We start from the raw sequence: 115,343 nt of genomic DNA on the forward strand, positions 1-115,343 counted from the left end.
TGGTGACAATAGCGTTTTGGACCCACCTGATCCCATGCCGAACTCAGTAGTGAAACGAAACAGCGCCGATGATAGTGTAGCATTTGCTATGTGAAAGTAGGACATTACCAGGCTTCAAATTCAGTCGAAGGACTTTAATCTTAATAATTAAAAACAAGAAAATTGAAAAGAATTTTCTTGGTGACAATAGCGTTTTGGACCCACCTGATTCCATGCCGAACTCAGTAGTGAAACGAAACAGCGCCGATGATAGTGTAGCATTTGCTATGTGAAAGTAGGACATTACCAGGATTTAATTAAGAGAGACCCGTTACAGTAATGTAACGGGTTTTTTGCTTTTTGAAATTAGTAAAACTCTGCATACTAAGAGACGATACGATTAATAATAGTGTAGTATTTGCTATGTGACTCTCTACCGCTGTGGGCACTACGACATCCTACTGCGTAGCGCACCGACTTCACATTGTAGAGCGCTCGAATTTAAGATTCGGGCTTTTTATGTCTGCAGAAAAGTGAAAAACACGCAATTAACACACACTCACATCAACACCTATCACGTAGGTCGGGCGAGCGTAGCGACTCCCGACGCTAAAATCATAAAAATCTCCGCTCGACAATGTGTTCGCAGCATTTGCACTGTGACTCTCCACCGCAGTGGGCATCATGACATTACCAGGATTTAATTAAGAGAAACCAGATACAGTAATGTGACGTTTTTTTCTATTTAAATTTAGTAAAATCTCACCGTTAAATTCGACAACAAAACTAGGTGCACTTAATCGCGCGTGTTAAAATCCAATTTTTATGAATGACGATATAGAGGTCTAGATTGCCTACAGCTGATTACCAAAAGGTGCTTGATGAAATAGCACATGAAGTACGTCCTTTATTATCACAAGGGAAAGTAGCTGATTATATACCGGCGCTTGCCGAGGTTGATCCGGAACAATTTTCTATCGCTATTTATACAACTGATGGTGAAACTGTATGTGCGGGGGATTGTTCTCAACGCTTCACTATTCAATCAGTTTCTAAAGTTATGACACTTACTATGGCACTACAGCGTTATGGTGATGAACTTTGGCATAGAGTCGGAAAGGAACCCTCAGGTACAGCCTTTAACTCGCTTACACAGCTTGAGTTTGAAAAGGGGATTCCTCGTAACCCATTCATCAATGCAGGCGCAATTGTAACGTGTGATGCATTATACAGCCGCTTATCTGCGCCAATGCATTCTATGCTCGAAACCTTCAGGTTATTAGCTGGTAATAGAGGCATAGTAATTGATAAAAAAGTCGCTAATTCAGAGTATGAGTTCAGGCACCGAAATGCTGCTATGGCACATTTAATGAAGTCGTTTGGTAATTTTGAAAACGAAGTAGATGATGTTTTGTGGGCTTACTTTAACTTTTGTTCTATTGAGCTCAACTGTATTGAATTAGCAAAAGCTTATAATTTTTTAGCTAATAAAGGTGTTGATAATCGTTCGGGCAATCGTGTTTTAAGTAGTCGTCAGAATAAACAGCTTAATTCGCTTTTATTCACGAGTGGTTTATATGATGCTGCGGGTGATTTTGGTTACAGAGTGGGCATGCCAGGTAAGTCGGGAGTGTCAGGAACTATTTTAGCTGTACTACCAAATAAGTTTACAGTGGCTGTTTATTCACCGGGGCTTAATTCGTTTGGTAATTCGGTTGCAGGAATTGCAGCGCTCGAGCTGTTATCTAAAAAACTCGATATTTCTATTTTTTAGGTAAACAAAAGGGAGCAATAATTGCTCCCTTTGTAATTTATTGTTCCCAGTAAACCTGCTCTAAACAATCTTCACGTTCAGGTAAGCCACGAGATAAACGCGGAGAGTGTTGAACTAACACTTCATAACTCGCTCGGTTAGCATATTTACTAATTTGCGATAGTGACGAGTAAGTAATAGCTTGTTGCTGATGCTTAGCTGAGTTTGCCACATTAAGTTTATGGTAAACATTCGCTGATAAATCATGTAGTACAGCCGCAAGTGCACAATCGCCTGCACCATTGGTGTTTTTGATTGAATCAGGCCCGCCCATAAATGGGGCAGTATGACTGTATGCCCTGATAGGCTCATCACACTCATCTTTACGCATAGCGCGTGAGAATTCGTAACGGTTAAAATCAGGTATGGCGCCTGGTAGTAACGGGTATTCGGTTTCACGCTTTAAGCTTTCGTCTACGTAGCCGGCCATAAATAAGCCTTTTTCGCCAGCGGTACAAATAACTAAGTCTACCCAATCAAGTGCTTTATCAGCAGCTAAAAGGGGATCTTCAAAACCTGTAATAGCTAAACCTTCTTCTTCGTTCATAGCAAGAATATCAACATGCTTTTCAACAAAGTTTGCCCACCAAGTAGGGTCTTGTTCAATTAAGAACTTAGTACCGAGTGTAAGCACAACTGGCACACCTGCGTCATTAGCGTATTTTACCGCTTGCATAGTGGCTTCAGTCATTGTTTCGCTACCTTGAGTACGCATAAGATAGGCACTAATCACTAACGCTGATGAATTCTCAATAAGGTCTTTATCGATAGATTCAGGACGTAAGTGATTCATTAGGCCTGCACTTATTGCAAAAGTACGCTCACCGGTCTCATCAATTAATGTAAAACAACGCCCTACAGGCCCATCAACTGGTTGAAGGTAGTTTAAGTCTACACGGCTTGAGGTATTACATAAAAAACGGTAAGCGTAGCTACCTATTTTTATATTTTCGCTCATTACGCCTAATAAAACTGAGCGATCATCTGCAAGTACAGAGTAGTTGTGCATAGTGTTACCAATGGTTCCACCGGCAAACTCAAAATCAACCATATTGTTTAATTTTAAACGATCGTATAAGGCGTTTGTTGTATCGCTATCAATAACTTGCGACATCCCTCTACGTAGTTGAAATTCGTCAAGGAAAGCTTGATCAACTTTTGCCTCTATATCAACAACGATCTGATCGATACCCGTAATATAACTACGTTGTAATCGCTCTGTTGCGTTAAGTTGATTGGTAAGTGGATCTTTGGCTTCCACTGGAAAATAATGTTTATGCCTGCGGCGTCCAGGAAATTTCATTTGCTACCCGTGTTGTGAGCTAAATAAAAAAAGCGTGAGATTATAGCGTAAATCAGCACGAGTGAGCCATTACAAACGGGTAAATATTGTTTTATTTTTGGAATAAAGTAATGAATGGCGCACTTTTGAGTGCTAACTAGGTATAATTACAGCATAAAAGGTTATTTAAGTAGAAATAATGAACGAACCATTTGATGATTCCTACTGGATGGAACAAGCGCTTTTGTATGCAAAGCAAGCAGAGCTGCTTGATGAAATTCCGGTTGGAGCAATTGTAGTCAAAGATAACCAGCTAGTTTCAGTCGGGTATAACCGCTCAATAACGGATAATGACCCATCTGCCCATGCCGAAATGATTGCAGTGCGAGAAGCTGGAAAAGTCCTTAACAATTACCGCTTAATTGATTGCACCTTATACGTAACGTTAGAGCCATGTTCTATGTGTGCGGGATTGTTAGTGCATAGTAGAATAAAGCGTTTAGTATTTGGAGCAGTCGATGCTAAAACAGGGTCTGCGGGTTCAATTATGAATTTATTACAAGAGCCTAAGTTAAATCATCAAGTTGAGGTGTGCGGTGGTGTTTTGGCACAGCAGTGCGGGGATACTATTTCGAATTTTTTTAAACGTAGAAGAGCGCAAATTAAAGCAGCTAAGAAAGCTGCTCGTGATGATCAAATAAATAAGCCTAACTAAAGTTAACTAGCGATTGGCTCTATTTCTGATTCAGCCATTTGCTGCATAGCAAACATTCGGCGACGCCAGATGATTTTTTTGTGTAGTTTTCGCAACATAACACGACGACGTGTGGCCGTTGAATAAATGACATTGCGTTTTAATCTTTGTGTGCGTCTACGTTTTAGCATGTTTTCTCCTAATGCAAGAGTGAGAAAGGCACGGGTATATCTTATAAAATAATGATATACAATTAACACACATTAGTGATCATTTGGTGACAAGTAAACAGATATTTAATTTACTTAAATTTTGCTTACTGACATACTCAATAAACGGGTACTTATATTAATCTTAGCCATTGTTTTCACTCGACTGTTCGGGTTCGATTATAGGTTGTTGTTTTTCTGTTTGAGCTTCATCTGCCTTACTTTTTACTTCACTTTTTTCGTTTAGTTTTAGCTCAGTATCAGTGCTCAACTCTGTAATTGGTTCTGGCTCAGGCTCTGCAGCAATAGCATCATTTTCATCTAGCCAAACAAGTGCATCGTAATAGCGACGAATATTATCGACATATTTAACAGCTACATCGCCTCGGGCATAACCGTAGCGAGTTTTACGGTAATAGCGCTTTTTAATTAATAGCGGTAGGCGTTTTTTTACATCAGCCCATTTGTCAGGACTTGCGCCTTGCTGTTCGGTAATTATACGTGCGTCGTTAACGTGCCCCCAACCTACATTGTATCCGGCCAAAGCAAGCCATGTGCGGTCGGGTTGCGGGATACGGTCAGGAATACGTTTAATAAGCTTGCTTAAGTATTTAGCGCCACCACGAATGTTTTGCTCTGGTTCTAACCGGTTAGTAACACCTACTTGTTTGGCTGTACTGCGAGTTAGCATCATGATGCCGCGCACACCTGTTGGTGATTTAGCGCGAGGATTCCACATAGATTCTTGATAGCTTAGTGCCGCTAATAACCGCCAGTCAAGGCTACCTGCATATTGTTCAAACCATGGCTGGTATGTTGGTAAGGTTTCTTTAATTGCTTCGATATAAGCAAGGGTATTTACATAGTTAAATTGGCGTACGTGACCAAAGTATTTTTCTTCAAGTACATAGAGCTGGTTACTTTGCTTAACGTCACCAAAAAATGGCACCAACAACGCATATAAAGAGTCGTCTTTAGATTTATTAAGTATCCATGCAATCGGGTCGTTATGGCTAACTGAAAAACCAATGCTTAAATTTGGGTGATAACGGCGAAACAGCGATAGCGTATGCGTATCAGCGAGTGTGTAATCTATCTCGCCATCAATAACTGCTTGAAGTAGTTCTTCTTCATCAAACTCTTCGCTTTCTATCCAAGTGAGATCTGGATTGTTCTTCTTCATTTTTTGTAGAGTAAGCGAGTGGCTACTTTTAGCTATAACCGTAAAGTTGCCATCTAAATCGTCAAACTCTCGAGGACGAACGCGCCCTTGTTTATAAACTAACTTTTGGCTGATTGTTCTGTAAGTTGGTCCGTAACGGTATTGCTCTGCACGGGTTTTATTATAGGTAAGTCCTGACGCTATTAAGTCTAAATCACCGCTTTCAAGGCGTTCAAACATGTCAGATAAGTTAAAGAAAGGGACTATTTCAAGCTCTACACCTAAATATTCAGCGAAGGCTTGAGATAACTCATATTCAAAGCCTTGCTCACCTTGAACGGCTTGATAATAATTACTAGCACTGGCAAGGGTACCCACACGTATTTTATTGTGTTCTTTTATTTGGGCGAGTTGAGTTGGCTGCTCTTGCATATCGCATGAACATAACAGCATAACTAAAGTAATGATTATTATTAGTTTTTCTTTCAACATTGAGTGCCCCTTAAGCTCGCCAGCCACTGTTATAGCAAAACTAAGCTATCGCGTCACTTTACGTTTTATTTTATTAACCAAAAGAGGCTATAAATAAAGCTAAAAAGTTAATTTTATGAAAAGCGTAATTTTGAGTTAAATCTGAATGCTAATTGGACTATAATGCGTGCCTAAAATATCGTTCAATCCCTAACCCCGGATGAAATTACCTATGTTGATCCTTCGTGGTGCACCAGCACTGTCAGAGTTCAGAGTTAATAAAATTTTAGCGCGTTGCCAACAATCGCAACTTCCAGTCACTAACGTATACGCCGAGTATGCTCACTTTGCCGATTTAACATCGCCGTTGAGTAGCTCCGAGCAAACCAAGCTTGAAAAACTATTAACTTACGGTCCAACTATTGCTGAGCATACCCCAGCTGGCAAACTTGTACTTGTTACACCTCGCCCAGGTACCATTTCACCTTGGGCATCTAAAGCAACCGATATTGCCCATAACTGTGGTTTAAAACAGGTTCACCGTGTTGAACGCGGTATTGCTTATTATGTTGAAGGTGACTTAAACGCAGAACAACTTGCACAAGTAATTGCGTTATTGCACGACCGTATGACCGAAGCCACGCATAGTGAGCTTGAAGATGCTGCACAACTGTTTCGCAGTGATGCACCGCGCCAAATGTCGTCTGTTGATATTTTAGGCGGCGGACGCGAAGCATTAGCAATAGCTAATGTTGAGCAAGGTTTTGCCCTTGCTGATGACGAAATAGATTACTTGGTAGAAAACTTTATAAAGTTAGGACGTAACCCTAACGACATCGAATTGTTTATGTTTGCACAAGCAAACTCAGAGCATTGTCGCCATAAAATATTTAATGCTGACTGGACAATTGATGGAAAAGAGCAGCCAAAATCGCTGTTTAAAATGATTAAAAATACGTTTGAGTTAAATCCTGAAAATGTATTGTCGGCGTATAAAGATAACGCGGCAGTAATGAAAGGCTCAAAAGCGGGTCGCTTCTTCCCAAATGCGCAAGGTGAATATGCGTATCATCAAGAAGACATTGAAATACTAATGAAAGTTGAAACTCATAACCACCCAACAGCTATTGCGCCATTCTCTGGTGCGGCTACAGGTTCTGGTGGTGAGATTCGCGATGAAGGCGCAACTGGTCGTGGCTCTAAGCCAAAAGCAGGTTTAGTTGGCTTTACTGTATCAAACTTACGTATTCCAGGTTACGAGCAACCATGGGAAAGCGATTTTGGTAAGCCGAGTCGTATTGTTAACGCGCTTGATATAATGACAGAGGGTCCACTAGGTGGCGCTGCATTTAATAATGAGTTTGGTCGTCCTAACTTATTAGGCTACTTCCGTACTTACGAAGAAAAAGTAACAAGCCATAATGGCGAAGAAGTACGTGGTTACCATAAACCAATTATGCTTGCCGGTGGTTTAGGTAATATTCGCTCTGATCATGTTCAAAAGGGCGATATTCCTGTTGGCGCTAAATTAATTGCGTTAGGTGGACCTGCAATGAACATTGGTTTAGGCGGTGGTGCTGCATCAAGCATGGCTTCAGGTCAATCAAACGAAGATTTAGATTTTGCTTCAGTACAACGCGAAAACCCAGAAATGGAACGTCGTTGCCAAGAAGTTATCGATAAATGTTGGCAGCTAGGTGATGAAAACCCAATTGCATTCATCCACGATGTAGGTGCTGGCGGTTTATCAAATGCGTTTCCTGAGCTTGTTAATGATGGCGGACGTGGTGGTAAGTTCCAATTACGTAGCATTCCTAACGATGAGCCAGGCATGGCACCACACGAAATTTGGTGTAATGAATCACAAGAACGTTATGTACTCGCTGTTGGCGTAGAGGACTTTGATCGCTTTGAAGCAATTTGTAAGCGTGAACGTGCCCAGTACGCTGTTATTGGTGAAGCAACCGCTGAACCTCACTTAACAGTGTCAGACAGCCATTTTGAAAATAACCCTGTTGATTTACCGCTGGACGTATTATTAGGTAAAGCACCTAAAATGCACCGCGATGTAACGTCAAAGCAAGTTGTTGGTAAAGCGCTTGATACTACATTAATAAATGCAGCAGATGCAGCGCAGCGCTTAATGCGTTTACCAGCCATTGCAGAAAAAACATTCCTAATAACAATCGGCGATCGCTCAGTTACGGGTTTAGTAGCGCGCGATCAAATGGTCGGTCCTTGGCAAGTACCTGTTGCTAACTGTGCAGTAACTGCGGCAACGTATGATACTTACCACGGTGAAGCTATGTCACTTGGTGAGCGTACTCCTGCAGCATTACTTAATTACGGTGCATCTGCTCGTTTAGCGGTAGCTGAGTCGTTAACTAATATTGCCTGTGCAAACATCGGTAGCCTTGAAAACATTAAGTTATCGGCAAACTGGATGGCAGCAGCGGGTCACCCAGGTGAAGATGCTGGTTTATATGAAGCTGTTAAAGCTGTAGGGGAAGAGCTTTGTCCTGCGCTTGGTTTAACGATTCCAGTGGGGAAAGATTCTATGTCAATGAAAACGACATGGAAAGATGAAGGTGACTCACAAGAGAAGTCAGTAACATCGCCGCTTTCACTGGTTATAACTGCGTTTGGTCGTGTTGACGACGTACGTAAAACAGTAACGCCACAACTGCGCACAGATAAAGGCGACACATCGCTTATATTAGTTGATTTAGGTGCGGGTAAAAACCGCATGGGCGCATCAAGCCTTGCGCAAGTTTATAAGCAATTGGGTGATGTAACACCTGATGTTGATAGCCCAGAGTTATTAAAAGGCTTTTATAACGCAATGCAAGCGCTTGTGGCTGATAGTAAGTTACTTGCTTATCATGACCGCTCAGACGGTGGTTTATTTACCACAGTAGCTGAAATGGCGTTTACGGGTCATACCGGTGTAACGATTGATTTAGCTGGTTTAACAGGTTCAGATATTGAAGCACTTTATAACGAAGAGCTAGGTGCCGTAATCCAAGTAGCAAATGCTGATTTAGATGCAGTAAATGCGGTGTTTGAACAACATGGTATAGCAGCAATTAGCCACAACATTGGCACGCTTAACAGTGATGATACGATTATATTTAACCGTGGCGAAAATACGGTACTTAATCATACGCGTACTGATCTTCGTACTATTTGGGCTGAAACAACGTATCAAATGCAAGCACGCCGTGATAACCCTGAATGTGCTAAGCAAGAGTTTGATGCAAAATTTGATGCAAAAGATCCAGGCTTAAACGTAAAACTTAACTTTGATTTAAACGAAGATATAGCTGCACCATACATTGCAACCGGTGCTAAACCGCAAATGGCTATTTTACGTGAGCAGGGTGTTAACTCTCATTTAGAAATGGCGGCAGCGTTTAATCGCGCAGGTTTTGCAGCCGTTGATGTACACATGAGCGACATTTTAGAAGGACGTTTAACACTAGAGCAATTCAAAGGTTTAGTGGCATGTGGTGGTTTCTCATACGGTGACGTACTTGGTGCGGGTGAAGGTTGGGCTAAGTCTATTTTGTTTAACGACATGGCACGCGATCAGTTCCAAAACTTCTTCCACCGTGAAGATACCTTTAGCTTAGGTGTATGTAACGGTTGCCAAATGTTATCAACGTTAAAAGAGTTGATCCCTGGCACTGAACATTGGCCGCGCTTTGTAACAAATAAATCAGAGCGTTTTGAAGCACGCTTTAGTTTAGTAGAAATACAAGAGAATCCGTCTGTGTTCTTTAACGGAATGGCTGGCTCGCGTATGCCTATAGCAGTTTCTCATGGTGAAGGTCATGCTGAATTTGCAAATGATGCAGCCACTAAAGTGGCGCTTAATAGCGGCACTGTAGCGGTTAAGTTTGTAGATAACTACGGTAACCCTACAACGCAGTACCCAGCTAACCCTAATGGTTCTCCAGAAGGTATTACAGGTATTACGTCAACTGATGGTCGCGCCACTGTAATGATGCCGCATCCAGAACGTGTATTCAGAAGCGTTGCCAACTCTTGGCATCCTGATGAGTGGGTCGAGGATAGTCCGTGGATGCGTATGTTCCGTAACGCACGTAAAAATGTAGGTTAATTACATTTGCGTTTATACAAGTTAGATTCATAATCTTACTGTAAAATAAAAAAGGCTGCATTGTGCAGCCTTTTTTGATTAGTATAGTTTTAGCTAAAAGCACAAAGCATTTAAGGATAGTATGTTTAAGCGAGTTGGTTTAATTGTTGGAGCTGTATTGCTAAGTACCTTGCTGCTTGGTTATGTATTTCGTTTACCTTTATTACAGTGGGTTATAGCGCCTGAGCTTAAAAAAGCAGGCATTACGTTAAGTTGCCTTGATTTTTCAATCACGTCTAGCTTAAATATTCATGCTGACAGAGTATGTGTAAATTATCAAAATCAACAATTACAACTTACTGGTATTACTGCAAATACAAAGCGTGTAGATATTAAAAATGCAGTGCTAGCAGTTAATTCACTCCCTAAAAGTGATAATGCTAATCAACTTACTAAAAATCTCGATTTAGCGCTTCCCTTAAATCGCCCATTAATCAGCATTAAACAGCTTATAGTAAAAAGTGATGAGCTCAATAAGCCACTAAAAATAAGTATATTAGAACCCACACTAAATAAATTTAATGTCACGGGTGATATAAACGCGAGTGCAAATTTGGCTGTTAATAAAGTAAGTGGTCAGTTTGAAATTAATGACACTTTTTTAAAGCACGTTATAAACACTAAAAATACATTAATTGCAGATGCTAACTTTAATACTCAGCAAGCATTTAGCTTTGATGGTATAGAACTTGAATTAAATGGCGATATTAGCTCCCAGTTTGCTCACACGTATGAGTTTTCTCATACAAATCAGCAGTGCCAAGTTAACGTATTAACCACTGGTAAATTGGCGACGCGTTTTAATTTAAATAGCCAAGCGTTAATGTTTAATACCGATTTGCTTAATAACAAAATTAATCTAACACCAAGCTGTATTGAGTTAACTCCACCGAGTGAATACGCAGGCTTTGTTAGCAAACAAGTTCCTTTAAATTGGCAACTTAAACTCCCTCAATCAATTCGCTTAGAGGCTAGTGAGTTGAGGGTACCTGCAATTAATTTGATGAGTGAAGGCGATAAGCAATTTGATATTTTAATAACAGATACAATACTAAATATTACATCTCCATTTGAGTACTTACAGACAACTTTATCAGCTCAAATAAATACACCCGATATAAATAATATTAACGTTAATGCTCAGTTATCTGGCGCTGTAATTAAAGGCGATTACGCCGTTATGCTTGAAAGCTTGCCTGAGTTTGTTCCTGCAACAGCGAATGGGCTTAGCCTTAGTGGTCACTTTAATATAAGTGAGTTTATAGACTCAAAACCAATTGGGCTTATAAATGCTAAATTAACGCTTAATAGTGTAGATGCGTTTGATATAAGTGCAGTGCAATACCAAGGTGATTTAACAGCAAAAATGGATAAACAGTTAAACGCAGAGGTAGCGTTAACTCAGCGATTAAAAAGCGCAGAATATAAAGAATTTAAAGTCACAGATATAAGTAACACATTAACAGCAAATACTAATTTAGGCGTAGGTGAGTTATTTGCTAATCTAACAGCAAAAACAAATATAAAGACTGTTAATAGCCCTGACATAAAACTTAATAATATAAAAGTAGAGTCTACAGGCTTGCAAAGTCGTGCACTAAAAGCCACGCATCACGCATTTATAAACGATGTTGAGTTAGTTGTAAATCATCATATGTCGTCGCAAGCTCATCCGTTTGAAGTCATTATTCCTGAACAAAGTACGCTGCTGTTAAATGCGCTTATTAGGCAATTTGAGCCACTTGCACAACTAACAGAGGGCGAATTTAATGGCTATATTAGTGGCGATATAAACTTACAAAATGCACTGTTCAATATGGGGATTAGTCATACAAGTGCACTGTATAACGATTACCTTGCGAGTGATTTAAACAGTGTATTTAGCGGGGAATATAATTCAGGTAAGCTTAATGTAAAACCAACTACCTTTAATTTAAATGAGTTTAGAGCGGGTGCCGTAGTTAAAGCGATTAAAGGGCAATGGCAAGTGAGTAGTAATACCGCGCTTATAAATGATGTAAAAGGAAGTGTGTTTGGCGGCGAGTTTTCGTTAGATACCTACACAATAGGGAAGCCAAACCAAGTTGCCAATGTTAAGTTTGAAAATATTGATGCAAGTAAACTCGTTACACTCGACGATAAGTCGGGCATTGTATTAACGGGACGCTTGGCGGGGTCTTTACCTGTCCATTTTGATAGTGGAAAAATTGAAATAATTGACGGTAGTTTATTTAGCCAAGGAACAGGTAATTTAAAAATCACCAATAATGCCGCGTTTGATTCAGTAATGCAGCAACAGCAAGAGTTGCAACCTGTATTAGGGCTATTAACTAATTTAGATATTCAAAAACTTAATAGCAGTGTGGCATTAAAAAACGATGGCTGGTTAAAGCTTGGGGTTAATTTACAAGGCTATAATAAAGCAGAGCAGCAGCAAGTTAACTTTAATTATAACCACGAAGAAAACGTATTTACACTTTTACGCGCACTGCGTTTAAGTGACGAAATTACACAAAAAGTTGAGCAACAATACTCACAAAAAGGAAACTAATAATGAGACAGTCGTTATTGATAAAAGTACTGCTCGCGCTAGGTGCTATTAGTGCACTAAGTGCCTGCACGCACCGAGTTGAGGTGTCTGCTAAAGAGCCCATTACTATTAATTTAAATGTGAAGGTCGATCACGAAATTCGCGTAAAAGTAGATAAAGAACTCGACAGTTTGTTTAGTGACGACAGTGAGTTATTTTAAGGAGCTAAAACATGAATACGAAGAAAAAATTAAATATTATTACGTTAGTTAGTGCAGTATGTATGTCGTTCTCTGCGTGGGCTATTAGCCTTGATGACGCTAAAAACCAAGGTTTTGTAGGTGAAGATAGCTCTGGTTATTTAGGGCTCGTTGTACAAAACGCAGAAGCAAAAGCAGTTGTTGATGACATAAATGCAAAGCGTAAAGCGCAGTACTTAAAGCTGGCTAAAAAGAATAACTTGTCACTTTCACAAGTAGAAGCACTTGCTGCCGCTAAAACAATTGAAAAAACCCAAAGTGGTCATTACGTTGAAGTAAATGGTAACTGGGTTAAAAAATAAGCGTTAGTTATTGCCTTGTTTTGTAAAAAGTTTTGCACGAACCAAAATAAAACCGAGCGTTTAAGCGCTCGGTTTTTTACAGCCTTCGAGTAACTGCTGCCAAAAATCAATACCCTTACGCCTTGCTAGGTTTATATTATGCTCTGGAATAGATTCAGGCTCGTTATAACTATCAAGTGCTTCGCTCATACTTGCTTCGCGAATTAAATGCAAAGTAGGAAAGGGCGCTCTATTTGTGTAATTTGCGGCATCAGTTTCATCGCTGTCGGCAAATACGTAATCAGGATGAAAGTTAGCAATTTGATACTTCCCTTCAAACCCCTGCGCGACTAAAAGTGCATTAGCTAAATCGACCAAGTCTAAAAAGTCTTCAAAATCACTAAAGCCGTTGTCAAACATGATAAGGGTTGTTTCGCGCTCTGGTTCGCGGTCAAGCTCAACACATTGCTCAAGCATATCCATTACGGCATCATCCATAGTTGCTGCAGGGCTTACTATGTAATGAATACAGTTGTTTTCTACTTCTTTTCGAGCAAATGGGCAAAAGTTATATTTAACAATAACAGATGACACCCATTCACGGGTTTGGCTTATAGCTATGTTGGTCACGGTTTTGGCTCTAAATATTGATTAATAATGGTAAGTGTTTTTTGTATAGCACCTTGGTTTTTAGTTACGCATTGCGCAGCTTTAATACCTAAGGTTTGGCACGCTTTTGTGTTTTGGCTAAACGTTATGAGCTGCTTTGCTAGTTCGTCATTGCTATCAACCACTACAGTGGCTTTAAGTTTTATTAGCTCGGGATAAACATGATCAAAATTGTATGTGTGTGGACCTGTTATTAAACCTACCGAAAACGCGGCTGATTCCAGTGGGTTATGCCCACCTCTGCGTATTAAGCTGCCACCAATAAAGCTCACATTTGCAGCGCCATATAAACACTGTAATTCACCAAGCGTATCAGCAAGGAGTACTTGTTCATTGTTGTAGTTATTTTGGCTACGACGGCTAAAACTAAGTGGGCTTTGTGTTAAAAGCTCAGCTACTTTATCAAATTGCTCTGGATGGCGCGGGGCAATTATAAGTAATGCATTAGGTTGCTTTTTTAGTAACTGTTGGTGAGCTGCCAATACTAATTCATGTTCTACAGGATGTGTTGAGCCTGCTACCCATACGAAGCGCTCGTCATTGATGTGTTCAGTACTGCTATTTTCATTACTACTATTTTTATTAATACTGTAAAGCTGTTTAAGGTTGAGTACTTTGGCTAATTGCTCGTCACTTGGTGTTATATCAAATTTTATAGAGCCTGTTACATGGCTTTTTGAAGTTTCGAGACCAAGCTCTATAAAACGCTCTGCATCTGCCTTGTTATGACTCGCAAGTACTGTAATTGAGCGCATAATAATATGCGTTAATTTAGCGACCTTTTGATAGCCTTGCTGTGACTTTTCAGAGAGTCTTGCATTGATAACAAGTACCGGTATATTTTTTTTGTGACTTATCGCCATTAAATTTGGCCATAGCTCTGTTTCTAAAATACATAATGCTTGTGGCTTTATACGCTTTAAAAATCGGGCTGTCGCAAACGGAAAATCGATTGGTAAGTAGCTACACGCCACAGAATTTTTAAACTGGTTAAGTATTTGCTCTCTGCCTGTTGGAGTATTACAGGTTATAAGTATATTTAAATTTGGATGCGCTTTTTGAAGAGCTTTAATAAGCGGCGTTGCGGCGAGTACCTCACCAACAGAAGCACAATGAAAAACTAAAGGTTTGGTTTTAGTCGTAAATAAAGACTTACTGACAAACCCAAAGCGCTCTTTAAAGTGTGCACGATAGCCTTGGTTTTTTTTACCTCGTAAAATATAGAGATAAAATACAATCAGTGGGCTAATAAAAATTAATGCTAGAGAGTAAAAAATGCGTGCCATACTGATCTTTCTTAAAGGGAGGTGGCGTTAGTTTACCGTGAAATAGCCGTTTTCTAAACATACTCACAATAAAATATGGTCTGGGTTCAGTTATAACCCGATAAAATGCACACAATTAAATAAAATTATGGAATAATGGATTTAATTTTTCCCTGCTATTTCAGTTCCTAGAGGAATTTTTCATGTCAATTATCGATTCAGTGGCAACTAGCTACGTTGAAACATTAAACCGTCATCAAGCATTATTTGAAACGATGGAAGCTTATCATCAAGAATCTATGCAACTGTTAGAAGCATGCCACAGTGCATTACAAGCTGGTGGCAAGATTGTTTGGTTTGGTAACGGCGGTAGTGCAGCCGATGCGCAGCATTTAGCAGCAGAATTTGTAGTGCGTTACAAATTAGAACGTGGTCCGCTTGCCTCAATGGCATTGACTACAGATACATCAATTTTAACAGCACACAGCAACGATTATCACTTTGATACGGTGTTTGAACGCCAAGTTCAAGCGCTATGTAAGCCAGAAGATTTAGTGATAGGTTTAACCACATCAGGTACTAGTAATAATATTAACTTAGCATTAGAAGCTGCAAATAAACTAGGCGCTTTTACAGTGGCATTAACAGGGCGTGATGGCGGTAAAGTAAAAGATATTGCTAAGTTACCTATCATTATAAAAAACGACGAAACAGCACGTATCCAAGAAGCTCACATGTTTATAGGTCACTGGTTATGTGAAGCCATGGATATGGTTGTTGCGGAGCAGCAGTAATGGATTTATCGTTATTAAAAAACTTATCGGCAGCACGTATATTAGTTGTTGGCGACGTAATGCTAGACCGTTATTGGTATGGTGATACAGGTCGAATTTCGCCTGAAGCGCCAGTACCTGTTGTTAAAGTAAGTAAATTTGAAGACAAAGCGGGCGGTGCAGCTAACGTTGCAAAAAATATAGCGCGATTAGATGCAAAAGTCGGCTTACTGGGCTTAATTGGTGAAGATGAAAGCGGGCAGATTTTAGAGACTATTCTAAAAGGTGAAAAAATAAGCTCACAATTAGTCAGTGTATGTGATTTACCGACTATTTCTAAAATGCGCGTTATTAGTCGCCATCAACAACTCGTTCGTCTTGATTTAGAAGAAACGTTTACTGAGCAACATAGTCAATTACTATTAAACCGCTTAGAGCTTGTGCTAGATGAATACGACTTTATTGTATTCTCTGATTACAGCAAGGGATCTTTAAGCTTAATTAAAGAAATGGTAAGCCTAGCTAAGAGCGCCGGAAAAACGGTTTTAATCGACCCTAAATCGCCAGATTTACATTTATATGAAGGTGCTGATTACATTACGCCTAATTTACATGAGTTTAAGTTAGCGGGTGGTCAAACCGATTCAGAAGAAGCTTTAGCAGCAAGTGCGCGTGATTTAATTAGCAAAAATGGCATTAAAGCCATGTTGCTTACGCGTTCTGAGCAAGGTATGTCGTTAATTAATGCAGATGAAAAGTTTGATTTTGCAGCACAAGAGCTTGAAGTAAGCGATGTGACTGGGGCCGGTGATACGGTTATAGCTACATTAGCCGTTATGCTTGGTGCGGGCATGGAACCTAAAGATGCAGTCGAAATTGCTAATTTAGCGGCAGGTATAGCGGTTAGTAAATTTGGTGCAGCTACAGTTTCGCCAGAAGAGTTAAGTCGTAAGCTTGGTCAGTATTTACATACTACTGGTGAGCATTACCAAACACCATTTGATGATGTCCTTCAACATATTGAGTTTGCAAAACAAAATGGCGAAACCATTGTATTTACTAATGGCTGCTTTGATATTTTACATGCTGGGCATGTGCGTTATTTAGCACAAGCTAAAGCCCGAGGCGATAGACTCGTTGTTGGATTAAATAATGATGAATCTATTACGCGCTTAAAGGGGGCAGATCGTCCTATTAACCCGCTAGATGAGCGTGCAATGGTACTTAGCGCACTTTCATCAGTTGATTGGGTTATTCCGTTTGGTAGTCTAGATGAAAACGATACTCCCGCTAAATTAATTGAGCAAATAAGCCCTGATATTTTAGTTAAGGGTGGCGACTACACCGTAGAGCAAATAGCGGGTGCTGAGCATGTACTTCGCCATGGCGGAAAAGTTGAAGTGCTTGAATTTTTAGATGGGTGCTCAACATCAAAAGTAATAAGTAAAATTAAACAGTAATTACTGATTTAGTTTGCTAAAAAATAAAAAAAAGGGATGAAAACACTGTTTTCATCCCTTTCTTACTTTTAATACGTTACTTTATTAAAAGTTATATTCGTACTTAGCAAATGCAGAAGTATCGTTTTCAGCGCCGTCGTTGTTAGACGCAAAAGCACCTAAAGTGACGCGTCCTCCCATAGAAAGCATTCTGTAACGAAGTTCTAATTGCTTAGAGTTAAACCCTGTTTTAGTAATAGAATTACCTAAATCTGGGTTATTTGGATAACGATCACTTTTATCGCTATTGTAATCAACGTTATGTAATTTTACCTGCCAATCATCACCGTTTGACAGTTGACCAAGCAGAGTTAAAACAACTGATTGTGTATCGTTATCATATGTCGATGCAATAGTTCGACCGTGGTAGCGATAGCCTGACTTATAATCAATGTTCTCATAGTAACAATTCTCGCGAATTAGCTCACTGGTGCATGTTACACCTGTATCAATATACTCTATATTAAATAGTATGTTTTGTTCATATATGCGTTGTGTTGTCTGTACACCAAATAAATAAGCTCTATCAGACGGTTTAAACTGTGAGCTTGCATCTTCACCTATAGTGCTGGCATAAAGCGCATACGGGTGATTGAATAGTGTATCTGACCAACGAACATCAATACCAGCTAATTGGTTTCCAATTTTAGACTCAAATTGAACATCACAACTATTGGCTTCACCTATACATGCAGTTTGCCCTGTTATAACATCAATAAAATCACCCGCTGAGCCCGGTTGTCCATCGCCAGCCCATTGTGCAGACCAGCTAAGTGCGATTTCTAACTGTTGAATAGGGCGAAAATTAACACGAGTACTCCACAGTAAAGCATCAGGTATAACACGCGTAGACTCAAGCTTTGCCATTTGTGCTGTAAAGCTCCATTGACCAATCCAGCTCAGCCATGGTGTCTCAAAAGCAGTACTTTTTTCTCGAGTAACACTTAGTGCAGGTAAAGGTTTCGCATTACCTGACATAATTAAGCTGTTATCAACACCAGGTCCCCAAAATTGTTCAACAGCACCGGCTCTAAAAATCCAGTTACCTAAACGGTAAGCTAAGTAACTATTATCAAGTGAGGTATCGTTACAATCGGTTAAAGCTTGCTCATCGGTAACTATATCGTCAGTCGTTTTTCCATCAACTAAACATTTTTTACCGTCTTTTCTATAGTTTATAGCTACTTTAGCTGCAAAGTTATCGCCTAAATAAGCGTAAGCTGCTGAAAGCTCTGTTTCTTGAGTATTTGTTGCACCAAAGCTTGTTGCTATGATTGGATCTGTGGCTGCAAAAGCTGATAATTGAAGACTATGTGAGCTACTATTTTCTGATTTATATCGATGTTTAACGCGAAGTAAAGCATCTTGTAAGCTTGGAGATAATTGCTCCAGCGGCATACTTTCCACATCGCTTATAAAACTTTTCCACATAAGCGGATAGGTAGTTACAGGAGCTAAAATAACACCGGCATCAGCTAATTGTTGAATATCAGCTCTTAGACCATAATCATCGGGTTTTACCCATGGCTCAGCATTAACTGATGCGCTCATAGCGCAAAAAAGAGTAGAAAGTAGAAAAATTCTGTTTCGCAAAGTTCAGATCCTTGTGATTAAGATTGCGGCTAAGTTTATCAATCTAAGTCTGCTATTGCAGTAAATAATCAAATTTATAGAGTTAATTTAATATATTAAAATGTAACCTGTCTATCGTAATAAGTATCTGATTGATATACTGGAGCTCAAATAGGACATTGAGAATGCAATGAGCAACAAACGACTTTTATTTATTCCAGTATCATCACCAGAAGGCATTGGTGAATATATGCGCTCGTTGTTGTTGGCTCAAAGTTTACAGGCAGAACTTGCAGATTCTCTCGATATTCACTTTATATTAAATAAGCATACAAGCTACGCAAAAGATTGTCCTTTTGAAGCCACACTACTCGAACACTCAGCGACTAAAGAGCTTGATTTTGTTTGCGACTTTATAGAGCAATTTAAACCTGATGTCGTTGTTTTTGATTGTGCAGGACGTGCAGGGCATATGAAGGCAGCTAAAAAGGTAGGCGCTAAAGTTATATTCATTTCTCAGCATGCAAAAAAACGTGCTAAAGGCTTAAAACTTAACAGAATTAATTTAATTGATACACATTGGGTTGTACAGCCTGATTATTGTATTGAGCCACTTACATGGGCTGAAAGTACGAAGTTAGACATGTTTCCCTTGGCACATCCTCGAAATGTAGGTCCTTTTGTTACATTTGCCTCTTGCGCGCAAAAACGTGATGTTTTAAATCGCTATAACTTAGTATCGGAAGGCTATTTTATTGTAAATGCTGGCTCAGGCGGACATGTATTAAATAACCTTAATTGCGCTGATGTTTACTTTAAAGCCGCGCTTAAAATTACTAAGCACACTGGTTTAAAAGCAGTTGTTGTGTTTGGTCCCAATTATAAGAAAGCCATTCCTGAAAGTGATGAGGTTACTTGCTTAGCAAGTCTGCAAAGTACTGATTTTTTGGCATTAATGAGCCAAGCTAAAATCGCATTACTTAGCGGTGGAGATACTTTACTGCAAGCAATTGCAGTTCAAACCCCCGTTGTGGCATGTGCTATCTCAAAAGATCAAAATACACGTTTGGATCATTGTGTTAATGCAGGTGTTGTCATAAAAGCAAATCTTGATATTGATGAAATCACTACGAAAATAGCTCAGGTTATTAGCGAGCCTTTCTATAATGAATTCGTTGCTAAATATAGCCAACTTGATAATACACATAGCTTCGATGTGATCACTAATGGCATAAAAAATATGCTTATAGGGGATCGCTAATGAATATAGTGATTGTAATTGATTCCCTAGTGGGTGGTGGTGCTGAAAAAGTAATGCTTACCCTTGCTGAGGAAATGGCCAAGTTACAGCACAGAATCACTATTTTGTCTCTTGCTAACTCTATTGAATATAATATCCCTGAAGTACTTAACGTGGAGAGTTTATTCGCACATAGGGCATCAAAAGTAGATCGATTTTGGCAGCGTAAAAATAGCATTTTAACACTACAAACTTGGTTTGAAAAAAAACAAAGCGAGCTGGGCAATATTGATTTAGTGCTTTCTAATCTTGATAAAAGTAATAACTTGCTCGCGCGTAGTAATATCAAAAATATTCATTTTGTTATTCACAACTCAGTTAATGCAGAACTTGCACGTCAAAAAAAGTTAGGTCCATTTTCATACTTATATCTTAAAAAAAGTAAGCAAAATTTAAATGGTAAATCACTTATTTGCGTATCAAAGGGTGTTGAAAAAGAAATAATACAAGGGGATTTAATTAACCCAAGTGCAATTGCGACTATTTACAACCCGTTCGATTTTGAAAAAATAAGACAGCAAGCAAATGAGCAAAATAACAATATCCCAAATGAGCCCTACTTAATTCATGTAGGAAGACTCGCCAAACAAAAACGCCACGATATATTATTTGCAGCATTTGCAAAGCTTGATAAAAAATACAAGTTAGTACTTTTATGTAATAAACCGGCTAAAGCGCTAAAGCTTGCACAGGAATACGGCATAGAAAAACAGTTAGTAGTGCCAGGATTTCAACAAAACCCGTACAACTGGATTAAGCATGCCAAAGCTTTAGTGTTGAGTTCTGATTTTGAAGGACTTCCAACGGTATTAATTGAGGCTTTAGCGGTCGGTACTCCGGTAGTTAGCACTAATTGTACATTTGGACCAAGCGAGATATTAACAGGCGAGCTAAGTAAATATTTAGTACCTGCTGGACAAAGTGAGGCATTAGCCAATGCCGTTAAGCAGGTGCTAGCAGATAAGCCAAATGTAGAAAACGCAGATATTCTAAAACAAGTACAAGCAGAGCAGGTTGCTCTGCAGTATTTAGCATTGGCTAACTAAGTTAACTTATATTAGGTTAACTTATATTAGCGAGTGCTTTGAGGTAGTTGCTATGCAGAGTTTGCCAGTTACTCGCGTGCCAATTAAATGACTCGTTTCGACCTTGTTCTTTTAAAAATGAGCGCTCAAGTCGTTCCATATTACTTTGTTGCCACTGCACATTAGGCATTTTTATTTCACCTCTATCAAAGTCGATAATATACACATCACCAGTAGCATCAAACAAAATGTTATTAATGTTTAAATCGGCGTGATACACACCTTTTGAATGAAATAGCGCGATTGTTCTAGCTATGCCCTCTAACTCATCTTCAGTCAATGAGCGTTCAATTAATATGTCGAGTACACTTTTAGCGCCTTTAACAGCCTCGGTAATAATATCACCGCGGTAAATTAATCCGCTGCGGGTTACTTTAGCTGCAATAGGGGTTGGTACGTTTAAACCAAGCTCTATAAGTTTACTCATTAAGCTAAACTCTTTATACACACGGGTTTGTTCAAGCCCTGGGTATAAATATTGATCGCTTAGCAATTTACCTACTAAGCCACCGCGCCAATAATGCCTAAGTACGGCTGTTAATTCGTCTTGCTTAAAAAACCACGCAGTTGCTCGGCCCTTTTTAGCGCCCACAATTTTATTTTGTTGTTGCCAATAATTTGCATCAAACCAATCGAGGGTAATTTGGCTCGTGTATTTAGGGTGGCTTAATACAGTGTGATTGCCTTGCACGTGTTGTTTAAACATAGCTCTGCGTAATTGCTAAATAATGTGCCTATATTAGCGCGTTTTAAAGCTGAGGATAAGTGCTTGCAATAGCGTGATTATAATTTAAGATCGGCTTTTGTATTTAATACCTAAGGGAATGTGTGACTCAAGCTCCTAACTATTCATCTATTTGTTTATTAAGACTCTCAGCCATTGGTGACGTATGTCATGGTGTGAGTGCTGTACAAGCCATTCAAAAAGCACACCCAAATGCAAAAATCACCTGGGTTATTGGTAAAATAGAAGCGATGTTACTTGCCGACTTACCGGGTGTTGAGCTGGTGGTATTTGATAAAAAACAAGGTAAAGCAGCACTTAAAAGCTTAAAGCAACGCTTTAAAGAACAACAGTTTGATGTACTACTTAACATGCAAGTTGCATTAAGGGCTGGGTTTGTAGCGCGTTGTATTCCTGCAAAAGTAAAAATAGGGTTTGATTGGGCGCGTTCAAAAGAATTGCACAGCTTGTTTATTAATAAACGAATAGCCCCAGAAGCTCAGGCGCATGTGCTTGAAGGCTTTAAAGGTTTTGCAAAAGCGGTTGGTGTAGCTGATTATAAACCGAGTTGGGACATGCCATATACAGAGCAAGACCAAGCGGTTGCTGATGAACTACTAACACCAGAGTACCTAACTAATAAACTGTTAGTAATATCGCCAGCAGCAAGTAAAGCACAGCGCAATTGGCTCGCTGATCGTTATGCAGCATTGGCTGATTATGCAAATGAGCAAGGCTTTAAGGTGGTATTGACGGGGGGGCCAACAGAACTTGAAATTAACCTAGCAAATAGTATTGTTGAGTATAGTAAAACACCTATTTTAAATTTAGTGGGTAAAACGAAACTCAAAGAGTTGTTGTGCGTGTTAAAGCGTGGCAGCTTAGTGCTTGCACCCGATACGGGTCCTGCGCATATGGCAGTAACAGTTGGTACGCCGGTTATTGGTTTATACGCACATTCAAACCCAGCACGAACAGGCCCTTACTTATATCAAGATTACGTGGTAGAGGTTTATCATCAAAATTTGCTTAAGCAAACTGGTAAAACAGCTGAGCAAGTGCCGTGGGGTACGCGCGTAAAAGGCGATGATTTAATGAGCCAAATTACAGTTGATGACGTAAAAGCGATGTTTGATCATGTTGTACAAAAAGAGTCTTTGTAATGAATGTACAACAAAAAAATAAAGCGCTTTTTTTAGACCGAGATGGCGTGGTAAACGTTGACCATGGTTATGTGTATCAAAGCGATAAATTTGAATTTATTGAAGGTGTTTTTAGTACTTGTAAAGCATTTTATGATGCGGGCTATAAAATCATAATCGTCACTAATCAATCTGGAATTGGCCGAGGTTATTACACCGAAACTGATTTTTTAGCACTAACTGATTGGATGAAAACCCAATTTAGCGATCACAGTATTGAAGTTGCCGATGTGTACTTTTGCCCTCATCACCCTAAAAAAGCGCACCCTGAATATTTGAAAGAGTGCAGTTGCAGAAAGCCTGCGCCAGGGATGTTATTGCAAGGCATACAAGAGCATAACATCGACCCTGCTTGCAGTATAATGGTGGGCGATAAACTCAGTGATATGCAGGCTGCGAAAAAAGCAGGGATCACTACCCGCGTTTTAGTGCGTTCAGGTCAAAGCTTTGATGAAAGTGCCAAGCAAGAGGCTGATTTAATTATCGATTCTATAAACAGTTTACCTGCACTTTTAAAGACATAAATAAACTAAACAGATTAGCCTGTAAACTGGCAGGAATTACTTCCAGTCTAGGGTGTTTACGACGAACTGCAAACCGTGCATTTTCCCCATTAAACTTTTACAATACCCCCCATAATAAACAGTCGCTTAAATGTGGTTGTTTACCCGTTCAAATATATGGAGAACTTAGATGAGAGCATCTGCTTTTTTTAGCCAGTTACAACAGCAAATTGAAGACGTAAAAACCGAAGGTTTGTATAAAAGCGAACGTATTATTAAATCTCAGCAGCAAGCTCAAATCGAAGTTGCATCAGGTAAAGTAATCAACTTTTGTGCTAATAACTACTTAGGTTTAGCTAATAGCCCAGAGCTAATTGAAGCTGCGCAAAACGGTTTAAATAATCATGGTTTTGGTGTGGCGTCTGTTCGTTTTATTTGTGGCACGCAAGATATTCATAAAACGCTAGAGAAAAAAATCAGTGAGTTTTTAGAAACAGAAGATACGATTTTATATTCTTCATGTTTTGATGCAAATACAGGCTTGTTTGAGACTATTTTAGGCGCAGAAGACGCTATTATTTCTGATTCGTTAAACCATGCATCAATTATTGATGGTGTACGTTTGTGTAAAGCTAAGCGTTTTCGTTATGCAAATAACGACATGGCTGATCTTGAAAAGCAACTTATTGCAGCAGATGAAGCTGGCGCTAAAACTAAACTAATTGCTACCGATGGCGTGTTTTCTATGGACGGCGTTATTTGTAATTTAGAAGCTGTGTGCGACCTAGCTGATAAATACGATGCACTTGTAATGGTTGATGACTCTCATGCTGTTGGCTTTGTTGGCGAAAACGGTAAAGGTACACCAGAGTACTGTAATGTATTAGACCGTGTAGATATTATTACCGGTACATTAGGTAAAGCGCTAGGCGGTGCATCAGGTGGTTATACATCAGGTAAAAAAGAAATTGTTGAATGGTTACGTCAGCGCTCACGCCCATACTTATTCTCAAACTCATTAGCACCTTCAATTGTTACTGCATCAATTAAAGTACTTGAAATGCTAGAAAATGGCGGCGAGCTTCGCGCTAAACTTTGGTCAAATGCTAAATATTTCCGTGAGCAAATGGAAGCTGTTGGTTTTACGTGTGCAGGTAAAGATCATGCAATCATCCCTGTAATGCTAGGAGATGCCAAAGTAGCCTCGTTAATGGCTGATAAACTACTTGCTGAAGGCATTTACGTCACTGGTTTTTCATTCCCTGTAGTACCAAAAGGGCAAGCGCGTATTCGTACACAAATTTCAGCAGCGCATAGCATTGAGCAACTCGATATTGCTATTGATGCATTTACCCGTATTGGTAAAGAAATGGGCGTTATTTAATTTTATTTTAAACCGAAGCCTCGCTTCGGTTTTTTAGTTGAGTGTGGATTATGAAAGCATTATCTAAATTAAAAGCAGAACCGGGCATTTGGATGACAGATGCACCAAAGCCAGAAGTGGGTCATAACGACTTACTGATTAAAATTCGTAAAACAGCTATTTGTGGTACCGACGTACATATTTACAAATGGGATGAATGGGCAAGTAAAACGATTCCTACTCCAATGGTTGTTGGTCACGAATATGTTGGCGAAGTTGTTGATATGGGCCAGGAAGTTCGTGGCTTTAAAGTAGGCGACCGCGTATCGGGTGAAGGTCATATTACGTGTGGGCACTGTCGAAATTGTCGTGCTGGGCGTGTACATTTATGCCGTAATACAACAGGCGTAGGTGTAAATCGTGAAGGTGCATTTGCAGAGTATTTAGTTATTCCTGCGTTTAATGCATTTAAAATTCCAGATAATATTTCTGACGAACTGGCTTCTATTTTTGACCCGTTTGGCAATGCAGTTCATACCGCATTATCGTTCGACTTAGTTGGCGAAGATGTACTTATTACTGGTGCAGGCCCAATTGGTATTATGGCAGCAGCGGTTGCAAAACACGTTGGTGCTCGCCACGTCGTTATTACCGACGTAAATGAATACCGCCTAGATTTAGCCCGCAAAATGGGTGCATCTCGCGCGGTAAACGTGGCAAGCGAAAAGCTTGAAGATGTAATAAAAGACTTAGGTATGACAGAGGGCTTTGATATTGGTCTTGAAATGTCAGGTGTGCCAAGCGCTTTTAATTCAATGCTTAATAACATGAACCACGGCGGTAAAATTGCCATGCTAGGTATTCCACCATCTGATATGGCAGTTGATTGGAACCAAGTTATTTTTAAAGGTTTAGTGATTAAAGGTATTTACGGTCGCGAAATGTTCGAAACGTGGTACAAAATGGCAAGCTTGATTCAATCTGGTCTTGATTTGAACCCAATCATTACACATCAGTATTCTGTGGATGACTTCCAAGCTGGCTTTGATATGATGATTTCAGGTCAGTCAGGTAAAGTAATTTTAAACTGGGATTAGTTCCTAACTAAATTACAAGAAGGGCGGCTTTAGCCGCCTTTTTTATACTATTAATTAAAGAGACTTCAATGGCATTTAAACACATTTCTATAGCGCAAACGTTAGAACTTCTAGATAAAGAAGACGTTGTAATTGCAGATATTCGCGATCCAAATTCGTATCAAGCTGGTCGTATTCCAGGCTCAGAAGCACTTTCTAACGGTAATATTGCACAATTTATGATGGAAAAAGAATTCGATCAGCCAATTATTATTGTGTGTTACCACGGTATGAGCTCTCAGGGCGCAGCTAGTTATTTAGTTGAGCAAGGTTTTGAAGATGTATACAGCATGGATGGCGGTTTTACTGCTTGGGAAGCGTCTTATAGCGAGAAAGTAGAACGATGATAGAGCTTGGCAGTTTAAATAACCCACGCGCCGCACAAGGCTTTATAGATTATTTAAAAAGCCAAGGCCTAGATGCAAAGATACACTCAGCAGATGGCAGTAATGTCATTATTAGCGTGACTGAGGAGGACTTTCATCAAGTTCAGCCTTTATGGGTTGAGTTTACACAAAACCCTAATCATGAAAAATACCAGCAAGCATCTTGGGATGTAGGCAGCACACAATCGCCGCTTAAATATCAAGGGCAATCACTTAATCTTATGGCGCGGTTTAAAGCGCTTAGCTGGCTTAACCAAACTGTTAGCATATTGAGTATTGTTATTTATGTCGCTTTTTTATTGGGTGGATTTGATGAAATTTATACAGCTCTGCAATTTAATCCATCACAACCGCTTAGTTGGTTAACACCTGCGCTTGTGCATTTTAGCGCGATGCATATTGTGTTTAATTTAATTTGGTGGATGTCGCTTGGCGACAATATCGAAAAGCAATGCGGAAAACTCAGCTTAATAGGTTTGTTTTTAGTGACTGCACTTATTAGTAATTGGGCGCAATACCTAATGGTTGGTCCCAACTTTGGCGGTTTGAGTGGCGTAGTATATGGGTTACTTGGTTTTTGTTGGATTCATAGCTTTTTAAATCCGAACAAACCTGCGCTGGTTAGTACGGCTATTGTTGGTTTTATGTTGATTTGGTTAGTGCTTGGGTTTGCAGATGTATTGTTTGTAGGTATGGCTAATTGGGCGCACTTAGGTGGGTTAGTTAGCGGTATGGCTTTTGCCTACACCGCCAAAGTATTTAACGCAAAACGTTAAATACTAATGATATAAATATTTAGTGAACAAGACTTCACGGATGATCTCTTGTCCTGTTTCTTCTTTTAAGAGGCTTTTTAGTTTTTCGGCGCACTTTGCGCGTATTTCTTCACGGCCAGTAAGGGATTTTATTTTTTCTTCAGGCTCTTTAGATAAAATCTCTACTAGGGCATCACGTAGTAATGGCGTGTGGTGCTCTACTACTGCAATATCTGAAGTGTCATTAAGCATTAAATCAATAGTTACACGCACATAGCCCATTTTTTTACTTGATGCGCCAATGTAGTTGGTGATTATATCTGGCTCAAAACCAAAATAACCAACTGTGGATTCAGCACGAGCTGTAAAGCTTATGACGCTTACAAAGAACGTAAAAAGACCTGCGTATACTATTTTTTTCATATTTAAAGCGTTTCTTAAAACTTGTTACAAATAGTTTATACTTAATAGTGGGTAATAAACAGCGCCAAGCTATTATTTATGGTTATAAAACATCACTTTTTCAAAAGCTTTGGCAATGGTATCATCTCGTTGTTTTTTATTTTGTTGAGCTATTGTGATTACTTATCCTCTGTCTATATCTGCTAATTGGCAGTCCACTTCATATGTAAGTGACTTATCTCCTCTAGAGCAAGAATGGCTTTTTGAACCTAATTCTTTAACTGCTAAATTAAAAAGTAAATCACAAATTTTTAGTGTAAGAGTATTAAGCGAGCAGTTATTTACTTTAAGCCTAGAGCAAAAGTTACTGCTAAACAGCACAGCTAAAACAGCTATTAATAGAGAAGTACTCTTATTGTGCGATAACAAACCTGTGGTGTACGCACAAAGCTGGCTTCCTAAAAATGATTCGAACAATCCTTTGCACAATATGGGTGAACGACCTTTAGGTGATGTGATTTTTCAAGACCCAGCACTAAAACGAACGGATATAGAAATTGCTTATTTTGATGCCAAACACCCCGTTCAGCAATTAGTTGCAAAATTAGACCTACCCGGAAAAAACTTACTAGGGCGTCGAAGTGTATTTTCACTCAAAGAATATAAATTTTTAGTGTGTGAAGTGTTTTTACCAGGAGCATATTTATACTCATGAAATTAGCCGCTTTAAAGCCAAAACATATTTCTTACTATATACAGCTAATGCGTATAGATAAGCCCATTGGTACCTTGTTATTACTTTGGCCAACATACTGGGCTTTATGGCTTGCTAATAGTGGGATGCCGAGCTTACTCAACTTTATTATATTTACGCTGGGCGTTGTTGTTATGCGAAGTGCAGGGTGTGTAATTAATGATTTTGCAGATAGGAAAATAGACGGCTCTGTAAAACGCACAGCTCAGCGGCCGCTAGCTTCAGGGCGGGTTAGTAGTGGTGAAGCACTTAGCCTATTTTTACTGCTCATAGTTATTGCGTTTATTTTAGTATTAATGCTTAGCGTTAATACTATTTTGCTTTCTTTTGGGGCTTTGGCTTTAGCCTTTTGCTACCCTTTTATGAAACGCTATACACAATTACCACAAGTTGTTTTAGGAGCTGCATTTGGTTGGGCTATTCCAATGGCCTATATGGCTTCAATAAATGCATTACCGCAGCAGGCATGGTTATTATTTATAGCCAACATCTGCTGGACAGTCGCTTATGACACTATGTATGCGATGGTTGATAGAGATGACGATTTAAAAATAGGGGTAAAATCAACCGCTATTTTATTTGGTAAATACGACCGCCACATAATCTTTTTACTTAATGCTGTATTTATATCGCTGGTTGCGTTTATTGGTATAAGTAATCATTTAAGTGTCGCGTTTGGCATTAGTTTGAGTGTGGCTGCTGGTTTATTGGCATATCAACAAACGCTTATTCATAAGCGTGAAAGAGATGCCTGCTTTAAAGCGTTTTTAAATAATCATTATGTGGGCTTGGCTATCTTTATAGGGTTATTACTTTCATACCCAATAGCATTTTAAAGCCTTAATAAAGGCTGTTAAAATACTTAATTTAGAGCTATCGGGGTGGATCAATAATGCCGCTAATAGAGGCGTTTTTTCTAAACCATCCAGCAATAGAATAGCGTTCGTCAACTGCAGGAAGCACTTCATGAGCAAAACGTTCGCTTTCAAACATAACCAATGTGCCAGCAGTTGGTTTAATGGTTATTTCTACTTCTTTACTTTTAGGTTTATATATAAGAAGTTCGCCACCTTGCTCTGGCGTATTTAAATAAAGCACCGTTGTAAATACACGATTAGATCGACCTTTAAATGCGTCTAAGTGTTTTTTGTAAAAATCACCCTGTGTATATTTTGCATAATGGCATTCGTAATCAAATAGCCCCATAAAAAAGCTACGATTTAACGTGGTTTTTATACTTTGCATTATTGCTTGATACGTAAGCTGTGCTTGAGAGCTGCCGTCAAACCAATAGGTTTTGTCAGTGCGAATAGTTTTATCTATTTGTAAGTTATTTAATCGACCAATACCGGCAAGGCTAAAGTGGGGGTTTATACGGTGACAATCTGCAACTAAATCGTTAACTAAATCGGCAATAAGCGCGTTATGAATTACGGTGTATCCTTGGCGTTCTATATCATCTAAATAGACATCAGGACCAAAAAGTGTGTTCATTCACATCAGCTGTTTAAAAAAGGTGCGACAGTGTAGCCGAAAAGCGATTTAAAGCTACTGTTTATTGTGCCGCACTTTTTCAAAAAGAAGGGTTAGTTAAATGCAGCTCCCGCTTTTTTTATAAGCGACAGCAAGTGCTCTACATGTTCGGTAATAGATGTTTGTTGGCTTGTTTGTACAACGAGTTGTTCGTGATTTAAATCTTTATTTGTTTTTAGTTGTACGAGTTCAGAGTTCTCTGCGATTGTGTTTGCATGCTCAATGCTTGCTATAGCAAAGTGATCTGATTTAACTACACCAGCCATTACTTGCTCAATGCTACCCACTTTAATACTTGATGATTTATTTAAAGAATCAATTGCTTCATTAAGCATAGTTTGCACTTGTTTAGATTGAGAGAAGCAGCCAAACATAGGGTAGCTATCAAGATTTTGCTTACTTATATCGTTTTTATGTGCAAGAGGGTGATTTTTTGAAACAAATAATACAAGCTGATCAGGTAAGTGAATGTCACTGCCAATACTATTAATAGCTTGAGAGTATACACTTATGTCTATTTCACCTTGTTGGAGTCTGCGTGTTAGCTCTTGTTGATCTTGTAACTGCATTTCAATTTTTATATGAGGATATTGAGCTAAAAACTGTCCACAAGAAATAGGTACTATGCTGCTTGCCTTATTGGTATAGCCAATAACAAGTTTTTCATTAGCATTACCGTTTACTGATTGAAAAATCCGTTTTTTCGTTAGCTCAAGTTCCGATAGAGTCGTTTTAGCATATTCAAGGAAAAGTTCGCCTTCAGGCGTTAATTTAACAGAACGAGTTGAGCGTTTTACTAACTCATATCCCATTTCATTTTCAAGTGTTTGAATGCTGCGCGTTAGCGCTGAAGTACTAATTTGGGTTTGTTCAGCTGCTTGTCTAAAGTGACGTAATACACCAAGTGCTACAAATTGCTCTAATTGTTCAAATCTCACTTTATAGTCCCTTTTTATAAGTAAGTCGCAGATACCACGGATATCAAATATATTAATTTTTATTCTAAAGTTTAGTAAAATTCTATATTGAAATACGGTTGCAAGTTCATACGTGTTTCCAGCAGGATACCCCCCTTTTAGTATTAATTAAAGAGGAAAGCGACCAAATAGTATTACTTTTTTAATTGATAACTAGTTGTTTATTGTGTTTTGTCTATATTTTTGCAATTAACTATCTAGGCAAAGTTATTTTAACTCAGTGGGTTAGTTAGGAGATTGGAATTTAATTGTTCTAATTAATAAAAAAGTACGCCCCAAAATAGGGCGCATATATAACATGATTATGACAAATAATAGGGTGTTTTATCTATAAGAGTTTATTTTACAAAATTTCTATTTATTCGGCTGCTTAATGGTTTATTTTCAATGCTTTGTAGTTCTATTTCAATCGCATCACAGGAAATATGTATTTCGAATAAAGACGTTAATAACGATAAACTTAAGCAAGCTAAGCTAATGCCAAATAAAATAATCCCTGTGGTATTAAATTCAATAAATAAAGCAAACATCGAAAATGTACACAGTAAAAAAGAGGCTACGCCGTATACCTGCATTGTTCTGATTAAGTTTATTCGTTTACGTAAGTTAGTGATTTGAGCGACTACAACAGGTCGGATAGATTCACCTTCGCGCGCATTTAACTCCCTAATTAATTGCGCTAAAACTAAAAATCGGTTTGTATAGGCTAATAATAGCAGCGATATGGCTGGAAAAAGTAAGCCCGGGGTTGTAAGTGTCATGTTTATTCCTTAAAAGTGCAGCATGCTAATAATTTAGCGTAGGATATTGTTAACACAAAATAAATGAGGTGAATATTGCAAAATATTAATAATAAAAATTCAACTGATAGCTCTTTTCAATGGGTTACAATTTATAAAGCCGAAAATACCCTTGAAGCTAATATTATTAAAGGTTTAATACAAACCAGTGGCATTGAATGCAAAATAAAAGGTGAGATGCTCCAAGGCGCATTGGGAGAAATTCCATTTGATCAAGCACATGTTAGTGTGCAGGTTTATGCGATAAAAGAGCGCCATGCGCGCCAAATATTGGTAAACTATCAACAAGTAAAACAATCCGCTCCAGATTGGGTATGCCCTAACTGTAATGAGCATAATGGATCAACATTTGATTTTTGTTGGTCGTGTGAGACGTTAAAGAATGACTAAAGCAAATAATTTTCAGCGTATTAGAGAGCTTAACTATTTACAAAAAGCTGTTTTAGCAAGTGCTTTAATAGAGCGAATGCTGCCAAATTACGGTTTATTTAGCGAAGCAACGGGGTTTGGTGATGAAACCTTACTTCGTAATTCGCTTAATGTTTGTTGGGAAAAAATATTACTGCCTAAAAGTAAAATAGATCTCGAAAAACAAGTTGAAAAAATAGAACCGAATGTTCCTGAACTTGCTGATTTTGATATGTTTGGTACTTACCCTGCTATTGATGCTGCAACGTCTTTACTTAGCTTAATGCATGGTTTAATGGCGCAAGATGAGCAAGAGTTCATTAGTGTCAGTAAAATATCTCAAGCAACAGTGGCCCGCTTTATTGAATATCAAATGACGGTTGAAGGTGAGGTTGCAGATAACACTGCAGTTAGAGAACATCCATTAATGCAATACGAAATTGAAGTATTAGGTGAGCTAATTGATTTTGTAGAAAATATGGGGCGTATTACCTCTGATAGCGTGAAGGCACTTAAAAAGTTTGCCCTAGAAGATGGCCAAACAAATATTGGCCTTACGTTATAAAAACAGCGAAGTGAAATTTTAAAGGCAGGAGAAGTACAGTGCGAATTTTAGGCATTGAATCGTCATGTGATGAAACGGGTATTGCAATATACGATGACGAAAAAGGCTTGTTAGCTCATCAATTATACAGCCAGGTAAAAGTACACGCTGATTATGGCGGTGTAGTACCGGAACTTGCATCGCGCGATCATGTTCGTAAAACGCTACCACTTATAGACGCGGCTTTTGCACAAGCGGGTTGCGGCCCAGAAGACTTAGATGGCATTGCTTATACTGCAGGCCCAGGTTTAGTTGGAGCATTATTGGTAGGTACTTCTATTGGTCGTTCATTAGCATACGGTTGGGACATTCCAGCTGTTGCTGTTCATCATATGGAAGGGCATTTACTTGCTCCGATGCTTGAAGAAAATATTCCTGAGTTTCCGTTTATTGCATTGCTTGTATCGGGCGGTCATACCATGATGGTTAAAGTAGCGGGTATTGGACAATACGAAGTACTAGGTGAGTCAGTTGATGATGCCGCAGGCGAGGCCTTTGATAAAACGGCTAAGTTACTTGGTCTTGACTACCCCGGTGGTCCGCGCTTAGCTAAAATGGCCGAACAAGGCGTTGCGAAGCGCTTTATTTTTCCTCGCCCTATGACCGACAAGCCAGGTCTTGATTTTAGTTTTAGTGGTTTAAAAACAGCGGCATCAATCGCGATTCGTGAAAATGACGACGACGATCAAACTAAAGCTGATATAGCGCATGCATTTCAAACGGCGGTTATTGATACGCTCGTTATTAAGTGTAAGCGTGCGCTTAAACAAACAGGTATTAAGCGTTTGGTCATCGCCGGTGGCGTAAGTGCGAATACACAGCTTCGACTGCAGCTCGAACGCGTAATGAAAGGTATGAAAGGCGAAGTGTTTTATCCGCGTACTGAATTTTGTACCGACAATGGTGCAATGATTGCTTATGCTGGAATGCAACGTTTAAAAGCAGGGCAATTTGCCACGCTTGATATGAAAACAAAACCTCGTTGGCCTATAGATAGCCTTGAGCCGATTTAATGACTCATATTTTAGATGTTTTCGTTTTCATCAGTGGGTGCTTTTTTAGCGCCTACTTTTGGTTCTTCCCCACTAAATAATCGAATAATATTAGTACGGTGACGAAATATAATTAACAGCGTGATAAAAGTAACGGGAAGAGTATAAAGTGGTTTTATTTGCCATGTATATAAGGGCGCTAAAGATACAGCTACAAGTGCCGCAAGTGATGAATAGCGTGTTATTGCCACTATAACTAACCAAGTGCATACAAGTAAACCAGCCAATGATAAGCCAATAGGTAATAATGAGCCAAATGCCGTTGCTACGGCTTTACCGCCTTTGAAGCTAAAAAACAGTGGGTACATATGACCTAAACAAGCTGCTACTGCGACTAATCCAAGCTCTAAAGGTTCAACTTCTAAAAAATAAGCCCCCCATACTGGAATAGTGCCTTTTAAAATATCAAATACTAAAACCAAGCAAGCCGGAAATGCTCCGCCTAATCTATAAACATTTGTAGCCCCTGGGTTGTTAGAACCACTATTACGAGGGTCAGGGAGTTTGAACAACCGCGACACTAAAATAGCCGACGAAATCGACCCAAGTAAATAAGCTAAAACAAACATTAAAGTGGCTAACACACGCTTCCTTATTTTTTAATTGCTATACCAATTGATAGTACTTTTAAGCTATTATTGGCAGCAAAATTTATCGTGAAAATTATTAACAGGCTATTTAATAGCTAGTTTGGTTATTTTGCTATTGTAGAAGTTATTTTCACATATTTAAACACTGGCTAAACCATATACAGTATTAATTTTATTGATGCTTTGTATAGTTGCTTAGTCGTTTGTTGTTATTTGGAGTATCAATGGATAAGGTTTTTATATCTCAATTGCACGTCGACACTATTATTGGAGTGTACGACTTTGAAAAAGAAAGTAAACAGAGCCTTTATTTTGATATTGAAATGCTTAGTGATATTAAGCCTGCAGCCGAAAATGACGATATTAATTTAGCACTGGATTACTCAAAAGTAAGCGAACGCGTTATTAAGCACTGCACTGCAAAACCTGTTGAGTTGCTAGAGACTTTGGTTGAGCAGTTGGCTGAGATTATTTTAAGCGAGTTTAATACGCCACAAGTTACTATAAGAGTAAGTAAACCTGCAGCAGTAGCACAAGCACAAACTGTAGGTGTTGAAATTACACGTGTTAAGGCAACTGACTAAATGGCTCAAATTTATATCAGCCTAGGGTCAAATATAAATAAAGCGCATTATATACAATGTGCATTAATTGCACTTAAGCAGCACTTTGAGCACATTGTGCACTCGTCTGTTTTTGAAAGTGAAGCAGTTGGGTTTGCTGGCAATAATTTTTATAATTCAGTAGTTGGCGCTACAACTGATATGTCGCTTGCTGATGTATGCGCTTTATTAAAAGAAATAGAGCGTGATAATGGGCGTACAGCGAACGATAAAAAATTTAGTCCACGAACGCTCGATTTAGATTTACTGTTTTATGATGATGTAACTTGCGATTCCCCAGCGCAATTACCACGTGATGAAATAACTAAAAATGCATTTGTATTACAACCTCTGAGTGAGGTTGCCCCAGATTTTTATCATCCTGTAGCTAAGCAAACGATTGCGCAGTTATGGAATGAATATAATAACCCTCAACAAAAGCTATGGAAGGTGGAGTTTTCTAACCTATGAGTATTATCGAAATAATTATTTTAGCCCTCATACAGGGATTTACTGAGTTTTTACCAATATCGAGTTCTGCGCATTTAATTCTCCCATCGCAAATTTTAGGCTGGGAAGATCAAGGGCTTGCGTTTGACGTAGCAGTACATGTTGGTACTTTAATAGCCGTTGTTATTTATTTTCGTAAAGAAGTAGTAGATATACTAAGCGCATGGTTTAAATCTTTTGGTAAGCAAGGCACTACCGATGACAGTAAATTAGGCTGGTGGATTATACTAGGTACAGTGCCTGCCGCTATTTTAGGTTTACTTTTAAAAGACTTTATTGAGTTATATTTGCGAAGCGCTTGGGTAATTGCTACTACCACCATTGTATTTGGTTTGTTGCTTTGGTACGCAGATGCAAAAGGGAAACAAATTAAAACTATTTATCAGCTCAATTGGAAAACGGCACTTATCATTGGTTTCGCACAAGCTGTTGCAATGATCCCGGGTACTTCTCGATCAGGTATCACGATGACCGCTGGTTTAATGTTGGGTATGAATAAGCAAAGCGCAGCGCGTTTTTCGTTTTTACTAGCGATTCCGATTATTTCTATGATGGGGCTTTATTATATTGCAGAGCTTGCACTGGGTGACCATGTAGTTGATTGGAATACATTATTGCTCGGTGTGGTGCTATCGTTCTTATCGGCTTATGCATGTATATTTATGTTTTTAAAAGTAATAGAGCGAATGGGTATGTTGCCATTTGTAATATATCGTTTATTACTCGGTGTCGGTTTGATTGTATTTTTAACGCTATAAACAAACTTAATTAGTAAAACCAAAAAAAGCACCTTTAGGTGCTTTTTTGGTTTTAAACTCAGCTTATAAATTTAATAAATAAGCTTCAATAAAGCGGCGTTGGTTAGCGGCTTTTGGCGCTGTTTTAAATATAAGTGTATTACCATTTTTACGTAGTTTTAGCTCATTAGTAAATTTACATTCGATAGCATTGAACTGAGCTATGTCGTTTTTAAAACTTTGGTCTTTTTCGCACATGGATGCCATTTCGTTTGCAACTTGTGCACAAAATGAACCCACTGGATATTCTTTTAGGTTTTCATCATCAATGCTTTCCCAATCAACATTGGTATTTATTTTTAATCCGCATTGCTTATCTATTTCGCTATTAGCGGCAGCTATATTTTTTTGTTGATACCCTAAATGCTTTTCACGATTAAACTTCGCTAGTTTAGCTTGAGTACCTTTATTTAATTGTTGATCGTATTGCGCTTTTAAGTCTTCAACAATGGCAGGGTTTGACTCTTCTTTTTTTGATAAGTAAATTCCATCACGAGTGTCTGGAATATAAAGATTGTAAGAGCAACAGCGGTAGCCTTCCTCAACACTTACTAAACTTCTTTGTGTACCATCGTAAGTATATTTGTAAGCTTTATTACTACCATGAGGTTTTAAATCGGTTAAAAATACAATCCCATCAATATCATGGTTTATGCCTGTTACTTTTACTAAAGCTTGTTTTTTATCTGTTGTTGGGGCAATAACAACATTAACGCCTTCGCCCGAACTTAATTCTATTGGGTACTTAGCAAATTCCAAAGCAAAGCTTTTTTGACTAAGTAAAATACAGGCTATAAAGAATAGTTTTTTCATATTAAGTCCTTTTTAAGTTTTAAAGTTATACAGCAAGCTGGTTTATAACATTGATAATAATTGATTAAAAGCAATACAGGGTAGGTGAACGTGCCTATTTTTTGATTTTTAGCATTTAAAAAACTAATTAACGTGTTTTTGGCACGAGTGAATTGTGCAGACGTACATAGTAACTAAGCACGAATTTTGGCATTATAGCGCCATTAAACTTTGCATAGCTGTAAAGTGAGCATACGATTTAAGGAAAGTATATGCATATACATATTTTGGGCATTTGTGGCACGTTTATGGGTGGCATTGCAGCCATTGCTAAATCATTAGGTCATAAAGTAACGGGTTCCGATCAAAACGTTTACCCACCAATGAGTACGCAACTTGAAGAGCTTGGCATTGAACTGACTCAAGGCTACGACGTATCTCAATTAGAGCCAAAACCAGATATGGTAGTTGTCGGTAATGCAATGAGCCGTGGTAACCCGTGTGTTGAATATGTGCTTGATAAAGGCCTGCCTTATACATCTGGCCCTGAATGGCTTAAACATAACCTATTACAAAACTCGTGGGTACTTGCTGTAGCCGGTACGCATGGTAAAACAACCACAGCAAGTATGCTTGCGTGGGTATTAGAGTACGCAGGTTTAAAACCAGGGTTTTTAATTGGCGGCATAGTCCAAAATTTTGGTGTATCGGCCAAAGTAGGTGAAACGCCATTTTTTGTTATTGAAGCCGATGAATACGATACAGCTTTTTTTGATAAGCGCAGTAAGTTTGTCCATTACCTTCCACGTACACTTATCTTAAATAATCTTGAATTCGATCACGCTGATATTTTCGACGATTTAAACGCAATAAAAAAACAATTTCATCACTTAATGCGTACATTACCTCAAAGCGGCAAGGTAATTTGGCCTAAGCAAGACGTAGCGCTTAATGACGTAATAGCACAAGGGCTTTGGAGCGAAAGCGAAACGCTAGGCGATGATTGGGGCTATGAATTAATAAAAGCCGATGGTAGTGAGTTTAATGTACTTTTAAATAACGAAAAGCAGGGCACTGTTTGCTGGCAAGCAATAGGCGAGCATAACGTTAAAAATGCAATTATGACTATCGCAGCAGCGCGCCATGTGGGTATAGCTGTTGATCATAGTATTGATGCCTTAGGAGAATTTATTAGCCCTAAAAGGCGTATGGAGCTAAAGGCTGATATAAATAATATTAAGGTGTATGACGATTTTGCGCATCACCCAACAGCAATTAAAACTACGCTTGCAGGACTGCGCGCAAAAGTAGGCGATGAAAAAATTATCGCTATTTTAGAGCCGCGCTCAAACACTATGAAAATGGGCGTGCACCAACATACATTATTAGATTCACTGCGTGATGCTGACGACGTACTACTTTTTGAACCAGAGAATCTAAATTGGTCGCTAAAAGAGCAAGCAGATAAAGCAGGCATGCAGTGCTTTAGCAGCACGCAAACAATTATTGATACGGTGCTTGAAAATATTGAGCCTAATCAGCATATTTTAATTATGAGCAATGGCGGTTTTAATGGCCTTCATCAACACCTTGTTGATGGTTTAGCTGATAAATACAGCGGAGAATAGTGTGCAATTTAAAGATAGAATTACGCTCGCTTTTAGCGGTGCATCAGGTGCGCCTTATGGTTTAAGGTTACTTGAAGTATTGCTTGAGCAGCAATTTCAAGTTTACGTACTTATCTCAAGTGCAGCGCGAGTGGTGCTTGATACAGAATCAAATATCAAGCTCTCTGGTAATGAAGACAAAGCCACTGAGCAGTTAAGTACGCTGTTTAATGCTAAATCTGGGCAGTTAAAAGTATACGGTAAAGATAACTGGTTTAGCCCTGTGGCTTCGGGCTCTGCGGCGCCTAAAAAAATGGTGGTATGCCCGTGTAGTGCTGGGTCGGTTTCTGCAATTGCAGTAGGGGCGTCAGATAACTTATTAGAGCGCGCCGCTGATGTGGTAATTAAAGAACGCGGACAGTTAATTTTAGTGCCGCGCGAAACACCGTTTAACGAAATTCATTTAGAAAACATGCTTAAGTTATCTCGTTTAGGTGTGACCATAATGCCAGCAGCGCCTGGCTTTTATCATAAGCCACAAAGTATTGAAGACTTAGTTGATTTTATGGTGGCGAGAATTTTAGATCATTTAAATATTGAACATAACCTAACAAAACGTTGGGGTTATGGTGAGGGTAAGTAATGAATAAGCAAAATATTGCTTTAAATATAGAAGGCCTTACCAAGGTTTATAAAAATGGTGTTGAGGCTATTAAAGGCGTTGATTTACAAGTTAAAGAGGGCGACTTTTTTGCTTTACTTGGTCCAAACGGAGCAGGTAAATCAACCACCATTGGTGTTATTTCGTCACTTGTTAATAAAACAAAAGGCAAAGTAGAAGTATTCGGTTGTAATATTGATACTGACTTAGAAGCTGCAAAAGCGCATTTAGGCTTAGTGCCGCAAGAGTTTAATTTTAGCCAATTTGAAACGCTTAGCCAAATACTTGTTAACCAAGCCGGTTATTATGGTGTGCCACGTGGCGAAGCCCATAAACGTGCTGATAAATACTTAGCGCAACTTGGCTTACTTGAGAAAAAAGACAAACAAGCACGTACGCTTTCAGGCGGTATGAAACGCCGATTAATGATTGCGCGTGCCCTTATGCACGAACCTAAGTTGCTTATACTTGATGAGCCAACTGCGGGTGTAGACATAGAACTTCGTCGTTCAATGTGGGATTTTTTACGCCAAATAAATGAGCAAGGCGTAACTATTATTTTAACTACGCATTACCTTGAAGAAGCAGAGTTACTGTGTAAAAACATCGCCATAATCGATAATGGCCGAATTGTTGAAAACACGACCATTAAAGCACTGCTTGCAAAGCTTGATAAAGAAACCTTTATTTTAGATTTAAAAATGCCAGCAAGCCCTGTAACGCTTGAAGGCTATAAATTTACCATGAAGGACGATCATACTGTTGAAGTGGAAGTCGCTAAGTCTCAAGGCTTAAATGCGGTTTTTAGTGCATTAACAACTCAAGGTAATACTGTATTGAGTATGCGAAATAAAGCAAACAGATTAGAAGAGTTATTTGTTGGATTACTAGAGCAAGGGCGGGGCGAATAAATGTTTAAATATGGCGTAGCCTTAAAGAGTTTATGGATTAAAGAGTGCATTCGTTTTTTACGTATTTGGGTGCAAACTTTAGTACCGCCAGCAATTACGATGAGCTTATATTTTGTTATTTTTGGTAACTTAATTGGTTCACGCATTGGCGACATGGGCGGCTTTAGTTATATGGAGTTTATTGTACCTGGCCTTATAATGATGTCAGTCATTACTAATTCCTATTCCAACGTAGCCTCTAGTTTTTACTCAACAAAGTTTCAAAAAAGCATTGAAGAGCTTTTAGTTGCACCTGTACCTAACTACATCATTGTTCTAGGTTATATGGGGGGCGGTATGACGCGCGGTATTATGGTGGGCTTTATAGTTACCTGTGTGTCGTTATTATTTGTTGATATTCAAATTCATAATATTTTTGTAATTATTGCGACGGTTATTTTAACCTCAGCTGTGTTTGCTTTAGGTGGTTTAATTAATGCAATTTACGCAAACAGTTTTGACGATATAAGCATTATCCCCACCTTCATACTAACGCCATTAACTTACTTAGGCGGTGTATTTTATTCAATTACGTTGCTGCCTGAATTTTGGCAGAATGTATCACAAATCAACCCTATAATTTATATGGTTAACGCATTTCGTTATGGCTTTTTAGGTGTGTCGGATGTTGATTTGAGCGTGGCTCTTGGGGTTATTTTAGTATTTATAACAGCGTTATTTACATTAGCGCTTACATTGATCAAAAAAGGTGTGGGGCTAAGACACTAATGAGTGATGCAAATTCACGTAGTATTGTATCTAATCAAGCGGGTATTCACGAAAAGCTTGATGAAATAGTAAATAAGCACTTAGATGCTGAATTTAAAAAGCCAATTGCAGCACACACCCAAGCCGCATTTGACGAGGTTAATGCTAAAGTACAAGCCTTTAGTGGCCCGCTTATTTTAGACTCGTGTTGTGGCGTAGGTGAAAGCTCAGCTAACTTAGCTAAGCGCCACCCTGATGCACTTATAATTGGTATTGATAAATCGTCGCACCGATTAGATAAGCACGATGTTGAATATAAGCAAACCGACAGTGGTCAGTACATCTTAGTGCAAGCAGACTTAAATGACTTTTGGCGTTTAGCGGTTGCTGCTAATTGGCAACCTACGCACCATTATTTGTTGTATCCAAACCCGTGGCCTAAATCTAAGCATATTCGTAGACGCTGGCATGGCGCGGCTATTTTTCCATTTATCGTTAAGTTAGGTGGAAAATTAGAAGTGCGCAGCAATTGGGATATTTACGTTAAGGAGTTTGCTCGGGCGCTTGAATTAACAGGCAACCCTTGCGATGTAACGCTTTATGAGTCAGACGATGCAATTACGCCTTTTGAGCGTAAATACTGGGCCAGTGGCCAGCAAAGCCACCGACTCGTTATTAACTTACCTCGCTAAAGTAAGTTAAAGTGCTAATTCTTCTTCTATAACCGTACTAACATGTGACACTGGGTGGGCAAAGTAGTTGCCTTGCATTAGTGTCACATTCGCCTTTTTAAGTGCGGTTACTATGGTTGCATTTTCTACCGACTCTGCCATTAATTGCAAACCAAGTTGATTAGCAAAACTGGCTATATGTTCAATAAATAAATAGATATCTTTGTCATTCACTATTTGCTTTATTAGTGCGCCATCTAGCTTAATACCATCTACTTCCAGCTTAAGTACGTTTGATATATTTGAATAACCACTACCAAAGTCATCAATAATAACCTTAACGCCTTTCGTTTTAACCATTCCAATAAATGCTTTTACCTCAGAAAAGTTGGCAATAGCTTGGGTCTCTAAAAGCTCTAGTGTGATATTACCAGGATGCGGGTAGCGCTTAAGTTCGTCTGCAATAAACTCACTTAAATTAGGGTCGAGCATATCTTGTGCTGTTATATTTAAACTCCAGCAAATATCGGTTTTTCTAAAGCGACTAACACATTGTGAAAATATAGTACGGGTAAGTATTCCGTCCATTCTTGATCGAGTAACAACATTTAAAAATGCATCAGGTTTCAACACTTCCCCTTGCGCCGTTACCATTCGAGCTAAACATTCGTATTGAACGACCTTGTTGGTATTTGTATCAATAATAGGTTGAAAGTAAGGCACAATACGGTTGTTATCAAACGCTTCACGTACTTCTTTAGCCATTTCTACATTGTATTGATATTGTGTTTTTACATCGTGTAGTGCTTTTGAGTAGTTAACTACGCTATGCCTGCCTTGTTTAGCTTGCAGCGCCGCTATATGAGCATTTTCAAGTAGTAGCGATTTATTGCCACTGGCAATACCTGCACATAGAGTTATATAAATAAAAGGGTCAGTTAACACTGGGGTATTAAAGTTATATGTTTTTACGAGATCGGTAAATTCGTCATTACTCATTTCTTTAGGAGCGAGTAATACTATTTTGTTGGTTGCTAGTCTGTATATATGGCAATGCGCAGAGCTTCTGAGTTTAAAGTGAATAAGTAAGTTTTTCATTACTTTGTCACCCACTTCAGTGCCGTAGAAACTGTTTATATCTTCTATTTCATTAACCCAAATAACGGCTAACTGCATGTGATGAGCATTACTTTTTTTAATAAAGTACTCAAGAGCAATATGATTTGAAAAACCAGTACTTGAGTCAGTTGCTAAAGAGCGCTTTAGTAAATAAATATATATGGCGGCAACTAGTATCGCGATAAAAAAGAAGAAGCTCGCCATGGCAGCTGCTTTTGATACGCTTTCTTTAAGTTTCTCGTTTAAATTGTAAATAGTTATATCGGCACCCGTTAAATAGGTATTGCCGTTAATAGGGTCAACGTAAGGAATAAAAATAGTTTTAAAGTGGCCCCACTGATCGCTCGATATTTCAAATACAGGCTCGGTTGAGTAAAAAGCACTTATATTTGCATCGGTAGCTTCAGGGTAGAGATCTAAAAATTGAGTTACTTTGCCATTATTCTGATCGTCTTGCGTGTAGCTTGATGAGCTAAAAAGAACCTTTCCGTCTTTTAAAATCATTGAATACACATAAGCAATATCAAGTGCTTGAGCAAACTCAGAGAGCTGTTTACTCTTATTTTGATAGTAAGAAAAACTTATGTTGTCGCCTTGATTAACCGCACTTAAGTAATTTTCACCTAGAATATGTTTAACGCTGGTGGCGGCATTAAGTAAGCGATTATCAACCGACTGCATTATTTCAGCACGCGTGGTTTGGTAAGTGTAGTAAACATAGGTAAGCAAGCTTATTAAAAATAAGCTAAAGCCTGCCACTATCCAACTAACTTTGACTCTTCCTTCTGGCATATGTGTCCCTTTTTTGTTATCAAATTTATTATACCCAAAATAAGTAAATGCCCAATAAATAATTAGGTTTGGTAGAGTTTTAATTAAATTATCATTTTTTTGTCATCGCTTTGATTGCTTTTATAGGTTTAAACGAGACATTTTAGTTATATTGCAGTAAAGTTAGCGCAATTTTTAAAGAAACACGATTGCTCTAAATGTCCTAATAATTAGGCGTTTTTGATGGGTAAGCGCGTGTTTTAGCTACACACACTAGGTATTGAGATGGATCAAAAGCGTTGTGCCGTCGCCTCTAAAGAAAGCCTTAAGCGTATATTTACTGTACCTGAAGCGCCAGACTCAACTTTAAGCAAAATCGAGCTTGAAATTTCGAGTAATTTAGCAGGTTTTCTAAACGAAAATATAGCGGCAATTGAAAAACCATTACATGAAATCGAAAAAGATTTTCAGTCGGCAGTGATCCCAGAGGATCCAACGTTTGTATCTGCTTATGCCCAAGACATAATGGAGCAACTTGTTGCGCATTCTGTGCATACAGCTGCGCCTAGCTTTATTGGTCACATGACCTCTGCCTTGCCGCATTTCTTATTACCGCTGTCAAAATTGATGGTAGGGCTAAATCAAAATCTAGTAAAAATAGAAACGTCTAAAGCGTTTACGCCTCTTGAACGTCAAGTGCTTGGAATGATGCACCATTTAGCTTATGGGCAAGACGATTCATTTTATTCTAAATGGATGCACAGTGCTAAAACCTCATTAGGTGCATTTTGCTCTGGTGGAACGGTCGCTAATATTACTGCGCTTTGGATTGCTCGAAACCGCTTATTAAAACCCGATGGCGATTTTAGAGGTATCGGCGCACAAGGCCTAATTGCCGGTATGCTGCATTACGGCTATAAAGGTTTAGCAGTATTAATATCAGAACGCGGACATTACTCGTTAGGTAAATCGGTTGATTTACTCGGTATTGGCCGCGATAACTTAATTGGCATTAAAACCTGCGAAAATAATAAAGTTGATGTAGGAGCTATGCGCGAAAAAGCACGTGAGCTTGAATCGCAAGGCATTAAAGTAATGGCGATTATTGGGGTAGCGGGTACAACCGAAACCGGTAATATTGACCCACTTGATGAAATGGCCGACTTAGCACAAGACATTAACTGCCATTTTCATGTAGATGCTGCATGGGGAGGAGCAACCCTTTTATCGAACACGCATCGCCCTTTACTAAAAGGGATTGAGCGAGCAGATTCAATTACCATCGATGCACATAAACAAATGTATGTACCAATGGGAGCGGGCTTAGTTTTATTTAAAGATCCCGCTGCAACCGATGCAATAGAGCATCACGCTGAGTACATATTACGTAAAGGTTCAAAAGACTTAGGTAGCCACACGCTTGAAGGCAGCCGACCTGGTATGGCAATGTTAGTACATGCTTGCTTACGTGTTATTGGTCGTAAAGGTTATGAAATGCTGATTGATCGAAGCATCAAAAAAGCACATTACTTTGCTGATTTAATTAAAGCTGATGAAGACTTTGAGCTTATTTCAGAACCTGAATTGTGCTTATTAACGTATCGTTATGTACCTAAGCAAATTAAACAAGCAATAGCCGATGCAGATGCTGCAACTCGGTTAGATATTTTTGCCTCTCTGAATCGTTTTACTGCCAGTATGCAAAAACGTCAGCGAGAGTCTGGTCGCTCATTTGTATCACGTACTCGTTTAACGCCTTCTAAATACGACAATCAACCTACAGTTGTATTTAGAGTGGTACTTGCAAACCCGCTTACTTCAGGTGCTATTTTAAAAGAGATATTAGCTGAGCAAAAAGAGTTGGCAGCAACAGATCCGGTATTCAAAAAATACTTAAGAAAGTATATGTAATCTAAATACAAAAAAGGGTCCATAAGGACCCTTCTTAATATCAAAAGTACTTATTAATGTAAAATACGTGCTCTAATTGTACCCTCAACAGCGCTTAGTTCTTTAAGTGCTACTTCAGATTGATCTGTATCTACATCAATAACTACATAACCAATAGATGCGTCTGTTTGTAGGTATTGCGCAGCAATGTTAATACCGTGCTGTGCAAACGCTTGGTTAATTTGCGTTAGTACACCAGGGCGGTTGTGGTGTACGTGTAATAAACGGCTACGATTAGCAAGCTCAGGCAGCGATACTTCAGGGAAGTTAACCGCAGTAATAGTTGAGCCATTATCTGAATATTTAGCCAATTTACCCGCTACTTCAATACCAATGTTTTCTTGTGCTTCTTGTGTAGAGCCACCAATGTGCGGCGTTAAAATAACATTGTCGAATTGGCGCAATGGCGATACAAATTCTTCATCGTTAGATTTTGGCTCAGTAGGGAACACATCGATTGCTGCACCACTTAGTTTTTTCTCTGTTAGTGCTTCTGCAAGTGCATCAATATCAACAACAGTTCCGCGTGAAGCGTTGATCAAAATAGATCCCTGCTTCATAACAGCAAGTTCTGCGCTACCAATAAGATTTTTAGTTTGCGGTGTTTCTGGTACGTGTAAACTAATAATATCAGAGCGTTGTAATAGCTGAGTTAGGTTGTGAACTTGCTTTGCATTACCCAGTGATAACTTATCTTCGATATCGTAATATTCAACGTTCATACCGATATTTTCAGCCATAATACCTAGCTGAGTACCAATGTGACCGTAGCCAATAATACCTAATGTTTTACCACGTGCTTCAAACGAACCATTTGCTGTTTTTAACCAGCCACCACGATGAGCCGCTGCATTACGCTCTGGAATACCGCGTAATAAAAGTAGGATTTCACCAAGTACAAGTTCAGCAACTGAACGAGTATTAGAAAATGGTGCGTTAAATACAGCAATACCGCGTTCGCGTGCTGCATCTAAATCAACTTGGTTTGTACCAATACAAAAACACCCAACAGCAACTAGCTTGTCAGCTGAGTCTAATACGGCTTGGTTAATATGAGTACGAGAACGAAGACCTACAAAGTGAACATCTTTAATGCGCTCTTTTAATTCGTCCTCAGGTAAGGATGTTTTAACGTAGTCGATATTGCTGTAACCGTTACGTTTTAGCGTTTCAACAGCGCTTTGGTGAACACCTTCAAGCAAGAGAATTTTAATTTTGTCTTTTGCTAACGATACCTTACTCATAACCTCATCCTATTTAATTTGTGGCCCATTTTTAGTACCGATAATCACTTTATCAGCACCACGCATTGCAAATAGGCCGTTGGTAACTACGCCAACAATTGAATTTATTTGTGCTTCAAGTTGTTTAGCATTGGTAATTTTTAAGTTAAATACATCTAATATAACGTTACCGTTATCGGTAACTACGCCTTGGCGATAAACAGGGTCACCACCAAGCTTTAATAATTCTCGTGCAACGTAGCTGCGAGCCATTGGAATAACTTCTACCGGAAGCGGGAAGTCGCCTAATGTTTTTACTAATTTGGTGTCATCTACAATGCACACAAATTGTTTAGCTACAGCGGCTACTATTTTTTCGCGAGTAAGGGCTGCACCGCCACCTTTAATCATTTCGTTTTGATCGTTTATTTCGTCAGCGCCGTCAACGTATACATCTAAAGCAGCAACGTTATTAAGCTCAAATACTTCAATACCTAACGCTTGTAAGCGCGCGGTTGAGGCTTCTGAGCTTGATACAGCGCCTACAATAGTGTCCTTTACTGAACCAAGGGCATCAATAAAGTGATTAACAGTAGAGCCTGTACCCACACCTACAATAGTGTTTTCTTTTACAAACTCGAGTGCTGCCCAAGCAGCTGCTTTTTTTAATTCGTCTTGTGTCATTGCTTTGTGCTCATGTATGTCAGAAATATGCGGTTAGTAATCAAATTTAATTGTTACCAACAGTATGTTTTATCTGGGGTGATAATGGTTTTAAGTGGTACATCCCACGACTCGATTGGTAGAGCCTCAACTTTTTGGCATTCATGTGCAAGGCCAATTAGTTGTGGTTTTTGCCAATTTTGTTCGTGTAAACGTGCCAATGTCCGGTCGTAAAACCCACCTCCCATTCCTAGGCGATTACCTTGTTTATCAAATGCAACTAATGGCATAAGGAGGTAATCAAGCACTGGTAATGGGCATATTTGAGAGCAGTTCAGCTTAGGCTCCAAGATACCATAGCGATTTGCTCTCATGGGTGAGTTTTTCTCATAGCGCTGAAATAGTAAATTAGCGCCATTGAATGGGTGTATTATAGGTAGGTAAACGGTATGGTTTAAACTCCATAATTCTTTAATTAACAATGAAGTGTCTAGCTCTCCATCGTTACTTAAGTAAATGGCAATATGCTTTGAATTCGTTGTTTTTTCGCTTTTTAAATGTTGAATAAAATTCATTTTTAGCGATTGCGCAGCAATTATTTGCTGATTATTTGACAAGTTTTTACGGGTGTTACGAATTTTCGCTCTTATTTTTGCGCGTTTATTGCTCATTAAATTAATTAACCATTCTTAAAAAGAGAATAAATCGGGAAAAATTAAAAAAACAGCCAGTACGACTAGTAAAATGGTGGCAGTTGCAATCAATGAATATAAAAGTAAGTTACTGCGTTTTTTAGGAGGCGCTAAATCATCATCTAGCATTAGATCGTCACCTTGCCATTCGTCAATACTTTCGTCTGGTGCTTTTAATTGAGCTTCAGGAAGGCGTTGCTCTAACTCGTCTAGCTTTTCTTCAAGGCGAATCAAGCTACTAGTGATGTAATCGAGTGCATCAAAAATACGTTCGTCACGTTGGTTGTTATTTGCAGCTGCGGGGGAGCTATTTTGAATTGCATTTGAAACAGCTTGCAGCTTACTTTTAATACCTAAGCTTGCTAGTAACTTAGCCTGTTTTAACGCTTTGTCTTTATCGCTTGGTGCAAACAGTGGCTTACCTTTAAAAAAAAGAGCTACTTTTTCATCTGACGTTTTTAATTTTGCAGCTAAATTTGTACATGCTGTTTTTATGTCAACGTTATCGGCAAGTCCTGCAAATATAACGCGAAAGTTATCGGCCATTTAACTGTCCCTAAAGCTTTTATAATGAAATGAGTATATACCTAAAGTACAAAAGAATTCGAGGTCGATTTAATAGTTATTTTGTAGACGCTCTACAAACAATATAGCGAATAAGTTTTAGATGCAAAAACGGCCCTTAAAAGGGCCGTTTTTAATTTACTACAACAATTTTGGCTTAAAGGCCAGCAGCTGCGCGAAGTGCGTCTGCTTTATCTGTACGTTCCCAAGGGAACTCGTCGCGACCAAAGTGACCGTAAGCCGCTGTAGGAAGGTAGATAGGGCGCTCTAAATCAAGCATTTGAATTAAGCCATAAGGGCGCAGGTCAAAGTGTTCACGAATAAGCTCAATTAAACGGCTTTCTTCTAGCTTGCTTGTACCAAACGTTTCAACGCTAATAGAAGTTGGCTCTGCAACACCAATTGCGTAAGAAACTTGTAGCTCACACTTGTCAGCAAGACCAGCTGCAACAATGTTTTTAGCAACGTAACGTGCAGCATATGCTGCTGAGCGGTCAACTTTTGATGGATCTTTACCAGAGAAAGCACCACCACCGTGACGAGCCATACCACCGTATGTATCTACAATGATTTTACGACCTGTTAAACCACAATCGCCCATTGGTCCGCCAATTACAAAACGACCTGTTGGGTTAATGAAAAACTTAGTTGCGCTTGTAATAAGTTCTGCAGGAAGTACAGGCTTGATGATTGTTTCCATCACCGCTTCTACTAAATCTTTTTGCGAAATGTCTTCGCTGTGCTGAGTAGAAAGTACAACAGCATCAATACCTACTGGTTTGCCGTTCTCGTATGCAAAAGTAACTTGAGATTTTGCATCTGGACGTAACCAGTTAAGCTCGCCGCTTTTACGCACTTGCGCTTGGCGCTGTACTAAACGGTGTGAGTAAGTAATTGGAGCAGGCATCAGTACTTCTGTTTCGTTACATGCGTAACCAAACATTAAGCCTTGATCGCCCGCGCCTTGCTCTTCTGGGCTAGTACGGTCAACACCTTGGTTAATGTCAGGAGACTGTTTACCAATAGTGTTTAAAATTGCACATGAATCGGCATCAAAGCCCATGTCTGAATTTGTGTAGCCAATGTCACGAATTGTTTTACGTGTAATTTCTTCGATATCAACCCATGCGCTAGTAGTGATTTCACCACCAACCATAACCATACCGGTTTTAACGTACGTTTCACACGCTACGCGAGCCTGAGAGTCTTGCTCTAGGATTGCATCAAGTACCGCATCAGAGATTTGATCGGCGATTTTATCCGGATGACCTTCAGAAACAGATTCAGAAGTAAATAAATGTTTTGCCATTGTATTTCTGCTCACAAATATTGCGCTTCACAAATGTCGGTATTAGCGCTAAAAAATTAAGGGGCGTATTTTATCGAAAACAAAACGCATTGCATAGTGTTTTTACGCCTAGACGTCTAAATAAAATTACGAATGTCGTTCCAGTCTCAAAAAAAATTCATAATGCTGCCTTTTCTGGGGTTTTTAATTGCACACAGCCCCCACAATAAGTAAGAATGGATGTATAACAGTATCCAAGTTATTTGGTTACATAAACAAACACATAAATACCCGCGCAAATACACATAAAGGTAGGAGAATTCATGCCATCTCGCAAAGAACTTGCAAATGCTATTCGCGTCTTGTCAATGGACGCAGTACAAAAGGCCAAATCTGGCCACCCTGGAGCCCCTATGGGCATGGCTGATATCGCAGAAGTATTATGGCGCGATTATCTAAAACATAACCCAACGAATCCAGAGTGGGCTGACCGTGACAGATTTATTCTTTCAAACGGCCACGGTTCAATGCTTATCTATTCTCTATTGCACCTAAGTGGTTACGACTTACCACTGGACGAAATTAAAAACTTCCGTCAAATGCATTCTAAAACACCAGGTCATCCAGAATATGGCTATGCACCAGGAATCGAAACTACTACGGGTCCATTAGGTCAAGGGATCACAAATGCGGTAGGTATGGCAATTGCTGAAAAAGCGCTAGCTGCGCAGTTTAACCGTGAAGGTCACGATATTGTTGATCACTTTACCTATGCATTTATGGGCGATGGCTGCCTTATGGAAGGTATTTCTCATGAAGCAGGTTCACTTGCAGGCACATTAGGTCTGGGTAAGCTTGTTGCATTTTGGGATGACAACGGCATTTCAATCGATGGCGAAGTAGAAGGTTGGTTTACCGATGATACGCCAGCTCGCTTTAAAGCGTACGGTTGGCATGTAGTTAGTGGTGTTGATGGCCACGATAGCGATGCTATTAGTGCTGCAATTGCAGAAGCTAAAAGCATTACCGATAAGCCATCACTAATTTGTTGTAAGACAATTATTGGTTACGGCTCACCTAATAAATCTGGTAGCCACGATTGTCACGGTGCACCACTAGGTGATGACGAAATTAAAGCGTCTCGCGAATTCTTAGGTTGGACTGGCGATGCGTTCGAAATTCCTGATGATATTTACGCACAGTGGGATGGCAAAGAAAAAGGTCAACAGCTTGAATCAAGCTGGGACGAAAAATTTGCAGCATACGCAAAAGCATATCCAGAACTTGCAGCTGAATACAAGCGTCGTATTAATAACGAACTGCCTGGCGATTGGGCTGAAAAATCTCAAGCGTACATTGAGCAATTACAAGCAAACCCTGCAAATCCAGCTTCTCGTAAAGCATCGCAAAATGCTTTAAACGCATTTGGTCCGTTATTACCAGAATTTATGGGTGGCTCAGCCGATTTAGCTGGCTCAAACTTAACAATTTGGGATGGCTCTAAAGGTTTAACACGCGATGATGCAAGCGGTAACTACATTTACTACGGTGTACGTGAGTTTGGTATGTCGGCCATTATGAATGGTATTGCCCTTCATAAAGGCTTTATTCCTTACGGTGCAACGTTCTTAATGTTTGTTGAATATGCAAAAAATGCTGTACGTATGGCTGCATTAATGAAGCAACCAAGCATTTTTGTATACACGCACGATTCAATCGGCCTAGGTGAAGATGGTCCAACTCACCAACCAGTAGAGCAAATTGCAAGCATGCGTTTAACGCCTAACTTATACAACTGGCGCCCATGTGACCAAGTTGAGTCGGCAATTGCATGGCAACAAGCTATTGAGCGTAAAGATGGCCCTACATCGTTAATCTTTACTCGCCAAGGTCTTGAGCAACAAGCGCGTGACGCACAGCAATTAAGTGACGTTAAAAAGGGTGGTTACATCCTTAGCTGTGACGGCAATCCAGAGATTATCTTTATTGCAACAGGTTCTGAAGTGCAACTAGCACAAGATTCAGCAAGCGAACTACGCAGCCAAGGTAAAAAGGTACGTGTTGTATCTATGCCATGTACTGATGCCTTTGAAGATCAAAGCGCAGCATACAAAGAAAGCGTATTACCGGCATCTGTTTCACGCCGCGTAGCAGTAGAAGCAGGTATTGCTGACTACTGGTACAAGTACGTAGGCCTAAACGGCGCAGTAGTAGGTATGACCACCTTTGGTGAGTCAGCACCAGCTAATGAGTTGTTTGAGCACTTTGGCTTTACAGTGGCAAACATTGTAAGCAAAGCAAACGAGCTTTTTTAATCGCTTTGATTAAATAAAGTAAGTAATTGAAAAACCCGCACATGTTGCGGGTTTTTTTATGCCCTTACATGAAGCAACTTCACCTTGATCAATGCTGCTTTCCTTGCAAGAAAGTAAGCTATCAGGCAAGGTAGTGCGATAAATTTATAAATAATAATCTTAAATTAATAGCAGGAGCTAAAAATGCCAAAGTTCGATAACGTAAGTGTAGTAAAAAAAGCCAATGTATATTTTGACGGAAAAGTGTCAAGCCGTACCGTTATTTTAGGTGATGGCGAAGCGAAAACGTTAGGCTTTATGCAACCAGGTGAGTTTGTTTTTGATACAAACCAAAAAGAATGCATGGAGCTTTTAGCTGGCCAATGGGATATTTTATTACCAGAGGCGAGTGAGTGGAAAACATTTAACGCAGGTGAATCGTTTAATGTTGATGCAAATGTAAGCTTTAAAGTAAAAGTATCTGATTTTGCTGACTACTGTTGTTCGTACACAGATTAATCAATACAGCTAGACGTCTGAAAGCCCATGCAACATGGGCTTTGCATAAACTTTGCGCAACGCATGATTTAAATCACCAAAAACCGCAAATAAACCTCAAATATCTCTCTTTTTTCCTTGTGTTAATCTAAATAGCCCCCAATACTATTTATGAGGTAACAAATAAAAGGATACCCTATGAAAATTAATCTTTCTGGTCACCATGTTGAAGTTACTGACTCTATTAAAGAGCACATCAACGAAAAATTTTCAAAAATCGAGAGCCATTTTCCATCGCTTATTGCACTCGATATTATTTTGTCTAAAGAACATCATAAAATCCAAGCTGAAATTAGCACTAATTACGAAGGCACGCGCATATCGGTAAAAGGGGAAAACGAAGTTATGTACCCAGCCATTGCAAGCGCAGCTAAAAAACTCGATGCGGCACTAAAACATCGAAAAGGGCAGATAAAAGCAAACCTACACGAAAAGCCTGTAAGTACAACACCTGAAATCGCACACGAGATCATCCAAGAGATGGATCTTAAATAAAATTTAGTCACAAAGTATTGTAAAAAAGAGCCGTATGGCTCTTTTTTATTGCCTGTAATTTAGGTAAGTTATGCGTTCTTGCAGTTTATTAATTATAAAAATTGATAAAAAGAACACACAACACACATATTTTGAGAAATTAATGCAAAAAACAAAAGCAGTATGGAAATCTCGACTAGGTGCGCTTGGGCCTGGAATACTCATGGCAACGGCCGCTATTGGCGGATCTCACCTAGTTGCGTCTACACAGGCTGGAGCAATATTTGGCTGGCAACTATTTTGGTTAATCCTCGTTGTTAATGTTTTAAAATACCCGTTTTTTCGCTTTGGTATGGAATACACACTTGCCACTAAAAATAGCTTAGTAGAGGGCTATAAAAGCAAAGGCCCGTTTTATTTTTACAGCTTTATTGGTTTAAACATTGTTGCCGCTGTTGTTAATACCGCCGGCGTATTACTACTTACTGCAAGCCTGCTGCATTACGCCTTACCTATTGTTATTGAAGTAACCTTGCTTTGTTGGATGCTGCTGGGTGTATGTTTAGTTATATTGCTACTTGGACACTTTAAAGCGCTAGATAACGTTGCCAAAGGCATTATGGGGCTGCTTACGCTCGCTACTTTGATTGCCCTTGCCATTGCATTTAGTAACGGCCCAATGGCACCTGCTGACTATGTAGGCCCTTCTCCATACGAGTTAACCATGCTTAGTTTTATGGTCGCTTTAATGGGCTGGATGCCAGCCCCTATCGAAATATCTGCATTAAGTTCTTTATGGCTAAAAGAAAAACAAGCGCAACAAACAGTTTCTAAAAGCCAAGGCTTGTTCGATTTTAACGTAGGCTATTGGCTTACAGCTGGCTTAGCCTTGGTATTTTTTAGCTTAGGTGTATTAGTGCAGTACGGGCAAACCAGTAGTATAGAACTCGGCGGTGTCGCGTTTGCCAAGCAGCTTATTGATATGTACGCATTAACAATAGGCGAGTGGGCAAGGCCGCTTGTATCAGCAATCGCTTTTTTATGTATGTTTGGTACGACACTCACCGTGCTTGATGGCTACGCCCGTACGCTTAACGAATCTCATAAACTACTTGGCTTTAAGCAATCAAAGCACAGTCTAAATGTTTGGTTAATACTACAAGCACTTGCCGGTATGGCCGTTATTTTATTTTTTAAATCAGCCCTTGGCCCCATGCTTACGTTTGCTATGACACTTTCATTTGTTACAACGCCTGTATTTGCATGGCTCAACTTTAGCCTCGTGCGATCAGAGCCTGCTATTAAGCATAGCGTGTTACTACGTAGTTTAACGTGGTTAGGTTTGGTGTATTTAGTTGGGTTTGCTGTCGCTTTTGTAGTGTGGAAACTAGCATTCTAAATATAGCTACTTGCTTTGGGGTTTTAATTAAAGCCCTAAAGCCCTCAAGCATTAAATTCTAGGATTAAACGAGGTATAAATGGATATTAGAATAGGTGAGCTTTCAAACCCACACGTTATAAAGCTACTACAAGCACACCATAACGATATGCTAAAACACTCATCCGTTGAGAGCGTGCATGCACTTGATGTGAGCAAACTCACTCAGCCCGACATAACTTTTTATAGCTTATGGATTGATAATAATTTAGCGGGTGTTGGCGCTTTAAAAACGCTAAATACAACGCATGGCGAAATTAAGTCAATGCGCACATCAAGCAACTATTTACGCCAAGGTATAGCCGCTAAGTTACTCACGCATATTATTGAGCAAGCGACCTTGCGAGGTTATAAAAAGTTAAGCTTAGAAACCGGCACTGCAAAGGCATTTTTGCCCGCAAAAAAGCTTTACACTCAATTTGGTTTTAAAGAATGCGAGCCGTTTGGGGGTTATGAGTTAGATCCTTACAGCTTGTTTATGAGTAAAGCGCTTTAGCTAAAGCAAGAGATACCTGCCGCCAATCGTTTAAAATCTTTAATTGAATTTATACGCTATCTGCGTATACTTTAATGTATGAAAAGCCTATTTGTTGAATCAAACATATTCGAAAAGTACCGAGAGTTGTACTTGAGTGATGACGAGTATCGTTTATTTCAAGCAGATCTAATGGTTAACCCAAAACAGGGCGATGTTATTCAAGGAACAGGCGGCTTACGTAAAATACGAGTTGCGAGCAAAGGAAAGGGTAAACGTGGTGGTTCAAGAGTTATATATTATTACTTGGATGACAAAAGACGCTTTTATCTACTCACTATTTACAGTAAAAACGAAGTAACCGATTTAACAGCAGATCAGAAAAAGCAATTAAAAGAATTCTTAGAGGTGTGGCGCAATGAGCAAACGTGATTTATTTTCAGAATTAACTACAGCACTTGTGGACGCTAAAGCGCATTCACAAGGAAAGCTTACGTTACGTTCTCATGCAGTAAAGGATATCAACGATCTTGCTATCTCACCCAATGAAATAGTAAATATTCGAGAAACATTTAATATGTCGCGCGGTGTATTTGCAAGCATTCTACATACATCATCAAGAACGCTCGAAAACTGGGAACAAGGGCGCAGCGCACCTAATGGGCAAGCGATAACATTGCTAAAGCTTGTGCAGCGTCATCCCGAGACCTTGGATCATATAGCTGAGTTGTAGGGTTTTAAGCCTTATCAAAATGAATGAAGCATTTAGACAATTTTCGCTTATTTTTTGGATCAGAAGAGAGATGTAACTTAATAACTTGTTCTGGCGTGCATCTGAAAAATAGTAAGACTATTCTTCAGATGAAAGAGCCTCTTCCCATGCAGGAAGAGCTAACCTTTTTTCACCGGGGAAAAGTAACTCCTGTAGTTGCTCATAGTAATTATTAATTTCATAATAAAAACTTGAAAAATCTGAGTGGGCATGACTTGCTTTCAGGTATATCATCTTTGAGACAATTGAATTTGATTGGTATTTGTCTGAAGGTAGTTTAGCTAAACTAATGAAAATTCCTTTTTTAGAACTTTCAATGTTTATTACTATTTGCTCCATATCACTATGTATTTTATCCAAAAAGCTTTGTTGCACCTCAATATCTCTCTTTAATGCATCGTCATTTGATCCACTATTTAGCCTGAGTCTAGAGATTAGTTCTTTTAAGTTTTCGTGCTGCTTTCCAAATTCATTACTCTGACTAACATACTCACTTATATTAACGAAGTAATTAACTATATTACCTAGGAGTTCTAATTTCATTTCAATAGACTTTTGTGTAAGCCAAGAGTTTCTGGCATTCCAGGCTAGATAAGCTAGAGCAACTGTACCAATCATGATTAAGAAAGTGCTGGTGGAAGTTATCCAGTTAGCAAGGCTATCTTGTTTAAGTTTACTTAGTAGTATATCTATTATTGAATTAGTTGAAATACCTACGATGAATCCAATAAATATAAGAAGGGTACAAACAAACCATTCATTTAAATAAATACTTTTTTTCATGTTATTCCTTTAACTCAGCTCTTTTATCGCTCTGCTTATCCCATCTAAGCTCAGCGGGTACATTCTGTTACCCATCAGCTCTTTTATAAAGCCAATTGATTGATAGTACGGCCAATGTTCAACCGGTTGTGGGTTGAGCCATGCGACTTTATCAAAGTGGTTTGTTATACGTGATAACCATGCGCTGCCGGGCTCCTCGTTGTAGTGCTCTACCGAGCCGCCTGCATAAGCTATTTCGTAAGGTCCCATAGTGGCATCGCCGACAAATATTACTTTATAGTCGCTGGTAAACTTGTTTATGAGCGTCATGGTGTCTATTACGTTTGAATGGCGGCGCGCGTTGTCTTGCCAAACGTGCTCGTATAAACAGTTATGAAAGTAGTAAAACTCTAGGTGTTTAAATTCGCTGTGGGCGGCGCTAAATAATTCTTCGCAGGTATGAATGTAGTCATCCATTGAGCCGCCAATATCAAATAGCATCAACACTTTTACGGCATTGTGGCGCTCGGGTGCCATTTTTACATCAAGCATGCCGCCTTGTTTTGCAGTAGCGCGAATAGTCTCGTTTAAATCAAGCGTGTCGCTTGCGCCAGTGCGGGCGAACTTACGTAACTTTTTAAGGGCGAGTTTAATTGTGCGCGAGCCAATTTCTCTGTCGGTGTCGAGGTTTTTGTATTCTCGTTTATCCCACACTTTTACCGCTTGGCGGTTACGATTGCCGTCTTGCCCTATGCGTACGCCTTCTGGGTTATAGCCGTATGCACCAAAAGGTGATGTGCCGCCAGTGCCCACCCATTTATTGCCGCCTGCGTGGCGTTTTTGTTGCTCTTCTAAACGCTCTTTTAGGGTTTTCATAAGCTCATCGAGCCCGCCTATAGCTTTAAGTTGGGCTTTTTCTTCATCGCTTAGGTTTTTTTCGAATTCTTTACGTAGCCAGTCTTCAGGTAAGTTGTGCTGTTGCTTTAAGCTCTCGAGCAAATCGAGGTCAGCAATACCACTAAAATAGTCGCTAAAGGCTTTGTCAAATCGGTCAAAGTGCGTTTCGTCTTTTACCATTATGGTGCGTGCTAAATGGTAAAAGGCGTCTACGTCGGCAAATATAACGCCTTTTTTTAAGGCGTTAATTAAATCGAGTAACTCACGCAGGCTTACCGGTAAGCGGTATTCACGCAGTTTGAAGAAAAACTGTACTAACATATAAGGGCCTGTTTATCTTTCGAGGTTAAATTTGCAGCAGTGTGTTTGGTATTTAGGCAAGGCAGAGCCTATGTAGTGTGGTTATTCCCCATAAATAGGCGATAACACAGCATAAATACCAAACACGCGCTGCCTGAAGGTTCGTTCTAGGGACGATTAACTCTTTGTTGCTCGGCTTTTACTTAGCCCACTAGGTTACAAACCTCGCGCCACGATTAAATCGTCCCTAGTTAGAATAAATTTTAATCCTGAAAGGTCAACAGGCCCTAGCGACGGCTCATAAAGGCTAATTTTTCGATTAGGCTTATGTCTTGCTCATTTTTAAGTAATGCGCCAAACATGGGCATTAATCCGCCTTTTTTAGCTTTGTCGTGCAGTGTTTTAGCGTCTATGTCTTCAGCCATTAAAAGCTTTAGCCAGTCGAGTAATTCGCTGGTGGATGGCTTCTTTTTAAGGCCGTTAGCTTCGCGCAGGTTAAAAAACACTTCGAGTGCTTGGCGTACTAAATCTTGCTTAACGTTAGGGTAGTGCACGTCAATAATTTGCTGCATTTCGTCGCTGCTAGGAAAATCAATGTAATGAAAAAAGCAGCGGCGTAAAAATGCGTCCGGTAATTCTTTTTCGTTATTTGATGTGATGATCACAATAGGGCGCTCTTTTGCGACAATGCGCTCGTTAGTTTCGTAAACATGAAACTCCATTTTATCAAGCTCAAGTAGTAAGTCGTTTGGGAACTCTATGTCGGCTTTGTCTATTTCATCAATTAATAATACGGGGCGTTTGCCGTTAAGCTCTGCATACGTAAATGCCTGCCAAAGCTTACCTTTAACGATGTAGTTGCCAATATTGTGTACACGCTCGTCACCTAATTGGCTGTCGCGCAGGCGCGAAACCGCGTCGTACTCGTATAAACCTTGCTGCGCTTTAGTGGTCGATTTTATATGCCACTGAATAAGCGTGGTATCTAGGCTTTTAGCCAACTCCTCAGCCAGCATGGTTTTACCTGTGCCTGGTTCGCCTTTAATTAAAAGTGGTTTTTCGAGCATAATGGCAGCATTTACAGCTTGTTTAAGTGCGCTACTCGCTATGTAATTGTCAGTTGAATTAAATTGCACGGTGTACCCTTGTCTGGTCTGAGGAGTAAGTTATTTTGTTATAATGCCATAGTTAAACGGCAGGTCCAAGGTAGGCAAAACGCTGTATGACCTCACCTTCTTTTTCAACAGTTTCTAAAAACATACTAAGTGGGCGCGCCCACATACCAAATTCACCATAGAGTGCTTGATAAATCACAAGCTGCTCCTCGGTTTCGCTGTGGGTGGCAACATGAACAACTTTGTATTGCGGCCCTTTGTAGTGTTGGTATATGCCTGGTTTGAGTGAAAGTGGTTTTATTGCTGTAGTCATGTTTTGATCTCTTGTATAATTTGGCTTTGCACTTTTAATGTTAACTAATTTGCCAATACTATGAACTATATTTCGCTAGATGATTACAAAAAAGCATGGGTTTTTCGTCATAAAGACTTACCTGTATCAGATGAAGACGCAGTAAAAATAAAGCCTATGGGAGATGAGCGCGCAGCCGTACTTTGGACAACCATGGTAAGCCGTGAGTTTGATCACCCAGATTTTTTTGAAGACACCGATTGGTGTGGCCAAGAAAAAAGCTTTAGCCAAGAAGTAGATTGGCAAGATGCGTGGGAAAATGGTGATGCGCAACCACCAGAAGCAATCTTAACGTTTTTAGATTGGGAAGCTAACACCACTGTTTATTTTTGTATGGCACGCGATAATATTATCGAAACAACATTTGATGTATTTAAACGCAATTGGCAAAACTTTATGTTTTTAGCTGATGGCAGTTTGCTGATTGGTAAAAAGCGTAATACGGTTGTGCAATTTTTAGAATCAGGTAAAGCAAAATTAGGTGAAAAGCCAAGCGCTTAATTAGTGCGCTGCGCTTAAAAAACATTCAATACTGTGTTATAAAACATTTATCTGAATATTTTTGAGTACAGCTTTTGGTCGCTAAAAATCAGTTACTTGGTGCTCAGCAGCAAGTTGAAATTTGGCAAACTGATGCACAAAAAGTGTTGTATGCACAATTGTGCAATGCGTTTTATCAGCGTGAGGTTCAGCGATTAGTTGCAGAGCCTAATGCCGATAAACTGCGCCGTCAGTTAAAAAGCCTACCTTATTATATTGAGCGAGCTGCAACGTTAGTTGCCAATGGTGACACGCCTTTTACGCTGGACGCGCAAAATGGTACGTGGCTTGAAAAGCAAAAACCGACCCCACCCGATGTGAATGTTCAAGCTAATGAACTTTTTTATCAAACGTATGCCAAAGTGGGGCTTATAGTGCCCGTTATATTACATGGCTACGATCAGGTGCGTCTTAGAATAGACAGTATCGATCAGTTAGGCGAAAATAAGCTGCATTGTAACGAGCTTGGTTGGTTTGATTTTTTAGGAAATGGGCTAGAGCAGCAAAATGCTCAGTTAATAAAGCCAAGTAAAGTGAGTTTAACCGCTGCATGTTGTGGGCATCAGTGGCAATTTTCGAAGCGTTGTATGCCACGGGTTTTATCACTACGCGAAATGCTTTTAGCGGGTAGTATTAATTGGCGCAATTTAAAGCGCCCCTTAGCGTATTAAAGTTAAGGTATTTGGAATTTAAAATAAGGAGTGTTAAATGCGTATTTTTCAAGTTGGCTTACTGTGCTTAGCACTGTTTGTACAATACAGATTATGGTTTGGTCATAATGGTTTACAAGACTACACACGGCTAAAAGGTGCTGTAGCGTCGCATCAAGAAACCAACGAAAAGCTCATTAAACGTAATAAAGTACTTAAAGCAGATATTGAAGACTTAAAGCTTGGCCAAGAAGGCATTGAAGAGCGTGCACGCAACGAATTGGGAATGATTAAACCGGACGAAACATTTATTCGTGTTTTACCGGGCAAACAATATGACAAATAAACAGACTATTGCAGCAATTGTACCTGCTGCGGGCGTTGGCAGTAGAATGCAGCACAATGCGCCTAAGCAATATATACAATTAGCCGGTAAAACCATTTTAGAACACACCTTAGCTAAACTTTCTCAATTACCTCAATTACGCACTATTGTTGTTGCCCTTAGCGACAGCGACCCCTATTTTGACGAACTCCCAACACTTGATAAGCGCATTGTTCGCGCCAGTGGCGGTAAAGAGCGTGCAGGTTCAGTACTTAATAGCTTACTTTTTTTAGCACCTAACCCGCCTACATGGGTGTTGGTGCACGATGCTGCGCGTCCGCTAGTTAATATTAGTGATATAGAACGTTTAATTGATGAATGTATACGCGCTGATGAAGGCGGTATTTTAGCTAGCAAAGTAAAAGACACCATAAAACGCGGCCACACTCATGCCCTACAAACTGTGCCACGAGACGATTTATGGCAAGCACTTACCCCGCAGTTTTTTAAATATGACGAGCTTAAAAATGCATTGCAAAACGCATTAGCAAACGGGGCTACTATTACCGATGAAGCCAGTGCAATTGAGTGGGCGGGTAAGCCAGTAAAGCTTGTAGCAGGTCGCAGCGATAATATTAAAATAACCACGCCAGAGGATTTAGACTTGGCTGGGTTTTTATTACATAAACAACAAAACGAGAGTGCATTATGATACGAATTGGCCATGGTTTTGACGTACATAAATTTGGCGGCGAAGGCCCGTTAACTATTTGTGGTGAAAAAATTGATTATTCACAAGGCTTTTTAGCGCACTCAGATGGCGATGTCGCTATTCATGCATTATGTGATGCTATTTTAGGCTCGCTTGCAATGGGTGATATTGGTAAGCACTTTCCAGATACGGCTAGCGAGTATGAAAATATCGACAGCCGTATTTTACTTCGCCATGTGGTGAGCTTAGCTAAAGAGCAAGGTTATGTAATTGGCAATGGCGATGTGACTATTGTTGCACAGGCGCCAAAAATGCTGCCACACATTCAAGCTATGCGTGCTAATTTAGCCAGCGATTTAAATTGTGACCTTAGCCAAATTAACGTTAAAGCCACTACTACCGAAAAGCTAGGCTTTGAAGGGCGTAGGGAAGGCATTTCTAGCCATGCGGTGGTTATTATGAGTAAAGAGCTTGCGAGTACAAAAAACGCATGAGCGATTTAAATTATTTATACGGTGCACCGCTTTCTAAAGCTGATTTTAAAACCACTGCTGAAGACTTTATGGTTGATGAAGACCTAGGTATAGAATTTACCGGCAGTGGCGAACACGTGTGTTTGCAGGTGGTTAAAAAAGGCGAAAATACGCAATACGTTGCAAAGCTAATTGCACAGCGTGCGGGTGTTTCACCGCGAGACGTAAGTTACGCCGGCATGAAAGATCGCCACGGAGTGTGCTCACAGTGGTTTAGTGTAAAAGTACCGATTAAAAAGCCTATCGATTTTAGCGATTTAAATAGCGAGAGTATTTTTATTGTGTCGCAACAGCGCCACGACCGTAAATTACGTACGGGTTGCCACAAAGGTAATAGATTTACTATTACGCTTCGTAATGTAACCAAGCCCCTTGATATTCTATGCCGTATTAATGCTGTACGCGCAGGTGTGCCTAATTACTTTGGTGAACAGCGCTTTGGGCATGGCGGTCATAACTTAGTAATGGCTGAAAAAATGTTTGCTGGGGAGCGCATTCGCGATAAAAAACTGCGCGGTATTATTATTTCAGCAGCGCGTTCTCATGTATTTAATCAAATAGTAAATTTACGCGTTAAAGAGCATGGTTTAGCTAAAACAATGCACCGTGAAGTATTTATGCTCAGCGGCAGTAATGCATTTTTTGAAGATGCAATTAACGACGAAAACATAGAGCGATTAGCCACTGGCGATATTATGATGTCGGCACCTATGGTGGGCAAAAGCGAAAAAGGTTTAACCGAACAAGAAAAAATATGGCTTGAACCTTTCCAAACATGGTGCGATGGCTTAGGTGAGCTAGGCCTTAAAAATGAGCGCAGGATGCTGCGTTTAATTCCGCAAAACTTAACGGTTGAGACCATAGATGAAACCAGTTTAAAACTGAGTTTTGGTTTGCCAAAAGGGTGTTTTGCAACTGCATTATTACGTGAGCTGGTGGACTATAAAGATGCTAGCCCTCGAGAGCGCAAAGAAAAGGATAATGACATAAATGAAGATACTGCTAAGTAACGATGATGGCGTAAATGCTAAAGGCATTGCGGTTTTATATCAGGCGCTTATACAAATTGCAGAGGTAACCCTTGTTGCACCTGATCGCAACTGTAGTGGCGCAAGTAATTCTTTAACACTAATGAACCCGCTACGAGCGACTACACTCGAGAATGGTTTTATGTCGGTAAATGGCACACCTACTGATTGTGTGCATTTAGGTGTCAATCAGTTAGCTAATGAAAAACCAGACCTTGTTGTTGCTGGCATTAACCATGGTGCTAATTTAGGCGACGATACACTTTATTCTGGCACCGTTGCAGCTGCAACTGAAGGTCGCCATTTGGGCTTACCTGCAATTGCAGTATCGCTTTGCTCACATAAAGGTGAGCATTTTGAAACAGCCGCTGCTGTTACCGTAAATATTATTAAAGGTTTGGCTTCGCATCCGCTTCCAAAAGATCAAATAATAAATATAAATGTGCCAGATATTCCACTAAGTGAATTAAAAGGGGTGCAAGTAACTCGTTTAGGTGCTCGTCATAAAGCAGAAACCATGACGAAACAAACGGATCCCTGGGGCCGTGATATTTATTGGTATGGATCGCTTGGCACCGAAAGCGATGCAGGTGAGGGTACCGACTTTTACGCAATCAATAACGGTTATGCCTCTGTTACGCCATTAAGTGTTGATATGACAGCCAAAGACAGCCTAAAAGCAGTAGGAGACTGGTTAGCCGATTTGGAGATTAATCGTGCTCGCTAATTATACCCGCAGTGCAAAAGCGCTATCTGACTTACTAAAGCGCGAAGGCGTTGAAGATACACAAGTACTGAGTGCTATTGCTGATATTCCGCGACACATATTCGTAGACGATGTGCTAAAACACAAAGCTTATGAAAATACGGCGCTACCTATTGGGCAAGGGCAAACTATTTCCCAGCCTTATATAGTAGCGCGCATGACAGAGCTACTTCGCTTAGCTGGTGTGCGCAATAAAGTGCTGGAAATTGGTACTGGCTCTGGATATCAAACTGCAATATTAGCCAAAACGTTTACAAAGGTTTATTCGGTAGAGCGTATTAAAACGCTTCAGTGGCAGGCAAAGCGTCGATTGCAGCAACTCGATTTATATAATGTAACCATGAAGCATGGTGATGGTTGGCAAGGCTGGCAATCACAAGCACCTTTTGATGGTATTATAGTGACTGCTGCGGCCTCTAAAGTTCCGCAAGACTTACTTGCTCAGTTAGCCGATGGAGGCGTGTTATTAGCGCCCATTGGTGAGAGCGATCAAAAATTAGTAATGGTTATCCGCGAAGGCGATAATTATAAAGAGCATGTTATTGCTCCCGTTAGATTTGTGCCGTTAGTACCTGGCGATATTGAATAGGAATTCATTTTGAAGTTGTTTACCAAGTTATACGATATGGCCCTAGTGTGGGCAAAGCACCGCCATGCGGAACGTTATTTAGCTGCAATGAGTTTTGCAGAGTCAGTTTTTTTTCCAATACCGCCCGATGTAATGCTTGCACCTATGTCGCTTGCGCAACCCAAAAAAGCATGGCGTTTTGCAAGCTTTGCCACAATAGCATCGGTTGTTGGTGGAGTAGTTGGTTACTTGCTTGGGTTTTGGCTATTTGAACCCGTTGTTGAGCCATTGATTGCACAAATGCACTGGCAAGAAAAGTTTGATATCGCATTAAATTGGTTTAAAGATTACGGTGTTTGGGTTGTGTTTTTAGCTGGTTTTTCGCCTATACCATATAAAGTATTTACCATTGGCGCAGGTGTTTTACAAATGGCATTTTTGCCATTTTTACTCGCATCGGCGATTGGACGTGGTGCGCGATTCTTTTTAGTTTCAGCCTTAATGAAGTGGGGCGGGGCTAAAATGGAAGCAAAATTACGTCAATATATTGAAATACTTGGTTGGGGATTAGTGGTATTAATTGCGCTAGCGTACTTTTTATTGCGTTAAGCGTTAAAAATATCAATTGTCTAATTTGGGAGAAAAATACAATGAATAAACAGTTTTTACTGTATGTGACTATATTTGTTGGTGTTTTTCTCTCAGGTTGCTCTTCTCGCCATATTCCAGCGCCTGTTAGCAGCCTAAATAATAATGTTAATGATTTAGGTCATGCCATTAACATAAATGGCGATATTTATAAGGTGCAAAAAGGTGATACGCTCTACTCTATAGCCTTTAGCGCCGGTAAAGATTTTAGATTACTTGCAAAAAACAATTCAATTCCATCACCTTACACAATTTTCCCTGGGCAAAACATCTCCTTAACCCCCAAGCCCGAAAAAACAAAAAGGGATGAAAAATATACGAATTTGAGTAAAAAGTCTATAAAAAACACACAAAAAAATAACATAATATTAAAGAAAGAGCTTGATCCTCCAAAACAACGAGAGTATGTTCAGAAACAAGCCAGTAACAAAGTTAGTAATACTAAACGTTTGTCGAGCAGTAAAGTTAAGTGGTTTTGGCCTGCAAAGGGCAAAATTACCAAACGCTTTTCTAATAAGGAAAACGGTTATAAAGGTTTACAGATTACTAATCGCAAAGGGGCTTCAGTCTTAGCTGCGGCACAAGGAACAGTGGTATACGCGGGTAACGCTCTACGAGGTTATGGTAGTTTAATCATATTGAAACATAATGATGATTACCTAAGTGCTTATGCACATAACTCGAAATTACTTGTTAAAGAAAAGCAGAAGGTTAAGGCAGGACAAAAAATAGCAGAAATTGGTAATTCAGAATCTCCGGTCACCGCGCTTCGTTTTGAAATTCGCTACCGAGGGCAAGCTGTCAATCCTGCTAAATACCTACCCTAATTTTCAGGTATTGATAATTGCTCGGGAGAAGGCTTATGGCTAGCGCAGCAAAACTTGACAAACACACTACGACTGACGAAAAATTCGATGACATCGCTGCTGATGAAAGCACAACTTTACTAGATAAAGTAGAAGACGATGAAATCTTTGCAAAAGAAGAAGTAACTAAAAATCTTGATGCAACCCAACTTTATTTAGGCGAAATTGGTTTTTCTCCTTTGCTTAGCGCAGAAGAAGAAGTGTTTTTTTCTCGCAAATCACTTCGAGGTTGTGAAGCCTCACGCAAACGTATGATTGAAAGTAACTTACGTTTAGTTGTTAAAATAGCACGCCGTTACAATAACCGTGGCCTTGCTCTACTCGATTTAATTGAAGAAGGTAACTTAGGCTTAATTCGCGCTGTTGAAAAATTTGACCCTGAACGTGGCTTTAGATTTTCTACTTACGCTACATGGTGGATACGTCAAACAATTGAACGTGCCATTATGAACCAAACGCGTACCATTCGCTTACCTATCCATGTAGTTAAAGAGCTTAATGTTTACCTGCGTACAGCACGTGAATTAACTCAAAAGCTTGACCATGAACCAACAGCTGATGAAATTGCAGCTTGCCTAGACAGACCCGTTGAAGACGTAACTAAAATGCTACGTTTAAACGAAAGAATTGCATCGGTTGATATGCCGATTGGTGGTGAAAACGACAGTGTACTGCTTGATATCATTCCAGATGAAAAAAGTGCAGGCCCTGAAGGCGAAGTACAAAATAATGATATTAATAAACATATTGTAGATTGGTTAGGAGAATTAAACCCTAAACAACGTGAAGTGTTAGCTCGTCGATTTGGATTGCTTGGCTATGAGCCATCTACACTTGAAGATGTAGGTCGTGAAATAGGCTTAACACGTGAGCGTGTAAGACAAATTCAGGTAGAGGCATTACGTCGTTTAAAAGACATTTTGCAACAAGAAGGTTTAAGTACAGATAGCTTGTTTAATCAGTTTTCGTAACTAGTTAAATAGTATAAGAGACTATGTGTGTTAAAAAGCCGAAGAATTTATTCTTCGGCTTTTTTTATGCTTGTAAATTAGATGATATAAATTACAACAATGCTTTTAGTTTATATAACAAATCGTGCGCTTGGCGTGGCGATAAATTATCAGGGTCAATTGCGCTTAACTGCTCTTCAACTTCTGAAGGTGTATTTTGTGCAACTTCATTATTAAAAGTAAATGCTTGTTGCTCTGTATTTGGTGCAGTAACGCTTTGATGATTTTCAAGTAACTTAAGTTTTTGCTTTGCTTGTGCAATAACAGCTTTTGGCACACCTGCAAGAGCGGCTACTTGTAAACCAAAGCTTTTGCTTGCTGCGCCATCAAGTACTGTATGCATAAAGGCGATTGTATCGTTATGCTCTATTGCATCAAGGTGCACGTTTACCAGACCTGTTGTTTGTTCAGCAAGTTCTGTTAACTCAAAGTAGTGCGTAGCAAATAATGTTTTAGCTGATATTTTTGACGCTAAATGATCGGCTGTTGCATACGCAAGCGAAAGCCCATCGTAGGTACTTGTACCGCGACCAATTTCATCCATTAACACTAAAGACTGCGCCGTGGCATTATTTAAAATAGTTGCTGTTTCTGTCATTTCTACCATGAAGGTTGAGCGACCTGATGCTAAATCATCGCTTGCACCAATACGTGTAAATATGCGATCGATATTACCAATTTTAGCGCTGTCTGCAGGTACATAACTGCCAATGTGAGCCATTAGTACAATAAGTGCTGTTTGGCGCATATAGGTTGATTTACCGCCCATGTTTGGACCCGTAATAATCAACATTTTACGTTGGCTGTTTAATTCAACAGGGTTAGCAATAAACGGTTCTTTCATTACTTGTTCAACAACAGGGTGACGACCTTGTTTAATGCTTATATTGTCGTTATCGCATAGTTCTGGTTTTGCATAATTGAGTGCAAATGCACGTTCGGCCAAGTTATTTAATACGTCTAAATCGGCCAGTGCTGCTGCCATCATTTGCAGCTGTTCAATATGTGGAGCGATAAATCTGAACAGCTCTTCGTATAGTTGCTTTTCAAGCGCTAAGGCTTTTGATTGGCTACCAAGTACTTTATCTTCGTGCTCTTTAAGCTCAGGAATAATATAGCGTTCGTTATTTTTGAGCGTTTGGCGACGAATGTAGTCGGCTGGCACTAAGTGGGCATTGGCGCGGCTTACTTCAATAAAAAAGCCATGTACGCGGTTATAACCAATTTTAAGCGTACTAATACCCGTGCGTTCGCGTTCACGTAACTCTAGTTGATCAAGTACATCGGTTGCACCTTTACTTAAGTTACGCCACTCATCTAGTTCGCTGTTGTAACCAGGGGCAATAACGCCACCGTCACGAATAAGTACCGGTGGGTTTTCTATCACTGCACGTTCTAATAACTCTTGTAAATCAGGGAGCTCAGGCGAGTGCTTGATAATACCCGCTATACGAGGATCGTTAGCATCACCTAACAAAGTATGTAGTGGCGCAAGTGCTTGTAATGCGCTGCGAAGGCGAGTTAAATCGCGCGGGCGAGCTGTGCATAAAGCTAGGCGTGCAATAACACGCTCTACATCACCAATCTCTTTTAATGATTCGTGTAATTCGCCGCACAGTTGTACATCTAAAATAGCGCTAATTGCATTTAAGCGTGAATTTAGCTCGTCTTTATTACGTACAGGTGTATGAATACGGCGCTTAAGTAAACGAGAGCCCATAGGTGTTGCTGTTTTATCAAGTACCTGGGCAAGTGTATTTTCAAACCCACCTGATAAATTAACGGTAAGTTCTAAGTTTTTACGAGTAGCGGCATCTAAAATCACAGCGTGTTCGTTGTGCTCAAGTGTAATTGCACGAATATGTGGCAGTGCAATACGTTGTGTATCTTTTACGTATTGCATCAGGCAACCGGCAGCAACAAGCGCGCTGTGGGCTTTATCAACACCAAAACCAACTAAATCTTTAGTACCAAACTGATCGCATAATAAGTGCTCGGCCGTATCTAAGTCGAACTCCCACTCTGGGCGGCGGCGGGCACCTTTTATATGCTCAATTAAATGAAAGTTTTCAAAGCTTTCGCTATACAGAAGTTCTGCCGGAGCTAAGCGCTGAATAGTTGAGCTAAAGGCTTCGTCGGTGTTAACCTCTACAACGTTAAAGCGACCAGAGTTAATATCAAGGTACGCGATACCGTACAGACCTTTTTTACTTTGCCAAACGCTGGTAAGGAGGTTGTCTTGTCGTTCTTGTAAAAGCGCTTCATCAGAAATTGTACCAGGTGTAACTATACGAACAACTTTACGATCGACAGGGCCTTTACTAGTTGCAGGGTCACCCACTTGTTCACAAATAGCGACTGATTCACCCATTTGGACTAGGCGTGCTAGGTAGTTTTCTACTGCATGATAAGGTACGCCCGCCATAGGGATAGGATCGCCACCGGCTTTACCGCGATGTGTTTGCGAAATATCGAGTAATTGAGCGGCGCGTTTAGCGTCATCAAAAAAGAGTTCGTAAAAATCGCCCATACGATAAAACAATAAAATATCGCGATGCTCTGATTTTATTTTTAGATACTGCTGCATCATAGGGGTTTGTTGTTTTATAGTGTGTGGTGCATAAAGATCAAACGACATGTATTTACCCAAAGGCTGAATATGGAATTACATCAAGAGATTAAAACACTTGCTGCGCAATTAGGCGCTATTTTAACGGATAAATGCTTATGGATCACTAGTGCTGAGTCATGTACTGGTGGCGGAGTGAGTTATGCCCTTACAGATACGCCCGGAAGCTCGGCTTATATTGACCGCGCATTTGTGACTTACAGCAACCAAGCAAAGCAAGACTTACTAAATGTAAGTGCCAGTACATTAGCGCAATTTGGTGCTGTGAGCGAGCAGACAGTACGTGAAATGGCACTAGGTGCAATTAAGGCAACAAACGCAAATATATCTATAGCTGTATCGGGTATTGCAGGACCTGGCGGGGCAACTGATGGCAAACCTGTGGGACTTGTGTGGTTTGGCATACAAATTAATGACAAAGTACTGACCTTTAAACAAGTATTCTCTGGCGATAGGGCTCAAGTTAGACTGCAAGCTATTGTATTTGCATTGAAAAGTGTAATAGATGAGATAAAATAAAAAAATTAGCTTGATACTGTGATTTCATACAGTATACTTGATTCCATTAGCTGGATTTGGAGAATAAAATGAACGATAACAAACAAAAAGCGTTGGACGCTGCACTATCACAAATTGAACGTCAATTTGGTAAAGGCTCAATTATGAAATTGGGTGATAACAAAGCGTTAAACATTGAATCTGTATCTACAGGCTCATTAGGTATTGATATTGCTTTAGGCATAGGTGGTTTACCTATGGGACGTATTGTTGAAGTATACGGACCTGAGTCATCTGGTAAAACAACGCTTACTTTACAAGTTATCGCAGAAGCACAAAAAGAAGGCAAAACATGTGCCTTTATTGATGCTGAGCATGCTCTAGATCCAGTTTATGCACAAAAGCTTGGTGTTAACATTGATGAGCTTTTTGTATCGCAACCAGATACCGGTGAACAAGCATTAGAAATTTGTGACATGTTAGTGCGCTCAAGCGCGGTAGACGTTGTTGTAATTGACTCGGTTGCTGCACTTACACCAAAAGCTGAAATTGAAGGCGACATGGGCGACTCGCACATGGGCTTACAAGCACGTTTAATGTCGCAAGCATTACGCAAGCTTACTGGTAACATTAAACGCTCTAACACGTTATGTATTTTCATTAACCAAATCCGTATGAAAATTGGTGTTATGTTTGGTAACCCAGAAACAACAACGGGTGGTAATGCACTTAAGTTTTACGCATCGGTACGTATTGATATTCGTCGTATTGGTTCTGTTAAAGAAGGCGATGAAGTTGTTGGTAACGAAACTCGCGTTAAAATTGTTAAAAACAAAGTAGCGCCGCCGTTTAAACAAGCTGAATTTATCATCATGTATGGTGAAGGTATTTCTAAGCAAGGCGAGCTAATTGACCTAGGCGTTAAGCATAAAATTGTTGAAAAAGCAGGTGCTTGGTATAGCTACTGTGGCAACAAGGTTGGCCAAGGTAAATCTAACTCAATTAAGTTTTTGAAAGAAAACCCAGAAATTGCAGATGAGATTGAAGGCAAGTTACGCGAAATGCTTTTATTAAAAGCAACTATTGAACCAGATGATGGTGAAGATAAGTTGGGCGATGACGCTGATCTTTAACAGCCTCAAAATGAGTTTTTAAGCTTGATTTGACCCGAGCTTTAAAAAGCGTTAATCAGTAATGATTAGCGTTTTTTTGTTATTAAAAACTTAAAGTAGATAACCTGAGCTCTGGATAATAAATCTATCTCGAGCAGCTATTTTCAGCGCTAACTGCGTTGAATTTACTTACAATAGGCCAGCTATTGACGCGTAAATTCGCCTTGTTTCCACTGAAAATCTCTGGCTAGAGAAAATAAATTTAAATACCACTATGATTCAATACGTTAGTAAATCTCTTAACCAGAGTTTAGGTTAGATAAAAATAAAAACGACACATTAAAAATGTGTCGTTTTTTAATTTAACCGCAAAAATCTACAGCCTTTAATTAATCAAATATATTTATAACTGCCAATTTACAGATAGAGCGTAGTTACGCGGTGCACCGTAGTAACCTTGTTCCCAGTATAGGCTGTGCAAATATTTTTCACCTGTGGTGTTATTAACGTTGAAAGTGACTCCTACGTTATCTGTAATTTTGTAAGTGGCCATTAAATCAAGTAACCCGTATGCATCTTGGTTGGTAGTAACACTTGCAATACCATTAGCATCTTTAACTTGAACTCGGCTAGTTGAATCCTGCCAGCGATAGTTTGCACCAAATGATAAGCCATCAACTAAAGGAACTTGGTAGGTTGCGGCCACTTTAAGTTGGTTTTCTGGTGTGTAATCTTTTACTAAATCATCACCATCAATATTTAAATTACTAAAGCTAATACTTGCACTTAAATCATCTGTAAATTTACCACTTAACTCTACTTCAAAACCATTACTACTAATGCCATCAGCTGCATAATAACGCGTATCACTTGGTAATGAGTTAGCTATAGCAACAGCAAGGCCATCTTGTTTTGCATCAAAATAAGCAAACGTTACAAATAACTGGTCGTCTAGAAGCTGTGCTTTGACACCTATTTCGCTACTTTTGCCAGTAACAGCAGGTAGTTGATTGGCATTTATGTCTAGTTCTTTTTGCGGTACAAATGTTTCTGTATAGCTTGCATAAGCCGATAGAGATTCGTTAAAGTCGTACACTGTACCAATGTACGGTATTAGCTCAGAGTCACTTCGAGTTTGAGCAACGCCATAGGCTGTGCCTTTTGTTTCCCAATCGGTATAACGCACGCCAGCGAGCACACTTAAAGGCTCACTTAATTTAATGCGAGTAGATATGTAAGCTGATTTTTGCTCGTTAGTAATATCACTACCATTTACGCCATCAGCAAGTGTTGCCTTTGGTACTACACCATCCCACGTTTTAAGTGATGGCATATCTGGAAAACCATTGCCTGTAGTGTAATCGTAAAGAGACTGCTCGTTGTAATCCATTTTAGCTTGGCTAACACCAAATGATAGGTCGTGCTCTTGATTAAATAAATCAAACTTACCACTGGCGTATAAATCAAATAAGTCATGCTTATCTTCGTAATCATAACGGCTAGCATAACCTGTTAAACCAAGTTCAGTATCTTTATCAGGGGTACCGTATACGTAGAACAGCTCTGAGTTTTGCTTGTTTTCGATGTGAGCATAGCGTGCTCTAGCCACCCATGTTGCTGATAAGTTTTGTTCAAGCGTTACATATACTTGCTCTGCACTGTTATCCCAGTAAGACCAATCAGCAGCAGTACTGGTTGATTCGTCATAGTTAGTTGGTGAGCCGTCGGTGTAATAAAGAGGTAGTGCCCCCCAAAGTGGGCTATCAGCATCTTTTTGTTGGTTAACGTAGTTAACGCTTAATAATGTGCTGTCTGTTAATTTGCCTTCGTAGGCTAAATAAATAATTGTTTTATCTGTTTCGTAGCGATCTAGGTATGAATCAGCTTTTTGCTTTGTAAATACAGCACGTACGGCGTGTTCTTCATTTATTGGCGTAGATACATCTAAATCTAAACGTTTTTTATTCCATGAGCCATACGAGGCTGATGCATTTGCTTGTGTTGTGTAAGTTGGTTTCTTTAAAACCATATTTACAGTTGCAGAAGGATTACCGGCACCGGTCATTAAGCCATTAGCGCCACGAACTATTTCTACACGGTCATAAATTGAAGTATCAAGGCTGCCTTGAATAGATCCAGAGCTTTGTGGAATACCTAAGCCATCAACTTGAAAGTTAGTAATTTCAAAGCCACGAGCTTTAAAGTAAGTACGATCTGTTTCTATTTGCTCTACTGTTACGCCGGGGGTGCTTTCAAGTACTGAGTTTATATCGTCTAGTGAAAAGTCGTCCATTAATGCGCGTGATACTACCGAGATTGACTGTGGTGTTTCTTTAATTGTTAAACCTAGTTTGGTAGCTGATTGCGCTTCTTCTGTTATGTAGTTTTTGTGATGTTGACCATATACCGCAATTTTTTCGAGAGGTTCATCTTTTACAGTTGCTTCATCAGCAAGTGCATAACCAGATAGAATTAAAGAAGTAGCAAAGCTTAATTTAGATAAACGCAAAACTTGAGGGGACGACATAAGTTTTTCCAGTTAGTTCAAAAAGAAGTGCGTAACTTAATCTAAATGATATCGATTTGCAATTAGGTTGTGTGTTTTTACCTATTATTATTCTATTTTGTTGGATTTTAGCGTCACATAAAGAGATTATGGGTACGAATTGATGAATTATATAGAACTTAATATCCCTTATAAAAAAGCGGCCTAGGCCGCTTTTTTAAAGTAGTTAGCTTTTTAGTTATTAAAAAGAGTATTTAACAGAGAATTGTAAACGATCTAAATCGCCATCTACGCCACTTTCAGTTTCACGCTCAGCATGTTTTAGCTCAGCTCCAAATGTTAGGCGTTTAACAGGGGAATATAAAATGTTAGCGCTATAGCTTTGGCTTGATTCAGTCGGATCACCAGAAATAACTAATAAATCAGTGTTGTTATCAGCAGAGAAGAAAGAGTATAAGAATGTTGAACGCCATTGGCTTGTCCACTTGTGCTGGTAAGCAACAAAACCAGAAGTCGAATCAATGGCATCTAGTTCATCGCCATTAAGTACTGCGCCGTGAGCAACGTTTAAGCCTACGTAACGGCCTAAGCCTTTACCTTGAGTAAGCATAAATTTAAGGTTGTCTTCACCAAGGTTTATTTTACCCGACGCACTAATACCAAAAGATGTTTCATCTGCATCAACACTGCCTACCTTATAGGTAAGTTGGCGAGCAAGCGCTGCAACAACAATGTTACCCCAATCAGCTTTGTGTGTGTAACGAGCTGTAAAGTCAGGCAATGATGCATCATCAGTTACTACCATACCGCTAGTAGTAGAAATTGTACTTTCTGGGTTTTCTAATGAGAAAGACCATGCGCCAGTGGTATATTTAATTTGCGATTGACGAACAAATATAGTGCCTTCAGCTGGGCCTACAAAATCAAGCGTTTCAGCAAGGGCACCCACGTTTTGAAAGTTAGACCATGTTTGACCAAATAACCAACCGTCGTATGTCACAAACGCATGGCGAATACGTGGAGCATAAGAGTTTGATACACGTTCATTGCCGCCAGCAGCTGAGGCTAAAAAATCAATCTCAATTTTAGTGTTAACGGTCTTACCGTTATCCATAACAGTGGCTGTGCCAAAGTTAAAGCGTGACTCGCGAGCATGCATATCAAACACAGCATCTGAGCTGTTATCGTCGCCAACTGTTAGCGTACTTGGTACGTAAAAGTCACGACCTACGTTTGAACCTGCAGGCGCACCCGCTGAATAATCACTCCACATAGAGTCGAGTTTAATGTATCCACCGTAAGTAAATTCGGTATCACCAATTTTTGCAGCAGTTGCCGCGTATGCAGTACTTGATAGTGCACATAGTACAGCGCTTGCTGCCAATGTTTTTAATGGGGTAAATTTCATTGTGGTGTCCTTTATAGGCTACTTGTTATTTGTTACTTTTTTTTCATAGATATTTGTATTACTTGCTACGAGTATTACTTACGAATAAAAAGGGTTGTTAATTTGGCTTTCAATTCACTTTCTATTTTCATTCGTTAAATAAAGCATTTTAGTAAGTACAACAAAATATCTTTATTAGAGTACGACAACACTGTTGAATATGTGCAATATTTACTCAATTACCTATTGGTCTATAAGACTAAGGTTTGAGAGCAGATTAGTTTGTATTTACTTACATTTAACGCGTTGTATTATTTATGTAAAAAAATTGAAAGCAGAAGGATTATAAACTACAAATGAGGAAATTGAAGAGGTGTACAACTAAGGTCTAATACTTAATGTAGCACTGCTGAGTAATCCTTGATAAAAGCTTAAGGCAAGTAATTTAAATGGAGACTAAGATGTCACAAAGTATCTATCCAGTTCCTGCGCATATTAAAGATGCGACTCTTGTAGATAAAAATAAATATAATACGCTTTACAAGCAATCTATTGATGACCCAGAAAGTTTTTGGCGTGAGCATGGCAAACGTCTTGATTGGTCTACCCCTTATACAAAAGTTAAAAACACATCATTCGATAAAGGCCATATAAATATTAAATGGTATGAGGATGGCTACCTTAATGCTTCGTACAATTGTATCGATCGTCACTTAAAAACCAAAGCAGATAAAACGGCGCTTATTTGGGAAGGTGACAGCCCATCTCAAAGTGAGAATATTACTTATCAACAATTGCATGATGAAGTAGCCAAGTTTGCCAATGGTTTAAAAAAGCTAGGTGTTCAAAAAGGTGACCGTGTAGCGATTTATATGCCTATGACGCCTCAAGCTGTTTATGCAATGCAGGCTTGTGCACGTATTGGTGCTATTCATTCGGTTGTATTTGGTGGCTTTTCACCTTCTGCGATTGCAGATCGTATTCGAGATTCGGGTGCCAAGGTCGTTATTACTTCAGATGAAGGGCGCAGAGCGGGTAATTGTGTTCCATTAAAAGCAAATGTAGATGAAGCGGTAGCGCAAGAAACTGTAACCTCAATTGAGCATGTTATTGTGCACCAATTAACCGGCGGTGAAGTTGATTGGAATGAGCACGATATATGGTGGCATGACCTAGTTGCTGATTTACCAGCAAAGTGTGAACCAGAGCCAATGAACGCTGAAGATCCATTGTTTATTCTATATACGTCAGGTTCAACAGGTCAGCCGAAGGGGGTTGTGCATACGACTGGTGGCTACTTAGTTTACTCATCAATGACACATGAATACGTATTTGATTTAAAAGAAGACGATGTGTATTGGTGTAGTGCCGATGTAGGTTGGATCACAGGCCACAGTTACATTGCATACGGGCCATTAGTAAACGGTTGTACACAAGTATTATTTGAAGGTGTACCAACTTATCCAACTGCAGGACGTATGGGCGAAATTGTTGATAAACACGGTGTAACTATTTTATATACTGCGCCTACAGCAATTCGTGCGCTAATGGCGAAAGGTGATGAGCCAACAGCTTCGTCAAATCGCGATAGTTTACGTATTTTAGGCTCGGTTGGTGAGCCAATAAATCCAGAAGCATGGACGTGGTATTACGAGAGTATTGGTAAATCTAATTGTCCGATTGTTGATACGTGGTGGCAAACAGAAACCGGTGGCATAATGATTACGCCTTTACCGGGTGCAACTGATACAAAACCTGGTTCTGCGACACATCCATTTTTTGGTATTGCCCCTGCATTATTTAATGCTGAAGGCAATAACCTTGAGGGTGCTGTAGACGGTAATTTAGTAATTTTAGATAGCTGGCCATCGCAGGCGCGAACGGTTTACAACGACCATGAACGTTTTGAACAAACTTATTTTAGCGCCTACCCAGGTGTTTACTTTACAGGTGATGGGTGTCGTCGTGATGAAGACGGGTATTACTGGATCACAGGACGTGTGGACGATGTACTTAACGTATCAGGCCATCGCCTTGGTACTGCCGAAATTGAAAGTGCTTTAGTTGCGCACGAAGCAGTAGCCGAAGCTGCAGTAGTGGGTTACCCGCATGATATTAAAGGCCAAGGTATTTATGTTTATATTACGCCTAACGAAGGTGTAACAGTAAGCGATGAGTTAACCAAAGAGGTACGTAACTGGGTTCGTAAAGAGCTTAGCCCAATAGCATCACCAGATATGATTCAATGGTCACCGGGTTTACCTAAAACGCGCTCAGGCAAGATTATGCGTCGTATTTTACGTAAAATCGCTGCAAATGAGCACCAACAACTCGGTGATACGTCAACGCTTGCAGATCCATCTGTAGTTGATGAACTAATCGAGAACAGATTAAATCGTTAAATGTGCGTTAAAAACTTGATTACAAGTTGATTCTAAACGTAGTATATCGGCTGTCAGTAATGGTTTTATACCTAACTGGCAGCCGAATTTATTAGGAGTGAACCATGAGTCAGTTTTTAATAGCGGACGACCATCCGTTATTTCGTGAAGCACTAAAGGGCGCATTGAGCGCAAAATTTGAAGGTTTAGAGGTTTTTGAATCATCCGATTTTGACAGCACACTGCAAGTGTTAAGCGAGCAAGAGGATCTTGATATATTACTGCTAGACCTTCACATGCCAGGTAATGGTGATTTATATGGTCTTATTCGTATTAGAGAAGAATACCCAAGCTTACCTATTGCCGTTGTTTCGGGTAGTGAAGACGCTAATATAGTTTCTAAAGTAATGGGTTACGGCGCTATGGGTTTTATTCCTAAATCGTCATCGTCTGATGATATTGCCAGTGCAATTAACCAAATACTTGAAGGCGATACATGGCTACCAAAAGAGCTAAAAAACAAAGTAGCTGAAATTGAAGGTGAAGATAGAGAAATAGCAGCGCAAGTTGCCTCATTAACACCTCAACAATACCGAGTGCTGCAATATCTGCACGAAGGTTTACTTAATAAGCAAATTGCTTATGAACTGCACATATCAGAAGCAACAGTAAAAGCACACATTACAGCCATATTTAGAAAACTCGGCGTGTACAATCGTACCCAAGCCGTTTTAATTGCCGCTAAATTAAAACTCGAGCCAATAGAGCAGGCATAATTTACATTTAAAAAGTCACTTGCTTATTTATGAGCAAAAAAATGCCAGCAACAATGCTGGCATATTTTTATGTGTAGAATAATCAATTAGAATTCAGGTTAATAACAAAATGCATACCTTGTTATCAACACTGTTTTATTACCTCAAAATAAACTACTTAATTAAGCGAATTGGTACAATGCTAAGAAAACACTACAGTTTTATTACCATTAATAAATAGCTTATGCTCTGATGCAAGTTGGAGTGCTTTACAAAACACTGTTTTCTCTACATCTTTACCCATTTTAGCCATCATTTCGGCGGTATTAGCATGTGTAACGCTTGTTACATCCTGCAAAATAATAGGGCCTTCATCAAGCTCATTATTCACAAAGTGAGCGGTAGCACCAATAATTTTTACGCCGCGCTCAAATGCTTGATGATAAGGTTTAGCACCAATAAATGCGGGTAAAAATGAATGATGAATATTAATTATTTTGCCTTCGAAGCGACCCACAAATTCAGGGCTTAAAATACGCATGTATTTGGCAAGACCAATAATATTAGGGTTGTAGCTGGCAATTAAATCACCTACTTTTTGATCGTGCTCGCTACGAGTTAGTCCTTCGTGCGATACAACATGAAACGGCACATCAAACCCTTTTGCTAAAGGCTCTAAATCAGCGTAGTTAGCAATAACGGCTAATACTTCAATATTAAGAGTTTGTTCAAATTGCTTTAGCAACATACCACCTAAACAATGGGCTTCTTTAGTTGCAAGTAAAACTACTTTAGTTTTTGCACCGCAATGTAGGGCAAGTTTAGCGCCTTGTGGCAACAGTGCGCGTAGTTGATCTAAAAAGTCGCTTTGTGGCTCGCCTGTAAGCTCTGTGCGCATAAAAAATCGCTGTGCGTCTTTATCTACAAACTCGTTGTTACGCGTAATATTTAAATTGTTTTTATGACAAAGCCCTGTGATTTTAGCTATTAAGCCTACGTCGTCAGCACATTGGGTGGTTAGTATATAGCTCATTGTCCTCATTCTTACCCTGTAATTAATACTTCATTATTTGTGTTTTGGCACATAAAGCAAGGGCTTTGTGGACTAATCCAATATTAATCATGTTGTTGAGTATAAAAGAGGTAGTAAAGTTAAAAGGTATTGAATAGAGGTTAATAAAGGATAAAAAAATGCCACCTAATTTACAAGGTGGCATTAATACTAATAATCCAGAGTTTAAGTTAATTAACCCTTTGGCTCGGGAGATAAGTTTTCTTCTTGTCTTAAATACCCTGCAGCTTCTTCGTCATCTTTAGCTATCGCTTGCTGAGTAGGTATAGCACGCGTTTGCTGGTTTAATTGATGTATTTGTGACGCATTACCTAAATCACGCTCACTGGTGATTGAGGCGATAGATTCACGGTCTTTCAAGAACGCGATAACGTCTTTTTTGATTGCTTGCAATTGTCCTTCGTCTTTATGCATTTCCATAATATGGCGAGGATGTTCAAGATTTTTCATACCTGTTGCTGCAAACGTAGTAGAAATAACACGAGAAACAATAATCCAAGGCGTTATGCTACTGCGTACTAAAGTATTTTCTGAGCGAGTACTATCGTGAATACCAGTACCTGTTGATATTTTAGACTCAGTAAATGTGCCTTCGCATTTAAAGTACACTAGTAGTGATTCAAACTGCATTTCAGCAAAAAATAGATGAGCTGTATTTGTAAGCAATTGCGCAAATGCTTTAATAAGTATACCTATTAGCAATAAGTGAAAGCTTGTCATTAATAGCTCACTAAATTGAATAACATGTTGGTTATTAAATGCTTGTTTAAAGCTACTAATATTTGCAGCGTCAACGTAATGATAAATATTAATAAACGAATACGCTAAAAACACAGTAAATGCTAACGCTACAATATAAAGCAAGTTACCACTTACTAAAGCAAGTAACCGTGCTAGCGTAAAGTTTTTACCTAAGTCTATTGAGTGCAGTTTAGGTTGAATTTCTTGGATCATTTCACCTTTAAAACCGCCTTTACCTTCAATTTGTTCTTGAAGCTTAGGATCTAATTCGCGATAAACTCTGTTAGGTACTTCTTTATAACGACGGTTAGCCATTACTAGATTGTCTAGGTTTATAAAAATTTCGTCTGGATGAACAGACTCTTGCCAGTTTTCACGTAGTTCTGATACTTCAGCAGAAGGGGTAACTGCATTTAAACGCGCTTTAATCATAATAAAAGCAATTGCGCAGCTCAGAGTGGCTAATACAATAATCGCAATTAAGTACATGCCAGCATGAAGACTAGGTAGTTGCTCAATCCAGCCATCTATTTCTTGTTTGCTAATGTGTTGTTCTTTCATCAGCCATGACATAGAAAGGCCAATAGCGATTGGTAGAATAAAAGATAAAGAAATAATTTTAGCGAGTGCACCGGTACCAAGTGCTTCAATATTTTTTTCAGCGTTTCTAGAAATAGGTTTACCCGTAGAGCGCCACGAAAAAAGCACGTAGAACATTAATATGGCACTATAAACAGGAAATGCTAATTCGCCTGCTTCACCGGTAAAACCCGATAAAGATACAAATGCCACAAGGCCATAAGCAATAAGTGCAACAAGGGTACTTACCCATGAGCCAAATAAGCGCTGAGCAACATTACGAATAGGATAAGGTAGGAATAATAACTTAGGGATTAAGCTGTGAAGTAAACGTGATAAAAAACCATTAGGCTCTTTAAACGTACTGTTTTTACGACCAACCAGCATTTCTTCGAGTGATTGCGCGGTGTAGGCTACTTCTTTTTCTTCTTCTTTGGCGGTTGATGCTTGTGATTTACTGTAGTTATAAGCAAGTGAAGTAGGGTGGTTTCTGCCTACAAAATACTTAAGAGTTGCATAAATACCACTTGAAAGTGAGCGAATGCCGAATGCTAAAATAAGCATGCCAAACACCATTAAAATCCATCCAGCGGTTGTATCTTCTTTTACTGAGCCCGCAGCAATAACAAGTAAACTAATACCCGCTATAGACTCGATGAGTCCTCTTACAGCTGTTACTTTACCTTCAAGTTTGAAGGGGTTTTTTAGTCCAAGATCAATCGATCCATAATCAAAAGCCATTGAATGCTCCTTTTAAACAGCATGCCCAATTAAGGGAGAATATAAGCGTAGTTATAATAACCATTATATATATCGTATTTTTGTTTTTGCTCAATTTTTGATTATATATCAATAAAGTCGTTCAGTTTAAGGTTATTTTAAAGTGGTACATTCTATGCTTTGAAATATAAGCTTAAGCGAGTTAACAATATCTCTTTTAAATGCTTGAGGAGGAATGATGGAATTGATTTACGTTGATGATAGTTTGCCCGGAATTACCCGAAAGCAAAAAAACAAACATTGGCAGTATTTTGACCCAATAGGAAAAATAATTAAAGAGAAGGCCGTTATTGAGCGCTTAAATTCACTCGCGTTCCCGCCTGCTTATAAAAGTGTATGGTTTTGCCCTGAAGAAAATGGGCATATTTTAGCAACAGGTTACGACAGTAAAGGACGAAAGCAGTACCGATATCATCCATTATTTACACAACAACAAGATGCTAAAAAGTATCAAGCTTGTAGTGTGTTTGGACATAAGCTGCCGTTACTTAGGGCTCAATTAAAGGAAGCATTGCAAGGTGATGAGCTCGATTATGAACGTACTTTAGCAGCCATTGTTAGATTAATGGATTTAGGTGCTTTACGGGTGGGGAATGAACGTAATGTAAAACAAAATAAAAGTTTCGGAGCGACAACCCTAAGATCAAGGCATGCAAAATTAACAGGTAAAAATATTAGATTAAAATACCGTGCAAAGTCAGGTAAAGAAAGGGAAGTAAATATAACGGATAAAGCATTGAGTAGTGTTATTAAGGAGCTTCAGGATTTACCCGGGCAACACTTGTTTCAATATATAGAAGGGGGCGAGCGCTCTAACGTTACCTCTACTGAAATCAATCAGTATATTCAAAATATAATGGGTGAAGAATTTAGCGCAAAGCACTTTAGAACATGGCGAGCAAGTGTGATTGCCTTTAAAGAAGTGTATGAAGCAAAAGGCGCTATTACATTAAAAATAATACTTGATGAAGTGTCTTCAAAGCTTGGCAATACGCCAACAATAGCGCGTAATTCTTATATTCACCCTGATGTTATTGAGCTTTGTAAGAAAAATGAATCAGAACAAACTCATTGGCGCGACAATTTTAAATTACCCCGTAAAACAAAGTATCTTAGTCGTTTTGAGCGCGGTTTATTAGAGTTTTTAACGTAACGATAAAGGCTGCAGCTTGCAGCCTTTATGTTAATTTTTTATAACCTGCTATTGCAGCATAAACGTTTCGTATTCTAAATCTTCAAATTGTTTTGAAAGCCAAAATAAGCCAACAACAGAGGTAATAATGGTTGCTAATGCAAAGCCATAGCCATAAAACTGCGGTCCAAAAGCAATTGATAACAAAGTTAAAACAACATTGATTACTAGAAATAACCCCGCTAAAAATAGTACTGTTGAACGTTTATCTAAATAAAACAAAATATTTAAAATAGATAAAAATATAACTTGTACACCTACACCGACTACATCAATAAATAAAAGCGTTTTATAGTTTGGATCAATGCCAATAAAGGTAAGTATTTGCTCACCCCATAATAACAAGCAGGCAACGGTAATACCCTGAATTTTAAATATATCGTATAAACCGGCACGTGCAGTTTGGATCATACTGTCTTTTAATATGTAGATCTCTTCAAGAGATGAGCCACCACGAATAGCGGTGTAAAAACGGTCGTACTCTTCTACAAAGTCGGTTTCCATTTTTACTAAAAATACTGCCATACCGGGAATAATAGACAAATAAGCCAAAAATATAGGTAAGTCATAAATTGGGCTGGCTCTTAATGTGCCAATAATTTGAATTGATGTGCTTGGAGAATACCAAAAAATGATTTTATCAGCCCATACACCAATGTTATAAAACAGACCACAAAAGAATAGGCTGTAATACACTTTTTTATTGCTTAAAAAGTCAAAGCTTATAAGTTTTTCACCTGGGTAGCGGCGAATAATCATAAATAAAAAGCTAAAAAAGAGCAGTGCTTCGCCAGCAAAAAATGCAAAAAATAAGCCGTCTAACTGCCAGTCTCTTAATAAATATGCAAGCAATACCATAAAGGCGTAACCACTTAGCATGGTTATTAAAATTAACCGGTATTCTTTCATACCCGATAGAAAAATAGCGCCAAGCCACTGATTACATAAGCTTACAAAGGCACCTAAAATTATAATCTTAGTAACAACGGGTATAGGGAGCATAGGCCATACAGCTAAGCCCACCAATAACGCAGCTATTGTTGTTACAAGTTGCGCACCAAGTAAATTAGGGAGTACTTTTGCCTCTTCTTTTTGAAAAAACAAATCGGCAATAAACCGAGTTAGTAATAACTGCAAGCCACCCGTTAAAATAAGTGAGGCAGCCATCATGTAGGTAACAAGCGTTAAAAATTGAATAATAAGTACTTTAGGTAATACAATTCCTAAACTTAAAATACCAATTAGCATTAACGCTACAATAGAGAGCAGCCAGGGGCCTGAGCCTATTAAACCTGCGTAGCCGTATGCTTCAAAAACTGAGAGCAGGGTATTTTTTTTGAGAATTTTTCGTATCTCAAAACCTATTCCGGCCATGCCATTGTATCCTTATAAAGTTTATCGTAACGGGCAAACATGTGGCTCTCGTCATAAAATTTTTGTACGCGGTCTAAACCACTTTTTTGATACTCAAGCCAAGCTTGCTCATTTGTTAGCATGTTTGATATTTGTTGTGCTGTTTCGCTAGGTGAAGCAATTGAGACAACTTCACCGGCTTTACCTAATGCTTTATCTTCATCGGTTCCGCCTTCGATTATTTCGCGGCACGAGCCAACATCACTAGCAAGTACAGGCACACCGGCCGCCATTGCTTCTAAAAGTACTAAAGGCTGCGCTTCGGAAATCGAGGTTAAAGCAACAATTCCGAGCTTAGGCAAAATTTTGGTAATATCTTGCATACCTAAAAACTTAACACTGTTTTGTAAATCAAGGCTGCCTACAAGTAGTTCACACTCTTTGTAATATTGTGGATCTTCTTCATAAGGGCCGATGATCCAGCCTTCGACCTCTGGTAATATCGATTGCGCTTCTTTAATCGCACGTATAAAGGTTTTAATATCTTTTATAGGCACTACACGTCCAATTAATCCAACAACCGGTGGTATCTGTTTTGGACGCTGCTCAAGTGCTTCAATAAAGCGCACTGTTTTAATTCCATTAGGTACAACAAATGCTTTTTCTGGCGCTGCACCATCTTTTATTTGGCGCTGTCTGTTACCATCGTATAGCGAAATGATCTTATCTGCTTCTTGATATGTTGTTCGGCCGATTTGCTCAAAAAAGCTGATCCACATACGGCGAATAAAGCCCATCTCGGTATTTAAGTTTTTACCTAGGCTTTGCTCAGACTCTTTGATCCAACTGGCTTGAATAAGATCTATTTTTCTCTCTTTGGTGTAAATACCATGTTCGGTCAACAAAAAGGGAGTATCGCTTATTACACTGGCACCAGATCCTAAAATACCAGCATACCCGGTAGATATTGAGTGAATAAGTTTAACTTTTGGAAGTCCACGTGCAATTTCGGCTATTTTAAATAGCGGTTTATATAAATTGCGATATGACCAAAAAAAGTCAATAAAAGAGGATTCATCACAAAAAGTTGAATAGTAATTGGTGAGCACTTGCCACGATGATTCACTATATAAAAAGTCGGCTTCGTTAATACCGTCTTTTTTAGCCAAAGTTTCAAATGCAAATTTTAACAATTCAGTCGGGATAGGCTCGTTACAATCTCTAAAATAATTTTGTAGTTGTTGCCAGAAATCAAAGAGCTCTTTTTTATATTTAACGCCATGCTTAGCTTTTATTTCAGAAGTGTCATTTTCCACTAAATAATGAACATGCAGCTTGGTAACGTTTTCAGGTAAAGTATATTGAATCTCGCCATAATGCTCTGGTGCTCCACCTATAAAAACAAGCTCAAAGTTATAATGAGGTAACCCTTCAATTATTTGATGAACCCAACTAGATACACCACCACGTACGTAAGGGTAGGTACCTTCCAAAAGCAGTAAAATGTCTGCATTTTTATTACTCATGCCAATACTCCTGCAAATGACGTAATTCACTGCCCTTAGGTTGTTCTGGGAGTTCTTTTAAGTAGCGTTTACAGTCGTCAAACTTGTTCATACAAAAGGCAACTTCGGCTTTATAAGGGAGAACATGACGCCTTGCCATACCAAACTCAGTTGCTTTAAGTAAGTACTCATGGGCTATTTCGTATTTGTCTAAGGCTAAAGATATACGGCCTAAAAATATAAAGGTTGCAGGTGTTTTTACGTGCTCAATACTTTGCTCTGCAAGTGCTTCTGCTTTTTCTAAAACATATTTACGCAGTGCACCTTGGGCTAAACCCAAATAGCTAAGTTCCCAATACAGTTCGGCTAGCTGTTTTTGTAAATGGCTCAATTTAGGCTGCTTAGTCGTAACGGCTATTTCTTGCTGATACAAACTGATTTTTTCGTTGAGTTTGGTTTCTTTACCATCAAGGGTTGAGTAGGCGAGTAGCCGAATATCATCTTCTAAATCTTTAAGTGCTAGCTTTAAAATAGGAATTGCTTGTGAGTCACTCATGTGACGAGCTGCCATTACAGCACTTAAACGTTTATTTGGCTCATTAGCGTGCTTCAAAATTGCTTTAAGTCCGCCAATAGAATAGGTCGGGTTTGCTGATATTGCTCTGGCTTCAAAAGGAAGCTCAGGTATTTTATGCTCTTCTATTTCTATCTCGTCGTTTTTGAGAGGTTTACAAAGAGCAAACGTAAGCGCTACTACAACACCTATAATTCCAAGTACGGGTAATGTAAACAATAATAAAAACATGAGTAACAAAGAGCTATAAGGAGTCGTTTTGTATTTTTTAGGTATAAAAACATAACTAACAATAGCAAAAAGGATGCTAGCAATAGCATGCAATAATATAGCTAAAAACCAATTAGGTGTTTCCAGTACTTCTATTAGTGCAAAGTACTGGCAAATACACCCTAAAATAGCCGCTACAATAATTATAATCATGAAAGTGAAACCAATCTCTTTATATCATCTGAGCTTATTGGTAGTGCAAGTTGTTGCTCAATAACAATATCAAGCTCAGCTAAAGTGTTACCCGTGCGCTCTTTACACCAGGTGTTCATTCGGGCAATAAAGCCTGCTTTTTCAAGTTCATCAGCTAATGGCATTAATAGCAGTAATACCTGATTTTGATTATCATACAAATAAATGTCTAAACCACGGCGTGCTTCACTTAAATAACTCATAAGTTGAGTCGATTTATCAGTAATATTATTGGCTTTTATTTTTAGCAGCTGCGATGGAATGTTGTATCGTTTTGCTTCTTTATTCGCGCGTTTAACTTGGCGAATAAAGTATGGAGACTCTTCATACGTCATTACTGGGTTTGTTATTTCATGGCGCAGTAGGTCGCCAATATGCCCAGCCATAACAGCAAGTAGTGTAAGAGTGGTATTTTTAAGTGCAAAAAATTGTACTCTTTCAACTAAAATAGCGCCATAAATTGTATTATTTACGTCGATAAGTGGGATTGCCATATGGTATTTACTTATACCTAACGCAGTTTTTGCGTCTTTTACTGATACTAATTCTTTTTCTTCAATCATCGCTAATATAAGAGGATCATTTTCAGCTATTTGACCCATTTGGCCAATAGAGGCAAGTGGAGGCTCTAAAACAGTGTCGTTTTCAACTTTATATAAACCCGCTCTTTCTAATAAACCATATTCAACGAATAGGTCGATTATTTTTTGCGCTGCGCTATCAAGCCTTCTTTCTTTTAATAGCCCGATAGAGGTTCTTACTGCTTGTAGCGATTCACGCAAACTTAACGTATGGCCAGCAAGCATTTGCTCTATTCTATCGTGAGATGAATTAATTAAGTGATACTGACGAGTAAATGTTTCAAGGCGATCTGTTACGTACTCAAGCTGAATACTTTGTTGTTGATTAGTACGTTCCCACACATCCCTGAATTCGCCAGTGATCATAATTACAATAATGTAGCCAATCATGGCGTTAATATTGAAGTCGCTTTGTGGTGATAAAATATTTGCTTGAAGTAAAAAAAGTTGACCAACAAGCAAACATAAAATACTAATAAAGCCTTTTGAAAAGCCATAACGTAGAGAAACTAAAAGTGGGCCAAGTACAGGCCACGAAAACCCTCCCTCAGTCCAAAATGGGTCCTCTGCGTTAAATAATACAGGCAGCCCTAAAGCAAGCGCGGTAAATATAAATACCTCAGCCCATATTTGTAGCTCAGGAACGTCTCTTGGTCTAAGGAAATGTGTTTTCACTCACTAACCTCTATATAAGAAATTAAATCGGCAATCACATCTTGTGCTGTTGCTGCAATGCTATCGCGGCCCCAACCACTTTTAGCAATAGTACCCGTCCAAATCGGTGTTGTTTGTCCATTTTCAGTGAGTGATAATGTAAGTGCAACAACGGGTTCGCCGTCAAGCCCAGCTTTGTAGCGCCACTCTTCAATGCTGCCTGTTAGTACATAGTCAGCTTGTTGAGTGCTTAACCATTGCATAGCATTGTCTAAACGGTATTGATCATCCAGCGGTGGAAGCTCTTTGGTGTTTACGCGAGGTGCGCGTATAAGAGTTGGTAATTTATTTTGTTGCCAAATACTGGCTAAAATATCTTCAGCACGCTCACCTGCAAGCGGTGTTTGAGCATGATTAACAAGTGGCATTAATGCCACAATTTTTGAAGGGCTAAGCTCTACATCATCAGCAACTCTGCTGGTGGTACATGCTGATAATAGTAATACCAAACACGGTATAATTAAACGAAACATACTCTCTCCTAACATTAAAAATGTACGTAATAACCTAATTGTAATTGTGTATCTGAGTTACCCACTTTATTACTACTTTGGTAACCCAGCTGTAATTTAAATAAATCATCGCCCAGTACAGACCAACCAGCGCCACTTGAAACTGATACATCTACTGTATCGTTAAGTGTTTGATAGCCAGTACTTATATCAAATAACCATGAAGGGCTTGCACCTAAATAAGGAGGTTCTAAAGAACCCGTTGAAGCAAATGAGGTCCCTAGTGCAAAACGTCTAAATGGTTGAAGGTCAACTCTTAGAGGTCTTGATTCTGTATTTATTAATGCATTTACACGTTCAAAGTCTTGCCATTGCGCACTAAAATAAGCGTTCCAAATTGGACGGTCTTTTAAAATGCTGTATTGGTAACGTGCATTGTATTCTTGGCCGTTTATTAGTGAGCTGCCATCGCTTCTTCGAGAAAAAGACATCGCTGCTGCTGATAGCTGTACGTTTTGTCTACCATCAATATTGTAGTTAACATAGGCCGTGGCTTTATCTAGCTGAGCATAACTAAGTAGCGCTTCTGATTGGCGGTTTTCAACATTATATTCAAGCTTTAAACCTACCTGTGTACGCGAATCCCATTGATAACGAGAGTCTAAGCTAAAACCTTGACGGCTAACTAAGCTACCTTGGTGAGAATCTATTTTTGCATCAAAATACCAACGACCAAATGTCATCTTATCTTCTATCGCAAACAGTAATCCGTTGTTATCAAGATTTTGCTGATTACTTAAACTTAATTTCCATTGCCCATTAGCATAAGGAAAATAAACGTTTACATCGTACTGGCTACTGTTTAATCCAGCCTCTGGTGATAGGTTTATTTCAAGCGCCCTAAAGTAGGATGCACGTGCATTTCTGAGTAAACTCAATTGCGATTCATTTGGTTCGCCAGTGAGTTCTTCGTACCAACGTTGCATGGTGGCATAGGGTTGTTTTAAATAGAGTAGGGCGTTTAGCTCATCTAATTTGCTTAGTGAACCTTCAGCTATAAGCTGTTTCGCTTTATTAAATTCGCCGTTGGTCATATAAAGTTGTAGCTTTTGCCATGGCTCTAATTTTTGTGCAGCCCTGCGCGCTAACCACCAGTTTGTTTGAGGTTCACCAATAGTGTCGGGGGCAAGTTCTTCCATTGTGTTTAATTGCATTAAATGAGGAACAGCCATCGCGCCCGCCCAGCGGAACATTAGGCCTCTGTATGCATATTTATCTTTAGGTAAGTGTTGCAGTAAATAGTGATTAAGTTCAGCAGCATTTGCATAGTAGCCAAGTTGTTTCATTACATCGGCTAAGTTAACCAGTGTTGTTAAGTCACTTGGATCTGCAATGGCCAATTTACGCAAATAAAAGTAAGCACTGTTATATGACTTCTCGTGAATAGATAAGCTTGCTAATAGCTGGGTCCACGCATAGGAAGGATCACTTTCAGAATAGCGAGCTAAAATGCGGCTAATCATCACGGTGTCGTGCATTTGCAGCGCTAACCAACCTTGTGCAAGCACAACATCAGAGTCATATTCACTTAATTTAGCGGCGCGGTTTAAAGTTGTATAAGCTGAATTTAAATCACTTTGGTTTTGATACCAATTTGATAGAATTAACCAAGCAGGGTAGAGGGCTTTATTGTAGCGCTGCTTATCAAGTTCAGCATGAATACGTGCAACTGATTTAGCATCATTTACTTGTGTACTTAATAATGCAATTTGAATCAATTGACGGTCAGTTTGCGACTCGCTTTTCCATAAATAATCAAGAAGCTCCTGAGGCCGACCTTCAAAGCGTAATTGTTGGTAGTGCAGCATGTCGCCTACGCTTAAAGGGCTTATTTTTTGTAACTGTTCTAATGCATATAGCTCATGAGCTTTGTCTTGGACTCGCATTGCCATGTCTACATTGGCGCTCCAAAACTCATCATCAGAACTTTGTTGTTTACTTTTTAGCACTTGCAGAGCTGTAGCAAAGTCATCTTCTAGCCAAAATGCGCGGGCAATCCAAAGTAAATCTTCTTCATTTTTAGGCCCTTTATATGTAGGCCACAAGACTCTTAAGGCTTTTAAATTACCAGTATCGTGAAGCACTTTTGCTTTCCAGTATTGTGATAATACACTTTTACCATTTATTTGCTCAAAGCGTTCAATATTGTTTAACTCTTGCTTTGTGTTACCAATAAATTCGTTAGCTTGCATCCAATTAGCAAAACCATTGCCTTTCAGACTTATGTTTTGCGCCTTGTATTCGTATATATCATTAGCATCTTGGTATAAATATAAAGCGGTGGCATCGTTAATACTGTCGGTAAGCATCGCAGGAGTTACTGCTTTGTTAGACATTAGCCATTTAAATTCTCGAAGAGCTTCTTTAGGCTTGTTTTGCCAGCGCTTTATCTTCCAATTTAATAAATGTAGCTCTTTGTCATCTGGGCTCTGTAGTAATAACTTTGCGAGTAATTGTTCTGCCCCTTTTGCATTTCCATTTGCTAAACGCAGGTGCATTGCTTTTGTTAAGTAGTCGGTGTTATTTGGCTCAGCTTTTAATAAGCTTTCAATGGCTTGAGCTGCATCTTCTGTGTTGCCAGCTAGGTTAGCTAAATAAAGGGTGCGTTTAACATCGGCTTGGTCGCCATAGGTTTTCCACCATGAATAAGCTTGAATCGGGTTATTTGCGCCCAGTGCAGTTTCAATCGCTTTAGCTGCAATGTCAGCATTTATATTTATTTTATAAATTGCGAGTGCTTTGTCTGGTTCGCCTGCGCTTAACCAGTAATCGGCTGCAAGGAGTGGCTGTTTATTTTTTTGATAGTACTGAGCAACTTTTGCGTTTAACCCAACTGCTTTTGCAATAGTTAGTATTTGTTCGTTCCAATTTTTATGAGCACCTATTTTTAAAGATAGCTCTTCAAAGCGGTCGTCAATATTAGCCCCGCTTGCTAGCCATAATGAGTAAAGCAGCTTTATTTCAAGCGTCGCTTTGCGCTCACCTCTAGGTAGCTTTTCAAGCTCGTTAGTGGCTTGTGAATACTCACTAAGCCCTATATGTAGCTCAACCAACTTTGCGCGAAGCTTTTCGTTGTCGGGCTCTGTGTTGAGCGCTGCATTAAGGTACGATTTTTCAAAGGTATAATCTTGCGAAAGTGCATCATCTTCAAAAAATAAGGTGTGAGGAAATAATGCATAAAGTGCAAAACAACTTACAGCTAGTATCGCTAATATTGTTTTTATAGAAATTAACTGAGGGCGCTTTTTAGTATTCATTATAGTGCGGCTCCGTTGCAGTTAAGGTAACCATAAAAGTCACCTGTAGGTATTTCAAAATGTGTTAATTTACCTCGATTAATACCTTTAAAGCGCTCACCCAAACCAGATACAAATTCGCAAGAGCGTGCATTCATTAAATCGAGTGAAGCGGGTACCCACGCTTTAAAACTAACAGGCCCGTTAACTTGCCAGTTATTAATAACAACATTTGCAGACGCTAAATAAGGTTTTTTACTATTTTGGCTGTGATCAAAGCTAAGGCGAGCTATGTTATTTATAACGTGTATGTAGTCACCTTTTTCAGTTACACCAGATACACCTTCACTTTGAGCTATGTTTGGCACATCAAAATCGGTAGGTATTCGTAGAGTACGAATGTACTTTGAGCTAAATAACCATTCATTATTACTGTTTTTTGCAAGTGCAGAAAAGTAAAAATCTTTTGCTACTTTTGCATAATGGCTTAAATGCACAGGCGTATTTGGTCTTGCTAAAACATAATCTATGTTGTGTTTAAGAGCGTCTAAACCCGCAAGAACTTCGCCTGAGTAAAAGTGATAATAAATAGTGTAAGGCTTTAACCTATATGGTTTTTCTGTTATTTCGAATGTTTCAGTTAAGCGTCTAAAGCCGTAATAAGGGCCATGCCATAAGTTTGTGTAAACATTTTCATTTAATATGGGGGCATAAATTTGATACAGCAAATCACGCTCAGGTCGGCCAATAGGTGATATATGTGTAAGGCTAGGGTTATCAGCATTTACATCAGTATTACCGCCATTGACATTTAACACACCAGCGTCACGGGCCAGTTCAAGCGCTTTAGGGCCAGGAGTTGCATCACCAGACCAAAGTATCATCACTGTTTTTTTATTTTTAGGTGTGAGCTTTTCATCAATATATTTTATCGAATCTGTAATTTCTTTTTTAAGGCTAATTGTGTTGTAGCCAGGTACATCTAGATGAAAACCGTAATCGGTGTCGTCTTCATCTATTTTTTTTCGCCCAGATAGTGCAGTCCAGAAATAGGGGTGACTATAAGTGTGTGAAGCAACTTCTACGTAAGGCAGATTAAAAATACTACGCGCAATACCTTCGAGTTTGGCACTTTGTTTAGAATGAATACCGCCTTCTTCAATGTCAGCTTGGATCACTGATGACGTTAATGGTAGTTTGTAGTGTTTAATTATTTCATCTCGAATTACTTCTGCTGAATAAGGCTTACCTGCGTAGTGGGCAACACTTGTAAATCCATCTCCATCGATATGCAGCGTAAGCATTCGCCTGCCACTTTCGGTGGTTGTATCTGGCACTAATATAGGTGGTAGTCCCATAGCCTGAGTTAGTAGTGTACGCGGATCAATAACCCATTTGCTGCCTTCCATCGGAAATGTATCAATTAGCCAAGGAGCAACTACTACTGCACCATATTTAGTTTTAGCAGCTTGTACAACTATTGTGTCATCCGATGATTTTATTGTAATTAAAGGAGTCGCATCAGTTGCTAATTTGAGTAAGTATGGTTTAACAATAGGGGGAGGTGTTGTGGATTCCCCTTTGAGCCAAGGTGCAAAGCTATCTTGTTTATATGGACCTTCAGGTAGTGTGTTTAACGACTCAATACCTAAGCTTAATAATAATTTAGTTGATTGTGGTAACTCGCCTAAAATAAGCTCTGGCACCACACCTAAATTAGCTTCAAGCCAATTATTAAGTGTTTGTGTGTAAAATGCGTCACTTGAGGTCCACGAAATAATACCAGCATGTAAGCTAGGATCAACTAAAGGTAAATCGCGCTTTGCCATATCTATGTAATTAGGTATATACCCCAAATACTCAATCATGGTCGCAAGCTTTAAATGTACGGTAGTGTAAATGAGTGGCTTTACGTTACTGTTGTACGGAATGAGGATACGTCTTGGTACTGGTGATATAGTTGATGTACCCCATGTTTGTAAGTGCCCATCAGTTACCCAAGGAGTAAAACCTGCCTGTTTTATTTTTTGCGCCATAGCAAGACGGTTGTCAGGCTGTGCATAATCAATAACTTGTACTTTAAAACCAAGCTTTTGTGCCGTTTTTAATTGTGCACTTAGCCAAGCTTGATCGTTCTCGGTGGTTAATTTGTAGCTATTATTGATTGGGTTGTAATGGCTATATAAACCTTCAGCCACTAAATCATTGGCTAAACCGGTAAGTCTAGGTAGTAACTCAAAGCCTCGGTTGAGGATAAGGTGTTTATGAAACGTGCCAGACAGACTTTTTATAATTGCGACTAAGCCATTTTGTTGATCTGATTTACTGTGCTTATCATCTAAAAGTTGATAGCTGTCTAGGGTATCTAAAAACAAGCCACTGAAGCCTCGTGCTTTTAAAGTAGCTGCGTTATTTTGCACATGTTGTTGCCAATGCGTAGATGTTAAATCGGCAATATGACTATTCCAGTGAGGGTTAACTGCGAGTGAAGACTCACTTTCAATGAACGACTCACCAACACTTAAATAAGCATAAACAGCTATGTTACGCTGTTTAAACCAATTGAGTTCGTGCTCAGTCACAAGGTCAGGCTGGACTACAACGCGAGAATAAAAGGTCATTTCGGCTAGAGGCATAGGGGATGAGTAGTAAAAAGCTATACTATTATTTACAGGTTTTGCGAATGCGTGAGCCGACACTAAAAGTGCAAGGTATAAAATATACTTCATTAATAATTCATTTTTATTAGATTATAACTGTGACTCAAAGTGATGTGTTCCGACTTAATGCTAATTTTTTAGTATTAGGAATATAGGACTATTATATGTTAATGAAAGATTGATCTCTACATGTAAATTCAACCTTATACTCAATAGGTTAAATTTACATGTAGGTTTGATTAACTCACAGCAGTAAAACTTATTGGTTTGCCACTCGAGTTATTAAGATCAACCTATAAACCTATACTTAGAAAAACGATAAAAGAGTGCATCAATATATTAACTATAATAAGAGTATAGTTTTTTATTGCTCACCATCATGCAGCTATTTTACATTTTAAGTAGCCATAGAATTGTCCTTTTGGCAGACTAAACTGTGTGATATCAGCATTCGATTTACCTCTAAAGCGCTTTCCATCATTAGACACAAACTCACACGAACGACCATTAACTAAATCAATTTTAGCAGGCACCCATGCTTTAAAACTGACAGCTCCATTTACTTGCCAATTATCCATGGAGACATTAGCTGAAGCTAAATAAGGCACATTGTTTTTCTGGCTGTGATCAAAGCTAAGCTTTGCTAGATCATCAGTTATATGAATGTAATCACCTTTTTGAGTGATGCCAGATACACCTGAGCTTTGAACTATATTAGGGATATCAAAATCATTGGGGATACGTAATGTTCGAATGCTTTGAGAGCTAAAAAACCATTCGTTATTGCTGTTTTTAGCAAGAGCTGAAAAATAAAAGTCTTTAGCTATTTTTGCATACTGGCTTAAATGTACTGGCGTATTCGGTCTTGCAAGTACGTAGTCTATGTTATATTTCAGTGCATCAAGTCCAGCAGGTAATTCACCAGAATAAAAATGAAAGTAAATACTATATGGCTTTAATCTGTATGGTTTTTCTGTAATTTCAAATGTTTCGATTAGGCGTTTAAAACCATAGTAAGGCCCATGCCACAAGTTGGTGTATACGTTCTCGTTAATAATGGGTGCATAAATTTGGTATAGCAAGTCACCTTCAGGTCGACCAATTGGCGAAACATTTGTAAGTGTTGGGTTATCAGCTTTTACTGAAGTATTACCACCATTCACGTTGAGAACGCCAGCTTTTCTTGCTATGGCTAAAGCCTTTGGTCCTGGAACTGCATCGCCGGACCATAGAATTAATACTGTTTTTTTATTCTTTGGCGTCAGTCGTTCATTAATGTATTGAATTGACCCTGAAATTTCTTTTTCTAAATCGACAGAGAGATACCCAGGAATATTTAAATTAAGTCCGTATTTTGTATCATCTTCATCTATGTTTTGTATTCCTGATAGTACTTTCCAAAAGTAAGGGTGGCTGTATGTGTGCGATGCAACCTCTACATAAGGTAGTTCAAATATATCTCTTGCAACTTGCTCAAGTTCTTTACTTTGTTTTGAATGTAAGCCGTTAGGTTCTATATCTGCTTGTATTATGGAGGAGGTTAATGGCAATTTGTACCTTTTTATTACCTCATCGCGAATTACTTCTGAGTTGTATGGCTTACCTTTGAAGTGCGCAACGCTACTAAATCCATCACCATCTATATGCAAAGTTAACATACGCCTTCCGCTTAGAGTCGTTGTATCAGGAGCTAATATTGTGGGTAAATTTAGTACTTTATTTAACAAGTTCTTAGGGTCGATCACCCATTTACTGCCTTCCAGTGGTAAATTATCAATTAGCCAAGGGGCTACTATTATGCCACCCAGTTTAGTCTTACTTCCTTGCGCTAAGGTTTTGCCGTTTGCTGAAGTAATGCTAATTAACGCTGTGGCGTCTGAGGTTAATTTAAGAAAGTTTGGTCTGATTATTACAGGTGATTTTGTAGTTTCACCTTTTAGCCAATCAGCAAAGTATTCAACTTTATAAGGTCCAGCTTGCGCAACATTTATATTTTCTACGCCTAAACTAACTAGTAATTTATTTGATTGAGGTAATTCTCCTAATATAAGTTCAGGTACTATTCCTAAACCTTCTTCTAGCCATTTAATAATCTCAGGACTATAAAATATATTATTAGTAGTCCAAGAAATAATGCCGGCATGTAAACTTGGGTCTATTTTAGGTAAGCTTTCTTTAGCTATGTCTACATAATCAGGAATATACCCTAAGTATTCTATGATTGTAGCAAGCTTTGAATGAACTGATTTTTTAACTAATGGTGAAATATCGCTATTATAAGGGATTAATATTCGCCTTGGCACCGGTGTTATTGATGATGTACCCCATGTTTGCAAGTGGCCATCTGTCACCCATGGATTAAAACCTGCGTTTATAATCTTTTGTGCCATAGCGAGTCGGTTATCGGGCTTTGCATAATCAATAATTTGGACGTTGAGGCCTAAGTTTTGTGCTTTTTTTAATTGTGCGCTTAGCCAATCTTGGTCGTTTTTATTAGTTAGTTTATAGCTATTGTCGTTTGGGTTGAAGTGGCTATACAACCCCTCAGCAACTAAGTCATTGGCTAAATCAGCGATTTTAGGCAATAACTCAAAGCCCCGGTTAAGAATAAGGTGCTTATTAAAAGTCTCAGATAGTGAGCTTATTATGGTAACTAACCCAGCTTGTTGATCTGATTTGCTGTGTTTAGCATCTAATAGCTGATAGCTATCTAGGGTATCTAAAAATAAGCCGCTAAAGCCGCGTGCTTTTAATGCCACAGCGCTACTTTTAATATGTTGTTGCCAATGTGCTGATGCTAAATCGGCAATATGGCTATTCCAATTGGGGTTTATACTAAGTGATGACTTATTTTTATTAAAGGACTCGCCCACACTTAAATAAGCATAAACAGCAATATTACGCTGTTTAAACCAATTAAGTTCGTGCTCAGTGACGTGTTCTGGCTGAACTACAACGCGAGAATAGAAAGTCATTTCGGCTAGAGGCATAGGGGATGAGTAGTAAAATGCAACACTATTATTTACAGGCTTTGCAAATAGTTGACTAGAGATTAAAAGCACGAGGTATAAAATATATTTCATTAGTAATTCATTTTTATTTATTCATAACAGTGGCTCAAAACAATATGTTTTAATCTATCTGGTTATTTATTCCTAGGGAGATAGGGTTATTGTATGTTAATAAAAAATTAATTTCTACTTGTTGATTTAACCTTGAGGTCAATATTTATACTCACTTGCTAAATGATCTAACTTGCTACAAGTAAAACTAATTAACCTAAAATACAGGCAGTAAACCTACATGAATACTATTCTATAGATAGTGTTTTAAATAACGGACAAATGTTGGGTAAATTATTTTTTGATTAAGACTAAGGTCTCTGCGTTATTGGTGTCTAAAAAACCCTGGTTGGGACTATAATATGGCTAAGCTGACCTCTTAAAACTTGGTCCTACCTGATTTTATTTATGCTTTTCTTATATGAGTTAAAAGCGATATAAATGAGCGAAGTTATTTTTGGGCAAATAAGTAAAACTGCAAACTATATTGGTTTTGCTAGATTTTAGTTGTTGCTGCATATACGCCTTTATTTACCCGGAGAACAAATGAGTAATTTAAGCTTGAAAAACAAACTGTTGTTATTAGCTATATTGCCCTTAATGCTACTTTTGATTAGCTTGATGCTGAGTTCTTATTATTTAGAGAATAAAAATCAGCAACAAAATTTTGAAGCATTTCAAACTAAACTAATAAGTGACAAACAAACGTTGCTAAGCACCGAGGTGGAAATTGCCAGTAAAATTGTTCGCTATCAAATAGCAAATGGCTCTGAGCAAGATGCTAAAAACGCTTTAAGAGATTTAACATTTGGTCAAGGTGGTTACTTTTTTATATACGACACAAATGGCGTTAGTGTTTTTCATGCATTATTAGGTGATGCTATTGAAGGACAAAACAAAATAGGGATGACTGACCCTAACGGTAAAAAAATAATAGTGGGCTTATTAGATCAAGCTAGAAAAGGCGGTGGTGCTTTTAACTACCATTTTCAAAAACCAAATACCACAGGTTTAGTTGAAAAGATGGGCTATGCAGCAATGATCCCAGGTACAAACTGGATGATTGGTACTGGCGCATATATGGATGATATAGACGCAGAACTACTTAAATACCAAACAGCAATGCAAGAGCACATGAATGATAAGGTAATGACCTTATTATTAATTGCTTTGTTTTGGGTTGTGTTAACCGTTATATGTGCGTTAGTTGCCGCAAATACAATGGTAAAACCAATACAACGTATGGCGCAAAGCCTTGACGACATTGCTAAAGGTGAGGGTGATTTAACCAAGCGTTTAGATATTGATACTAACGATGAAATAGGCCAACTTGGCGAAGCATTTAATATGTTTGTAAGTAAGCTACATGGTATTATTGCCAATGTGGTTGATGTAACACACGATGTAAAAACAGCCTCTAGTGATATAAATACACAAACACGATTAATTGAAGACAAGCTACTTAATCACAATCATGAAACAGACCTTGTTGCGACGGCTATTACCGAAATGTCGGCTACTTCTCATGAGGTGGCTCAAAATACGAATCAAGTGGCAGAGTCAACCCAAGCGGCAACGCAAGAAGTTGCTAAAGCTCAAGAGTGTGTTGATATTTCACTCAGTGAGGTGTCTAACCTAATGGGCGAGATAAACCTAGCCGCAGAACAAGTTGATTCACTCAGTGATCAATCTAAAAAGATTAATAGTGTACTAAGCGTAATTGGTGGAATTGCCGAGCAAACAAATTTACTTGCACTTAATGCTGCAATAGAAGCTGCACGAGCAGGTGAGCAAGGGCGAGGGTTTGCTGTTGTTGCTGATGAGGTAAGAAGCTTAGCAAGTCGTACTCAAGTTAGCACATTAGAGATTAGTGAAATGTTGAGTGAGTTACATAATTTAGTATCGGATGCTGTAGCCGCAATGCAAGCGAGTCAGAATAGTTGTAATCGCTCAGTAGAATCGTCTCGTGCTATTTCAGAAAGTTTAGGTGCGGTAACAACCTCAGTTAGATCAATTAACGACATGAGTACGCAAATTGCGACAGCGGCGCTGGAGCAAAGTAGCGTTACAGAAGAAATAAACCGTAATGTATTTGCCATTCAAGAAATCGTTAATGAACTAACTATTTCAAGCAAAACTACCTCTTCGGTAGGCCAGCATTTGGCTGCGCGTGGTGAAAACTTAGGACAACTCGTTGGACAGTTTAAAATTTAACAAAGTTTAAAGCTTTACAGTAAAAGCCGCTAATAGCGGCTTTATTTTTGTGGCTTAGTTTTAGCTGCTTAGTTTTTATAAAAATTATTGAATTTTTTGTATGTGTTAAGGTCTATCAGCATGCAAATATACCTATACAGTGGAATAACCATGCAAAACATGCCATCAATTAAACGTTGTACTCGAGAAGAGTTAGCGCCAGAGCAAGACTTGGGGCGTTTAGTGTCTTTTTTACGCTCGAGATTAGCCATTCATGTTGATGCCAAGTTACTCCCTATGGACTTAACCTCAGCGCAATATATTGTGGTAGTACTACTTGCGAGAGAGTCGGTTAATACGCTTGCAGGACTTTGCGAGTATATGGTTTATGATCGTGGCGCTATGAGCCGCTTACTAAACCGACTTGAAGAAAAAGGACTCATTATTAAAACGCAATGTGAGCTTGATAAGCGCTCAACTATTTTGTGTTTAAGTGAAAAAGGTAAAGCTCTTTGTCCAGAAATAATGCCTGTAGTAAACGAAGTCTATGCTCAAGCATTAAATGGTTTTTCAGAGCCAGAAAAAAATCAAATAATAGACTTACTATTTAAAGCTATAAATAATCTAGATACATTACCCGAAATTTCCCCCCACAAATAGATTATCAATAAAATAGCGATACTGTTTCAACAGAAAGTTAGCGTGCTAATTAGTTGATCTGATTGTGCGTAGAATCTAACTTTGATAATATAGTTGCCTAGGCAATTAAAGTTATCATCTTGTTAGGTTTGTTATGATTGAAAATAATTTGTTAGTACAATTACAGCAGCAATATCCAGAACATACTTTTATGCAACATCACTTAAGTGTTGTCCATAAGGGACGTTTTGCTAACGCGATTGTGTATCGATATAAAGATAATGAATTTGATTTAATTGTTAAAGATTTTAGCCAAAGCCCGTTATTTATCCGCAAAACATTTGCGCGACTATCTGTAAACCAAGAATATAAAGGATTGAGCCGTTTAGCTGAGCTTGATGCAGTCGCTAACCGCTTTTGTAGACTATCGCCGATAGCCGTAGCTTATAACTATATTGAAGGCACACCACTGCGCGCTTTAATTCATGAAGATAAAACGCTACCAGTAAGCTTTTTTAGCGAGCTTGAGCGTCAAGTAGCAAAAATGCATCGTAAAGGCATCGTGCATTTAGACTTGCGTAATATGGGTAACATTTTATGTGGCGCAGACGGTAAACCTTATTTTATTGATTTTCAGTCCACTATTAGCTTTTCACGTTTTCCGCGCTGGTTGCAACGCTTTATGCGAGGGTCTGACATGTCAGGTGTATATAAAGCATGGAATAAATTGGGTGAGCAACCTCTGCCACAAAAAAAGCAAGACTATTTAGAGCGCTTTAATCACGTGCGTAAACGCTGGATTTTTAAAGGTTACCCAATACAGCGTGGCTATGCGTGGGGCGCTGCACTTATTACTCAATTTGTAGATTCTGACTTAGTACGAAATATTACTGATAGACTTTAATTTAAAGCATAAACCGTAATTTAAAAACACCTAATTCATTGTGTGATTTTGCCCATATTAGCCTAGCTAATATGGGATTTTTTTTATTATAAGTAATCCCTTTGGTTTGCTTACTTGTTGTTTAATCCCTCAAAAACAATTCCTTTTACTGTTTTTTTAATTTTTTAAAATAAATATTAGTACTGCATTTAGTTTGCCCATACAATGCGCAAAAGTAGCTTGCGCATACTTAATAAGTTCACGTTTTTTCTGCAATTTTTTATTGTTCAAGTAGACTATAAATAATGTGCGCTTTTAAATTTAAGGTTTTAAGATGATTGAGTATCCGGTAGACCAACTTCCACAACTCATAAATGATTTACTGCAATGCGATACAACAGAACGTAAAAATAAATTATTAGCAGATGCGCAGTTAACGCTTTCAACAGAGCACCTGTCATTACTTTTTGAGGCGATACCAAAAGAACAACGACTTGAAATTTGGCAGTTGCTTGACGAAGACACGCAACACGAAATTTTTGTTAATTTAAGTGAAGACAGTTGTCTGTGGTTACTGCAAACACTAGAAGACACTGAGGCTTTTAAACTTCTTGATGAAGTTAATGTAGAAGAGTTACTGGAACTTGAAGAAGTTATACCAGAGCGATTTGTTGAGTATGCAAAAAAGCAACTCGATGAAGCGCAAACCAAACAATATGATTTAGCGCAGCAATACCCGCCAGAACAACTTGGTCACTGGTTAGGTTTTGACTTTTTAAAAGTATCAGAGAAGCTAACTGCCGGTGGCGCTAAAAAATTGCTACATAAAGGTTTACCGCAATACAGTGAAGTTATTTATTTAGTAAGCCGCAAGGGTAGTTTAATAGGTGAGGTTGCGGTAAATGATTTAATAAAAGCCAGCGACACCGATAACTTAATGACATTGGCAAATCATGACTTTTCATCGCTCCATGCTGATGATGATTTATATGAAGCGGCAGAAGTGGTGATCCACAGTGAAAAAATGGCACTGCCAGTGGTTAATGCAGATAACAAATTACTTGGGCGATTAACCATTGCCTCAGCGTATGAATTACGCCAAGAAATTGCTGATGAAGCTGCCGCTAAAGCCGGTGGTTTACGTGAAGACGAAGACCTGTTCGCAAGTGTGCGAAAAAGTGCTAAAAACCGTGGTATATGGTTAGGTATTAACTTAGCTACTGCCTTTTTAGCGTCCTGGTTCATCGGTTTATTTGGCGCAACTATAGAACAGGTTGTAGCACTCGCTGTATTAATGCCAGTGGTTGCTTCTATGGGCGGGATTGCAGGCAGTCAAACATTAACCGTTATTGTGCGTGGTTTAGCGCTCGGACAGGTTACAGATTCAAACCGCAATGCGTTACTTAAAAAAGAGCTACGTGTTGGCGCTGTAAATGGCTTGGTATGGGCGTTTGTAATAGGTCTGCTTACCTTCTTATGGTTTAACGATTTAATGCTCAGTATTACGATTACGGTAGCCATATTATTGAATTTAGTCGCTGCGTCACTAGCGGGTGTTGTTATTCCGTCTATTTTAGACAAAATGAAAATTGATCCTGCGTTATCTGGCTCGGTAATTTTAACTACCGTTACCGATATTGTTGGGTTTGTTACCTTTTTAGGTTTAGGCAGTTTATTGCTTTTATAAGCCTTATACCAATTCGCTTAATTAAGTGCTCTATTTTGAGGGAAGAAAATCGTGTCGATAACAAGGCAAAAATTTCGTTATTTAGTTGTTCTATATCAGAAATTTTTAACGTAGTTAGCGTCAGATTTAACCCCTCAAATTGATTAAGTATTATTGCGGATTGGTATTACTAACAGGAAAATACAATGACCTTTGAAGTCATGATTTGGTGTGCAATTGCTTTGTGTATTTCACAATCGGCAATATTTTCGGGCTTAAACTTAGCGTTTTTTTCACTAAGTAGGCTTCAGCTCGAAATGGAAAGTGCAAAAGGGAACGAGGCGGCCATAAAAGTGATGGCCCTTCGAAACGACTCTAACTTTTTATTATCGACTATTTTGTGGGGCAACGTAGGTATTAACGTACTACTTACACTACTTTCTGATTCGGTATTAATAGGCGCAAGTTCGTTTTTATTCTCAACTATCGCAATTACTATTATTGGTGAAATAACACCGCAGGCTTATTTTTCGCGTAATGCGCTAAAAATGGCGAGCCTACTTTCGCCGCTAATTAAGTTTTATCAGATTCTGTTTTATGTAGTTGCTAAGCCAACGGCTTTAATTCTTGATGCATGGTTAGGTAAAGAGGGGATTACGTACTTTGCTGAAAGTGAGCTCAGAGGTATTATTCGCAAACACATAGAAGCAGAAGAGGCTGATGTTCAGCACGTTGAGGGAATAGGCGCGCTTAACTTTTTTAGCTTAGATGAAATAAGCGTAACCAAAGAGGGTGAGGTAATTGATCCAGACTCTATTATTGCTTTGCCTACTAAGCTTGATTTGCCTATTTTCCCAGACCTTACATTAACGACTGATAATGAGTTTTTACGAAAACTACATAAGTCAGGTTATAACTGGGTGATCATTACCAATGAAGACGGTTGGCCTTTATTAGTGGTAGATGCTGACGGCTTTTTACGTTCGGCCTTGTTTGAACCAGAGACGTTCGACCCTTATCATTATTGTCATAGACCTATTATTGTTGCTGATGAAGCGATGCGCCTGAGTGAAGTTATTTTAAAAATACGGGCTAGTCATTCTTTAGATAAATCGTTTGATGGGGCCATTGATCACGATGTGGTGTTAGTGTGGAGTGATGTGAAGCGCATTATTACCGGCGCTGATATATTTGGTCGGTTACTCAAAGGTATGAGTGCACCAAAACTCGAACTGCATGAAAATACAGAAAATAAAAAGCCGCTATAAAGCGGCTTTTTTGTATTCTATAGAAAGAGGGGGTTATGCCCAACCTTCGTAGCGCTTACGACGCGACAACACTATCGTTAATATAATACCTAAAAACAGGCCTAAAAACGCAATAGCACCACCGTAAGTAAGTAGCTGACGTTTCTCTTTTGAGCTAGCAGCTTCCTTTTGGGTGCGCTCTTGTTCTAGTGTCGTTTTAAGCTTAGTAATTTGGGCCGATAACTGCAGGTTTTGATCAGTTAAAGTTTGGTTTTGCTCTTGTAGCTGCGGAAGTTCTATTTGAGCTTGGCGCAGGTTTTCTTGCATAGTGCTCATTTCGCTACTTAGTGTTTTGTACTGTTGGTGTAAGCCTGCCGTTTTGGTAACAAACTTAGTTTCTATCCAACCTTCGCGGTCTTTATCATCTTTAATTTTTATAAAGCCGTTTTCTTCAGCAGATAACAAGGTTAACTTTGTTCCAGCATCTACAGAGCCGAGTAGTCGATAATTCTTACTCGCACCAGAGCGCATAAAAGTATATAAATTATCGATAATATAAGCGGTGTTTGCATTAGTTGAATTTGCAGGTTTTGCTTCTTCTGCATAACTCATAAATGTGGTGGCTGTTAAAAGTAGCCCTAATAAACAATGTTTTAGCATTTATCTACCTTGTTGATCTAACTGCGTCCGTTATGAACGTGATTTTTATTTCACATAAGTAGTTAGATAGTATGGATTAAATAGCTCAATAGCAAGACTGATATTGTAACCCAGTAGGGTAACACAGGAGCAGTTACCTAGCCCACTAGGTTACAAACCTCGCCCCACGATTAAATTGCCTCTAGATAGAACGAATTTTAATCCACAAAGGTCAACAGGCACTAAAATAAGGCTAAAAAATTTGCATTGTTAGTGTGCTTTGTTTATTTTGAGCACTTATTTATTTTAAAGGTAATCCGCAAACCGAATGGATACTGAGATAGAACTGAAATTTTTGGTATCAGATGCCGTTATTCCACTGATCCCCTCGTTAATTACTCAATTTGCAAAAACGGTGAAGAATAAACCGTCACGCAGCTTACAAAATGCATACTACGACACGCCAAGCCGAGAGCTTAGAGCGCTTGACATAGGCTTTAGAACTCGCTGTTCTGACAGCGAATGCGAGCAAACTATAAAGCTTGCAGGTGAAGTTGTAGGTGGTTTACACCAACGTCCAGAGTACAATTTACCAATTGAATCAAGTCGCCCTAATTTAATGGCGTTTGATGCTGATATTTGGCCTCATGGCATGCAAATAAGCGCAATCTCAAAAAACTTGTATCCAATATTTAGTACTAACTTTATTCGTCGTACTTGGTTAATTGAAACCGAAAGTGGCGCTAAAATTGAAGTTGTACTCGATAAAGGTGAAATTGCGGCTTCGGGTAAAATTGAAATTATTAGCGAGCTTGAAATTGAGCTTGTTGAGGGCAGTCGTAATGAGTTGTTTGCGTTTGCAGATGTACTGGTTAGCCAGAACTGTATCCGTTTAGGATTATACTCTAAGGCCGCGCGTGGTTATCGCCTTGCAGATGAAAAACCTTTAACACCAAGCAAATCTATTGGTTTTGTTCAATTACCAAAGTCGACTACCCAAGAGCGTGCTTTAGTTGAAGCCATGAACTTTGGCATTCGCTTTGTGCAAAAGCATGAGCAATGCTATTTCGATAAGCCAAGTTTAAAAACGCTTAAACGCGTAACTGACGGCATTAGCCTAATACGCCATACTTTTTGGCTGTACGACGATATAGTATCCAAAGAAAGTACAGAACATTTACGTACAGAGCTTAAATGGTTATTAAGCGAATTAGCGTGGGTAGAAAACGCGATTCAATTAAAAACGTACACGTCTAAACGCCATGCTTTTTATAAAAAAATTAATGCTGCTCCAGCACTGACTCAAGTCATTGGTGATTTAAAAGAGTTACAGCCAAGCATTGACGATATAAATGCACTGTTTCATAGCGCGCGTTATAATCGTTTATTACTGTCGTTAACTACGTGGTTAATTGATAAACAGTGGCGTAAAGATTGGGGGCAAATAGAGCTTCAAGCGGCTGAGCAAAACGTGTCGTCCATTGCGAGTAGGCTTTTTAATAAAGACTGGAAAAATCTGCATGAATTACTGCCTAAAGAACAAACACTCGATGTCGCTTCGTATTTAAACCTGCGCACTCAACTTGAAAATAGTTTACTGAGCGGTAACTGCTTAGGATCGTTATTTGATAAAGAGGAACGCCTAGAGTTTAGATTGCCTTGGCTTGATATTTCTCATGGTATTTATGAGTTAAGTACGCTTGAGTATTTAAAGCAGTTATGTGCTGGGCAAGAAGACGAACAGCTTGCTAAAATCCAGTCATGGCTTGAACAAAAGTCTGAATATTTGGTTAGTGCGATGGAGCAAAGTCGCCTTGCTTCATTTGACATAGAACCTTACTGGCAAAAATAAATGATGCACTTTTGTAATGAAATTCAGTTACAAAAGTGCTTATCCGTTATTTTTTAACTCGTTATTTTTAACACTTACGCTGAGCCAACATGGCATTTGTATAAAAACAAAAATGGCCTAAGTGTGTATTATCAAAGCCACAGTGATAATATTTTTGAAGTAAAAGCGCAGATGAGCAAAATACCAACCAGCTTTGCCTCATGGATCAATCCCTACTTGGCTAAGCAATAAAGCCGGCCTAAAAAGTACTTACAACATCTTTATTAATTTTCATCGTATGCTCACAGATAAAAAATACACTCCAAAACGACCTGTAATCAAAGTAGGTCAGTGCTAAATATCGAATATATAATAATTTTATGGTGTGTTGAGTAGTCTTTAACTAAGCTTAAACAATAATGACACGCTATTATTTGGAGAATTGATGAAGTATTTAGTGGCTATATTATGTTTGATGCACAGCTCACTCTTATTGGCTCAAGAATATACCTTTGGTGTAGTGCCGCAATATGAGCCGCAAAAGCTAAATGCTATTTGGCAACCTTTGTTAAAGCAAGTAAGTAAGCAAACAGGGGTATCAATAAAGCTAATTACAGTTGAGTCTATTCCGGTATTTGAAAAAGCCTTTGCTAATGGCGAGTACGACTTTGCATACATGAATCCATGGCACAGTGTTGTAGCATATGAAAAGCAGGGATATTTGCCACTAATAAAAGATGCAGGGCGAAAGCTGCAAGGTATTTTGCTCGTAAACAAAGACAGTGGTATTGATAATTTAAGCCAACTAGAGGGCGCCGAAATAGCATTCCCTGCACCTAATGCATTAGGTGCGTCATTATTAATGAGAGCCGACTTAGCGTTGTTGTATGGGCTAACAATAAAGCCTGTATATGTTCAAACCCACCCTTCGGTATATTTAAATGTAGCACTGCATTCAACAATGGCGGGCGGTGGTGTAATGGGCACATTTAAACAACAACCAGAAAGCTTGCAAAATAAGCTTAAAATTATTTATAAAACGCGTGAAATTAGTCGCCATCCAATTGTAGTCCACCCAAGGGTTGACCCTGCAATACAGTTAAAAGTGCAACAAGCTATTTTAGATATTGGGCAAAGCCCAGAGCATAAACATTTACTTGCAGGTATCCCAATTATTAAACCTAGTATTGCAACTTTAGCAGAGTATCAGCAGTTAACTCAGTGGGGCTTGCGCTCATTTTATGTTGAAAATTAGAGGGTTTCGTAGTCTGAGGGCACAAAGCTTTATTGTTGTATTGCTTTGTGGCTTGCTTATGGCCTGTCTTTTTATGTTTTACGCCTTACCTGAGCAAGCGCGTTGGGTAAACGATGGGCTTTCAAAGGCTGCTCAGCGTTCTTTAGCGCAGTTATCGACCTCTATAACGACTCCGTTGTTAACTAGGCAGTATGCAGAGCTGTATGAAGAAATAGACAGCCAACTCCAAACTCGCCCTAATTGGAAAAGTATTAAAATTGTTGATGTGGATTCAAATAACCAATTATACCCGCTTGAAAACTGGATTGGAGCAAATAAAAACGGTGACATGTTGTTATCTCAGCAGGTGGTGTTTTTAGATAAACCGCTGGCTAATATTAGCTTGGTTGTTAATTTTACGAATGAAATAAACGAATCTTCAAAACTTCATTACACCTTAATATATATACAATTTATTATTTTAGTTATCGTTTTTATAGGTTTAGCTTGGCTGGTGGATTACAGGGTTACGTCGCCTTTAAGGACTTTAAAACAGGGGTTTTCACGTTTAGCCAAAGGTGACTTTGATTGTCATATAGATAAACAACAACAAAATGAAGTAGGTAGCGTAATAAGTGCATTTAATAACATGGTTGATGAGGTTGCTAATAACCATCAAAAATTAAATGTATTACGAATTCAAGCTGAGTCAGCAAGTAAAGCAAAGTCAGATTTTATGGCCAGTATGAGCCACGAATTAAGAACCCCATTAAATGCAATTTTAGGCTTAGCCCAGCTGTATGGATATGATGAAAGTGCTAATAAAGTACAAAAAGAAAACGCGAAAAGCATTTATCAAGCTGGAGAACATTTACTATTACTTATAGACGATGTACTTGATTTAACGGCTATTGAGTCGGGTAATATGCAGTTTAGTTTTTCTTATGTGCCTATTAAAAGCATATTAGAGGAGTCAGTAGAGCTCGTCACTGAGCTTGTTAAAGGGCAATCAATAACACTGCATACCCAAGGTTTCGAGTCCTTAGAAGGGTTGAGTATTTACATTGATCAGCGCCGCTTTAAACAAGTGATGCTTAACTTGCTTTCAAATGCGATTAAATACAACAAAGCAAATGGCAGCATTAATATAAATTGCCGGGTGTTAAGTAATAAACAATGCGAAATAGATGTAACAGACACCGGATGTGGATTTGCTCCAGATGACATTTCTCGCTTATTTAAACCTTTTGACCGTTTAGGAGCTGAAACCAGTAAAGTGAACGGTACGGGTATTGGTTTAGTGATAACTAAGCAGCTGGTAGAGCGTATGCAGGGTTCTTTAAGCGCGCAAAGTGAGCAGCACAAAGGTTCTTGTTTTACACTAAACTTTAATAGCTTTGATCAAACTGACTTGCCAGCACAAGTGCAATCTCCTCAAATAACACTTCAAAGTTTAGATACAGTAACTCTTCCTACGCTTGAGGTTTTAGTAGCAGAGGATCAGGTTACAAATCAGCAAGTATTAAAACAGCAATTAACCATGCTTGGAGTGTGTTCTACTTTTGTAAGTAATGGGGAACAAGCCTGGGAAACTCTGCAAAATAAACACTTCGATATTTTACTAACCGACATTCAAATGCCTTTACTCGATGGGTTAGGGTTAGCCAAAAAAATACGCGAAAACACTCATTTTGATAAACTTATTATAATTGCAATTACGGCCAACATTACCAAAAACAATATAGATAATTGTTATGATTGTGGAATGAACGGCTTTTTAACCAAGCCCATTGAGCTTGTTAAATTAAAATCGCTGTTGATGGAACACTCTCAAACAATGGTTAGTACATGTTCAGATAAATCTGATAGTGAAAATATAGCTTCAGATAGTTTTGATCAACTAGATATCACGTTATTAAAAGCAATGCTTGGTGATGATCCTACTGTGCACTGCATGGTGTTTAATGCGTTTTTACAAACGGCAGGGGAGCAAATTAAATTAGCTAATGCGTATGCTAAGAGTAAAAATTATGTTGATTTGGCTTTTCAGGCCCATGCCTTAAAGTCGTCGTCAAAATCGGTAGGGGCTATTAAACTGGCTGATATATGCCAGCAGATCGAAACGTATGCAGAAAATGAATCTATTGATAACAATGAAATGCAAAGTCTCGAGACCTGCTTCAACGATGTAGTAACGCAACTTAAAAGCTATTGTTTACGATATGAAAAACGCACATAAAAAATGGCTCATAAAGAGCCATTTTATGTTTAAAATATTTTAGTATTTAGCCGCTTCCCCTTTCTTAGGTAAAGCGTCCTGTATAAAGTCACGTAAATCGTTATTAGAGCTTTCTAAGTCAGCGTGGCGAAGGTACATCATATGCCCACTTCTGTAGCCTTTAAAGCTCAAACGGTCTTTCATTTTACCGCTTGGGTCTAATTGCCATAACGTATATTTAGCGTCAAAGTAATTGGTTGCACCATCAAAGTATCCTGATTGAATCATCACGTTTAAGTAAGGGTTTTGCGCCATTGCTAAACGTAGATTTTCGCCCGTATTATTACCGGTTCTATCCCATGGGTGAACATTACCAAATAAATTATATTTTACATCTGTTTTATAGTTTAGCTCTTCACGTAAGTAGTGATTAATTGCAGGAGTGAAAGAGTGTAACCAAGAGGTAAGTTCAGCCCAGTAGTCTGGGGATTCACCTGCGCCTCGTTTATCTATTCCTAAATAACGAGAATCTAAGCGACCCACCGTTTGACCACGTTCACGTAGTAGCTCTTTCCAGAAAAATTGAGTTGGAATATCCAAGTTATTTTGTTCAACAAACTTTTCTGATAAGCCTGCGTAGTGTGCCATTTTTGTAATAATTCGACGTTTTTCTTCAGCATTAATAAGGCCACCCTTAACAAGCGCTGGGATTAACTCGTTTACAGTAAACTCTTCAACTTCAGGTAATAACTCATCTAGATCTTTAGCTTGTAAATCGGCTTTAAGTGCTTTGTGATACCAAGCAGTCGCTGCAAAGTAAGGTAGGCGGTTAGCGGCTTTAATCGGGCCGTCGCGCTTAATACCAATATCAGTAGGTGATACGAGAACAACACCGTTTATGTACATCCATTGACTATTTTGAAGCTCATGAGCAAGACCCGATACACGTGTTGTACCGTAGCTTTCACCAATTAAAAATTTAGGCGATCGCCAGCGCTCAGCTCTATTTACAAAAGTATTTAACCACTCAGCAAGGTATTTAATATCGGCATTAACACCAAAAAATAGCTCTTTTTGTTTTGCTTTAGAAGGAAGTTCGCCTTTTTCGTTTTCAAGTACGCGAGAGTAGCCTGTATTTACAGGGTTTACGTAAACAATATCGGCAATATCAAGTACAGAATATGGGTTGTCTTTTACACCATAAGGTTGAATTGGATAGCCTTCGTCATCAATTTTTAATACGCGAGGACCAGTATAAGCAAGGTGCATCCATACAGAAGCCGAACCTGGCCCGCCATTAAACGAAATAAGTAATGGACGAGTTGTCCTGTCGTCAACTTTGTCGCGTGTGTAGTAGGTGTATTGCAATGTCGCAACCGCATCGCCTTTATCATCCCATACAGGTTGTGTGCCTGTGGCAACGGTGTAATTAAAGCGTTGACCGTTGATTTTAGCTTTATGTTGAGTAACAACTTTGCTGTCTACATCAATACGACGTTGGTTATCGGCAAGCGTGCTTGTACTGATTATTAATGCAATAACGGTTATCGGTAAACTGATAATACGACTAAGCTTCATTAGGTGTCCTTATTATTGTTGATACACCATTAAAGACATTAATGAGTTAAATAACAAAAGTATTGAGACTAGTGGCCGATAATACTAGTTAAGTAAGTGATTAATACACTTGTAGATTCGTATTAATCACTTCTATAGTTATTTTGGGTTGGGTTTCTTTATTTAGTTAATCACAGAATTCAGGTATATTGCGGGCCTACTTGTATTGGTTTTATATACAAGCTATCACCAAAAAAATCTAATGGATTACGCTTTCAAGCACATAAGTGCACTCTACACCGGATGTTTATGACTAATGCTATTGCAGTAATAGCGTTGTATTTGTCGTTTTGTTACAAAATTAATTAAAGGTAAAGAGAAGCTTTATGCAAAGAGTATTAGTGGTTGAAGACAGTAAAGTAGTGCAGCAGGTGCTTCGCCACTTAACTGCACAATACCTTGATGTAGCAATTGATTTTGCTTGGTCTTTAGCAGAATGCGCTACGTTCGTAGAAAAATACGACTATACGCTTGCGTTAGTTGATTTAACTTTGCCAGATGCTCCGCACGGTGAAGTTGCAAAATATACTTTATCTAAAAAAATTCCTACGGTTGTTTTAACCTCAAAAATAGATGAGTACAAGCGCCAACAAATGCTTGAATTGGGCGTAGTTGATTATGTTATTAAAGATAATCGCGATTCTTACCATTATGCCGTTAAGCTCGTTGCGCAATTACTCAGAAATCAAGGCTGTAAAGCACTAATAGCAGATGACTCATTACTAAGTCGCTCGTTAATGAAGCAAATGCTAGAAAAGCAATTGTTTGATGTAACAGATGCCCACGATGGACAACAAGCACTCGAAATATTAAAAGCTAACCCTGATATAAAGCTACTTATGACCGACTACGCTATGCCCTCTATGGATGGCTTTGAACTTGTCAAAGCGGTACGTAATTTTAGAGGCCGAGACGACTTAGCAATTATAGGCTTGTCGGGCGCGGGGAAGCATGGCCTATCAGCACGGTTTATTAAATACGGCGCCAATGACTTTTTAACAAAGCCATTTATGAATGAAGAGTTTCATTGTCGAGTACTTCAAACAATGGAGCAACTGTCGTTAATTTCAGATATTAAAGAAAGCGCACATAGGGATCACTTAACAGGGCTTCATAACCGACGCTACTTTTATCAATATGCAGAAAAGCTCCTTAAAAGTAAAAACCAGAAAAATACTTTGGCATTGCTTGATATCGATTTTTTCAAAAACATTAACGATACATTAGGCCATGAAGGCGGCGATCAGGCTTTAAAGCAGGTTGGTTCATTAATACGATCTACGTTTTCAAAGTTTACGGTTGCACGGGTTGGTGGAGAAGAGTTTGCCATAATATTACCTGAAATAGAGCTAGAACGTGGTCGTGAATACTTTGAAGCATTTAGGAAAAAGATGGCTAGTTACGATTTTTCTATTAGCGATAAATCAATTAAAATTACCACCAGTATAGGCTTGGCTGACTTTCAAGACACTAGTCTAACGCAGGCTATGCGTGTTGCTGACAAAGCATTATACGAAGCTAAAAACCAAGGCAGAAACTGCGTGGTATAACCCTTCTTAAACAAAGCTAGGTACGTGATAAATATATAGAGATATAGCACGCACCAATGTAGCTGACTTGTTAAATTAACGCACCTAATTGGTGCGTTTTTTTTAATCTTGAGTTTGTGTTTGTTACTAAGTAGCTGTTTTTAATTGATATAAAATAGTGGCACAAAGGTTGGATTGTTTAACTCAATAAGATAACAATAAAGAGTCCGAGGGGGCCGCTATGAAAATGATTAGTGCAATCATAAAACCATTTAAATTAGACGACGTGCGTGAAGCACTCGCTGATTTAGGAATTGAGGGGATGACAGTAGTTGATGTTAAAGGTTTTGGACGTCAACGAGGTCATACCGAGTTATATCGTGGTGCAGAATACCAAGTAGATTTTATTCCTAAGATCAAACTTGAAATTGCAACTCGTACTGAAAATTGTCAACGCGTTGTTGAAGCAATCACTAAAATTGCATCAACAGGTAAAATTGGTGACGGTAAAATTTTCGTGTACGACTTGGATCAAATTGTTCGTATCCGTACTGGCGAACTTGACGAAGAAGCAATTTAAGGGGGTCTCATGGAAAATACAATAATAGAACTAAAGTTTTCACTCGATACCTTCTATTTTTTAATATCAGGTATATTAGTAATGTGGATGGCAGCAGGTTTTGCCATGTTAGAGGCGGGCTTAGTTCGCTCTAAAAACACAGCTGAAATTTTAACTAAAAATGTCGCGCTATATTCAATTGCATGTACGATGTTTTTATTAGTTGGCTACAACATTATGTATGTAGACAATGCCGAAGGTGGTTTTATTCCTTCAATAGGCGCTTTAATTGGTACACAAGCTGCCGATGCTGACCATTCTTTAGAATCTGACTTTTTCTTCCAAGTAGTATTTGTTGCAACCGCTATGTCGATTGTATCGGGTGCTGTTGCTGAGCGTATGAAACTGTGGGCTTTCCTAGGTTTTGCTGTAGTACTAACTGGTTTTATTTACCCTATTGAAGGTTACTGGACATGGGGTGGTGGTTTCTTATCTGAAATGGGCTTTGTTGATTTTGCAGGTTCTGCAATTGTGCATGGCGCAGGTGCAGCCGCTGCACTAGCTGGTGTATTAATCCTAGGTGCTCGTAAAGGTAAATATGGTAAGAACGGTGAAATATACCCAATTCCAGGTTCAAACTTACCACTTGCTACACTAGGTACATTTATTTTATGGATGGGTTGGTTTGGCTTTAACGGTGGTTCTCAATTACTACTTTCGGATAAAGAAAACGCAACTGCAGTAGGCCAAATATTACTTAACACCAATGCAGCAGCTGCAATGGGTGCTATTGCAGCACTGTTTGTATGTAAAGTACTTTGGGGTAAATCAGATTTAACAATGGTCTTAAATGGTGCATTAGCTGGCTTAGTTGTTATAACAGCAGACCCTCTATCTCCATCACCATTAATGGCATGTCTACTTGGTCTACTTGGTGGTGCACTTGTTATATTTAGTATCATAGCACTTGATAAAGTTAAGATTGACGATCCAGTGGGTGCTATCTCTGTTCATGGTACGTGTGGCGCATTAGGTATTATGTTAGTACCGCTAACCAATGGTGACGCAAGCTTTGTTAATCAGTTAACGGGTCTAGTATGTATTCTTGCCTTTGTATTTGTAGCATCATTTATTGTTTGGACTGTGCTTAACAAAACAATGGGTATACGAGTAACCGAAGAAGAAGAACTAAACGGTATGGATCAACACGATTGTGGTATTGAAGCCTACCCAGAGTTTGTTTCTGTTCGAAATAGCTAATAGTTTATTTAAATAATAGTGTGTTTACACAAAGCCCTACTTCGGTAGGGCTTTTTTTGTTTCAGGGGGGGTTAACTTTTCGGATGTTAGGATATATCCAATATGCTAAGCTCACACTCGTGAATAACCCTTGGAATAAATTACACTTAAATGGCTGACAATAAAAAAACACCTACCAGTAAACCTGCAGTTAAACGTGCAAGTAAATCGTCAAGCAAGACAAAAAAAGGCACCTCAAAGGGCAGTAAAAAAACAGTGGAAACCACTGTTAAACGCTCTTTTATGAGAAAAACATGGTCAGTGTTTTGGAAATTAAGCTTGGCTGTTTTTATTGCAATGGCAATGTACTTCATTTATTTAGATTCAAAAATAACACGTCAATTTGAAGGGAATAAATGGCAACTTCCAGCGCAAGTGTATGCTCGTTCTATGGAGTTTTATCCGGGGCAATTTTTATCAAGCCAGGAAGTAGTGTTTGAGCTAGAGCGTTTAAATTATTCATCGGTTAATAGATTAAGCCGCACAGGACAGTTTGTTAAAACAGCAGATAGCATCAAGATTTATCGTCGTGATTTTGAATTTTATGATGGCCTTGAAGAATCACATATTATTGAACTTCGCTTTGCAGGGCAAAAAGTTGCGACCATTAAAGATAAATTTGGCAGACGTTTAAACTCTGCCCGTCTAGAGC

At 39.0% G+C, this 115,343-nt stretch carries 103 protein-coding genes and 2 rRNA genes (1 of these 105 running past the window's edge); 67 read left to right on the forward strand and 38 right to left on the reverse strand.

All coding sequences use genetic code 11. From position 1 onward, the window contains the following. From rrf (I6F43_RS05340) to glsB, 3 genes are all read left to right on the forward strand, one after another. A 5S ribosomal RNA gene (gene rrf / locus I6F43_RS05340) occupies positions 1–113 on the forward strand; the annotation flags it as partial. 63 nt (positions 114–176) lie between these two features. After that, positions 177–291 (forward strand): 5S ribosomal RNA (rrf, locus tag I6F43_RS05345). Positions 292–829: 538 nt separating this feature from the next. Beyond that, the gene (gene glsB, locus I6F43_RS05350) at positions 830–1,753 is read left to right on the forward strand and encodes a glutaminase B (RefSeq protein WP_007584683.1); all 924 of its coding nucleotides are present in this window, start codon (positions 830–832) and stop codon (positions 1,751–1,753) included. Positions 1,754–1,790: 37 nt separating this feature from the next. On the opposite strand, the gene I6F43_RS05355 is transcribed toward glsB, so the two are convergent. Further along, complete coding sequence (locus I6F43_RS05355) at positions 1,791–3,095, reverse strand: inosine/guanosine kinase (RefSeq protein WP_010554383.1); 1,305 nt, start codon at positions 3,093–3,095, stop codon at positions 1,791–1,793. Positions 3,096–3,273: 178 nt separating this feature from the next. On the opposite strand from I6F43_RS05355, the gene tadA reads away from it, so the two are divergent. After that, a complete protein-coding gene (gene tadA, locus I6F43_RS05360; protein ID WP_010554384.1) occupies positions 3,274–3,789 on the forward strand; it encodes a tRNA adenosine(34) deaminase TadA in 516 nt (171 codons plus the stop codon). A 2-nt stretch (positions 3,790–3,791) separates the two neighbouring features. Here the strand turns inward: tadA and I6F43_RS05365 are convergent, their stop codons facing one another. Further along, complete coding sequence (locus I6F43_RS05365; RefSeq protein ID WP_007584688.1) at positions 3,792–3,959, reverse strand: hypothetical protein; 168 nt, start codon at positions 3,957–3,959, stop codon at positions 3,792–3,794. A gap of 163 nt (positions 3,960–4,122) precedes the next feature. Continuing rightward, positions 4,123–5,631, reverse strand: a complete 1,509-nt coding sequence (gene mltF, locus I6F43_RS05370; RefSeq protein WP_197101345.1) for a membrane-bound lytic murein transglycosylase MltF — start codon at positions 5,629–5,631, stop codon at positions 4,123–4,125. A gap of 211 nt (positions 5,632–5,842) precedes the next feature. Here mltF and purL point away from each other — a divergent pair, with 211 nt between their 5' ends. The 4 genes from purL to I6F43_RS05390 all read left to right on the forward strand — a co-directional run bounded on the left by purL (position 5,843) and on the right by I6F43_RS05390 (position 12,864). Then, a complete protein-coding gene (gene purL / locus I6F43_RS05375; protein WP_197101347.1) occupies positions 5,843–9,733 on the forward strand; it encodes a phosphoribosylformylglycinamidine synthase in 3,891 nt (1,296 codons plus the stop codon). Between the two features lie 121 nt (positions 9,734–9,854). Continuing rightward, a complete protein-coding gene (locus tag I6F43_RS05380; RefSeq protein WP_197101349.1) occupies positions 9,855–12,323 on the forward strand; it encodes a YdbH domain-containing protein in 2,469 nt (822 codons plus the stop codon). A 2-nt stretch (positions 12,324–12,325) separates the two neighbouring features. After that, positions 12,326–12,523, forward strand: a complete 198-nt coding sequence (locus I6F43_RS05385) for a YnbE family lipoprotein (protein WP_007584699.1) — start codon at positions 12,326–12,328, stop codon at positions 12,521–12,523. 11 nt (positions 12,524–12,534) lie between these two features. After that, positions 12,535–12,864, forward strand: coding sequence for a YdbL family protein (locus tag I6F43_RS05390; RefSeq protein WP_007584701.1), 330 nt, complete (start codon positions 12,535–12,537; stop codon positions 12,862–12,864). Positions 12,865–12,924: 60 nt separating this feature from the next. Here I6F43_RS05390 and I6F43_RS05395 read toward each other — a convergent pair whose 3' ends face one another. Both I6F43_RS05395 and waaA read right to left on the reverse strand, forming a co-directional pair. Beyond that, positions 12,925–13,473 carry a DUF1415 domain-containing protein gene (locus tag I6F43_RS05395; protein WP_024591451.1) on the reverse strand — a complete coding sequence of 183 codons (549 nt, stop codon included), beginning with the start codon at positions 13,471–13,473 and terminating at the stop codon, positions 12,925–12,927. Then, positions 13,470–14,798: a lipid IV(A) 3-deoxy-D-manno-octulosonic acid transferase gene (waaA, locus tag I6F43_RS05400; protein ID WP_197101351.1), complete on the reverse strand. Its 1,329-nt coding sequence runs from the start codon at positions 14,796–14,798 to the stop codon at positions 13,470–13,472. The genes I6F43_RS05395 and waaA overlap by 4 nt, the downstream gene beginning before the upstream one ends. Before the next feature lie 182 nt (positions 14,799–14,980). Between waaA and I6F43_RS05405 the strand changes: the two genes are divergently transcribed. Both I6F43_RS05405 and hldE read left to right on the forward strand, forming a co-directional pair. Then, positions 14,981–15,571, forward strand: coding sequence for an SIS domain-containing protein (locus I6F43_RS05405; RefSeq protein ID WP_002961065.1), 591 nt, complete (start codon positions 14,981–14,983; stop codon positions 15,569–15,571). Then, positions 15,571–17,010 carry a bifunctional D-glycero-beta-D-manno-heptose-7-phosphate kinase/D-glycero-beta-D-manno-heptose 1-phosphate adenylyltransferase HldE gene (gene hldE / locus I6F43_RS05410; RefSeq protein WP_166420974.1) on the forward strand — a complete coding sequence of 480 codons (1,440 nt, stop codon included), beginning with the start codon at positions 15,571–15,573 and terminating at the stop codon, positions 17,008–17,010. Before I6F43_RS05405 ends, hldE begins: the two co-directional genes overlap by 1 nt. An 84-nt stretch (positions 17,011–17,094) precedes the next feature. On the opposite strand, the gene I6F43_RS05415 is transcribed toward hldE, so the two are convergent. Continuing rightward, entirely contained in the window at positions 17,095–18,600 is a 1,506-nt protein-coding gene (locus I6F43_RS05415) for a capsule assembly Wzi family protein (protein ID WP_197101639.1), read from the reverse strand. A gap of 211 nt (positions 18,601–18,811) precedes the next feature. Here I6F43_RS05415 and I6F43_RS05420 point away from each other — a divergent pair, with 211 nt between their 5' ends. Continuing rightward, entirely contained in the window at positions 18,812–19,882 is a 1,071-nt protein-coding gene (locus I6F43_RS05420) for a glycosyltransferase family 1 protein (protein WP_165729386.1), read from the forward strand. After that, positions 19,882–20,967 (forward strand): glycosyltransferase, encoded by a 1,086-nt coding sequence (locus I6F43_RS05425; RefSeq protein ID WP_197101353.1) that lies wholly within the window; start codon positions 19,882–19,884, stop codon positions 20,965–20,967. Before I6F43_RS05420 ends, I6F43_RS05425 begins: the two co-directional genes overlap by 1 nt. 16 nt (positions 20,968–20,983) lie before the next feature. On the opposite strand, the gene I6F43_RS05430 is transcribed toward I6F43_RS05425, so the two are convergent. Beyond that, entirely contained in the window at positions 20,984–21,712 is a 729-nt protein-coding gene (locus I6F43_RS05430) for a 3-deoxy-D-manno-octulosonic acid kinase (protein ID WP_197101355.1), read from the reverse strand. 122 nt (positions 21,713–21,834) lie between these two features. On the opposite strand from I6F43_RS05430, the gene I6F43_RS05435 reads away from it, so the two are divergent. The 6 genes from I6F43_RS05435 to glpG all read left to right on the forward strand — a co-directional run bounded on the left by I6F43_RS05435 (position 21,835) and on the right by glpG (position 27,096). Then, a complete protein-coding gene (locus I6F43_RS05435) occupies positions 21,835–22,893 on the forward strand; it encodes a glycosyltransferase family 9 protein (RefSeq protein WP_197101357.1) in 1,059 nt (352 codons plus the stop codon). Continuing rightward, positions 22,893–23,456, forward strand: a complete 564-nt coding sequence (gene gmhB / locus I6F43_RS05440; RefSeq protein WP_197101359.1) for a D-glycero-beta-D-manno-heptose 1,7-bisphosphate 7-phosphatase — start codon at positions 22,893–22,895, stop codon at positions 23,454–23,456. The genes I6F43_RS05435 and gmhB overlap by 1 nt, the downstream gene beginning before the upstream one ends. Before the next feature lie 169 nt (positions 23,457–23,625). Next, a complete protein-coding gene (locus I6F43_RS05445; RefSeq protein WP_024591460.1) occupies positions 23,626–24,819 on the forward strand; it encodes a glycine C-acetyltransferase in 1,194 nt (397 codons plus the stop codon). A gap of 50 nt (positions 24,820–24,869) precedes the next feature. Next, positions 24,870–25,895, forward strand: coding sequence for an L-threonine 3-dehydrogenase (gene tdh, locus I6F43_RS05450; protein WP_007584716.1), 1,026 nt, complete (start codon positions 24,870–24,872; stop codon positions 25,893–25,895). 68 nt (positions 25,896–25,963) lie between these two features. Then, complete coding sequence (glpE, locus tag I6F43_RS05455) at positions 25,964–26,281, forward strand: thiosulfate sulfurtransferase GlpE (RefSeq protein ID WP_007584717.1); 318 nt, start codon at positions 25,964–25,966, stop codon at positions 26,279–26,281. After that, a complete protein-coding gene (glpG, locus tag I6F43_RS05460; protein ID WP_007584718.1) occupies positions 26,278–27,096 on the forward strand; it encodes a rhomboid family intramembrane serine protease GlpG in 819 nt (272 codons plus the stop codon). Before glpE ends, glpG begins: the two co-directional genes overlap by 4 nt. 3 nt (positions 27,097–27,099) lie before the next feature. Here glpG and I6F43_RS05465 read toward each other — a convergent pair whose 3' ends face one another. Next, entirely contained in the window at positions 27,100–27,498 is a 399-nt protein-coding gene (locus I6F43_RS05465; RefSeq protein ID WP_007584719.1) for a flagellar basal body-associated protein FliL, read from the reverse strand. Positions 27,499–27,652: 154 nt separating this feature from the next. On the opposite strand from I6F43_RS05465, the gene I6F43_RS05470 reads away from it, so the two are divergent. Beyond that, the gene (locus tag I6F43_RS05470; protein ID WP_024594081.1) at positions 27,653–28,192 is read left to right on the forward strand and encodes a chorismate--pyruvate lyase family protein; all 540 of its coding nucleotides are present in this window, start codon (positions 27,653–27,655) and stop codon (positions 28,190–28,192) included. Then, on the forward strand, positions 28,189–29,067 hold the full coding sequence (gene ubiA, locus I6F43_RS05475; protein WP_197101361.1) for a 4-hydroxybenzoate octaprenyltransferase: 879 nt from the start codon (positions 28,189–28,191) through the stop codon (positions 29,065–29,067). The genes I6F43_RS05470 and ubiA overlap by 4 nt, the downstream gene beginning before the upstream one ends. Before the next feature lie 37 nt (positions 29,068–29,104). Here ubiA and I6F43_RS05480 read toward each other — a convergent pair whose 3' ends face one another. The 3 genes from I6F43_RS05480 to I6F43_RS05490 all read right to left on the reverse strand — a co-directional run bounded on the left by I6F43_RS05480 (position 29,105) and on the right by I6F43_RS05490 (position 31,502). Next, a complete protein-coding gene (locus I6F43_RS05480) occupies positions 29,105–29,725 on the reverse strand; it encodes a 2OG-Fe(II) oxygenase (protein ID WP_197101363.1) in 621 nt (206 codons plus the stop codon). 92 nt (positions 29,726–29,817) lie between these two features. Further along, positions 29,818–30,702, reverse strand: coding sequence for a LysR family transcriptional regulator (locus tag I6F43_RS05485; RefSeq protein ID WP_007584725.1), 885 nt, complete (start codon positions 30,700–30,702; stop codon positions 29,818–29,820). Positions 30,703–31,079: 377 nt separating this feature from the next. After that, positions 31,080–31,502: a DUF2721 domain-containing protein gene (locus I6F43_RS05490; RefSeq protein WP_007584730.1), complete on the reverse strand. Its 423-nt coding sequence runs from the start codon at positions 31,500–31,502 to the stop codon at positions 31,080–31,082. Between the two features lie 75 nt (positions 31,503–31,577). Here I6F43_RS05490 and I6F43_RS05495 point away from each other — a divergent pair, with 75 nt between their 5' ends. From I6F43_RS05495 to tsaD, 3 genes are read left to right on the forward strand one after another with little or no spacing between them, the layout of a single operon-like run. Continuing rightward, positions 31,578–31,931, forward strand: a complete 354-nt coding sequence (locus tag I6F43_RS05495) for a putative signal transducing protein (protein WP_197101365.1) — start codon at positions 31,578–31,580, stop codon at positions 31,929–31,931. Continuing rightward, positions 31,924–32,514, forward strand: a complete 591-nt coding sequence (locus tag I6F43_RS05500; protein ID WP_007584732.1) for a YjaG family protein — start codon at positions 31,924–31,926, stop codon at positions 32,512–32,514. The genes I6F43_RS05495 and I6F43_RS05500 overlap by 8 nt, the downstream gene beginning before the upstream one ends. A gap of 38 nt (positions 32,515–32,552) precedes the next feature. Next, positions 32,553–33,566 (forward strand): tRNA (adenosine(37)-N6)-threonylcarbamoyltransferase complex transferase subunit TsaD, encoded by a 1,014-nt coding sequence (gene tsaD, locus I6F43_RS05505; RefSeq protein WP_197101372.1) that lies wholly within the window; start codon positions 32,553–32,555, stop codon positions 33,564–33,566. A gap of 11 nt (positions 33,567–33,577) precedes the next feature. Here the strand turns inward: tsaD and plsY are convergent, their stop codons facing one another. Continuing rightward, the gene (gene plsY / locus I6F43_RS05510) at positions 33,578–34,189 is read right to left on the reverse strand and encodes a glycerol-3-phosphate 1-O-acyltransferase PlsY (protein ID WP_197101373.1); all 612 of its coding nucleotides are present in this window, start codon (positions 34,187–34,189) and stop codon (positions 33,578–33,580) included. 230 nt (positions 34,190–34,419) lie between these two features. On the opposite strand from plsY, the gene folB reads away from it, so the two are divergent. Genes folB through I6F43_RS05525 form a run of 3 tightly spaced genes read left to right on the forward strand, consistent with a single transcriptional unit; the run spans position 34,420 to position 36,065 of the window. After that, positions 34,420–34,779 (forward strand): dihydroneopterin aldolase, encoded by a 360-nt coding sequence (gene folB / locus I6F43_RS05515; RefSeq protein ID WP_007584738.1) that lies wholly within the window; start codon positions 34,420–34,422, stop codon positions 34,777–34,779. Further along, positions 34,780–35,268: a 2-amino-4-hydroxy-6-hydroxymethyldihydropteridine diphosphokinase gene (gene folK, locus I6F43_RS05520; protein ID WP_024591465.1), complete on the forward strand. Its 489-nt coding sequence runs from the start codon at positions 34,780–34,782 to the stop codon at positions 35,266–35,268. It abuts the gene before it with no gap. After that, on the forward strand, positions 35,265–36,065 hold the full coding sequence (locus I6F43_RS05525) for an undecaprenyl-diphosphate phosphatase (protein ID WP_007584742.1): 801 nt from the start codon (positions 35,265–35,267) through the stop codon (positions 36,063–36,065). The genes folK and I6F43_RS05525 overlap by 4 nt, the downstream gene beginning before the upstream one ends. A gap of 63 nt (positions 36,066–36,128) precedes the next feature. Here I6F43_RS05525 and I6F43_RS05530 read toward each other — a convergent pair whose 3' ends face one another. Then, positions 36,129–36,917, reverse strand: a complete 789-nt coding sequence (locus tag I6F43_RS05530) for a hypothetical protein (RefSeq protein ID WP_165722912.1) — start codon at positions 36,915–36,917, stop codon at positions 36,129–36,131. 251 nt (positions 36,918–37,168) lie between these two features. On the opposite strand from I6F43_RS05530, the gene mpl reads away from it, so the two are divergent. From mpl to trmB, 5 genes are read left to right on the forward strand one after another with little or no spacing between them, the layout of a single operon-like run. Next, on the forward strand, positions 37,169–38,524 hold the full coding sequence (mpl, locus tag I6F43_RS05535; RefSeq protein ID WP_197101374.1) for a UDP-N-acetylmuramate:L-alanyl-gamma-D-glutamyl-meso-diaminopimelate ligase: 1,356 nt from the start codon (positions 37,169–37,171) through the stop codon (positions 38,522–38,524). Between the two features lies 1 nt (position 38,525). Next, positions 38,526–39,146: a flavin prenyltransferase UbiX gene (locus I6F43_RS05540; RefSeq protein WP_007584746.1), complete on the forward strand. Its 621-nt coding sequence runs from the start codon at positions 38,526–38,528 to the stop codon at positions 39,144–39,146. Next, the gene (locus tag I6F43_RS05545) at positions 39,146–40,075 is read left to right on the forward strand and encodes an ABC transporter ATP-binding protein (protein WP_197101375.1); all 930 of its coding nucleotides are present in this window, start codon (positions 39,146–39,148) and stop codon (positions 40,073–40,075) included. The genes I6F43_RS05540 and I6F43_RS05545 overlap by 1 nt, the downstream gene beginning before the upstream one ends. After that, positions 40,076–40,843, forward strand: a complete 768-nt coding sequence (locus I6F43_RS05550; RefSeq protein ID WP_010554413.1) for an ABC transporter permease — start codon at positions 40,076–40,078, stop codon at positions 40,841–40,843. Beyond that, a complete protein-coding gene (gene trmB, locus I6F43_RS05555; protein WP_007584750.1) occupies positions 40,843–41,514 on the forward strand; it encodes a tRNA (guanine(46)-N(7))-methyltransferase TrmB in 672 nt (223 codons plus the stop codon). The genes I6F43_RS05550 and trmB overlap by 1 nt, the downstream gene beginning before the upstream one ends. A 6-nt stretch (positions 41,515–41,520) precedes the next feature. On the opposite strand, the gene I6F43_RS05560 is transcribed toward trmB, so the two are convergent. Further along, on the reverse strand, positions 41,521–43,404 hold the full coding sequence (locus tag I6F43_RS05560; protein WP_010554415.1) for a bifunctional diguanylate cyclase/phosphodiesterase: 1,884 nt from the start codon (positions 43,402–43,404) through the stop codon (positions 41,521–41,523). Positions 43,405–43,668: 264 nt separating this feature from the next. On the opposite strand from I6F43_RS05560, the gene panP reads away from it, so the two are divergent. Then, on the forward strand, positions 43,669–45,294 hold the full coding sequence (gene panP, locus I6F43_RS05565) for a pyridoxal-dependent aspartate 1-decarboxylase PanP (RefSeq protein WP_165722915.1): 1,626 nt from the start codon (positions 43,669–43,671) through the stop codon (positions 45,292–45,294). A 53-nt stretch (positions 45,295–45,347) separates the two neighbouring features. Here the strand turns inward: panP and serA are convergent, their stop codons facing one another. The 5 genes from serA to metK all read right to left on the reverse strand — a co-directional run bounded on the left by serA (position 45,348) and on the right by metK (position 49,784). Next, the gene (gene serA, locus I6F43_RS05570; protein WP_024594074.1) at positions 45,348–46,577 is read right to left on the reverse strand and encodes a phosphoglycerate dehydrogenase; all 1,230 of its coding nucleotides are present in this window, start codon (positions 46,575–46,577) and stop codon (positions 45,348–45,350) included. 9 nt (positions 46,578–46,586) lie between these two features. Beyond that, positions 46,587–47,240, reverse strand: a complete 654-nt coding sequence (gene rpiA / locus I6F43_RS05575; protein WP_024591469.1) for a ribose-5-phosphate isomerase RpiA — start codon at positions 47,238–47,240, stop codon at positions 46,587–46,589. 53 nt (positions 47,241–47,293) lie between these two features. Continuing rightward, positions 47,294–47,890 carry a 5-formyltetrahydrofolate cyclo-ligase gene (locus tag I6F43_RS05580; RefSeq protein WP_010554418.1) on the reverse strand — a complete coding sequence of 199 codons (597 nt, stop codon included), beginning with the start codon at positions 47,888–47,890 and terminating at the stop codon, positions 47,294–47,296. Between the two features lie 18 nt (positions 47,891–47,908). Then, positions 47,909–48,457, reverse strand: coding sequence for a hypothetical protein (locus tag I6F43_RS05585; protein ID WP_101217711.1), 549 nt, complete (start codon positions 48,455–48,457; stop codon positions 47,909–47,911). A gap of 175 nt (positions 48,458–48,632) precedes the next feature. Continuing rightward, positions 48,633–49,784, reverse strand: coding sequence for a methionine adenosyltransferase (metK, locus tag I6F43_RS05590; protein ID WP_024600601.1), 1,152 nt, complete (start codon positions 49,782–49,784; stop codon positions 48,633–48,635). 302 nt (positions 49,785–50,086) lie between these two features. Between metK and tkt the strand changes: the two genes are divergently transcribed. From tkt to I6F43_RS05625, 7 genes are all read left to right on the forward strand, one after another. Continuing rightward, positions 50,087–52,078 (forward strand): transketolase, encoded by a 1,992-nt coding sequence (tkt, locus tag I6F43_RS05595; protein WP_197101376.1) that lies wholly within the window; start codon positions 50,087–50,089, stop codon positions 52,076–52,078. 183 nt (positions 52,079–52,261) lie between these two features. Continuing rightward, entirely contained in the window at positions 52,262–52,576 is a 315-nt protein-coding gene (ppnP, locus tag I6F43_RS05600) for a pyrimidine/purine nucleoside phosphorylase (RefSeq protein WP_182720484.1), read from the forward strand. A gap of 177 nt (positions 52,577–52,753) precedes the next feature. Continuing rightward, a complete protein-coding gene (gene hpf, locus I6F43_RS05605) occupies positions 52,754–53,110 on the forward strand; it encodes a ribosome hibernation-promoting factor, HPF/YfiA family (RefSeq protein WP_024611277.1) in 357 nt (118 codons plus the stop codon). A gap of 142 nt (positions 53,111–53,252) precedes the next feature. Then, positions 53,253–54,488: an NRAMP family divalent metal transporter gene (locus tag I6F43_RS05610; RefSeq protein WP_197101378.1), complete on the forward strand. Its 1,236-nt coding sequence runs from the start codon at positions 53,253–53,255 to the stop codon at positions 54,486–54,488. Positions 54,489–54,567: 79 nt separating this feature from the next. Beyond that, positions 54,568–55,023, forward strand: coding sequence for a GNAT family N-acetyltransferase (locus I6F43_RS05615; RefSeq protein WP_197101380.1), 456 nt, complete (start codon positions 54,568–54,570; stop codon positions 55,021–55,023). A gap of 78 nt (positions 55,024–55,101) precedes the next feature. Continuing rightward, positions 55,102–55,434, forward strand: coding sequence for a type II toxin-antitoxin system RelE/ParE family toxin (locus I6F43_RS05620; protein WP_039486712.1), 333 nt, complete (start codon positions 55,102–55,104; stop codon positions 55,432–55,434). Then, positions 55,421–55,735 carry a helix-turn-helix domain-containing protein gene (locus I6F43_RS05625; protein WP_197101390.1) on the forward strand — a complete coding sequence of 105 codons (315 nt, stop codon included), beginning with the start codon at positions 55,421–55,423 and terminating at the stop codon, positions 55,733–55,735. Before I6F43_RS05620 ends, I6F43_RS05625 begins: the two co-directional genes overlap by 14 nt. 117 nt (positions 55,736–55,852) lie before the next feature. Here I6F43_RS05625 and I6F43_RS05630 read toward each other — a convergent pair whose 3' ends face one another. The 4 genes from I6F43_RS05630 to I6F43_RS05645 all read right to left on the reverse strand — a co-directional run bounded on the left by I6F43_RS05630 (position 55,853) and on the right by I6F43_RS05645 (position 59,161). Next, positions 55,853–56,557: a hypothetical protein gene (locus I6F43_RS05630; protein WP_197101392.1), complete on the reverse strand. Its 705-nt coding sequence runs from the start codon at positions 56,555–56,557 to the stop codon at positions 55,853–55,855. A gap of 9 nt (positions 56,558–56,566) precedes the next feature. Continuing rightward, positions 56,567–57,754 carry a vWA domain-containing protein gene (locus I6F43_RS05635; protein WP_197101394.1) on the reverse strand — a complete coding sequence of 396 codons (1,188 nt, stop codon included), beginning with the start codon at positions 57,752–57,754 and terminating at the stop codon, positions 56,567–56,569. A 266-nt stretch (positions 57,755–58,020) separates the two neighbouring features. Further along, positions 58,021–58,869 (reverse strand): AAA family ATPase, encoded by an 849-nt coding sequence (locus tag I6F43_RS05640; protein WP_010554437.1) that lies wholly within the window; start codon positions 58,867–58,869, stop codon positions 58,021–58,023. Positions 58,870–58,921: 52 nt separating this feature from the next. Next, positions 58,922–59,161, reverse strand: a complete 240-nt coding sequence (locus tag I6F43_RS05645) for a DUF1653 domain-containing protein (RefSeq protein ID WP_024594065.1) — start codon at positions 59,159–59,161, stop codon at positions 58,922–58,924. Positions 59,162–59,221: 60 nt separating this feature from the next. On the opposite strand from I6F43_RS05645, the gene I6F43_RS05650 reads away from it, so the two are divergent. The 11 genes from I6F43_RS05650 (at position 59,222) to rpoS (ending at position 66,807) form a co-directional block, all read left to right on the forward strand. Further along, a complete protein-coding gene (locus I6F43_RS05650; RefSeq protein ID WP_010554439.1) occupies positions 59,222–59,701 on the forward strand; it encodes a DUF2947 domain-containing protein in 480 nt (159 codons plus the stop codon). A gap of 74 nt (positions 59,702–59,775) precedes the next feature. Beyond that, positions 59,776–60,411 (forward strand): hypothetical protein, encoded by a 636-nt coding sequence (locus I6F43_RS05655; RefSeq protein ID WP_165722868.1) that lies wholly within the window; start codon positions 59,776–59,778, stop codon positions 60,409–60,411. 37 nt (positions 60,412–60,448) lie between these two features. Next, on the forward strand, positions 60,449–60,736 hold the full coding sequence (ftsB, locus tag I6F43_RS05660) for a cell division protein FtsB (RefSeq protein ID WP_007584772.1): 288 nt from the start codon (positions 60,449–60,451) through the stop codon (positions 60,734–60,736). Beyond that, on the forward strand, positions 60,726–61,427 hold the full coding sequence (ispD, locus tag I6F43_RS05665) for a 2-C-methyl-D-erythritol 4-phosphate cytidylyltransferase (RefSeq protein WP_197101396.1): 702 nt from the start codon (positions 60,726–60,728) through the stop codon (positions 61,425–61,427). Before ftsB ends, ispD begins: the two co-directional genes overlap by 11 nt. Then, positions 61,424–61,921, forward strand: a complete 498-nt coding sequence (ispF, locus tag I6F43_RS05670; protein WP_197101398.1) for a 2-C-methyl-D-erythritol 2,4-cyclodiphosphate synthase — start codon at positions 61,424–61,426, stop codon at positions 61,919–61,921. Before ispD ends, ispF begins: the two co-directional genes overlap by 4 nt. Next, entirely contained in the window at positions 61,918–62,970 is a 1,053-nt protein-coding gene (gene truD / locus I6F43_RS05675) for a tRNA pseudouridine(13) synthase TruD (RefSeq protein ID WP_101217722.1), read from the forward strand. The genes ispF and truD overlap by 4 nt, the downstream gene beginning before the upstream one ends. Further along, the gene (gene surE, locus I6F43_RS05680; protein ID WP_101217723.1) at positions 62,951–63,715 is read left to right on the forward strand and encodes a 5'/3'-nucleotidase SurE; all 765 of its coding nucleotides are present in this window, start codon (positions 62,951–62,953) and stop codon (positions 63,713–63,715) included. Before truD ends, surE begins: the two co-directional genes overlap by 20 nt. Then, the gene (locus tag I6F43_RS05685) at positions 63,705–64,343 is read left to right on the forward strand and encodes a protein-L-isoaspartate(D-aspartate) O-methyltransferase (RefSeq protein WP_007584780.1); all 639 of its coding nucleotides are present in this window, start codon (positions 63,705–63,707) and stop codon (positions 64,341–64,343) included. The genes surE and I6F43_RS05685 overlap by 11 nt, the downstream gene beginning before the upstream one ends. 9 nt (positions 64,344–64,352) lie before the next feature. After that, positions 64,353–64,931 carry a YqaA family protein gene (locus tag I6F43_RS05690; protein WP_007584782.1) on the forward strand — a complete coding sequence of 193 codons (579 nt, stop codon included), beginning with the start codon at positions 64,353–64,355 and terminating at the stop codon, positions 64,929–64,931. Positions 64,932–64,972: 41 nt separating this feature from the next. Next, complete coding sequence (locus I6F43_RS05695) at positions 64,973–65,797, forward strand: peptidoglycan DD-metalloendopeptidase family protein (RefSeq protein WP_197101400.1); 825 nt, start codon at positions 64,973–64,975, stop codon at positions 65,795–65,797. 35 nt (positions 65,798–65,832) lie between these two features. Then, on the forward strand, positions 65,833–66,807 hold the full coding sequence (gene rpoS / locus I6F43_RS05700) for an RNA polymerase sigma factor RpoS (protein WP_007584786.1): 975 nt from the start codon (positions 65,833–65,835) through the stop codon (positions 66,805–66,807). Positions 66,808–66,898: 91 nt separating this feature from the next. Here rpoS and mutS read toward each other — a convergent pair whose 3' ends face one another. Further along, entirely contained in the window at positions 66,899–69,484 is a 2,586-nt protein-coding gene (mutS, locus tag I6F43_RS05705) for a DNA mismatch repair protein MutS (protein ID WP_007584788.1), read from the reverse strand. A 21-nt stretch (positions 69,485–69,505) separates the two neighbouring features. On the opposite strand from mutS, the gene I6F43_RS05710 reads away from it, so the two are divergent. After that, positions 69,506–69,994 (forward strand): CinA family protein, encoded by a 489-nt coding sequence (locus tag I6F43_RS05710; protein WP_165722864.1) that lies wholly within the window; start codon positions 69,506–69,508, stop codon positions 69,992–69,994. 68 nt (positions 69,995–70,062) lie between these two features. Next, entirely contained in the window at positions 70,063–71,106 is a 1,044-nt protein-coding gene (gene recA / locus I6F43_RS05715) for a recombinase RecA (protein ID WP_024591486.1), read from the forward strand. A 382-nt stretch (positions 71,107–71,488) separates the two neighbouring features. Here the strand turns inward: recA and I6F43_RS05720 are convergent, their stop codons facing one another. Both I6F43_RS05720 and I6F43_RS05725 read right to left on the reverse strand, forming a co-directional pair. Next, positions 71,489–73,612 carry a TonB-dependent siderophore receptor gene (locus tag I6F43_RS05720; protein ID WP_165722863.1) on the reverse strand — a complete coding sequence of 708 codons (2,124 nt, stop codon included), beginning with the start codon at positions 73,610–73,612 and terminating at the stop codon, positions 71,489–71,491. A gap of 220 nt (positions 73,613–73,832) precedes the next feature. Continuing rightward, entirely contained in the window at positions 73,833–74,999 is a 1,167-nt protein-coding gene (locus I6F43_RS05725) for a DcaP family trimeric outer membrane transporter (protein ID WP_197101402.1), read from the reverse strand. Between the two features lie 440 nt (positions 75,000–75,439). Between I6F43_RS05725 and acs the strand changes: the two genes are divergently transcribed. Both acs and I6F43_RS05735 read left to right on the forward strand, forming a co-directional pair. Then, positions 75,440–77,380 carry an acetate--CoA ligase gene (acs, locus tag I6F43_RS05730; protein ID WP_197101404.1) on the forward strand — a complete coding sequence of 647 codons (1,941 nt, stop codon included), beginning with the start codon at positions 75,440–75,442 and terminating at the stop codon, positions 77,378–77,380. Positions 77,381–77,484: 104 nt separating this feature from the next. Beyond that, the gene (locus tag I6F43_RS05735; RefSeq protein ID WP_007584799.1) at positions 77,485–78,135 is read left to right on the forward strand and encodes a response regulator transcription factor; all 651 of its coding nucleotides are present in this window, start codon (positions 77,485–77,487) and stop codon (positions 78,133–78,135) included. A gap of 181 nt (positions 78,136–78,316) precedes the next feature. On the opposite strand, the gene purU is transcribed toward I6F43_RS05735, so the two are convergent. Together purU and I6F43_RS05745 are read right to left on the reverse strand one after the other, a co-directional pair. Next, a complete protein-coding gene (purU, locus tag I6F43_RS05740) occupies positions 78,317–79,147 on the reverse strand; it encodes a formyltetrahydrofolate deformylase (RefSeq protein WP_197101406.1) in 831 nt (276 codons plus the stop codon). A 213-nt stretch (positions 79,148–79,360) separates the two neighbouring features. Then, a complete protein-coding gene (locus tag I6F43_RS05745; RefSeq protein ID WP_169043787.1) occupies positions 79,361–81,247 on the reverse strand; it encodes a hypothetical protein in 1,887 nt (628 codons plus the stop codon). Positions 81,248–81,464: 217 nt separating this feature from the next. Here I6F43_RS05745 and I6F43_RS05750 point away from each other — a divergent pair, with 217 nt between their 5' ends. Next, the gene (locus I6F43_RS05750; RefSeq protein ID WP_197101408.1) at positions 81,465–82,439 is read left to right on the forward strand and encodes a DNA topoisomerase IB; all 975 of its coding nucleotides are present in this window, start codon (positions 81,465–81,467) and stop codon (positions 82,437–82,439) included. 48 nt (positions 82,440–82,487) lie between these two features. Here I6F43_RS05750 and pelG read toward each other — a convergent pair whose 3' ends face one another. The 8 genes from pelG to I6F43_RS05790 all read right to left on the reverse strand — a co-directional run bounded on the left by pelG (position 82,488) and on the right by I6F43_RS05790 (position 97,158). Next, positions 82,488–83,852 carry an exopolysaccharide Pel transporter PelG gene (gene pelG, locus I6F43_RS05755; protein WP_007584803.1) on the reverse strand — a complete coding sequence of 455 codons (1,365 nt, stop codon included), beginning with the start codon at positions 83,850–83,852 and terminating at the stop codon, positions 82,488–82,490. Further along, the gene (gene pelF / locus I6F43_RS05760; protein WP_197101411.1) at positions 83,840–85,357 is read right to left on the reverse strand and encodes a GT4 family glycosyltransferase PelF; all 1,518 of its coding nucleotides are present in this window, start codon (positions 85,355–85,357) and stop codon (positions 83,840–83,842) included. Before pelF ends, pelG begins: the two co-directional genes overlap by 13 nt. Continuing rightward, on the reverse strand, positions 85,350–86,333 hold the full coding sequence (locus I6F43_RS05765; RefSeq protein WP_101164198.1) for a protein PelE: 984 nt from the start codon (positions 86,331–86,333) through the stop codon (positions 85,350–85,352). The genes pelF and I6F43_RS05765 overlap by 8 nt, the downstream gene beginning before the upstream one ends. Beyond that, on the reverse strand, positions 86,330–87,628 hold the full coding sequence (locus tag I6F43_RS20265; RefSeq protein ID WP_007584806.1) for a PelD GGDEF domain-containing protein: 1,299 nt from the start codon (positions 87,626–87,628) through the stop codon (positions 86,330–86,332). The genes I6F43_RS05765 and I6F43_RS20265 overlap by 4 nt, the downstream gene beginning before the upstream one ends. Beyond that, a complete protein-coding gene (locus I6F43_RS05775; protein ID WP_007584808.1) occupies positions 87,625–88,140 on the reverse strand; it encodes a hypothetical protein in 516 nt (171 codons plus the stop codon). Before I6F43_RS05775 ends, I6F43_RS20265 begins: the two co-directional genes overlap by 4 nt. Before the next feature lie 14 nt (positions 88,141–88,154). After that, positions 88,155–91,436 carry a tetratricopeptide repeat protein gene (locus I6F43_RS05780; RefSeq protein WP_197101412.1) on the reverse strand — a complete coding sequence of 1,094 codons (3,282 nt, stop codon included), beginning with the start codon at positions 91,434–91,436 and terminating at the stop codon, positions 88,155–88,157. Next, the gene (locus I6F43_RS05785; RefSeq protein ID WP_197101414.1) at positions 91,436–94,144 is read right to left on the reverse strand and encodes an endo alpha-1,4 polygalactosaminidase; all 2,709 of its coding nucleotides are present in this window, start codon (positions 94,142–94,144) and stop codon (positions 91,436–91,438) included. The genes I6F43_RS05780 and I6F43_RS05785 overlap by 1 nt, the downstream gene beginning before the upstream one ends. Positions 94,145–94,452: 308 nt before the next feature. Next, the gene (locus I6F43_RS05790; protein WP_197101416.1) at positions 94,453–97,158 is read right to left on the reverse strand and encodes an endo alpha-1,4 polygalactosaminidase; all 2,706 of its coding nucleotides are present in this window, start codon (positions 97,156–97,158) and stop codon (positions 94,453–94,455) included. A 525-nt stretch (positions 97,159–97,683) separates the two neighbouring features. Between I6F43_RS05790 and I6F43_RS05795 the strand changes: the two genes are divergently transcribed. From I6F43_RS05795 to I6F43_RS05815, 5 genes are all read left to right on the forward strand, one after another. Continuing rightward, a complete protein-coding gene (locus I6F43_RS05795; RefSeq protein WP_197101418.1) occupies positions 97,684–99,351 on the forward strand; it encodes a methyl-accepting chemotaxis protein in 1,668 nt (555 codons plus the stop codon). 120 nt (positions 99,352–99,471) lie between these two features. After that, a complete protein-coding gene (locus I6F43_RS05800; RefSeq protein ID WP_231614031.1) occupies positions 99,472–99,990 on the forward strand; it encodes a MarR family winged helix-turn-helix transcriptional regulator in 519 nt (172 codons plus the stop codon). 133 nt (positions 99,991–100,123) lie between these two features. Beyond that, positions 100,124–100,873, forward strand: coding sequence for a hypothetical protein (locus tag I6F43_RS05805; RefSeq protein ID WP_007584826.1), 750 nt, complete (start codon positions 100,124–100,126; stop codon positions 100,871–100,873). A 313-nt stretch (positions 100,874–101,186) separates the two neighbouring features. After that, complete coding sequence (locus I6F43_RS05810; protein WP_007584828.1) at positions 101,187–102,539, forward strand: magnesium transporter; 1,353 nt, start codon at positions 101,187–101,189, stop codon at positions 102,537–102,539. A 185-nt stretch (positions 102,540–102,724) separates the two neighbouring features. Beyond that, positions 102,725–103,786 (forward strand): DUF21 domain-containing protein, encoded by a 1,062-nt coding sequence (locus tag I6F43_RS05815; protein ID WP_197101426.1) that lies wholly within the window; start codon positions 102,725–102,727, stop codon positions 103,784–103,786. A 33-nt stretch (positions 103,787–103,819) separates the two neighbouring features. On the opposite strand, the gene I6F43_RS05820 is transcribed toward I6F43_RS05815, so the two are convergent. After that, positions 103,820–104,425 (reverse strand): TIGR04211 family SH3 domain-containing protein, encoded by a 606-nt coding sequence (locus tag I6F43_RS05820; RefSeq protein ID WP_007584830.1) that lies wholly within the window; start codon positions 104,423–104,425, stop codon positions 103,820–103,822. Between the two features lie 307 nt (positions 104,426–104,732). On the opposite strand from I6F43_RS05820, the gene I6F43_RS05825 reads away from it, so the two are divergent. The 3 genes from I6F43_RS05825 to I6F43_RS05835 all read left to right on the forward strand — a co-directional run bounded on the left by I6F43_RS05825 (position 104,733) and on the right by I6F43_RS05835 (position 109,708). Further along, a complete protein-coding gene (locus I6F43_RS05825; protein WP_007584831.1) occupies positions 104,733–106,256 on the forward strand; it encodes a CYTH and CHAD domain-containing protein in 1,524 nt (507 codons plus the stop codon). Between the two features lie 424 nt (positions 106,257–106,680). Then, positions 106,681–107,490: a phosphate/phosphite/phosphonate ABC transporter substrate-binding protein gene (locus I6F43_RS05830; protein ID WP_197101429.1), complete on the forward strand. Its 810-nt coding sequence runs from the start codon at positions 106,681–106,683 to the stop codon at positions 107,488–107,490. Then, complete coding sequence (locus I6F43_RS05835; RefSeq protein ID WP_197101431.1) at positions 107,477–109,708, forward strand: ATP-binding protein; 2,232 nt, start codon at positions 107,477–107,479, stop codon at positions 109,706–109,708. Before I6F43_RS05830 ends, I6F43_RS05835 begins: the two co-directional genes overlap by 14 nt. Before the next feature lie 39 nt (positions 109,709–109,747). On the opposite strand, the gene I6F43_RS05840 is transcribed toward I6F43_RS05835, so the two are convergent. Continuing rightward, positions 109,748–111,265, reverse strand: a complete 1,518-nt coding sequence (locus I6F43_RS05840) for a S10 family peptidase (protein ID WP_165721271.1) — start codon at positions 111,263–111,265, stop codon at positions 109,748–109,750. Between the two features lie 365 nt (positions 111,266–111,630). Here I6F43_RS05840 and I6F43_RS05845 point away from each other — a divergent pair, with 365 nt between their 5' ends. From I6F43_RS05845 to mrcB, 4 genes are all read left to right on the forward strand, one after another. After that, the gene (locus I6F43_RS05845; protein ID WP_007584842.1) at positions 111,631–112,854 is read left to right on the forward strand and encodes a diguanylate cyclase domain-containing protein; all 1,224 of its coding nucleotides are present in this window, start codon (positions 111,631–111,633) and stop codon (positions 112,852–112,854) included. 220 nt (positions 112,855–113,074) lie between these two features. After that, entirely contained in the window at positions 113,075–113,413 is a 339-nt protein-coding gene (locus I6F43_RS05850) for a P-II family nitrogen regulator (RefSeq protein WP_004587162.1), read from the forward strand. Positions 113,414–113,422: 9 nt separating this feature from the next. Beyond that, positions 113,423–114,652 carry an ammonium transporter gene (locus tag I6F43_RS05855; RefSeq protein WP_010555509.1) on the forward strand — a complete coding sequence of 410 codons (1,230 nt, stop codon included), beginning with the start codon at positions 113,423–113,425 and terminating at the stop codon, positions 114,650–114,652. A gap of 150 nt (positions 114,653–114,802) precedes the next feature. Continuing rightward, on the forward strand, positions 114,803–115,343 hold the start of the coding sequence (mrcB, locus tag I6F43_RS05860; protein ID WP_197101432.1) for a penicillin-binding protein 1B. The gene runs 1,802 nt beyond the window's last position; only the first 541 of its 2,343 coding nucleotides appear in the window; it begins with the start codon at positions 114,803–114,805; the stop codon falls past the right edge of the window.

The organism is Pseudoalteromonas sp. NZS71_1 (genome assembly GCF_015864305.1).
Lineage (GTDB): Bacteria > Pseudomonadota > Gammaproteobacteria > Enterobacterales > Alteromonadaceae > Pseudoalteromonas > Pseudoalteromonas arctica.

Excerpts from the sequence above, each read along its gene's own strand:
- I6F43_RS05615 (WP_197101380.1), top strand. The coding sequence starts at position 54,568 with ATGGATATTAGAATAGGTGAGCTTTCAAACCCACACGTTATAAAGCTA.
- I6F43_RS05845 (WP_007584842.1), top strand. The coding sequence starts at position 111,631 with ATGCAAAGAGTATTAGTGGTTGAAGACAGTAAAGTAGTGCAGCAGGTG.
- serA (WP_024594074.1), bottom strand. The coding sequence starts at position 46,577 with ATGAGTAAGGTATCGTTAGCAAAAGACAAAATTAAAATTCTCTTGCTT.
- trmB (WP_007584750.1), top strand. The coding sequence starts at position 40,843 with ATGAGTGATGCAAATTCACGTAGTATTGTATCTAATCAAGCGGGTATT.
- mutS (WP_007584788.1), bottom strand. The coding sequence starts at position 69,484 with ATGTCGTTTGATCTTTATGCACCACACACTATAAAACAACAAACCCCT.
- I6F43_RS05415 (WP_197101639.1), bottom strand. The coding sequence starts at position 18,600 with ATGAGCGCATCAGTTAATGCTGAGCCATGGGTAAAACCCGATGATTAT.
- tkt (WP_197101376.1), top strand. The coding sequence starts at position 50,087 with ATGCCATCTCGCAAAGAACTTGCAAATGCTATTCGCGTCTTGTCAATG.
- recA (WP_024591486.1), top strand. The coding sequence starts at position 70,063 with ATGAACGATAACAAACAAAAAGCGTTGGACGCTGCACTATCACAAATT.
- I6F43_RS05855 (WP_010555509.1), top strand. The coding sequence starts at position 113,423 with ATGGAAAATACAATAATAGAACTAAAGTTTTCACTCGATACCTTCTAT.
- surE (WP_101217723.1), top strand. The coding sequence starts at position 62,951 with ATGAAGATACTGCTAAGTAACGATGATGGCGTAAATGCTAAAGGCATT.
- folB (WP_007584738.1), top strand. The coding sequence starts at position 34,420 with ATGGATAAGGTTTTTATATCTCAATTGCACGTCGACACTATTATTGGA.
- I6F43_RS05850 (WP_004587162.1), top strand. The coding sequence starts at position 113,075 with ATGAAAATGATTAGTGCAATCATAAAACCATTTAAATTAGACGACGTG.
- I6F43_RS05420 (WP_165729386.1), top strand. The coding sequence starts at position 18,812 with ATGAGCAACAAACGACTTTTATTTATTCCAGTATCATCACCAGAAGGC.
- ispF (WP_197101398.1), top strand. The coding sequence starts at position 61,424 with ATGATACGAATTGGCCATGGTTTTGACGTACATAAATTTGGCGGCGAA.
- I6F43_RS05465 (WP_007584719.1), bottom strand. The coding sequence starts at position 27,498 with ATGAAAAAAATAGTATACGCAGGTCTTTTTACGTTCTTTGTAAGCGTC.
- ispD (WP_197101396.1), top strand. The coding sequence starts at position 60,726 with ATGACAAATAAACAGACTATTGCAGCAATTGTACCTGCTGCGGGCGTT.
- I6F43_RS05720 (WP_165722863.1), bottom strand. The coding sequence starts at position 73,612 with ATGTCGTCCCCTCAAGTTTTGCGTTTATCTAAATTAAGCTTTGCTACT.
- I6F43_RS05425 (WP_197101353.1), top strand. The coding sequence starts at position 19,882 with ATGAATATAGTGATTGTAATTGATTCCCTAGTGGGTGGTGGTGCTGAA.
- I6F43_RS05695 (WP_197101400.1), top strand. The coding sequence starts at position 64,973 with ATGAATAAACAGTTTTTACTGTATGTGACTATATTTGTTGGTGTTTTT.
- pelG (WP_007584803.1), bottom strand. The coding sequence starts at position 83,852 with ATGGCCGGAATAGGTTTTGAGATACGAAAAATTCTCAAAAAAAATACC.
- I6F43_RS05820 (WP_007584830.1), bottom strand. The coding sequence starts at position 104,425 with ATGCTAAAACATTGTTTATTAGGGCTACTTTTAACAGCCACCACATTT.
- I6F43_RS05735 (WP_007584799.1), top strand. The coding sequence starts at position 77,485 with ATGAGTCAGTTTTTAATAGCGGACGACCATCCGTTATTTCGTGAAGCA.
- I6F43_RS05775 (WP_007584808.1), bottom strand. The coding sequence starts at position 88,140 with ATGTTTCGTTTAATTATACCGTGTTTGGTATTACTATTATCAGCATGT.
- ppnP (WP_182720484.1), top strand. The coding sequence starts at position 52,262 with ATGCCAAAGTTCGATAACGTAAGTGTAGTAAAAAAAGCCAATGTATAT.
- I6F43_RS05405 (WP_002961065.1), top strand. The coding sequence starts at position 14,981 with ATGTCAATTATCGATTCAGTGGCAACTAGCTACGTTGAAACATTAAAC.
- I6F43_RS05445 (WP_024591460.1), top strand. The coding sequence starts at position 23,626 with ATGAGAGCATCTGCTTTTTTTAGCCAGTTACAACAGCAAATTGAAGAC.
- ubiA (WP_197101361.1), top strand. The coding sequence starts at position 28,189 with ATGAAATTAGCCGCTTTAAAGCCAAAACATATTTCTTACTATATACAG.
- I6F43_RS05500 (WP_007584732.1), top strand. The coding sequence starts at position 31,924 with ATGACTAAAGCAAATAATTTTCAGCGTATTAGAGAGCTTAACTATTTA.
- I6F43_RS05785 (WP_197101414.1), bottom strand. The coding sequence starts at position 94,144 with ATGAAGTATATTTTATACCTTGCACTTTTAGTGTCGGCTCACGCATTC.
- tadA (WP_010554384.1), top strand. The coding sequence starts at position 3,274 with ATGAACGAACCATTTGATGATTCCTACTGGATGGAACAAGCGCTTTTG.
- gmhB (WP_197101359.1), top strand. The coding sequence starts at position 22,893 with ATGAATGTACAACAAAAAAATAAAGCGCTTTTTTTAGACCGAGATGGC.
- I6F43_RS05750 (WP_197101408.1), top strand. The coding sequence starts at position 81,465 with ATGGAATTGATTTACGTTGATGATAGTTTGCCCGGAATTACCCGAAAG.
- I6F43_RS05430 (WP_197101355.1), bottom strand. The coding sequence starts at position 21,712 with ATGTTTAAACAACACGTGCAAGGCAATCACACTGTATTAAGCCACCCT.
- I6F43_RS05725 (WP_197101402.1), bottom strand. The coding sequence starts at position 74,999 with ATGAAATTTACCCCATTAAAAACATTGGCAGCAAGCGCTGTACTATGT.
- I6F43_RS05525 (WP_007584742.1), top strand. The coding sequence starts at position 35,265 with ATGAGTATTATCGAAATAATTATTTTAGCCCTCATACAGGGATTTACT.
- glpG (WP_007584718.1), top strand. The coding sequence starts at position 26,278 with ATGATAGAGCTTGGCAGTTTAAATAACCCACGCGCCGCACAAGGCTTT.
- I6F43_RS05805 (WP_007584826.1), top strand. The coding sequence starts at position 100,124 with ATGATTGAAAATAATTTGTTAGTACAATTACAGCAGCAATATCCAGAA.
- hpf (WP_024611277.1), top strand. The coding sequence starts at position 52,754 with ATGAAAATTAATCTTTCTGGTCACCATGTTGAAGTTACTGACTCTATT.
- I6F43_RS05630 (WP_197101392.1), bottom strand. The coding sequence starts at position 56,557 with ATGAAAAAAAGTATTTATTTAAATGAATGGTTTGTTTGTACCCTTCTT.
- I6F43_RS05780 (WP_197101412.1), bottom strand. The coding sequence starts at position 91,436 with ATGAATACTAAAAAGCGCCCTCAGTTAATTTCTATAAAAACAATATTA.
- I6F43_RS05365 (WP_007584688.1), bottom strand. The coding sequence starts at position 3,959 with ATGCTAAAACGTAGACGCACACAAAGATTAAAACGCAATGTCATTTAT.
- mpl (WP_197101374.1), top strand. The coding sequence starts at position 37,169 with ATGCATATACATATTTTGGGCATTTGTGGCACGTTTATGGGTGGCATT.
- I6F43_RS05560 (WP_010554415.1), bottom strand. The coding sequence starts at position 43,404 with ATGCCAGAAGGAAGAGTCAAAGTTAGTTGGATAGTGGCAGGCTTTAGC.
- waaA (WP_197101351.1), bottom strand. The coding sequence starts at position 14,798 with ATGGCACGCATTTTTTACTCTCTAGCATTAATTTTTATTAGCCCACTG.
- acs (WP_197101404.1), top strand. The coding sequence starts at position 75,440 with ATGTCACAAAGTATCTATCCAGTTCCTGCGCATATTAAAGATGCGACT.
- truD (WP_101217722.1), top strand. The coding sequence starts at position 61,918 with ATGAGCGATTTAAATTATTTATACGGTGCACCGCTTTCTAAAGCTGAT.
- panP (WP_165722915.1), top strand. The coding sequence starts at position 43,669 with ATGGATCAAAAGCGTTGTGCCGTCGCCTCTAAAGAAAGCCTTAAGCGT.
- I6F43_RS05355 (WP_010554383.1), bottom strand. The coding sequence starts at position 3,095 with ATGAAATTTCCTGGACGCCGCAGGCATAAACATTATTTTCCAGTGGAA.
- I6F43_RS05635 (WP_197101394.1), bottom strand. The coding sequence starts at position 57,754 with ATGTTAGTACAGTTTTTCTTCAAACTGCGTGAATACCGCTTACCGGTA.
- I6F43_RS05490 (WP_007584730.1), bottom strand. The coding sequence starts at position 31,502 with ATGACACTTACAACCCCGGGCTTACTTTTTCCAGCCATATCGCTGCTA.
- metK (WP_024600601.1), bottom strand. The coding sequence starts at position 49,784 with ATGGCAAAACATTTATTTACTTCTGAATCTGTTTCTGAAGGTCATCCG.
- I6F43_RS05830 (WP_197101429.1), top strand. The coding sequence starts at position 106,681 with ATGAAGTATTTAGTGGCTATATTATGTTTGATGCACAGCTCACTCTTA.
- tdh (WP_007584716.1), top strand. The coding sequence starts at position 24,870 with ATGAAAGCATTATCTAAATTAAAAGCAGAACCGGGCATTTGGATGACA.
- I6F43_RS05650 (WP_010554439.1), top strand. The coding sequence starts at position 59,222 with ATGAACTATATTTCGCTAGATGATTACAAAAAAGCATGGGTTTTTCGT.
- I6F43_RS05810 (WP_007584828.1), top strand. The coding sequence starts at position 101,187 with ATGATTGAGTATCCGGTAGACCAACTTCCACAACTCATAAATGATTTA.
- purL (WP_197101347.1), top strand. The coding sequence starts at position 5,843 with ATGTTGATCCTTCGTGGTGCACCAGCACTGTCAGAGTTCAGAGTTAAT.
- I6F43_RS05610 (WP_197101378.1), top strand. The coding sequence starts at position 53,253 with ATGCAAAAAACAAAAGCAGTATGGAAATCTCGACTAGGTGCGCTTGGG.
- I6F43_RS05825 (WP_007584831.1), top strand. The coding sequence starts at position 104,733 with ATGGATACTGAGATAGAACTGAAATTTTTGGTATCAGATGCCGTTATT.
- I6F43_RS05710 (WP_165722864.1), top strand. The coding sequence starts at position 69,506 with ATGGAATTACATCAAGAGATTAAAACACTTGCTGCGCAATTAGGCGCT.
- I6F43_RS05550 (WP_010554413.1), top strand. The coding sequence starts at position 40,076 with ATGTTTAAATATGGCGTAGCCTTAAAGAGTTTATGGATTAAAGAGTGC.
- I6F43_RS05800 (WP_231614031.1), top strand. The coding sequence starts at position 99,472 with ATGCAAATATACCTATACAGTGGAATAACCATGCAAAACATGCCATCA.
- pelF (WP_197101411.1), bottom strand. The coding sequence starts at position 85,357 with ATGAGTAATAAAAATGCAGACATTTTACTGCTTTTGGAAGGTACCTAC.
- I6F43_RS05745 (WP_169043787.1), bottom strand. The coding sequence starts at position 81,247 with ATGGCTTTTGATTATGGATCGATTGATCTTGGACTAAAAAACCCCTTC.
- glpE (WP_007584717.1), top strand. The coding sequence starts at position 25,964 with ATGGCATTTAAACACATTTCTATAGCGCAAACGTTAGAACTTCTAGAT.
- purU (WP_197101406.1), bottom strand. The coding sequence starts at position 79,147 with ATGAGCTATATACTAACCACCCAATGTGCTGACGACGTAGGCTTAATA.
- I6F43_RS05530 (WP_165722912.1), bottom strand. The coding sequence starts at position 36,917 with ATGAAAAAACTATTCTTTATAGCCTGTATTTTACTTAGTCAAAAAAGC.
- rpoS (WP_007584786.1), top strand. The coding sequence starts at position 65,833 with ATGGCTAGCGCAGCAAAACTTGACAAACACACTACGACTGACGAAAAA.
- I6F43_RS05840 (WP_165721271.1), bottom strand. The coding sequence starts at position 111,265 with ATGAAGCTTAGTCGTATTATCAGTTTACCGATAACCGTTATTGCATTA.
- hldE (WP_166420974.1), top strand. The coding sequence starts at position 15,571 with ATGGATTTATCGTTATTAAAAAACTTATCGGCAGCACGTATATTAGTT.
- I6F43_RS05795 (WP_197101418.1), top strand. The coding sequence starts at position 97,684 with ATGAGTAATTTAAGCTTGAAAAACAAACTGTTGTTATTAGCTATATTG.
- I6F43_RS05380 (WP_197101349.1), top strand. The coding sequence starts at position 9,855 with ATGTTTAAGCGAGTTGGTTTAATTGTTGGAGCTGTATTGCTAAGTACC.
- I6F43_RS05480 (WP_197101363.1), bottom strand. The coding sequence starts at position 29,725 with ATGAACACACTTTTTGGTCCTGATGTCTATTTAGATGATATAGAACGC.
- ftsB (WP_007584772.1), top strand. The coding sequence starts at position 60,449 with ATGCGTATTTTTCAAGTTGGCTTACTGTGCTTAGCACTGTTTGTACAA.
- folK (WP_024591465.1), top strand. The coding sequence starts at position 34,780 with ATGGCTCAAATTTATATCAGCCTAGGGTCAAATATAAATAAAGCGCAT.
- I6F43_RS05545 (WP_197101375.1), top strand. The coding sequence starts at position 39,146 with ATGAATAAGCAAAATATTGCTTTAAATATAGAAGGCCTTACCAAGGTT.
- rpiA (WP_024591469.1), bottom strand. The coding sequence starts at position 47,240 with ATGACACAAGACGAATTAAAAAAAGCAGCTGCTTGGGCAGCACTCGAG.
- I6F43_RS05765 (WP_101164198.1), bottom strand. The coding sequence starts at position 86,333 with ATGATTATAATTATTGTAGCGGCTATTTTAGGGTGTATTTGCCAGTAC.
- I6F43_RS05580 (WP_010554418.1), bottom strand. The coding sequence starts at position 47,890 with ATGAGCAATAAACGCGCAAAAATAAGAGCGAAAATTCGTAACACCCGT.
- mltF (WP_197101345.1), bottom strand. The coding sequence starts at position 5,631 with ATGTTGAAAGAAAAACTAATAATAATCATTACTTTAGTTATGCTGTTA.
- I6F43_RS05585 (WP_101217711.1), bottom strand. The coding sequence starts at position 48,457 with ATGGCCGATAACTTTCGCGTTATATTTGCAGGACTTGCCGATAACGTT.
- I6F43_RS05625 (WP_197101390.1), top strand. The coding sequence starts at position 55,421 with ATGAGCAAACGTGATTTATTTTCAGAATTAACTACAGCACTTGTGGAC.
- I6F43_RS05620 (WP_039486712.1), top strand. The coding sequence starts at position 55,102 with ATGAAAAGCCTATTTGTTGAATCAAACATATTCGAAAAGTACCGAGAG.
- I6F43_RS05815 (WP_197101426.1), top strand. The coding sequence starts at position 102,725 with ATGACCTTTGAAGTCATGATTTGGTGTGCAATTGCTTTGTGTATTTCA.
- I6F43_RS05645 (WP_024594065.1), bottom strand. The coding sequence starts at position 59,161 with ATGACTACAGCAATAAAACCACTTTCACTCAAACCAGGCATATACCAA.
- I6F43_RS05835 (WP_197101431.1), top strand. The coding sequence starts at position 107,477 with ATGTTGAAAATTAGAGGGTTTCGTAGTCTGAGGGCACAAAGCTTTATT.
- I6F43_RS05390 (WP_007584701.1), top strand. The coding sequence starts at position 12,535 with ATGAATACGAAGAAAAAATTAAATATTATTACGTTAGTTAGTGCAGTA.
- I6F43_RS05385 (WP_007584699.1), top strand. The coding sequence starts at position 12,326 with ATGAGACAGTCGTTATTGATAAAAGTACTGCTCGCGCTAGGTGCTATT.
- I6F43_RS05790 (WP_197101416.1), bottom strand. The coding sequence starts at position 97,158 with ATGAAATATATTTTATACCTCGTGCTTTTAATCTCTAGTCAACTATTT.